The sequence below is a fragment of the Chloracidobacterium sp. genome, assembly GCA_016720705.1.
Lineage (GTDB): Bacteria > Acidobacteriota > Blastocatellia > Pyrinomonadales > Pyrinomonadaceae > OLB17.
This window is the reverse complement of record JADKKB010000005.1, coordinates 519042-634384: the sequence shown is the minus strand read 5'-3', so window position 1 is coordinate 634384 and position 115343 is coordinate 519042. Positions and strand designations below refer to the sequence as shown.

Here is a 115343-nt window from a genome sequence, read left to right as displayed (position 1 = left end):
CGACAGTTTCCCGGGCATAGTCATCCTCGTTCTGTACGATCAATATCTGCGATATCTGCGAAAGTGCACCGGAGGTCTCGTTCGGATCCGGGTTCTCAGAAGCGATCTCAACGCCGCGTTCGCTCTTGCCAAAACCCGCAAACTGAACCGCGACCGCCGCCAACAGACCGTTTCGAGCACGGCTGTCTCGAGTCTCGATCTCGCGTTGTGAGGCAAGTATCGAATATGCTTCATCGAGTGTATCCAGTGCTAGATCCTTATCACCGGAGTTCCAATAGTGCCGAGCAAATCCGAGCAATGCTGATGAAATATGCGTCTTATCGGTGACGATATCGAGGGTACGGTCAGCGAGTTCACCACTGCCGGCAACCAAAAAACCAAGAGCGCAAGTCGCTAGAAATAAATCCCGATGCAGATTGTCCAGTTTCTCTGCACTTTCGCGAGCGGCATCAAACGCCTCGATCGAACGATCATTCCGCTTTGCCTCGACAAACGAACTGCCGATCTCGCAAAGTGACCTTATACGCTCCTCGTCGTGTTCGATCTCGCCGGCTGCCACTTGCGCGGACTCAAGCCATTTCACCGAGCCCTCCGTGTCGCCGTTACCGATCAAACGCCCCGCGATCTGCTGCAAAGCTGAGACTTTGGCTGTTGCAAAATCGATCGACTCTAAGGTCGCCTCCGCCGCCGCGATGTCGCCTGCTCCGGCCTGATAAACGGCGATCCCGCCCAACACATAATCAGGATGAGCCATCGAATCCGCGATCTCCGCCGCCCTCTCGACATTTCCCTTACCAGCCTCAACCAATGCAACACGTTCAAAAGCCTGAGCCTGCAGCCCGTGATCCTCGATCGCGTCAACCAATTGGAGTGCGTATTCGTCATCGTCACGCTCAGCGCATTCCTCAGCCACCAACGTCAGCAATTTGTCGCGCGAGTACGGATCGTCCACCGAATTGGCAAGTTCGGCGGCAAGGTCGACCTCGCCTCTGGCCAAATATCGCGGTATCACGGCACCCATCGCTTCGGCGCGGCCGTCACTGCTCCTTACGCCCTCGCCGACGTAAGCGGCGGCGGCCAAAAGGTCGCCTTCGGCGGCATCCCTCGAAATAAAATGTTCAGCCATAGTTGATCAGATCGCCGGGATCGACGAGTTAGAATATATAATTCGACATCGCAGCACGATCTATACAAATACGCGCCGGACCGATGCAGGCATCCAATCGCGTAGATCCTTAGCCACCGCGCTCGCACCGGCGTTGCGCAGTGCATCGGCGGACACCGTATTGGTCACACCCAGAACGGGCAGATCGGCGTTTCTGGCCGCGACCACTCCCGGCGGCGAATCCTCGATCACGAGACACTCCTTATGGGTCATCGGCAAATGCCCCTGATCTGTCCGAATGCGATCTATCTGCCGGAAGCCGATCCTGAAACACTCCGGATCGGGCTTACATTTTACGACATCGTCAGAACTAACGATCGTCGAAAAATGGTGCCGCATTCCGCACGTTTCCAGTACATACTCGATCTCGTGGCGTCTGGCCATACTGACGATGCCGAGTTCGAACTCAACTGCCATCTTTTCGACAAAATCCTTGATCCCGTCAAATAGCGGCATCTCGCTCGTGACCATCTCTTTCCATTTGGCGGACTTTTCTGCAACGATCTCCGAAACCCTCGCTTCATCCACCTTCTTGCCTGCCCGTTCGAACGCCGCAACGACAAATGTCCGGTCGTCCATCCCGAGCGACGAAAAGTAATCGTCCTCAGTAAGTTCGATACCATCGGCTTTGAGAACTTCCGTATATGCCCGCATTTGCACGGGCTCGTCATTGATCACGACGCCGTTAAAATCCAATAAAATAGCTTTGATCATATATTTACACCGATTAGGTCAATCAAGATACTTTTCATCAAACATATTGCCACGGCCCAGGATTCCCTTCGGATCGAACGACTTCTTGACCTCGGCCATTTCATTCAGATATCGCTCCCCCATCATCGCCGAGAGGTACTTTCGCTTGAGTTTACCGATCCCGTGCTCGGCAGAGACCGTTCCGCCGAGCATTATTGCCTGGGCGACGCATCGTCCGTAAATGTGACGTGCCTTTTCTGCGTCGGCAGCGTCCTTTGGCAGCAAATTGGCGTGCAGATGGCAATCGCCGATATGGCCGAAAATCACATAGTCGAGCCCGCTCGCATCTAGCGTCTGCTTATAAAATCTCAAGAATCCCGGAAAACTCTCATCCGGCACCGCCATATCCGTGCCTACCTTGCGCTGTTTGTATCTGGTTATTCGTTCATTGACCGACACCGGCAAGGCGTGCCGGAACTCACGCAGACGCTCGCGATCCTGATCATTCGTCGTAAACCAAGAATGATCGAGGTCGGCATTATATTTCTCCAGCAACTCATTCCATTGTTCTAACAGGGCGTCTTCGTTTTGGGCCGTGGTCTCCTGCTCAAAATATACCGCACCTACGGCGTTATCGGGCGTCTCGGGAAACTTCTCGGCGATAAACTTCAGTGCATTGCCGTCGAAATACTCAAGCAGAGTCGCATCGATCCCGCCACTGGCAGAGCTATCAGGGTTTCGTCGGTCAAACGACACTTTCTTTACAACATCAACAAACTCGAGCAGATCACTCTCATTCTGAAAGAACACGATCCCACTAAAAAATCCATGCGGTTTTGGCAATAGCGATAGTTCGATCTCGACTATCACGCCGAGCGTGCCTTCGCTTCCGATAAACAGATCGATCGCGTCTAAGGGTTGCTCGTTAAAATAACCGCTGACGTTCTTTCTCACGTCCGGCCTTTCGTAGGTCGGCACCTTAATGACGATCGTCTGCCCGCCGCGGGTCTTGATAGAAAGATTGCCGTCCGGATCCGAAATATTTTCGCCGCGCCGGATGTCGGCAACTTCACCGCTTGTCAAAACGATCGATAACCGCTGAACAAACGCCCGCGTCGCCCCGTATTTGAAACTCCGAGCTCCTGACGCATTGGTTGCGACCGTGCCGCCCAACTGACAACTCCATTCGGTCGGGTCCGGCGGATAAAACAAACCCTCGGCATCGACAGCCTTTTGCAGATTGGCGAGTATTACGCCCGGCTCGACAACCACCGTCAAAGCCGGCTTGTCGAGGGTGAGTATCTTGTTGATTTTTTCAAGTGAGATGATGTCACCGCCAAATGGGATCGCCCCACCGACAGTTCCGGTGAGAGCTCCCGCGATCGTGACCGGCGTGTTGCCCTCATTAGCATCGCGAAGGATCTTGGCGATCTCGTCGGCCGATTCGGGCAAAAACAGTCTATCAGCCACACCGCCCGCCAAATTACTCGCGTCGGTTAGGTAATTTTGGATATCGTCCGTTTGCGTTTTTACCTGCACATAAAAACTTTACCCAAATTCGACCCGAAACGCGACCTAACGGCTTACCTAATAACTCCGGATGCCTACTTTTGTGTTAAACTTACTCGAAATCCTCGAGTAATCTACTTATCGGCGGTATCGCTGCATTGCAGGCGAAGTATCACATAATACACTGTTCGTTATGGAAAATTACGATCACGTATTTTATCTAGACTGCCCGCATTTTACCGTGGGCCGAGTCGATCAGTGGGGCGAACAGGGCTATCTGTTATACAAAAATATGGTCTATTCATACGAAGAAGACCGAAAAAACCAGTGCGGCAGTACACACTCACCGATGGCGATCGACGATTTTCTAAAGTTTGCCAAACAGCAGAATGTCGCGATCCCGGATCACTTTTTGGAAATAGTGTCTGGGGGGCGATAGCCATCGCTCTCGGATATCTTGAAGACTCGAAGCACTGGGTGAAACAAGCGAATTATACAGCTTTGCTGTAATAATTTAGGTAGATAATGGACAGTATTCATCGTTTTTATAGCGGCGATGAGTAATATCGACCGAAAGATCTAAACACTAATAAACTATGGCACAGTCAAAGAAAATTGAAACATCATCGGAACCGCCCTCAGACCTCATCGGTACGTTAAGGAATCGTTTTGAGGCGAATATGAATCGACACGAGGCCATCGAGTGGACGAAAGTGCAGGCGAGGCTTGAAGCCAACGACGAAAAACTCTGGTCGCTGGGTGAAATGGAGCGGACGGGCGGTGAACCTGACGTTGTCGGATTTGATAAAACTACCGGTGAATATATATTTTTTGACTGCTCTGAAGAAAGCCCGAAAGGCCGCCGCAGCCTGTGCTATGACCGCGAAGCCTGGGAGTCGAGGAAAGAGCATAAGCCCGCAAACAGCGCCGACGGTTTAGCGGGAGAGATGGGAGTTGAGTTATTGACCGAAGAAGAATATTGGGAACTGCAGCAACTCGGCAACTTTGACCTAAAAACCTCGAGTTGGCTCAAAACACCCTGCGAAATCAGAGACTTAGGCGGTGCCATCTTCGGCGATCGCCGCTTCGGCCGCGTTTTCACGTATCACAACGGAGCCGAATCATACTACGGCGCCCGCGCGTTTCGCGGAAAGCTTAGGGTCTAACTCTCTCATCGGCTACTGATACTGGAGCTGCCGCTCCTGTAGATATTTCATCTTGTCGCGAATCTCCGCCGCCTGCTCGAATTTCATCTCTCTTGCGGCGTTACGCATATCGGCCTCGAGTTGCTGGATGGTTTCCTTTAGCTGTTTTGGCGAATACTCGTCGTACGAATCGAGATCGAGTGGGATCTTGAAATAGTCGGCCTCGTATGCGGTCACAAGTGTCGCGTCGATCGATTTGATGATAGTCGTTGGGATTATGCCGTGCTCGGCATTGTACTCTTCCTGGATCTTTCGACGGCGGATCGTCTCACTGATGGCGTAATCCATCGATTTCGTGATCTTGTCTGCGTAAAGAATTGCCTTGCCGTCAGAATTACGCGCGGCACGACCGATGGTCTGGATCAGCGAGCGTTCCGAACGCAGAAACCCTTCCTTGTCGGCATCAAGTATCGCCACCAACGAAACCTCAGGCAGATCTAATCCCTCTCGAAGCAGATTGATCCCGACCAACACGTCATACTCGCCACGCCTAAGGTCACGCAGTATCTTGATTCTTTCAAGCGTGTGGATGTCGCTGTGTAAATAGCTGACCTTGACGCCCACCTCGGCAAAATACTCGCTCAGGTTCTCCGACATTCGCTTGGTCAGCGTGGTCACCAGAACCCGCTCGTTGCGCTCGGCACGCTGTCGGCACTCCTCCAGAAGGTCGTCGATCTGACCTTTTACAGGCCGCACCTCGATCACGGGGTCGAGCAATCCGGTCGGACGAATAATCTGCTCGATCACTTCGCCCTCGGTCTTGGTCAGCTCATACGACCCCGGAGTTGCCGAGACATAGATAGTCTGCCCGACCCTTTGCTCAAATTCCTCAAAGTTGAGCGGTCGATTATCACGTGCACTCGGCAATCTAAATCCATACTCGACGAGCGTACCCTTTCTCGATTGGTCTCCCTTAAACATTGCTCCGAGTTGCGGTATAGTTTGGTGCGATTCGTCGATCACCATCAAGGCGTTGGACGGCAGATAATCGAGTAGCGTCGGTGGCGGCTCGCCCGGTTTTTTACCCGTCAGATGTCGAGAATAGTTTTCGATCCCGCGGCAAAAACCCATCTCTTTGATCATCTCTAGATCGTACATTGTCCGCTGATGCAATCGCTGAGCCTCGACCGTCTTACCTTCTTCGACCAGATATTTTTCGTGCTCGTCGAGTTCGGCCCGAATTGTTTTGACCGCGCTCTTGATCGTCTGCTTAGACATCACATAGTGTGTTTTCGGATAGATCGGCAATCGCGAATCATGCTTTTTGATGACCTCGCCGAGCAACGGATCGATGGTGTAGATCGCATCGATCTCATCGCCCCAAAACTCGATCCGGTATGCCTGATCCTGATAACTCGGATACAATTCGACCACATCGCCGCGAACGCGAAAATTACCTCGATCAAAATCTACATTAACCCTTTCGTACTGCAGTTCCACGAGCTTCTGCAGAAACTCCTCGCGTTTCATTTTCATCCCCGGCTCGATGAAAACGAGCATTCCAAAGTACGCGTCCGGATCGCCGAGTCCATAAATACACGATACCGACGCCACGACGATCACGTCTCGTCGCTCGAAAAGCGCTCTGGTCGACGACAGCCTTAAACGGTCGATCTCTTCGTTGATCGTAGCTTCTTTTTCGATGTAAAGGTCAGCAGCGGGCACGTATGCCTCGGGTTGATAGTAGTCGTAGTACGAAACAAAATACTCGACCGCGTTTTCCGGGAAAAACGTCTTAAATTCCTGATAGAGCTGAGCCGCAAGCGTTTTATTATGTGCCAGCACCAGAGTCGGACGCTGCGTTCTTTCAATTACGTTGGCGATCGTAAAGGTCTTGCCGCTCCCGGTTATACCGAGTAGGACTTGATGCTTTGTGTCGGAATTTAGATTCTCGACGAGACTTTCTATCGCCTCGGGCTGGTCGCCCTTTGGGGTGTTTTCAGAAATGAGACGAAATTGCATTACTTAATCATAGATCAAGTAATGCAATTTCCAAAAACAAAAAGTGGTTAGTCTATTAGATCAAGCTGCGAGTGCCTCGGATTCTTTGACGATCGACTCTGCACGTTCGGCGATCGCAAGCTCAAGGACATTTTTATGCAGCAATTCGCTCAGACGCGTCATAGTCCGCTCGTCGCGGACGATCTTGATAACGTGAAGCAGAGCATATTTTACGCGCTCGTCCTTATGATTTTCGATCGCGTCAAAGATCAGATCGGTCTCGCCTGCTTTCAAAAGCATTCCGACCAAAGCGACTGCCTCGTAAGCGATCCGCATATCCTCGTGGAGCAGACGGTCGAACGATTTTTGGACGATTCCCGACTCCACCGCCGCTCTGGCCGCGTGGTTCATACGAAACTGATCGTTGGTGGCGATCAATCGCTTCCAAGCCTCAGCACGGTCAAAACTTAGTCTGAAAAGCCCGCGGGCAGCCGCAGCCCTTACCTCGCGGGTCGGATCGGCACAGGCCAGGAGCAGGGCCTCAAAAACGGACTCGTGGTCAAAGTCGGTCAGCGTCGCCACCGCCTTTGAACGTAGGTTAGCCGAAAGGTCGTAGAGTGCGATCTGGGTCAGAGCCTCGACCGAGTTTCGATTTCTGAAAACCGCAAGTATTCGGAGGGCGAGGTCGCGAACCGCCTCATCCTCTTCAAATTCTTCGTAGGTCTGTTCGATCGCACTCAGCAGAGCCGGATCCGCAGACAACGGCAATTGTTCGAAGGTGCGGGCGGCCGTCAATTGAAGGAAAGAGTGGACGGGCAGCTGCGAAAATTGAAGCTGTTTCATTTTCTCAACAAACATCTTCGTCCCCGTCGCCAAGTCGTCCGCAGCAGATCCGGTCATATCCATTTCGATCGGACGCCGCCGAGTCCTACGATCACGACCGGCAACCGCAAGCGGTGACAAATCCGGCTTTCCGGCTTTTTTCGGGGTGACTTTTTTTGCCTTCTTAAACCACTCCAACTCTTTATCAATATCTAATCCGTCTTGGTCATCCCCCATACCGGAGCTATTGGCCTGATACCGGTGGTTATATTCAAATTCAGATCGCGAGCCCGATTTCGTTCGTCGACGCCATAGTAAAAACGCACCGCCTGCCAACAACACACCGATAAAAACCATCGTGTACCACCAGCGGTTAGTCGTAGCCTCGATCATTTCGCGTTCCTTTTCCGCGAGACCCGGTTGAGCCGCCAATGTGGCGGAAAGCGAAACGATCGCTATGATGACCGTGAAGAAATAAAATCGGATTTGGGTAATGCTTAACATATTAAAGAACTGCCGCTAACCGGCGGAATAGCTGGGAGACTATAAGATAATGAGCGGGAATGAAATGGCGAGAAGTTCGATCGACACTTCGAACCAAGTAAATTATGCCATATAGTGTTTTCATTGTCACGCCTATCTTCAACGATGTTAATAGAGATTCAACGCACCCGCTGTTCCAGAAAATAATACCTGACGCCATTTGTGATTACGCGTCAGGGTTTCCATAATAGTGATTTCGAGGACACGTATGCCTACTGCATTGTTCAAAATGGACCACACTCAACCATTGATCGATTCAACTATTCCTGAACTAGAGTTATTGCACCGCGGCAAGGTCCGCGATGTTTACAGCGTTGACGAGGATCGACTTTTGTTGGTCGCGACCGATCGGCTTTCGGCGTTCGACTGTGTTCTGCCGACGCCGATCGCGAATAAGGGTGCAGTGCTAACCGCACTTTCCGAATTCTGGTTTGGCCAATTGACCGGCATAATCAAGAATCACCTCATTACGACTAATATCGACGAAATGCCTGCACCCATCGGTTCACATCCGGAACTTCGCGGCAGGTCGATGTTGGTCAAGCGTACCGACGTGTTTCCGGTCGAATGCGTTGTTCGAGGTTATCTGGAAGGCTCGGGGTGGAAAGATTACAGGGCCGGCGGTACGGTCTGCGGCCACAGATTGCCGCCCGGGCTCAAACATTGCGACCGACTCCTGTCGCCGATCTTTACACCGGCAAACAAGGCAGCCGCGGGCCACGATGAGAATATTGACCAACTTGAATTTGCCCGCATTGTCGGCCACGACGTTGCGGCTCTATTAAAATCCACGACGCTTGCGATCTACAAAAAAGCGAGCGAGTTTGCTCGTTCTAGGGGCATTATCATCGCCGACACTAAATTTGAATTTGGTGCCGACAGTAAAGGCAACATCATTCTGATCGACGAAGCCCTAACGCCGGACAGCTCGCGATTTTGGGACGCAAGCTCGTACGAACCCGGCCACCCGCAGCCGTCGTTCGACAAACAGTTCGTTCGCGAATATCTCGAAACCTTAGACTGGGACAAGTTGCCGCCCGCTCCGCCACTACCGGCCGAGATTGCCGCGGCGACGTCTGAGAGATACGTGCGGGCTTACGAACTCCTCACCGGCTCGACTTTTTCCGTAAACTGAGCCTTCCATCGTCGATCACGCGTAGATCCGCTTAAGTTCAATTGTTGTGACATTTACAGGTCCGATGGGTGCTCCCGCCGACCGGTTCTTTTCCCGTCTATCAATACCTTTTCACCATCGATAAAAATAATTGGTGACTTTCCATAAAAAAGAGAGTATAGCTTTACGGGTCAACTTATATCCGCATTCACGTCAATCCCGAACCGGCCAAAAGCGCGAGCGGGATATGAGCCACACGTCAATTGTGTTTTGTCATCTTCACCCTGATCGCCGCCGAGCGTGCTTGTCGAAAATGGAGTTGTAATGAAACTAAGACTTTGGATGTTGGTCCTTCTCGTCGTAGTCGGTTCTCTGCCCGTTGTTGCGGCAACAAATTTCACTCAGCGGCAAAAGATAACAAGTACGCCACGCGGCGTCGGTGCCCAATTTGGCAATGCGGTCGCTATCAGTGGCAATACGATGGTCGTCGGCGCCCGTTACGACAGCACGACCGCGTCGCAAGCCGGAGCTGCCTACATTTATATAATGTCCGGCGGCATATGGACGCAGCAGGCCGTATTGCTCGCACCGGATGGCTCAGTCGCAGATAAATTTGGCTATTCGGTCGCGATCAGCACCGACACCATTATCGTCGGAGCCTTTAATGACGATTCACCTCAGTCGAATGCCGGTTCAGCGTACGTATATGTCCGAAGCGGAACAACCTGGTCATTCCAGCAAAAACTGACCGCGATCGACGCTGCGGCTGACGATCAATTTGGGATCGCAGTCGCGGTCATAGGCACAAACGCCTTTGTCGGTGCAAATTTCGCCGACCAACCGAGCAATTCAGATGCCGGTGCGGTATATCGCTACACACAAAGTGGTGCAGTTTGGAGTCATGCACAGAAATTGATCCCGGCCGGAGGCGTCATATTGGGCGATCATTTTGGCGAATCTCTCGCCGTCAGCGGCAATAAGTTGATTATCGGCTCGCCCGGTGCCGATGTTCCGTTCACCGCGGCGGGCTCGGTTTATGTCTATATTGAGAGCGGCGGCATCTATGCGCAACAGGATAAAATATCGATCGCGACCGGAGCCAATGGCGATAGTTTTGGCAATTCGGTCGCTGTCGACGGGAATACGCTGATCGGCGGTGCTCTCCAATATACGCCTACTATCGGCCAGCCGGCATTCGGAGCGGCCTACGTTTTCAAGTTCAACGGTTCATCCTGGATATCAGAGGGGAGATTAACCGCCTCGGACGGAGCGACCGTTGACCGCTTCGGCTATTCGGTTGCCGTTTCGGGTGATATCGTCGCGGTCGGTGCTCGCGAAGACGATACCATCGCCGGTGGGCCCGACGCCGGGTCGGCCTATATTTTTAAGCGCGTCGGTTCGTCTTGGACCGAAAAACAGAAGCTCGCTCCGTCTGACCCGTTCAACGGCGATCGATTCGGTTATGCCGTGGCACTCCAAGCCGAAGGTCTGATCGTCGGCGCCGCCGAAAAGGCATTGACAAGCCCCAATGGCCAAGGTGCCGCATACTATTTTGCTGCCTCCAGCACTTTCTTTGACTATGACGGCGACGCCAAAGCGGATATTTCGATCTTTCGTCCGTCAAACGGCCAGTGGTGGTATCAAAAAAGCTCGGACAATTCGGTTGCCGCCCTCACATTCGGCAGTTCGACAGATAAACCGATTCCTGCCGATTATGATGGTGACGGCAAAACAGACATCGCAATTTATAGGCCGTCAACCGGTGAATGGTTTATCTTACGCAGTTCAAATCTATCATTTTATGCGGTTCCGTTCGGAATATCGTCGGACAATCCCGTTCCGGGCGATTATGACGGCGACGGTTTTGCCGACATTGCGGTATTCCGAGCTTCCACAGGAACCTGGTACATCAACAGATCCTCGGGCGGCATAATAATTACGCAGTGGGGCGGACCCGGCGATGTGCCCGTCAACGCGGATTACGATGGCGATGGCAAAACGGACCCCGCGATATATCGCCCGGCAAGCGGCGAGTGGTGGATAAACCGTTCGACGACCGGACTATATGCCACAAGTTTCGGGATCAGTACGGACAAACCCGTCACTGCCGACTACACCGGTGACGGCAAGTCGGACATCGCGATCTGGCGCCCGTCCAACGGCAATTGGTACATTTTGCGAAGCGAAGATCAGAGCTTTTATACCGTTCCGTTTGGTGCAAGCGGCGACATTCCGGTCACAGGCGATTATGACGGCGACGGCAAGGCAGATATCAGCATATTCCGCCCGAGCGGTGCGAACTGGTTTATCCTGCGTTCAACATCCGGCATTTTGATACAACAATTCGGAGGAGCGGGCGATGTGCCGACGCCGGCGTCATTCGTCCCATAGGTTTAAGTGCTATGTTTTAGTGAGATCGACCCGAGCATTTGTCACATGGTTGTTTAGCAAATAGGAGTAAATATGATTTCGTCAAGGCGTTTCCTAATCGCGGTCGTCCTATGCGCGTTGTTTTCGGTCGCGATCCGCTCTCAGTCATCAGCATTTACTTATCAAGGTAAGCTGACTGACGCGAGTCTTCCGGCCAACGGCCAGTATGATTTTCAATTCGGTCTATATGATTCGGCCGGTACTTTGTTAGCATCGGGGACGCTCGAAGATGTTCAGGTAACGGCCGGCATCTTTACTGTGGTATTGGATTTCGGCTCATCACTGTTTACTTCGAATGCAGCTGCCTCCCTCGAGATAAGCGTTCGGCCCGGGATCAGCACAGGGTCTTATACAACGCTCGCTCCGCGCCAAACCATCACGAGTTCGCCTTTTGCAGTCAAATCAGTCTATTCCGCCTCGTCCGATTCCCTCTCAACCGCTTGTGTCCTGTGTATAACCGACGCTCATATCGGTGCCATTAGCGCCGAAAAGATAACGGGAGTACTAAGCGCTTCGCAGGGCGGCACGGGAATCGGCCCAACATTTCCACCGGCCGACACATACCTTCGCAGCAACGGTGCCGGCTGGACAGTGTCAGCGATCTCGGCAACGGATATCTCGGGTGTTCTACCCGTCACAAGCGGGGGCACAGGAAGTTCGAGCAAGAATTTTGTCGATCTTTCGACCAGCCAAACGGTCGGCGGCAACAAGACATTTACGGGAATAATTACCGGCAACGGTTCGGGTTTGGACAGCCTCAACGGCGGCAGTCTTATTACCGGCTCAGTTACCGCAGAGAAACTCGGCGCCGGTTCAGTAACAACCGATGCAATTCGCGAAGGTAATGTGACCGGCGATGCGATCTCGGACGGGGCGATAAGCACCGTTAAGATCGGCTCCGGTGCTGTGACGACGCCAAAGATAGCTGATGGTTCTGTGACGAAAGCAAAGCTCGCGGTCGATTTCAGAAACGGTTTTGACCCTCAGCTTGTCGCTCAAATGCGTTGGGACCAACTGCCCGTCGTTCCAAACCTCGCGGAAGTCGGACGCACTCCATCCGCACTGGCATTTGACGGCACGTTCGTGTGGGTTGCTAACAAACTCGATAAAAACGTGATGCGAATCCGAATAAGCACCGGACTGATCGAGGGGCCGCCGATACCGGTTGGCAACGCACCGGCCGCACTGGTTTATGACGGATTCCGGTCGATTTGGGTGGCAAATTCAGGGGCCGGCACTGTCTCGCGAATCAGCATTTCCAATGCTCAGGTTGATATGACTGTTAATGCGGGAAGCCAGCCCTGTGCTCTGGGCTCTGACGGCACGCTGATCTATGTCGGCGACTGCAATTCCAACATAATTACACGTCTGACGAAAAACACTGGTGCATCGGTTGGCGATATTATCGTAGGACACAAAACAGTTTCGTTTGCCTTTGACGGCGCCTACATGTACGTTTCCGAGCCGAACAATCAGATTACCGGTATAAACGGTAATGTCCGTAGAATCCGGGCTAGCACAGGCGCCGTCGACGTGATCGCAATTGCCGGCGGATTGAATGCCGGAGCTCTAGCGTTTGACGGAACATACATTTATGTCTCAAATGCCTCGGCGGTGAAGCTCATCCGATCAAGCACCGGATCATATGAGAACCGTTCAATTGCTCTTGCTAATCTATTGAGTCTTAATAACAACGCGACCGTGTTCGACGGCACGTCGCTTTACGGTGCAGGTTCAGACGCAACCTTTTCCTTGGGCAACCGCTCTGCCGTGATCAGGTGCAACGTCAATGGTATGGGGAGCCAGAGTAACTCAGTGCCAACTCAGGGAACAGTCACCGCACTCGTATTTGACGGGACATACATTTACGCCGCGAGCGACAAGATTGATAACAGCAGCGGAAACAACGTCGTTCTGAACGGAACAGTAATCCGATTTCAATAGGCACAAATATGATCACGACAAAAGCAATATTATTTTTGATCTGGATCGCAATGGTTACACTGTCGGGTTCGGCTCAGACGGGCGGCACGTTTGGGATCGAAAAATCGGTCATTTCGTCCGGCGGGGGAAAGGCGGATGGCGGCCTTTATACGGTCACAAGCACGACGGGTCAATCGGCGGTCGGTACAAACCCAACCGGAAATACATTTTCGGTCCGTAGCGGATTCTGGCAATCAGACCTCGCCCCGTCGGCAGCAATGGTCATCGTAAAAGGCCGAATCGTTAATTCGGATCAGGCCGGTATTTCCCTTGTGCAACTGTACTTGACCGATGGCGGCGGCATCGTCCGAGTCTCCAGGACAAATGCTCTAGGCTATTTTCAATTCGACGATGTTGAGGTCGGGGCAATCTACGTGGTCGTTCTCACCCACAAGACCTATCTATTTTCGCCGCAGATTGTCGCTGTTATGGGTGACGGCATTGATCTGATCTTCTCACCGCAATCACAGTAATTTGGTTAGTACGTTTTCAACACAACCAATTCGTCACCGACCGCTATCGAGTCTCCAAACTTTTCGGCGATGAGATTTTGGCCGAATAGCACTCCGGTTGGTGTCACGCCGAGTCTCTCGACGCGATCGGGCATCACGTCTTTGGCGATTCGATATGTAGCGAGCGTCTTGAGGGGTTCGGGGCCGGAATATTCACCCTTTGATTGTTCGACGGTCGTCATCACACACCGTGCACAGGGTTTTGTAGCTCGAAAAACTGAATCGCCGACGCGGATCTTTGCCCAATCGTCTTCGGCAAACGCTTCGGAGCCTGAAACAACTAGGTTTGGCCGAAAGCGGTTCATCGGCAACGGGGTGCGAATGCTCTCGTCCGCCTCCATTATCCTTCTATTGAGGTCGGCCAGAGACTCTTCGCCGATCACTGTCAGCGGATAGCCGTCCGCAAAACTGACGATATCACCGCCTCGGTCGAATCGCTCGGTCACGCTTCGACGCGTGTCATCCGGCATATAGACAAGCTGACAGTCCATCTCAAGCACATCGCTGAACCACTCGTTCAAAACGGGCGAGTGCACCTCGCCCTCGCATTTGCTGTTCCAAACCGTAACCGTCTGACGGTTTCGGATCTCGGGCAGACGCGGAATAAACGCCTCACCGTAGCCGTCCGCCGCGACACCGATGCCGCCGTCCTCGATCCATACCGAGATCAGTGCCATACGCGGAAATTTACGTTGAGTGTAGAAATTCCCATCGCGGTCCGTCAGCATCCAACGCCGGTCGTTCTCAAGCCCGCGAGCATCGACCACTGCCGATTCGAGCGAGATGCCCTTCAGCGACTTGATCGGATAGATATTGATCTCAGAAATATGCATTTAAGTGATTGGTTACCACAGAGTACGCGGAGTACACAGAGAAAAACTCAGAGGCTTTTAGATGAACTCTGTGTCCTCTGTGTCCTCTGTGGTGAATATTTTCTCCCCAAACTTGATAATACCTGTATCAGATTTTCTGATACCCTAGGATAATACTTGACACAAATGTATTGATTCGCCTATACTAGCACTCATGATCTATGAGTGCTAAATATGTGTTTTACCGCCGTAGGTCAACGTTATTTTAACAGACTAAGTTTATTTAGGAAGGAGTAAATCAGTTATGGCTACAAACATCACACCGCTTCACGATCGCGTGATTATCAAGCGTATCGAAGACAACGTTAACCAGACCGCCGGTGGACTTTTCATCCCCGACACTGCAAAGGAAAAGCCGCAAGAAGGCGAAGTCATCGCCGCCGGTGCGGGCAAGTATAAAGAAGACGGAACGCGTCAGGCTTTGGACGTAAAGGCCGGCGACCGCGTCCTTTTCGGCAAGTACTCGGGCAGCGAGATCAAGCTCGACGGCGACGAATTCATCATTATGCGCGAAGACGAGATCCTCGGCATCATTTCACGCGCCGGAGCAGCAGCTTAGTTGCAGAAGCCCGCACGTAAGTACGGGCGTAACACACAAGTTTATTTAGGAGATATAAGACAATGGCTAAACAAGTAGTACACGGAGAAGAATCACGCGCAGCTATCCTGCGTGGTGTTAATCAGCTCGCGGACGCAGTGAAAGTTACACTCGGACCGAAGGGCCGCAACGTCGTTATCGACAAGAAATTCGGTTCGCCGACCATCACCAAAGACGGTGTCACGGTCGCCAAAGAGATCGAATTAAAGGACACGCTCGAGAATATGGGCGCACAGATGGTCCGCGAAGTCGCGAGCAAGACCTCGGACGTTGCCGGTGACGGCACGACGACCGCAACGGTTCTGGCTCAGGCGATCTTTAAGGAAGGCGTCCGCACGGTTGCCGCAGGTGCAAACCCGATGGCTCTCAAACGCGGCATCGAAAAGGCAGTCGCGGCGGTCGTTGCTGAGATCGGCTCGATGGCTCAGCCGGTTTCGGGTGATTCGATCGCACAGGTCGGCACCGTTTCGGCCAATGGCGACAAAACGATCGGCACGATCATCGCTGAGGCGATGGACAAGGTCGGCAAAGACGGCGTGATCACCGTCGAAGAGTCCAAGACGATGGACACGCTGCTCGAGGTTGTCGAGGGTATGCAGTTTGACCGCGGTTACCTTTCGCCGTACTTCGTCACCGACGCTGACCGTATGGAATGTGTTCTCGACGAGCCATACATCCTGATCAACGAGAAAAAGATCTCGAATATGCGTGATCTGCTGCCGATCCTGGAGCAGGTTGCCAAGATGGGCCGTCCGATGCTCATCATCGCTGAGGATGTCGAGGGCGAAGCTCTTGCCACCTTGGTCGTCAATAAGCTCCGCGGCACGTTGAATGTCGCTGCTGTAAAGGCACCGGGCTTCGGCGATCGCCGTAAGGCAATGCTCGAAGACATCGCGGTCCTCACGGGCGGCAAGGTCATCTCTGAGGATCTCGGCATCAAGCTCGAGACCATCACTCTCGAAGACCTCGGCAAAGCCAAGAAGGTCACCATCGACAAGGAAAATACCACTGTTGTCGAAGGTGGCGGTTCGGGCGAAGCGATCGACGGTCGCATCAAAACCATCCGTACTCAGATCGAAGATACCTCGAGCGACTATGATCGTGAAAAATTGCAAGAGCGTCTGGCTAAATTGGTCGGCGGTGTTGCAGTTATCAAGGTCGGTGCCGCTACCGAGATCGAGATGAAGGAAAAGAAGGCTCGCGTTGAAGATGCTATGAATGCAACGCGTGCTGCTGTCGAAGAAGGCATCGTGGCAGGCGGCGGCGTCGCTCTGGTCCGTGCCGGAATGGTTCTCGACAACTTCACAACCGATGCTGAAGATACCGATGAACAGATCGGTGTGACCATCGTCAAACGTGCTCTCGAAGAGCCGCTCCGCCAGATCGCGCAGAATGCGGGTCAGGAAGGTGCGGTTGTCGTCGGCAAGGTTCGCGAAGGCGAAGGCCACTTTGGCTTTAACGCTGCCAGCGAAAAGTACGAAGACCTCGTCGCAGCCGGTGTCATCGATCCTGCCAAGGTAACGCGTACAGCGTTGCAGAACGCAGCCTCGATCGCAGGCCTTATGCTCACCACCGAAGCAATGATCGCTGACGTCCAGGACGACAAGGGCGGCGACCCAATGGGCGGCATGGGCGGTATGGGCGGCGGAATGGGAATGGGAATGTAAGACTGGAGCCCGCACGTAAGTAAGGGCAACACGGCACGGATTTAATTCCGCAAAATCAAAAGGCCTCACCACATCCGGCGAGGCCTTTTTTGTTGTTCATCGGTTCGCCAGAGACTATAATTTCATTCAAATGATCGACGGGATTCGCCGCAAAGTTTCCGAGGGGTTGTAAGAGTTCTCGAAGCATGTAGTCGATCAAAGCATCTTACGGAACATTTTGCTTGATGAGTTCGCGGATTCGATTACCAATGGAAGTATTATCGAGGACTATCCGGGCGATAAATACGGGCCGAGTTGTCTAATACTCGGACTTACTAAAGCCGAGCGTCCATTACATGTCCAGTGCAGCTATCCGACCCGCGTGATTTTGAAAGTGATTACGCTTTACGAGCCTGACGAAAGTCTATGGATCGATTTTCGCGAGAGGCGACCACCAAACGAGGGCTAAATTATGAAAGATGAAACGATGAAGGAGACGAGAGTAACCTACACGCTCGAAAAGGACGGAAAGTTTTACATCGTCGAAAACGTCCCGGCCCGCGTCAGTGTCGAAACCGGCGAACAGTTCTTCGCCCCGGCAACCGTCGACCGCCTACAGAAAATTATCCTGACTGGCAAGAATCCGAAGAAAACCATCGAAACGCCGATATTTGAATTCGCCGCCTGATCACCGGAGTCGAGCTTTCATTCAGCATTCTGCATTCTGAATTCTGCATTGGCAACGTGGGCGGCATGGGAATGAGAATGTAACCTAAACCCATCGAAGCTTTTCACGCTTTGCTACGAACGCGGTTTGTTCGCACGTAAAACAGAAAGGCTTCGCTCAAAATTGGGCGAAGCCTTTCTCAATTGAAGCGGCCATACTTTGGTGCTACTATGCTTGCAAATAGGTCAAGAGGAGAATATTGCAATGACGAAAAGGTTTGTGTTACCGGCGCTGATGCTCGCATGTTTTATTCTCTTTCCGGTTGTCAACGCTGGGGCTCAGACGGCGAATGAGTTCTACAATCGCGGACTTGCCTATTACAATAAAGGTAATTACGACCAGGCGATAGCGGATTACACAAAAGCGATCCAAATAGACCCGAACTACGCCCTTGCCTACTACAATCGCGGAGTTGCCTATTACGACACAGGCAATTACGACCAGGCGATAGCGGACTATACAAAAGCCATCCAGCTAAACCCGAACTACGCCACTGCCTACTACAATCGAGGGGATGCCTATTACGACAAAGGCAATTACGACCAGGCGATAGCGGATTACACAAAAGCGATCCAAATAGACCCGAACAACGCCCATGCCTACTACATTCGCGGAGTTGCCTATTACGCCAAAGGCAATTACGACCAAGCGATAGCGGATTACACAAAAGCGATCCAAATAGACCCGAACAACGCCTATGCCTACATCAATCGCGGAGTTGCCTATTACGACACAGGCAATTACGACCAGGCGATAGCGGACTATACAAAAGCCATCCAGCTAAACCCGAACAACGCCACTGCCTACAACAATCGCGGGGATGTCTATAATCGAAAAGGCAATTACGACCAGGCGATAGCGGATTACACAAAAGCGATCCAAATATACCCGAACTACGCCGATGCCTACGAAAATCGCGACTGGACATATTTATACCTAAATAAAGGTGATACGGCTTTTGAGCAAGCAACGGCTTTTCTCGAACTTAACGGGCTCAAAGGTGATTCTGCTCCATACGCTGTTTTGGTCGGTTATATCGGCCTCCGTAAAAGCAACAAAGCCGCCGCCGCGAAAGTGTTTTTGGAGACATGGATCAAACAGGTCGAGCCGGAAGCATGGACAACGAAAATAATGCGGTATATGCACGGCGACCTGACCGCCGCCGGGCTACTTGCACTTGCCGTTGATAACGGAAAACTCACCGAGGCTCACACATATATAGGAGAGATGCAGTTATTCGCCGGCACGCCTGCTACTGCAAAGATCCATTTCGGTTGGGTTAAGGAGAACGGGACCAAGACATTCAGCGAATACACCCTTGCCATCGCCGAACTGAATCGCATGGCTAATTCGTCGAAACCAAAGTAGAAGAAAACGTGTGGTCAGTTCTCTCCGTTTCCGGCACAGTTCCCAACCGTTTCTTCTCCGTCCCGAAGGGCACATAGCCACGTCGTTTACGGCGTGGAAAGGATGCCCCGAATTCCCGTGAGGGCGGTTTACCGTCCTTTTTTCATTGGCTTAAGCCGAAAAGAGTAAGCCCGTTGAAACGGACTGAGGGTTAATATTTTGGAAAGATTGGGGTCTGGCCTTCGATATTGCGATTCGAGGTTGGTATCCGACACCGGTGGTTTCGGGTATCGATCCAGGCATCCGTGACCTAGGGTTTCGCAAAGGCTCTCACCCTGGGCTTTAATATCCGTCGCCTTTGGCGACAGAGTCAAAACTCCGATTTTCAACACACTTCCCCGCCACTGTCGCGGAGCGATATTGTCCCTGAAAGGGACGAATTTAATAGCGTAGGGTGCAACCCTACGTTAGAAATACGAAACGATCCGCTCCCTGTAGGGGAGCAACACGGGCGTAAATGTTAGTCGCCCTCGGGGACGGAAATCATAATACATCTGATATCCAGGGTTCCACCCTGGGCTATTATCTTCGTCACCTTCGGCGGCTGTGCTTTTCCGGCACACTTTTACAGCTCTTCTCCGTCGCTGGGTTTGTTGACAGATGGGACATTAGAGAATACGATTTGGAGAAATCGGTCAGAAGGGGGTAACGCTATGGCTTCACGGAAAAAAAATGCATTCCGACTTCTGATTGCAATTTTTGCGATCACTATGGCGACCGCTGCTCAGTCGTCGAACGAACATTTCAAGCTCGCCGATGCGGCATTTGACGCTCATAACTACGTCCTAGCCGTCGCTGAATACACAAAAGGGCTCCAGATCGATCCAAATGATGAGGCCGCCAATTACAATCGCGGCCTGGCAAACTATCACACGGGCAACTATGCCGCGGTTATAACGGATCTTACAAAAGTGCTCCAGATCGACCCCCAAAATGTCGATGCATTTTACCGACGCGGGCGTGCCTATTATCTTCGGCTACCGGCCCTAAACGACTTAGTCCAAGAAAAAGCGACGCTCGATGCCGCGATCGCTGATTACACTAGGGCCATCCAGATCAAGGCGGATCACGCCGATGCCTATCGCAGCCGCGGACAGGTCTATTACGTCCAGGGCAGCTACGACCGGGCGATGTTTGACTACAGCAAAGCGATCCAGATCGATCCGGACTTTCTGAGCGATTACTACAATCGTGGGCTCGTTTACAAGGAAAAGCAAAATTTCGACGCTGCGATCGCCGACTTTACGAAAGCTATTAAGCTCGACTCAGGCTACCTTGACGCGTACCTCGATCGCGGCCGTGCTTACTACAACAAAGGAGCCTACGATCTAGCGATCGCTGATTATACACAGGTGATCCGAGCGAAAGAGAGATCTGCAACCGCTTATCTGGACCGAGCCAACGCCTATTGCAAGGCTGGGAAAAACCCGCTGGCGAAGGCTGACTATGAGCGAGCAGTCCAGCTACAGCCCGCCTTTTCAATTTCTCCCCGTTTATGCAAATAAGGCCCTAAGGGTCGCAGTGCGTATATCGGACGCTTAGCCGATCCATCTGTCAAAAAACTCCGCTTGTCGCTCACATTTCCCCACCATTTCGTTGTCGCGGAGCGGCGATGTGACTTTAGCCGTGGGTGATAACCCACGGTGGACGTTCCCAACGGATTTACGTCGCGTCAGTAACGGTTGAACGATCCGCGATTCGTTTCCAATCGTCGCTGACGCGGCGGTCGGAGAATTCTTGTCGCCGACGGCGACGGAGATTAAAGCCTGGGGAGTAGCGACCATCGGGAGCGGATCCCTAGGTAAAATCCGTTACATTTTCCGTCCCTCCAGCGGATGAACAAACGAGAACCACCGCGCCGACATCGCGTCGCGGCCTTTTGGTTTGCGCAAACGAACGCATCTGACGGAAGATCAGATCTTCTTATTTTCGTGCTACAATCGTTCAACTTATGAAGCCGTTCTACCTGATTTTGGTCGCTGTTACGATTGTCATCGCGGGACTACCTGCGTTTGCCCAAAAGGCTGTGAAGCCGGGCAAAGCACCGATCACGGTTCACGACGTTTTTCCGGATTTTCCGGCCGTGAAGCTGGGCACGACATATAAAGCGGCAAAGGCCGTTCTGGTTAAACGCGGATTGGTGGACGCGGCTTTCAAGGGCACGCCGGACCAACTCGTTTGGGACGGCACGTTCGGTGGGGTAAAGGGCCGGGCGACGATGTTCTTCAAACCGGAGATCGGTGCTTGGGAGATCGCGATCGTGCTATTCGCGATGGATCAGCAATCGGCGGTCGCAAAACGTCTTGTTAAGAAAGTCGAGGTGCGACACGGGCCCGCCGGCGAAGTGGTCGATGACGAGGACGCCACATCGAACGTTTGGCGATTCGGCAAGAGTCTCGCTCTTGAGATCCGACGGCCAAAGGACATCGATCAACCGATCGTCGACATCCATTGGGTGGAACTTTAGGATCGGGGAATACGCAAAATGCTTTAGGATCGGGATCGTCCGATCCTCGCTCCGCCGCCACTGCAATTGACAATTGGCTCTCTTCCCGACAGACTACTGATATCAAAACTGTTCGAAATACATTTATTTTGGAGGATCGAGACGTATGGCAGATGAAAACGGAACCGGAAGCAATGCAGTGTGGGCGATCGCCCTCGTGATAATCGTAGCGATCATCGCAGGCTTAGTCTATTACAGCGGAATCCTAAAGCAAGGCTCAAAAAAGACTGAGATCGACATAAATATAGCAGCTCCGGCACGTTAGTCAACTCGACGGCGGCCTGATTCGGCATAGTTGCTCATCGCCGTTTCACACAAAATCAAAAAGGCCTCGTTTGCCGTAGCATCCGAGGCCTTTTCGGTTTATGCTGATCACTTCCGAGCGATCCTGCGATAGTGGATGCACAACGGCGAGTTCCCATTGGTCCTTAGCGCGACAACCGCTGGCCCGACCATCTATCTATAAAACTAGTTCTGTAGTGGTGATGAACGGTCCACAAAAGCAGCACCCGCATTGATCGAACAACCGCAATTCGAACCGCTCGCCGTGCCATTGGCCGTGTTTGTCATTATCACTCCGTCAGTGGCTACGCCGAAACATCGACTGCCGCCCGCAGTGACACCCGTCCACACTTGCGGGGCAGATCGAGCACAGAATGTCGCGGGGGTTGTCGCCGAACGCGATGTTGTTCCAATTTCGTATAGGTAACCGTTCTTAGTGCCGCTTGCCAGGGTCGCGTCGATCAAGTTGGTCGCACCTAACTGGGTCATACCGACACCGTCAAGTCCGTAGGACGTGCCGGCGTAGTCACCATTACCGTATGTGGTGGAATAGGTCTTCTGTGCACCATCGACGGTTCTGAGTGATGAGATAACTGAGCCTTCGTTGGCCGAGCGGCGGGATGCCAGCAGATTGGGAATCGCGATTGCGGCAATTATACCGATGATCACGACTACGATGAGTAGTTCGATAAGTGAGAAGCCTTTTTGATTTTTCATTCAATTTCCTTTTTTATAATTTATTTGGCGCCGGACAAACAAACGCTGCAAACGCAAATACAAATATCGTGCCACACGCAAAACGCAGCAAACACGGCACTCTTCCCTCTCGCAATTCACAATAGGTGACAAAATTTGGCAAATCTCAGTCGAGTACAATGACGATTCGAGGTCACATTTTAAGGGGCAACGGGGACCCGCCGAATTATACGGACAGGGGTTCGTGCTAACACGATCTACTCCGGGCAACCTTCGAACCTGACCACCATTGGAGCACAAACTTGTAGATCGCCAATTGTCGGAATTGCAAAATAATGAACACACACCACGTCGAACCCGTATGTCTTATTTGGTATTACCGATATAATGAGGTTGATGATGGATTGTCCAAGTTGTGGTTCAAAGGTGGCTGATGGTCAGCAATTCTGCCGGGAGTGCGGGGCGGGTTTGACGGTCGACGGCACGAGGCGGCGGATCCCGAGAGCATTCTGGGGTTTGTCGATAGCGTTCGCGGGCATATTGATCGCTTTGCTGGGGTCAATGAACGATGTGCGTGCGGTCGTAATGCTCGGCGTTATCACGTCTGTTATCGGGATGTTCTCGATCGCTGCAATGTCACTACTTGATCAGGGCCGCAAGCGAAGTCCCCGCGTGACCGCGAAACCCGCATTGCTACCGAAAGCGGACACAACAAACAAGCTCCCGCCGATGCCCGCCATCGACCATTTCCCAAGCGTCACCGAGCACACCACAAACCTGCTCGAACATCCTGAGCCGCGATCGCCGCGGTCCACGTTTGAATAGCCTCGTGATGGCTCACTTGAAATCCTCCGGGATCATTGCGACGCTCTCGCTGACACGGACGTGTCTTAGGTATCGCAATCGGCCCATTTCAGGCACAATTCGCTATATGTTTTTATTGCTTAATGGATTGACGTGACATTTGAGCAAAAGGATAGGCCCCGATCCTGATGGACCGGGGCCTTTTATTGATTTTTTATTCTAGGATCTTAGTTGTTCAATGGCGTGACGGCCGCCGAGATGTCACAGGTGCCGGGCCCCCAACCGGCTGCTCCGGTAAATGTTCCGGCGTTCATCACGCCTTCGGTCGCGATGACGAAGATGCGGGTTCCGGTCTGCGTAATACCGCTCGTCGTCGCCGGATATGCCTGAGCGAGATGACAAGCCGGCGTGGCCGCGGTCCGTGGGTCCGAATGTCCTGTAAATAGAATCCTCATCAATGCCGTTTTTTGAGTCAACGTGAATCGAAAATGACATTTTGTCGCGGAAAATAGAGTTGAGATGTGACCGGACAACGGCGTCCGGCACCAAACGCGGATTCGGAACCGGACAGCATCGATCGACCTTCCAAATTAAACATCGCACTCGCCGGGCACAAAACACCCGGCGATCTCGGAACGGTTAGGGACTTAATTCAATGAGCAATAGCGAGAGCTACTTTTCGGCTTTACGCATACTGGGTTTCGGAGTCGGCACACGTTTTGCACTCCATTCTTCGTTGGCATTTTCATTGAACGCGACGGTCCCGTCCATCGAATCACCCTTGATCTTGCCCGAAAATGACAGCGTGAGATCGTTACCGTTGTAGTTGATCGTATACGAAAAGCTGATGTCGTCGCCCTTAACCGTTCCGGTAAGCGGCACGTCGCCGTTAGAACGTTTAGCCGTGCCGGTCACCTTCTCGCCTTCGACGTTGAAGATGAGTCTGAACGATCGCGGTCCGCCGGGCGTGTTGTACGAGGCATCCCATTCACCTGCGATGGATGTACTCTGTGCAGTCGCCGCCCCGGCTCCAAGCAAGATCAAACCAATAACAAAAAATGACGGTAAAATGAATCGTTTCATAAAAACTCCTGTTTCTGTATGATACCCCCATTCTGCAGCATATCGCTAAACAATATGTTTCAAAGCATAATTGGAAATTGCCTGTTCCCTCGTCGCTCCAAAAGCATAGCAGTCGCTTTCATCCAAAGTGACAAATTCGGGACCGACTACACAGTAGTGATCACCATCTAAAAAGATGATCGTTCCGCCCGGCCCGCGCTCCGATTCGACGTCGGGATCGTTTTTGAGCATTTCAAATTCATATGTCATGCGACTCATATATTACTACGAAAGACTATACAATCGAGCCGTTGCGGTGATCGGACCAATGCTCCGATCAGTACAAGTGTCGGAATTTGGTGTTTCTGGTCGATCATTGATGACAATAGTTATCGATAATAGAGGAAATTGGGGAAGATGAAACAAATGTGGTGGCGGCACATCAAGACGGAAATCGACAGAACTATGTTCGTCGATTCCCGTTTTGATACGATCCACAAATAATGACGAATCCGGCGATGCGATTTACAAATCGATACCGCAATGCCCAGTTGCATCGTTAACTATCGATCGCCGACGTCTCCAGCGTTATGTGCTGCGTTTATGGCACGACGAACAGACCGTCGCATTCGGCACCTTGGACTCTGGCCGGTTCATCGAAACCGAAAAATGGCACGCATCACAGGTGCGATGAAATGCCAACTGGTTGGTCAGCGTCGTCATCGTCGTGCTGCCCGGATCCTTAAGGACCGGTATCTCCAGCAACAATTTCGGCTTTTGGCCGGCTTTGGCGTGGCAATCACGACAAGCGGCAATACCGGCACCTTTCGCATCCGTATTGAAAAGCTCCATAGTGAGCGTGGTCGTACGACCGGCGGGCCAATCGGTTTTAAGCGGTGGATGCTTTGCGAGTTCAGCGGCCGGCTGTGCCGTGTGATGGCATTCGATACACTGTATCGGCCCGGAGACACTATACTCGCCACTATTATGCTTGACGTGATTGAATGTCACAGGGCCCTGTTTCGAGCCCTTTGCGAGTTCGATAACTTGGGGCATTTCGAGCGGCGGAGCGACCTTACCGGTCATCACCTGAGCCTTTTGGCTTGTACCGTCGAGGAGGAATAACACGAACGCGAACGTCGCGATCACTGAAGCGATCTTAATAAACTGTCTCATCATTTTGCACCCCCATTAGACAGAACTTGAAAATATTACTTTCAGCGCCATTGTGTGCCTGCTTTGAAGCAGTTGATGTGACGCAGGTCACTTGTAGAAAGATTAAGTTTCCTGTTCCGTTATGAGAGAAACACCCGAAATGGGGCAATTACGTGCGAGTTGCCGTGTTTATTTTCACAGCTTATCTCATCGGTGGTGGCCGATCAGTTGACGAGTAAAATTATTTTTGGTGAAAATTAATGTGCGGAAGACTGCGGAGGGAGAATTTGTGGAGCGTGGGTTTGAGTGCTCGCAGGTCGCATAACACTTCCGACTCAAACTCAGAATGGGTTCGGACCGGCCGTTGAACGATCTGTTTCCGTGCCACTAAAGCACGAAAACTGAAATTTGTTAGGCTTTACTTGTGACGGTATGTGATACGGCCCTTTGTCAGATCGTACGGCGAGAGTTCGATATCGACGCGGTCACCCATCAGGATGCGGATCCGATTTCGGCGCATACGACCCGAGATCGTTGCAAGCACCATATGCTCAGTATCGTTCAATTGTACCTTGAAAAATGCGTTTGGCTGTTTGTCGACCACGACACCGGCCATTTCAATAAGTTCTTCTTTCATTCACTATCCTTTGTTTAGTCCTATTTTCTACCACCGCGGGCTTCGGGTCGGCGTGACCGACCCGAAGTGCCTCGCGGCGATTTGAAATCGATTTGATCGATTAGTAGCGTCCGCCACCGCCGCCGTAGCCGCCGCCGCCGCGATTTCCACCGCCGCCGCCGCCGCCACGATTGCCGCCGCGACCTCCACCACCGCCGCCGCCGTATCCACCACGGCCGCCACCGCCGCCGCCGCCGCCGCTACCACCGCGATCTTCGCGGGGTTTGGCTTCATTAACCGTAAGTGCACGGCCGTCGACCTCTTTGCCATTCATACTGGCGATAGCTGCCTCGCCTTCTTCTTTGCTCGACATTTCGACAAAGCCGAAACCGCGTGAGCGGCCGGTTTCGCGATCTTCGATGAGATTCGCCGACTGAACAGTTCCAAATTCGCCGAACATTGATTCGAGGTCCTGTGACGTCGTGCTGAATGAGAGATTACCTACGTAAAGTTTCGTTGACATTAAATTTTTTACCTTTTCCCCTTTTCGGGAATTTCCAAAGAAGTGTCGATTCGAATGGCTTCGCAGAAAAACGGTGCAACGAAGTGTCGGTTTCGGATGCTCAATAAACGCAAGAGCTACTTCTGTACCAATAAACAACCTGCTCTTTGCCAAATCCAAAAACCGTCTTTGATGAGCGCAATGCAAAAAGGTGCATCGCAAGAGAAGGACTACCTCTCTAGAATGCACCCTTTTCACAATAGTTGCAAATGCTGACTTTCAGCAAAGTTCACAGCAACTTACGTCCGCGGACCGTGACACCTACCAAACGGGACGGAAAAGTGCCGAAATCCTCGACCTCGACAACGTCCTGACCGGTCTTCTTATCCGTTCTGACCCGTAGTTGTGCAGCGGCAATATATGTACCGTCGCCCTTTCCGGTGACCGGATCGACCATAAGTTCGATATATCCGAACGGGTAATCGATCGAGCGATAACCGCCACGTAGTTCGCCCCCACCGATCCAACGCTCAAATATGATCCGTATCCGCTGTTTGCCGTCGACATCGCTGATGCGAACGCCGTTAACAGTACGGCCGATCCGCCCGCCTAACGCAAAATTGCCCAGATCTGTAGAGTGGATAGCCTTCAAAAGGTCATCCTGACCGTTGTCGTCTAAAAGGCCTAGAAACCGCTTGGCGTCATTGTCAGATGTCGTCCCTGTAAGATTTAGGGTAAAGGTGTTCGTCGTTGTGCGGGTATTGAAACCGCTACCGTAGCTTATAACCGTGCCGGTAAATGTCGTCCTGTCGCCGCCTTGGGCTAAAACTGCGGAGGCACCGAGTAAGAGTGTCGCAACAATTGAAAGCGTCAATGTTATTAGTTTTTTCATCATAAAAAACCTCCATTATGTTTGATGCAAAATCAAAGCTTACGTTTACCATTAAATAAATATCATTCCCGTATCGGCTATCGAAATACTTCAATGTTGATTGACCGCTATGTGGACGAGTAGAATGTTAACAATGATCGAAAAAGAACTGATGACCGCAGCCGACATTCACGCGTTCGGCATCGAGATCGTCTGCAAGCAACTTCAGGAAGCCGAGTGGGTCGTCGAATCGGCAGATGTCTTTGCCGACCCTATGACCGAACCGCAAATTGTCGGGCACAAGGACGGCGAGATCGGCTTTTTTGTCGTTCGAACCGCGATGTACCCGGACCGCGGTCGCATAGAAGGTGAGGAAGTATTTCAAACGCAAGTGCGACACGCCGGTGCTCACGGAGCGTCCTGCTACTTTGCTAGCGTCAGCATCGCCAACTCAGAGGGCAAGACGGAGGAAGATATGTCTGTGCCGGTAAAGGGCGTTGCATATCACGTGGCATTTGACGGACTTGTAAAAATGGCACTACCTGAACCAGGCACGGCCGAAAATGCGAAGGATGAAAGTTCGATGGTAAATTGAAAGCCAGAACACTGACTACACAATGAACAAAACGAGACTCGAGGCATTTTCCGATGCCGTGATTGCCATTATTATGACGATCATGGTGCTCGAACTAAAGGTTCCGCACGGTACAGACCTTGAGGCCTTGAGTCCTTTGTTGCCCGTCTTTTTAAGCTATGTATTGAGTTTTGTTTATCTTGGCATCTACTGGAACAACCACCACCATATGTTGCAGGCGACTCGCAAAGTAAATGGAAAGGTGCTTTGGGCAAATCTTCATCTGCTTTTCTGGTTATCGTTATTCCCTTTCGCAACCGGTTGGATGGGCGAGAATCATCTTGCACCGATCCCAACGGCCGGGTACGGCCTCGTGCTACTTATGGCCGCCGTTTCATACACGATTCTGCAAAATAGCATTGTGAGACACTCGAACTACGAAAATGCATTGCTCGCCGCCGCTATTGGCAGCGACGTTAAGGGAAAGGTGTCATTGGTATGTTACTTGGTGGCGATACCACTGTCATTCGTAAATTCGTGGGTTGCGAGTTTGATCTATGTGATCGTGGCAGCTATTTGGTTTATACCTGACCGCCGGATCGAAAAGAAAGTAGATGCATGAAAAACGCGCCGTCAGCATAATGCTAAAAGCGCGTTTGAGTAAAAAATAGTTGATTAGTCTTAAAATATAAGCCTATACAACAACAGCAGACCGACGGCACCGAGGATTGACATTATCCAGCCGGCAGCATAGTTATCCTTTTTCCATATCGCCCGCCCGACGAAGGTGCCGATAAATGACCCGCCCATACCGATCAGTGCGGTAATGAGCCAGCCGAGCATTCCGCTTGCAATGCCCTCTTTGCCAGGAATCAAAAGTCGGGCGATAACGCCGATCAAGAGACCGACTAACAATTGCCAAATGAGTGAAAACATAATTTTCTCCTTTTTCGTAATTTATTCGATCTAATGTATATGGTTTTACAATATTTTCGTTAAATTCACAATTTGATCACATAACGGCAATACGCCGGCCGGTCACGAAAGTTCATTTTAACGGATTAGTCACAGGCTGTGGCAACAGCTTGATATTTGAAAATACAACGGCAATTTCGCTTGACGTGTTACACCCGAGGACACCGGCAAGCACCGTGTTCGGAAACGTGGATACAAACTCCTCGATCTCGCGCCACTCAGCATTTTCATTTTGACGCCAATACGACGTAAACACGTTTCCGCGTCGGGTTATCTTGAGCTCGACGCTCTTCGACGTTGTCGGAACCTCGCCCGGGGTTGTCAACGATTCGTACCGATCCTGCATTCGCACGTCCATTCTAATGCCGCTACCGCCCTCACGGAGGCCGCCAAATGACCGTTCCAAACGTAGGTAATTTATCCGATCGACATATATCAGCAGTCCCGCACCTTGATAATCTTCCGTTGGGTCAAAATTGACACGAGATTCGATCTGAAAGTCGCCCGTAACTGCCTTGACCAGTCGCGGAGCCGAGCGATTATCACCGTAGAGGTCTTTGTTCGACGGGATCCGCATCGCGAACTTCCCTTGTTTGAATTCATATGGCGTTGGACTGTTTTGGGCATCCGGGTCGATCCAGATCCATCCGTTCTCAAATCGTTTATCCACCGCTTTCACCGTTTCGGGCCGTTCGATCGTTTGCCCGGCCGGCATTGATTCTAAAGCGACCGGCGTCGGAGTCACGATCGGTTGAACCGAATTTGCAGTCGGCGTCGATGCTCGGTTGAGTTCAGCAGAGCGATTTGCCGTGGGCGAGCCACCGCATCCGAAGATGCCGCAGGTTACTATCAAGATCAGAATTACTCCTCTCATAAAAAGCCAAGTATCACGCGGCAAAACGAGCCTCAACAACGCCGTCATTCATTTTCCCAAATTTAGCCGTCAGCGTTGGGTATGTTTCGTGTTCTGCCACATAAAGTTCGATTCCGAGTCGCATTTCTGCCTCGGCGATTTCAAGTACCGAACCTTCGATCTCCATATATCGCCCAAACGGCAATTCGTCTAGCACAACCTCGACGCCCCCATATTTCCACGTACGACGCCGCTTTTCGTATATTAGTCGAATCTCGAGGCCGAGATTTCGGAGGATCGCCGCGACTGCCTCCGGATCGGCAATGACCGATTCATATTCGATCTGCTTTTTAATTGCGAGATCGCTTTCAATTCTCCGTTTGAAGGTAACGACACTTCGCTTTCCCGTATTTCTGATACGGATTATTGCGCAGTTACTATCAAGATTCGGGCTGCCGTAGATCACGTTTTCCTCTTCGTCCTCACCGATAAAGTCAGCACCGTCTTCGATCAAAGCCTGCGTCACGTCGTCCAATTGCTCAATGGTTAGGCGGTATTTTTTTTCGATCTCGATCGCCATATTTTATTACACCTGTCGGATCCATTTCCATATTTCGGGTAGCGTGGCGCGCTTGCCGTACATCAGCATCCCGACACGGTAAACACGGGATGCCAACCAGACGAGTGCTGCGATCGTAAAGACGTTGACGCCGACTGACAGCGCAATTTGCCAGAAAGGAGGTGTTTCAGCCAGGATACGCACCGGCATCGTCATTGGTGCAAAGAACGGTGAGACCGAAACCCAAAACGAAAGGCTCGAATTTGGATCACGGATTACGGCAAAGCTGAAGTAAAAGCCGATCAGCATCACCATCACCGGCGGAAAAGCAAATTGGCCACCTTCCTGTACTGTCGTAACGACCGAACCGATCAGTGCGAATATAGACGCATAGGCAAAATACCCGAGTAGGAAGTACAGTAGGAAATACGCGACCATCAATGTAGTGATGTGCGGCAAACCGGAGAATAACGTCGACATATCGGACTGAACGGCCAAAAATGCTATCAGTCCGGCGATCGAGATAACCCATATCGCAAGTTGCGTTAGACCTGCGAGGCCGACACCGACCAACTTGCCAAGCATCAATTCATACGGCCTCGCCGACGAAAAGAGTATCTCGGCGATTCTGGTTTCCTTTTCTTCAACTACGGCTCCCATTATCACTTGTCCATAAATGGCAAGTGTAATATAGATCATCAGGCCGATGACAAATGACGCCGCGAGCAACATATCACTGTCCTTTTCACGGCCCTTGTCGTCAAGAGATTTAGAGTCGATCGTCACACGTCGGCTCAATTCCATCACGCTCGTCTCGCTGATATTAGCGTCCGCAAGACGTTGCGACCGCACCGCATCATTTATCGCATCGCGAAGAATATCGCCGGCAATAAAATCCCCGGCCTTTCTCGAGCGAAACTCAAAGCTTGCATCCTTGCTATCGATATCGGACGGTGCTATCAGATATGCATCTATTTTGTTTCCGACCACCATCTCGTTGAGATCCAGGTAGACGTCATCAGACGACCGCCCGTAAGCGTTGTAATCAACAAAAACAAACGACGCGGCAGACTGCATTGCAGATTGATTCATCTGTCCCGGCTGAGCAACCGGCATTTCTTTTACAGCGTCTTTTACCATCTGGTCGCTGCGTGCCGCAATTTTTTCAGGTGAAAGATTTTCTCGGATTCGCATCCCGATCCTGTTGGAGCGATCGACGATAACGATCCGTGTCGGCTCCCCTTTGATCGAAAAAATAAGCGCGGGTACAACTGCAAAACCCGCACCGATCACCGGAAAGAGCAAAGTGCCAAGCAGAAACGTCCATTTCAGTACGATCTTTTTGTATTCGTGCTTTACGACAGCAAGGAATTTTCTCATTGTTCACCTCCAACCTGATCGATGAAAATGTCGTTTAAGCTAGGTTCCACTTGTTCAAATTTTGTGATCACCGCTCCCGTTTCAATCAGTCTTTTCAGTATCACTTGAGCATCTGCAGTCTCGGTCAGTTCGATCTCTATCTCATCCGCGTGCTGAACAACGCTTTTGATCAAATTTGTGTCGTGGAGAACCTCTTCGCCGCCGACCGCTCTCAAAGCGATCAGGTTGCGGCCATAGCTCTCCTTTACCTGACGAAGACTGCCGCTGATCACCTTTTTTGACTTATTAATGAGTATAATGTCGTGACAGAGTCGTTCGGCGGTCTCCATTAAGTGGGTTGAGAATATTACGGTTTTGTCCTTTTGCTTAAACTCGGCCAATACATCGATCATAAATTCGACGTTCACCGGATCAAGCCCTGAAAATGGTTCATCAAGTATTAAAAGGTCAGGGTCGTGCAGTACGGTTGAAATAAACTGTATCTTTTGCTGCATACCCTTCGAAAGATCGGTCGTCTTCTTATTCTTCCATTCGGATAAATTCATACGCTCCAGCCAGCGGTCGATCCGTTGCTCAGCGTCCTTTCCGGTCACGTCCTTTAGTGCCGCGAAATATCTTAGCTGGTCGGCAACCTTCATCTTTTTGTAGAGTCCGCGTTCCTCCGGTAGATACCCGATGCGATCTTGCAGTCTCGAGGTCATTCGCTCACCAAAAAATTCTATCCGCCCTTCATCCGGGGCGGTTATCCCGACGATCATCCGGATCGTCGTTGTTTTACCGGCACCGTTCGGTCCCAGAAACCCAAAAACTCGTCCGGCGCGGACCTCAAGGCTAAGATCGTCAACGGCCGTAAACTCGCCGAACCGTTTGGTTACGTTTTCGACCCGTAAGGTCACGTCTTTTTCACTCATAAAGTATTCTTTCCAAGATACCATACGTTGACATCGGGTTTCAGTTGCAATGAATTGAACAGAAGAATATAGAAGATCCCCGTAATATTGAGGCAAAGATCTGGACTTGCCCGATAGCGGGCAATTCGTCATACTTCAGAGGAAAATATGGAGATCTTCGTTTACAGACAGGGTGGCCAGATGGTTGAAGAAGGTTTTGGCCGCGATGAGCTTCCTAAACTATTGGCTGACGAGACGAATGTCGTCTGGGTGGACCTTCAGGGAGAGACAGATGAAGGCCGTTCCGAGGCCAAGGATATCCTCCTCAATATTTTTAAGTTTCACCCGCTCACGGTCGAGGATTGCCTTGAAACCCGAAACCAGCCCAAAGTCGAAGGATTTGAACATTACCTCTACTTTATAGTCCACGGCATAAAACCGGGCCAGACCCATCCGGCTAATTTTCTCACCAAGGAACTAGACGGTTATTTGGGAAATAACTTTGTCGTCACATTCCACGTCGAAAGGTTTCGCAGTATAAAATCGGCCAAGCAACACATCAGGAGCAGTCCATTTGTTTGCCAACGCGGCCCGGCGTTTTTGCTACAGCGAATACTTGATGAATTAGTCGACCTTTATATGCCCATTGTCGATGATTTTGATCTGGAGATTAACTCACTTGAAGAACGCGTACTGGGGATGCGCAAGAGCAACAATATGATTCTTGGCGAGATAATGGACCTCCGGCGGAGCGTTGCACGTCTAAAGAGAATATCTTCCCGCCAACTCGAGGTACTCTACCGAATGTCACACGGTGAATTTCCGCAGATACCTGCGACGGTGATTCCATTTTTCCGTGATGTTCACGACCATCTTGTTCGGATATCAGACTTGGCCGAAGGCTATCGCGACCTCGTCAGTAGCTTATTCGACATACATTTTGCGGTCGTGGGAAACCGAACAAATGACGTAATGAAAACCCTTGCGGTAATGTCGTCGATCATTTTGCCGTTGAGTCTGATCGCCGGTATTTACGGAATGAATTTTGAACATATGCCGGAACTCAAGACCCGGTCTGGCTATTTCTTCACATTAGGAGCAATGGGTCTCATCACTTTAGCTCTGATCGCATATTTCTGGCGTTTAGGTTGGATATTTCAAAGGGAAGAGGACATCGACATTAGCCTTCCAATACATAACGAAAGTGATCACGACGAACTTTGATCAATTAATGCCGCCAACTGAGCGTCACCAAAGCCGTATACGCCCGCACGTTCGGTAAACTGAACGAATAAGTCATTGAACTCTTTTACACCGCGACCCCGTATTTCGCGTAGGATCTCGGAGGGGCGTACATCCTTTTCGATCTCAGCCTCGACGACTTGAGCAAGCATTGGAAAACATGGCGAGGCCGATTCACCAAGTTGTCGAAGTCGGACGTGATCCGCTCCCGAATAAGCCTGCCAAAGGTCTTGACCGAGTTTGACGTCGGCGGCCGTACATTCAACCCGCTGATCGTAGCATCGCTTAAGGGCCCTTTCGTCCATTCCGCCAAATCCTTTCCACACTTCATCCGAATTACGCTCGCTCGGGGCGACGCGATAAATGGTTGCCTCAGTGCCCGAAAGTAAATATAAGCAAAACCAAAGATTTACCTGACAGAATAGTTCGTATTCAAACCAAAGGTTCACGATCGTTCCATCCGGAAGGTCAACCAGCCGCGAGAGTTCATCAGCAACTTGCTCGTGGTAATCGATCTCGTCAGTTCCGTATTCTATAAGAAGAAAGTGTGAGCGGTGTTCGAACAATTCATCCAACGTTTCAGCCGACACATCGCCGACGATCATACATTCACGGCAAACAATCACATCGCCGTCTATCTCAGATTTTCGAAATTCTTCGACCAATGAATCGCCCGGTAAAACGTGGTAGATCATATCAAAACAAAAACTGCGTATCCCAATGCCAAACAAAGTCCGGCATAAACACCCGCAACGATATCGTCGGCACATATTCCGACGCCGACAGGTAAATACTGGAGACTATCGATCGGGTAGGGTTTCCAAATATCAAAAAGCCTGAAAAGCAGGAATCCGGCGAGCACAAATGGTAAACCGACTCCGAGTGGTACAAAGAGCAAAGTGATTATCTGCCCCATCACCTCATCTACCACGGCCTCCGACGGGTCAAGATCGCCAAGTAACGGGATCGCTCTTCCCGACGCCCAAATACCTATCAGGATAAGCAAAGCAAGCAATAGCGAGTTGGCGGCCCACACAACTGCGGATACCTGATTACCATTAAACCCGGCAGTTAGGGCACTCAATCCGGCGACTCCGTCTACCCATACGATGCCCAAATATATGACAACGCCAACCATCGAACCAAAGGTTCCCGGCATCAACGGCAAATAACCTACGCCGCACGTGGTTATCCCAAGTGCGATCAGGTCCCCGACTCCGTTAGGTTTACGTCTGTCGACAGGAGATTTCATTAAAATTCGATGCCTTGTTGAGCGTAGATTCCATTATTGAACGGATGTTTGATCTCGACCATCTCGGTGACTAGATCCGCCTCGTCGATCAAGTTGGTCAATGCATTTTCTACGTTACGGCCGGTCAGGATAAGGTGCAAATGTGGTTGTAGGGCCCGGATCGATCTAATTTCTGCGATCACCGCATCAATTTCTATGAACCCATAGCTCAATACGTAAAGGAGTTCGTCAAATACCAAAAGGTCGTAGTCACCGTTCCGCATTTTGTCGACGCAAAGTGCCCACGTTTCCAAAGAAGTCTTGATGTCCTGTGATTTGTCTTGGGTGTCCCAGGTAAATCCGTCTCCCATTGTATGAACTTCGATCCCAAGCTTTCCGAACGACTCGTGTTCGCCATATCTATCCGAACGCGATTTCATAAATTGGATCATACAACATTTCATTTCACGGCCAGCGGCACGGACCAGCACACCGATGGCAGCAGTTGTTTTACCTTTACCATCACCGGTATTGAGCATCAACAATCCTTTTGTATTCTCCCGGTAATCGTCACGACGCCATTTATATCGCTTTTCTTTCGATTCTGCCATAAAAAAATTATGGCAGTACTTGCGTGTCGCGGCAACCCTATCCGCACAACCTCAAGTACTGCCCTGCGTATCAATAAACCTGGACTATTCCCGAATTTGACCGTTTGACCCGTTTGCAGAAACATCGGCCTCGGTCGATTCGATCGCGAGCCTCACTGCCTCAACGATCTCTAATTCCTTCTCGTCCCAATTACCGACGATTCTAAGCCCGGCGGCATTTTTGTGACCGCCGCCGCCGAATCGTTCGGCGACACGTGCAATATTAATATCGCCCTTTGAACGGAGGCTAACTCGATACTCTCCCTTTCCGACCTCACGCATATAGACTGCGGCAAGTACTTCCTTTGCGGCAAGCGGGATATTGACGAAGCCGTTGTTGTCACCATCGACGGCTTCGGCCGAGTCCTTCATTTCGATCGTCTGCCGCATCGTCGCAATCCTTCCGGTCGTATCACGTCTTACCGTATCTAAGACACGGCGCATCAGTTCGATACGCGACCAAGGGTAATTGGCGTACACCGCCTCTCCGATCTTCGCAGGTTTCGCACCCGCTTTTATCAGCTCTGACGCGACCTTTAGAGTCCTGTCCGATGTGTTGGAAAAGTGGAATGATCCGGTATCAGTTACTAGAGCCAAATATACACATTCGGCTATCTCCCTTGTGATGCGACCACCTATTGCCTTGCAAAGATTGTAGATCATCTCTCCTACGGCAGATGCGGTCGAATCGATCCAATTGACCGTTCCGAAATGGTCGCTAGTAGAATGATGGTCTATGTTAACTGTGAATTGGGTTTCAAGTCCGGCGATCCCGGGGCGATGTATATCAGAGCACTCAATGACAAAGACTGCATCGTAGGTCGAGGTGATTGTTCGTACATCTCGGATCTTATCGGCACCGGGCAAACTCCGATATGCCGAAGGCACTTCTCCGTGGACGATCACTTCGGCTTGCTTCCCAAGTGAGATCAATAACCAATAAAGTCCGAGTGATGAACCCACACCATCGCCGTCCGGTTTGATGTGTGTCGTTATTGCAAACTCACGTTTGTTTTCAATTAACTCTACTACTTGACTTAGCACTTAGTACGAAGCGATTACTTGCTACCAACAGATGATAGACCGAGTTTTAAGTTCTTCGGCTTAAGATCTATTAGTCACAGTTATTCACTATGATCCTTTTTAATTTCGCCCTTCAGGGTCAGATCTTGCAAGATCTGATTAACACGCGAGGCATTCTCCTCGGCCGTGTCTCTGATAAAATGCAAATGCGGAGCGTGTCGGAGATTAAGATTCATCGCAACTTGTTGTCGAACGAACGTCGCCGCCCTTCGTAGCGTTTTCAAAGCTTCTTGAACTTCTGCCTCAGTTCCCTGGATGAAAGCAAAAACCTTTGCATCACGCATATCATCCGCCACGACAACTTCCGTTACGGTAACTGAAGTGACTCTTGGGTCGTCCAATTCAAATCCGACGACCTCTGCAATCTCTTCGCGCAGAGCTTCGGCAAATCTCTCGGGGCGTCGCATTATACTTACAACTCCGTGGCGGCGATCCTTTCGATCGTGAAGGCCTCGATCTGATCGTCGATCTTCAAATCGTTAAAATTGACTAGGCTGATACCGCATTCAAAGCCATTCCTGACCTCATTGACGTCGTCCTTAAATCGTTTCAACGTTGCGATATCACCTTGCCATACAACCACCCCATCTCTGATAAGACGGGCCTTAGCTTGCCGACGAATAACGCCATCGATAACGCGGCAACCTGCGATCGTACCAATTTTTGATACCTTGAATGTCTCTGATATCTGAGCCTTACCAAGAATGACTTCCTTCTCGATGGCGTCAAGCATACCGATCATTGCAGCCGTGATCTCTTCTTCGACCTTGTAAATGATCGAGTGAAGGCGGATATCCACATCCTCGTGCTTTGCAATATCGCCCACTCGAGCCTCCGGCCGGACATTAAATCCAATGATCACGACCGCAGTGGACGCATCATCTGCCTGAGTTGCCGAAGCCAACAAAACGTCTGATTCGGCGATCGCTCCAACTCCTGCACGGATCACCCGAACCTTCACCTTTTCAGTCGAAAGCTTCTCAAGTGTTCCCTTCAGCACCTCGACCGAACCCTGTACGTCCGCCTTGAGGATAACCAGAAGTTCCTTGACCTCAGCCTGACCAAGCGATTCAATTCCACGTTTGGTGGTCTTGAGCATCGCGGCTTGTCTAGCATGCATCTGACGCTGGCCGGCTATCGTTTGAGCCCGATCGATGTCAGAGACGACCTGGAAAGTGTCACCCGCCTGCGGCACGCCTTGAAGTCCGAGAATCTCGACTGGCGTTGCCGGACCTGCTTCCGTTACGGATTCACCCCGATCGGAGAACATCGCCCTGACCTTGCCGTAAAACTGTCCGACGATAAAGGGATCACCGACGCGCATCGTTCCCTGTTGAACTAACGCAGTTGCGACAGCACCGCGCCCCTTATCGAGTTTTGCTTCAAGCACAACTCCGGACGCTCGCCGTGTCGGACTAGCCGTAAGAGCCAAAATATCCGATTGTAGTAAAACTGTTTCGAGCAACGTATCCAGATTTTCGCGCTTTTTCGCCGAAACTGGAACCATTTCCGTATCGCCGCCCCAATCCGTGGGCTGTAATCCGAGCCCAGCGAGTCCCTGCTTCACCTTATCAGGATTTGCATCGGGCTTGTCGATCTTATTTATCGCGACAATGATCGGAACACCGGCAGCCTTGGAGTGCTCAACGGCTTCGATTGTTTGCGGCATCACCCCGTCATCGGCAGCAACTACCAAAATTACTATATCAGTAGCCTTTGCACCACGAGCTCGCATCATTGTAAATGCTTCGTGACCCGGCGTATCGAGAAAAACGACCCTGCGCGGATTATCCGGATCATCCGAGTTCGGCACCATAACGCTGTAGGCTCCAATGTGCTGGGTAATACCGCCAGCCTCTCCCTCAGCGACGTTTTCGGATCGTATTACGTCGAGCAGCGAAGTTTTACCGTGATCGACGTGGCCCATTACTGTAATAACCGGAGCACGCGGCAGTTCCACATCGTCCGCATCTGAAGCGATGAGTTCTTCGAATTCCTGTTCGATCACCATTTCCTCAAATGGCACAAAGCTCATATCGAACCCGTATTCAAGAGCCATCTCGATTGCCATCTTCTCGCCGATCGGCTGATTAAGCGTCGCGAACACCCCGCGCTTGATCAGAAGTTGGACAATATCGCGCGGCGTTATGCCGAGAGCCTCGGCAAACTCGCGAACCGTTGCCCCGTCTGTGAGGCGTACCGTACGGATCTCCGCCTTTTCTCCGCCACCGACCTGATCAAGAATTCGCTCTTCGATCGAACGTTGACGTGGAGCGTCCTGGTCACGTTCAGCAAACCGGCCGCTTCTATCATCTTTGCCTTTTCGGCCACTGCCGCCCCGACCTGGTCGACGACGATTGTCGGCCGGAGGCGTATAGGTCATTTGCGGGGCTGCGGTCTCACCCGGCGTGCCGCGGAATTGCGGACGACCCGTCCGAGGATCGATTTGCGGCTTTTGATCACCTAGCAATCTTCCTGTCTTGGTCGGAGAATCACTTACCAATTTGTCCCCAGGCTTGATTCCCTTTTCAATAGCTGATTTCGTCAGCGTAAGTGTCTTAACAGTAGTTCCCCCCGGCTTGACGACCTTGGGAGTTTCAACTTCGGGCTCTGGCTCCAAAGTAGCCTCGAGCGGAGTTGTTTCTACAACTGCCGGGATCTCCGGTTCGTCGATCGAAATTTCGATCGGCGCCGTTTCTGTGGGGGGCACTTCGACTGCGACCGGCATTTCCGGTTCAACCACTACCTCCACCGGTTTGATCTTTGAGACCACCAGTTTCTTGACTTTTATCGATTTACCCGTATCGGAGGGTTTGGCAACTTCAACCAAGTCACTAGGGACCGGTTCAGTTACCGTTATCGGGGTTTCAACTTCCACCTCGATCGTGGGTTCCGACACAACTTCGATCGCTGGCAGTTGCTCGGCTTCGTGTTTCTCTATGACCGGTTCGTCTAGTTCGACAATTTCCGAGCCTTCGGCCGGAGCAACATCGTCTTTCTTTGCCTTGATGACCTTGATGGCACGTTTGGGGGCTGTTTCAGTTTTTGGAAAGTACTTGTTTCGAACCTTTTCCGCAAATTCGGCGCTAACCGAATTTGACGCCACACTGACATCGGCACCGGCGCGGCGCAGATCTTCCATCACGCGTTTTGTATCTTGCTTTAACTCGCGTGCCAGGTCGTAAATTCGAACTGATTTTCGAATGGCCATATTTAATTAAGTCTCTTCCTAAACCGCCATTTACAGAAAACTCTTCTATATGAGCGGTCTTAAACCAAACACGAACGATTCAACGGACGCCACTGAACTTTCATCTAAACGGTCTCGTCGACCACATTTTCAGAATCGCCATCGGAATCGCCGGTTGTATCAATCTGCTCGTCCGGAACTTCAATATCTTCTTCAACCGAGACGTTAACTTCAGCGTCAGCGTCTGCCACCTTACCGTTCTTGGCCGCAACGATCGACTGAGCCGATGCGAGAATGCTCTCGGCTTCATCCAATGACACGTCCAGGAAATCAACAAGATCATCCACGGATGCCCCCGCAAGTGCCTCAACATCCGAAATGCCTTTTTCAGAAAGCGTGTCCGCCTGCGATGCAGTTACTCCCTGTAATGCAGTGATCGGCACGGCTTCACCGGATGCCATCATCTTGCCCATCTTAAGGGCGATCTCCTTCTTGAGGAGCTCTTCACTGACTATCTTGATGTCCCAACCGACAAGCCTTGCCGCCAAACGCACATTCTGGCCCTTCTTACCGATCGCCAAACTGAGCTGATCTTCGCCGACGATTACTTCCATTTGTCGGTTGCCGATATCGGTGATGCGAACTTGCGACACCTTTGCCGGTGAAAGAGCGTTGGCCGCAAACACCGACGGCTCATCTGACCACTCAATTATATCGATTTTTTCGCCGCGGAGTTCCTTGATGATAGCTTGTACGCGAGAGCCTTTCATACCGACGCACGCCCCGACCGGGTCAACGTCCTTTTCATTCGACGCAACAGCGATCTTGGCTCGGTCACCGGGTTCGCGAACCGCCGATTTAATAACTACGGTCTCGTCGTAGATTTCCGGCACTTCCATTTCAAATAGACGTTTTAGCAAGTCGGATGAAGCTCGTGAGCCCTTGATCTGCTGTCCTTTCTGGTCCTTGGACACGTCGGCGATCACGACCCGTATGCGTTCACCTTGGTTCCACATCTCACCACGAGATTGCTCGGCTCGGGGTACATATGCCTCGAGATTGTTGCCGAGATCAATGATCATATCGCCACGCTCAAATCGTTTGACCGTTCCGTTGATCAATTCACCCTTACGGTCGACATACTCGTCATAGACCTTTTCGCGGATCGCTTCACGGACTTTTTGAACTAAAATCTGCTTGGCGGTCTGAGCCGCGATTCGGCCCATTTCTTCGTTCGGCAGTGGGATCAAAAGTGAATCGCCGATCTCGACATCGTCGCCCGCTAGCTCCTGAGCTTCCTCAAGCGACAGTTCTTCTGATGGATTCTCAACGTCGTGAACCACAGTCTTTTGCGCCGAGATCTCGATCATTCCCTCTTCATTATTCCAGTCGACCTGGATCCCTTCGCCGGTCTTGTCGTGTCCACGAAACTGCTTTCGGGCGGCCGCCTTTACCGCCTCCTTCATAGCTTCGATGACCATATCGCGATCGAGCCCCTGCTCGTTGCACAAGATCTCAATACTCTGTCCGATGGATGATGTCATAACTTTCGATCTGCCCGGCGAAACTATGTCGCCCCAAAAGCTTTAATAAACTATACCTAGCGCCCTTTCAATTCCTTACCAAGATCGATCTTCAGATTTGCCTTCACAACCGATTCGAATGGTATCGTGACCTTTCCGCAAGTGCGGTCGTCGAAGGTGATAACGTCATCTTCGACGGCCACGATCACACCGACAAAATTCTTCTGCCCCGAGATCTCCGTCGAGAGCTTTACTTTCGCCATTTCGCCGGTAAATCGTACAAAGTCAGAAAGCGAATAAAGTTGGCGCTCGATGCCGGGTGACGACACCTCCAAGACATACGCAAAGGGTATGAGGTCCTCCGCATCAAATATCTCTTCAATTGCTGATGAGAACTGAGCACAGTCGTCGATCGACACGCCTTGTGGTCTGTCAATGTAGATACGTATGAGCGAGTCATTCTTAGACCCTACAACTTCAGCATGCACAAATTCGACGCCGCATATATTTGCCACCTCGAGTGCTGCTTCATTGATTCGCCCGGTAAAAGGCTGTTTTGCTACCATTTTCAACCCAAAATAAAAAGTGGGCACGAGACCCACTTGATACGCTCAGATACTACGCATCGCGGCAAACGACTAGTATATAAGGAAAATGCACATTATTGCAAACTAAAAACCTATAGTGTGTCCCCGATACTGGCTACCAGTCGTTCCATCTCGCCAAACTTCTTTGAAACCGAGGCAAATCGCAACTTTGATGGATCCGCAATAAACTCCTCAATAAATACTCCCAGATCGCGGGATTCCGAGTGCAATTTCTTAGCATCCCGTTCGACCGATCGGGCGGCATCCGGGCGTGCAGTGTGCGACCTCTTGGCCTCCGCCACCCCCCAGTGTGTGATCCTAACGGTGTTCGGCCGCGATTCCGTCACCCAACTTTCGCTTTTTAGCATCTCGGTAATGCTGTCAATACTCGGGAAATATCCTTCCTTTTTGGTCAGTTCGACCATATCCACGTCGACCGAATCACGTCCGCCGGTAATCTCATAAATACGTACAAGTATTTTGTGAAATGCGTCCATAATATTCTCCCTAAACTTTAAGGACATTACCGCCTTAAAGTTATTTGCTTATCAAGGCAAAGACCGCTCGTGCCGCACCGAGTATTCCGGCATCGTCCCCCAATTCTGCCCCCACGATTTTAACACGCTTCGCCGGTTCCGGAAATGACCGTTCATCTACCTCACGTCGCACATCACCGGCAAATAGTTCCCACGCGGCCGAAACACCGCCGCCGATCACTATCATTTCGGGATTTAGAACATTCACAAGGCCTGCCAACCCGATCCCCAAATATGTCCCCATCGCTGTAAACACATCAACCGCCTCTTCGTTACCGCGTTTCGCCCAGTTGTAAACATCCGACGATGTCGACACATCCAACCCTGCTTCTCTCGCCATCCGTATAACGGCGGTTGCAGATGCATACTGCTCGACACATCCGCGGCTTCCACAACCGCAGGGGTGCCCGTCCGGTTCGACACAAATATGACCGACTTCCCCGGCGGTGCCATCTTTCCCCCGATACGGCTTTCCGTTTATCATTAGCCCACCGCCAACACCTGTTCCGAGAGTCACGCAGATCGATGTATCGACATCGCGTGACGCTCCGAGCCAGTTTTCACCGATTGCGGCGGCCGTCGCATCATTTTCGAGGACAGCATCCACCCCGAGCCGGTTGGACAAAATGTCGCGGAGCGGAACACCTTCGAGGCATCGGAGATTTGGTAGTTTGTTCAATATACCCTCGTCTATATTGATCGTCGCGGGTACTGCGGCAGCGATCGCACAGACCGCGGAAGGGTCTTCGAGCCCGCTTCGGCAATTTTCAGCCAAGTGGATTATCAGATCAATGACGTCATTGCCGGAAGACCCTTTCGGGGTCTCCGCTCGTGAACGGGAATAAATGGTGCCATCTTCACCAACGGCGGCCAAACGTAGATTTGTGCCGCCCAGATCTAGTGCCAAAGCGATTCTATTCATGTTGTGGAGGTTACTAATAACGGCTATTTCTTTGGCCGATCGATTTCGGGGACGTTGAGAAAGACATCTTCATATTTTGCGTAGCCATCCTTGATCACGGTCTCCATCAGATTACCCTTGTCGACCGTTACGACCTCAAGCAGAATTGCTGGAACCTCTTTTGACTCATCGTCCTTCTTAAACGGTGTTGTGTTTAACTTTTCCTTTTTCGCAAGTTTTATCGCCGCTTCCACCGCGGCGTCAGCGAGTGGAATAATTGGCTTATAAACCGTCATTGACTGCTTTCCTTCGGCAATGCTCTGAAGGGCACGCTTATCAGCGTCCTGTCCTGTCACGACGATCTTGCCCGCCAGCCCCTTTTTAGTTAGAGCATTCACTACGCCGCCAGCCATTCCATCGTTTGAGACGATAAATGCCTGAATGTCGTCATTATTTTGGGTCAGTGCGTTTTCGGCAAAATTAAGCGCAAGTTCAGGTTTCCAATCCGGAATAAACTGTTCGCTCTTAATAACAACATCGCCCCTGTCGATGGCAGGCTTTAACACAGCCAAATACTCCTTGTTCATTATGTGAGCGTTATTATCAGTAGAGGCACCGTTTACTATTACATAATTACCTTTCGGGACCTTTTGAAGTGCATATTCGGCGATCTTACGCCCGATTATGGGCACTTGGTGCGAGATATACAGGTCGATCTTATCTGAATTTATAAGCCGGTCGTAGCTGATTACCGGCACGCCCTGCATTTTTGCCTTATCGACCATCGATGCAGCTTGAGTAGCATCTTGCGGAGCAATGACAAGGACGTCAACTTTCTGTGTTAACAAGTTATCGACATCATTTGCCTGTCGGTCAGGACTATTGTCAGCCACTGTGATAACACAATCGACATTCATTTTCTTGCACTGCGCCTCGAAGGCATCGCGGTCACGCTGCCATCTCTCCTCTTTCACGGTAGCCATAGCAAAACCGATCTTGATCCTCTTTTCCTTAGGCCCATTCGAGCAGGAAATCGCAAAACAGGTGACGAATAGTAGAAGCAAAGGTCTTATTCTAATCATTGTTATTCGGGCTTATCTCCAGATGAAATGCCGGGCTGTGCAAATTAAACCAAAAAAAACACCGTTCGGCAACGCGCCGAATTCGGACATAGGCCGACTGGCCCGTGACCGATCGCCACCACTATCAAATAGCCGTTCCTCAAAAAAAACTTCACGCGGGTCATTTTATATACTTTTCCATTTGAATCAGTTTGGAAATATGTTATAAGTATGAGGCAAATCTTAGCTAAGCCATAAGTATGAACAACGTTTTTTTAATTCAGTATTGGCACTGAACGTGTTGTTTTTATTGACATTGGGCTCTAACTCGTGTAAAAGATTGAAAGGTTTGTTTTTTGATTTTATTGAATTGAAGCGATACAAGAGGAGAACTATGAATAGTAAACTGTGGATTCGAAAGGCGACATCGTCGTGTTTGATGATTGCAATGCTCGCGACCTACTCGATGGTAGCGTTGGCAAATACTGAAAAAATTACTGGTGAAATTATCGTCAATGGCAGTGAATCTGCCTTGGTAAACGGTGAAGTTGCCCAAAGCGGCCGTACAATATTCTCGGCCAGCACGGTCTCGACCCCGAACAATTCGAGTGCGGTGATCAACTTCGGCGTAGCCGGAGCGATCGACCTTGCACCGAACAGCGTTGCGATAGTTTCGTTTGACGACAAGTCTGCGACGATCGACCTTACCGCGGGTTCGCTTACAGTTCTCCGTGCTGTGGATGCATTGAACGTGAATGTGGCCGGCACAAGCCTAGCTCTAAATGCGGGCGAAAGAGCCTCAGCTCAGGCCGGCCGCTCGGCTGACGATTACAAAGATGCTTCGGGCAAATGTATCGACGCTGACAAAGACGGCAAAGAAGAGTGTGATAGTGCTGCCACATGGTGGCCGTGGGCTTTGGTAATGGGTGGAGCCGCTGTTGGCATCATCTGGGCAGCATCGCAGGGTGGTAACGATATCTCGCTTGGTGGCGGAACAACGGTCGTTAGCCCCAACCGTTAAATCTTAATTGTACTTAGCCGCCGCGACAATCATTTGTGGCGGCTAAGCTTATTATCTATTTGATAGGATTGATTCAGGAGGATTTTAACTCAAATGTTCGGCAAAAATAGTCTTCGTAAATTTATTACAACGGTCACCGTAGCGGCTGTTTGGTGTGTGTATTCGTCTGTGGCCTTCGCTGTGCCCGTCAATATGGGCGGTGAGCTCACCGTGTCCGGACAGGTTACCGTAAATGGCCAAGCCGCGGTTTCCAATTCAACTGTCCTGTCGGGAAGCACGATAGCAACCGGTGCTGACTCGAGTGCGGTTGTTAGCTTGGGCAAAACGGGTCGGATCGAAGTTCTTGCGAATTCGAGCCTGACTTTGACGTTTTCAGAATCAAGCATCGTCGGCACCTTGTCTGAAGGAAAATACCGCGTTTCTAATGCGGCAGGCGTCGCGACAACGATTGCGACCAAGAATGCGACGATCATGGCCGATGCCGGTCAGGCTGATAGCTTTGCAATCGAAGTTGAGTGTTCGCACACTCACGTCGACACGTCCTCCGGAATCGTCACTATGCGTGAAGGTTCGACTGACAAGCAAGTTTCTGCTGGATCGACAGCGACTGCCGGTAATGTTGAGCAGACCGGTTGCAAACCTTGCCTCCGTCCGGGCTCAGCCCCCAGCGTTGCTATCGCAGGATGGCCCTGGTTGATCTTAGTCGCTGCCGGTGTTGCCGGTGCGGCAGTATTCCTCGGTACGCAGAGGAATGACACAACTCTCGGCGGCGGCACGATCATCGTAAGCCCGACGCGTTAATTGTTGGACAAACGTTCTCTTTGTTTTGCGGGTCATGTAACTTACGTGGCCCGCAATCTTTTTTTATATATTGTGATTTTTTTAACAAGCTAATACTTTAATAGTTATGCATATTGCAGTTATTGGAACAGGTTATGTCGGTTTGGTATCCGGTGCGTGTTTTGCCGAATTTGGAACCGATGTCATTTGTGTCGATGTTGATACCTCAAAGATCGAAAAGCTTAACAACGGCATAATACCTATTTATGAACCGGGCCTGGATGCCATCGTCAAGAAAAACGTAGAGGCCGGTCGGTTGCATTTTACGACTGATATCAAATCCGCTGTGGAACGGGCACAGGTCGTCTTCCTGGCAGTGGGGACGCCGCCTCAGGCCGATGGGACGCCCGATATGAGTTATTATCGTCAGGCGGCCAAGGACGTTGCTGAGTCGATGAACGACTACAAGGTGCTTGTTACCAAATCGACGGTCCCGGTTGGCACCGGCAAATGGTTACGGGATTTCATTCAGGAAAACATTAAAATCGAAACTGAATTTGGAGTTGCGTCGAATCCGGAGTTTCTCCGTGAAGGGGCCGCGATCACAGACTTTATGCGTCCCGATCGAGTGGTGATCGGAAGCAACGAAGACCGGGCGATCGAGGTAATGAAAGAACTTTATCGCCCACTTTTTCTGATCGAAACACCGATAGTCATCACTTCGCTAGAGGCCGCCGAGCTGATCAAATATGCTGCAAACGCATTTTTGGCGACCAAGATCACATTTATTAACGAGGTGGCGAATCTTTGTGATGCGATCGGTTGCGACGTTCACGATGTTGCCCGTGGAATGGGAATGGACAATCGCATTGGACGCAAGTTTCTGCATCCGGGCCCCGGATACGGTGGGTCTTGCTTCCCCAAAGATACGAGAGCTTTGACCACCGTTGCAGATCAATATGGCGTAGAAACGCTTATCGTCGATGCCGTGATCGAGGCTAACGAACGTCAACGCGATGCAATGATTCCCAAGATCGAAAAGCTCGTCGGGAACTTAAGTGGTAAGAAGATCGGAATACTCGGTTTATCGTTCAAGCCTGAAACGGACGATATGCGCGAATCCCCAGCGATCGAGATCATATCTGAGCTGATCAAACGCGGAGCATCGATCAAAGCATTTGACCCGGTCGCTATGGAAGAATCAACTCACTTTATTACCGGCATTGAATATGCGAATGATGAATATGATGCTATTGCCGGAGCCGATGCGATGGTGATAGTTACCGAATGGAATCAATTTCGGGCGCTCGACCTGGAACGCGTGAAGTCACTTTTGGTCGAACCGAAGATCGCAGACCTTCGCAATATTTACGAGCCAAAGGAAATGCGTGAAATGGGCTTTGAATATGTCGGCGTTGGCCGATAAGATTGTGGTCCGATGTCGCAAGTCGGCAGCCGTGTAATATAAATGTCTTTAACATCTAAAGTATTGGTCACCGGCGGTGCTGGTTTTATTGGTTCAAACCTTGTGGACGAATTGATCCGTCAGGGGGCCAAGGTAACTATCATCGACGACCTTTCGACCGGCAGCCGTGAGAACCTTGATGAGATTGCCGGCGATTTTGATTTCGTCCAAGGTGACATTAACAACAGCCAATTGGTCAACAAGGCGATAGAAGGCGTTGAGATCGTTTATCATCAGGCTGCATTGCCGAGCGTCCCTAGATCGGTCGAGAACCCGGCAGAAACGCATCGTGTGTGTGTGGACGGCACATTTAATATGCTTTTAGCGTCGAAGGAAAATGGCGTTAAGCGTTTCATTTACGCTGCATCGAGTTCAGCCTACGGCGATCAACCTACATTGCCGAAGGTGGAAACTATGGCTCCCGACCCGCTTTCGCCATATGCTGTTGCAAAACTCACGGGCGAACTTTATTGCCGATCATTTAACAATGTGTACGGACTCGAGACTTTGGCATTGCGATACTTCAATGTTTTCGGACCGCGGCAAAATCCCTCATCAATGTACTCGGGCGTTATTTCACGTTTTATCGACTGTTTGATGAGCGGAACCACGCCCGTGATATTTGGCGACGGTGAACAATCCCGTGATTTTACTTATGTCGCAAATGTTGTGGATGCAAATATTCGTGCAAGTCAGGCGACAGACGGTATCGGACGAACGTTGAACGTTGCGAATGGCGACCGCATTACATTAAACCATTTGTTGGACGTCCTGAAAACGATCACGGACAATCCTAATGTAACGGCGGAGTATAGGTTTGGGCGCACAGGCGATGTCAAACATTCGCAGGCCGATAATCTTCGAGCCGTTGAATGGCTCGGGTATCAGGAGTTGGTGGGACTTGAGGAAGGACTGCGGCGAACCATAGACTGGTGGAAGACAAGTCGGTTCGCCTTATAGCGTTTCCTTATTTTTCCAACGCAAAAACATCGTCGTCCAACTTCGAATTTACCAGGATCTGTTTCGCCTTAAACGCCGCATAGGCGGTCATTTGGCCAAGATCAAATCTCTGCGAGTATTTCTCCGGAACCAACACACCGTCAACCAACAGTGACTTATCTATTTCAACCGACGTGGTGATCAATCTTCCTTGAAATTCATAGCTCGACTCATAGCCTTTTAACTGACTATTTTTTTCATCTAGAAAGAAATCCGTGTAATATCCTTCCGGAGTCGTCACTCTAAAGCCATTTTTCTTCTTCTTGTCCCCTGCTAGTGGCGACACGACATATCCTTTGTCGCCGATGTGTTGTAATACCGGAAAACCGAGACTCGTAACGGGGGGAAGTGAAAATCCTTGAATCGACGAATATGTATCCGTGCCGTTAAATACCTGTTTCAGCGGCTGTAGAGGGCTGTTGATGATGAACGAATATTTGTCGCCCGAGATAGCGGTAACAAATGTAGCCGGCGTTGCCTGGTTAAAAACGTTCAGATCAAGCGAACCTCTGACGACAAGTGACTTCATCGCCCTAAGTTTTTCACCCCCGTGGGCCGCAACGGCAGACTTCGCAAAATTCATTGCGGCTACCTCTTCGCTCGCCGGTACAACCACCGCCGACAATGCAGTCTTGTCGGAGTCGGGCTGTTGCCCAAATAAGGTAGTTGAGCAAGCCACTAAGAAAACAAAAATGATCGTGTACTTCATACTTTTAATTTCGGTCCTATTACCAATGTAATGATGGCGAAAGAGAGGCAAACACTTTGACGCATTTGCCTCTCTTCTTCAAAAACTAGCCAGGCTATCGGTTTACCAGCTAAAACGTGCCTGGAGCTCGATTCGGCGGTTGGCCGTTCCGCCACCGCCACCAAAGCCACCGTAACCGCCGGCGATATTCGTCGACTGCCCAAATCGGCCCGAACTCAGGCTGCCAACTGGCGTGTTAAAGTTTACATTATTTAACAAGTTATTGAAATTGACGCTCAGGTTGAGATTGTACGGCTTCCGGCCATCGCCGCCACCGAACATTCCGCCCATTCCGCCGCCCATACCTCGGCCGCCTCCACCCATCATTACTCCGGCCGGAGGTCCACCTGTGGCACCGCCACCACGGTTTCCACCTGCTGCCGCGGTCGATGCAGCTGACTTACCGCCAAAGCCGAAGGTTTTACCGACGCGAAGGTTGACGCTGAAATAGCTCGAACCCTCGCCATAGTTTCGGGGAATGATCAGATTAGGATCATTGCCGGCAACATTACAGTATGATGCGGTGATCTGAAGTTCCGAGCATCTTGCCCCCAATTCCCCGTAAGTCGGACGTTCGGTAAACAGTGAATCGCCGTTGAGATCAACGCCACGCGTTATGTTGAACGGACGTCCCGAACTCGCCGTAATAAAAGGATTCAGGGAGATCTGCCAAGGAAGCGTTATGTTGCCCCCAATTACGAAGTTGTGTCGCACGTCAAACGCCGCTCTCCCATATTCACCGGTAAAGTCGTAGCTGTACGCCGGAAAGCTCCCCGAGCCATCGGTGTCACTATTTGCAAACCCAAGTCGATAGTTTCCAAATAATGATATTCTCGGCGAGATCGCACTTCGGAAATTCATTATCAACTGATTTTGATTATTTATGCCACTAGCCTCGTATTCATATATATTACCGAGACCCGGCTGCGGTCGAGGAGCATTTGCACAGTTTATCTGCAGTGGGCAGATCGGTGCGTTTATATTCCGGATCCGAAGCTGATGTATCGTCCTCGATGTTATAAAGAATGCTCCAAGTGAAGTCTTGAAAGGCAACTGACGTTCAATACCTAGCGTTGCCTGCATCGTGTACGGGACGCTAAGTCCACTGTCGATCGTACGGATCGTATTTGACTGGGGCAATGCGGCCAAGATCTGCGCTGCCGTCGGCGAATTGGTCACGCCGGCCGTGGTAAACAGAGGCTGCGAAAGCAGAGCCAGAGCAGCAGCCCGACGAATCGGATCAGGATCGTTAGCACTCACGATCAGATTCAATTGCCGTGTGCCATTAAATCGCTCTGCCTGTAGAGTCAAATTCTCGCTGAATCGCTCATAGAATACTCCTGCACCCAAGCGAAATACTGTTTTCGGCGGTTTAGCTCCGCCCGCTCCGGGCGACCACGCTAAACCTATTCTAGGGGCAAAGTTCTTCGAGTCATTAATGTTTGTTTGATTTTCGTATCGAAGACCAAAACTGAATAGCAACGAGGGTGAAATTCGCCAGTCATCGGTCACGAACAGCCCCGCATCAAAACGCGAAACCTTAGCCAACGGGTCACCTGTCGTAATTGAGAATTGCGTCGGGTCGTACTGTGTGCCGACCGCTCCAAGCACTCTAGCTCGATATTGTTCGAGTGGTGAAACAATGCCGTCACTGTTCAGATCGTACGGGTCTGCACCAAAGAAACCAGGAAACACGTACGTTCCACCATAGTTATTCTCGGATCGGTCGTTAATACTAGTATTGCGAAGCCGAACTCCGAATTTGACCGAGTGTTGGGAATTCTTACCAAAGGATGTTGTAGTGTTATTGCTCAATTCCCACGCGTTTCTAGTATTAGCACTTGAACCAATTTGAGCACCGCCACCCGTAAACGCAGCAGCAACACTAACAGTCGGAATTGAATTATCACCATTTTGCGAACGCTTATCGAAAGAATACTGGAACCGCGTTTCGTTTACAGTTTTAGCATTGAGGATCGCCGTCTCGGTCAATCGCAGTTCGTGACCAAAACCTGTCGTGTCATATGCTCTGGATGGAAGTGATGTGTCGCCGATTCCCTGGTTCTTATTTGTCGATCGGTCAAAACTATAACGAGCAACCAAAGTATTCTTGTCGTTGATGGCAAAGTCCACACGCGGACCGATCGAAAATCGTCGACTGGGAATCGTAAGATCCTGACTGAAATTGACCGGATTGAAGGCCGAATCGAGAACCACTGCATTTATGATCGCGTTATTATCGACGTCACGATTCGATACATCGAGAAAGAATGACGATTTGCCCTTTTTGATCGGGCCTGACAAATTTCCGCCAAATGACCGCAATTGGCTCGGCGCCTTGTTTGCTGCAAAAGGGTTGCGTGAATTAAGACTCTCGTCGTTAAAGTTGCCATTGACCGATCCTCTAAATTTGTCTGAACCCGGTTTGGTCAAGATCTCGATCCGCCCAAATCCAGGTCGATCAAATTCGGCCGAAAACGGATTTTGATTGATCCGTATTTCCCTGATCGATTCTTTTGGCGGTAATTGGCCGCCCGTAAATCCGTCAATATAGATCTGACCGCCATTCGGACCGGCTGACGGTCCCGCAAGTGCCTGCAGTGCTGCTTGCAATTCGTCGGGATCGTCCGGCAACGAGTCAAGATCTTTGCCCTTGAGCACGGTTGCGTCTGCATTATTATCCGCTTCATTAGAAACAGCTTCGTTATTAGAAACATCGACCGTTTCTTCGACGCCGGACACGGTCAAGACGACAAAAAGATCGAACTTCTCGCCGGCCACAACATCCACTTCCGTATTTTCATAAAGTGCGAATTTCGGTGCGATCGCCTTAACGGTGTATTTGCCCGCCGTCAAACCGGTAAAGTTGTATTCGCCCCGAGCGTTAGTAATGATCGATTTTTGAGTGCCGGTGGGCGAAATAGCCGTGACCGTGGCACCGACCACGACAGCACCCAGCGAATCAGTGACTGACCCGCCGATGCTACCTGTAGTCTGAGCTAATGAGACGATCGCCGCCATTGCGACTATCAGTCCAGTAAATATGATATTTTTAATGACTTTCATGATTATTATTGTATAAAGCTACGTGTATATGTCTTTCCGTTCAGGTTAAAACCCGGTGTCCGGAAATTAAATCTCTATTTAGGGTAAGCCAATGCCGTCTAGACCCGGGATCGAAAATCCACCGTCCACACTCCGGCCACCGCGACCGCCACCCGACTGTGCCTGGGCGCTCCTTATAAACGGCTCGACTCCCGCTAATAACTTAATCGCACTTACTCTCGTTGAGTCGCCGTTTTTAGTACTCGAGATCGCGATCATATCTCCTGCTTTGAGGTCCGCCGCCGTAATATTTGGAAATCGGTCGAGCATATCGTCGATACCCCCGCCGCCGCCGCGTCCTCCACCCATTCCCGGGCGTGCTTGTCCGGCGACGCCATCATTTGCTTGTGGCTTTCCTTCCGGGCGGCCTTGAACTCCGCCTTGTCCAGGAGGTCGTATTCCGCCGGCGCCATTCGTTTGGCCGCCAGCCAATCGTTCGGCCATTTCGGCTGGAAATTTCTTCATTAAAGACGTCGAGCCTAACGCAATCGTGACGTCCTTTTTCGTTTGTAAGTTGGTTATGACAATCTCATTTTTATCCGTGTCGATCGACTTTATCGTTCCGGCAATTGTCTGGAATGCTCCCGTGACTATCTGCTCCGCCGAAAAACTAGAACCGTCCGAACTCTTATCTCCCAATGCCCTTATCATATCGCCCTGCTTAACGTCACCGATCGAACCATCGACCGCTTCGTCAAACCGAATCGAATTGGGAGCATATCGTTTGAATTTAGCATCACCCTTGGGCGTGACCACCGTTGACGTCGATCCCATCAGTCCCCGGACCTCGACAGTTATCTGATTTGTCTGATTATTGACAGATGTCACCTTTCCTGCGATACCGCGGGTCCGCCATAGGTCCGCCTCTAAAGCGTGTTGTTGCGCGATCGCCGATTTTGACATTAAATATACCGAACGTGCCGGAAACGATTTACCGTCCGCCGCCAAAACGCCGGTCGCCATTACTCTGTCGCCGACCGCAATGTCTGCAGTAGACGCCGGAAGTGCTGACGCCAGATCGGGTTTCGCCGGATCAACCTTCTTATACTCCGTCTTGGCCGTTAGAATTCCATCGACGTTGCCGGTTTTCGAGCTGATCGTAATCTTTTCGGCGGTGATTGCCACTACATCGCCGCTAATGACAGACGGCTTGATCGATGTCGACTGTGCCCATATGGCGGATGCCGAACTAAATATAAGCGTAAATATGATGAATAGCTTTTTCATTGTAAATTTTGCAAAAATTATTCTGATCTGGTCACGACTAAACAATTCGTATAATTGCCAGTATCAGATGTTATGACGTTTATTTTATCAGGAAGGTTCGAGTCTATTTGTAAAGAAATGTAAAAGTCTGCAAACAATCAGCTTACGCTTTTTGCCAGACGTTGGAAGTACGGGCGGTTAAAACGAGGCCAATGCCGAACGCAAATACCGAGAAGAGAGCTATTACCCAAAGATATGGTACGGACAGTAGGAAGGTCCAAACGCCCACACCAATGAGCGTGGCAAGCGTTTCTGAACGGTTGGCATCGGATAGAAATCGCTTTTGAATTAGCTTTCCAACTGTTACCTGCAAGGCAACTCTGCCGAAAACGTATCCCAATAGGATCATAACAAGACCCATCAATCCGAGTGTTGCACTCAGGAAATCCGGAAGCACGCTGAGACTCCCAACGATCGCTATCATAGTACCGATGAACACCACCGATCCAATTGCACTTATCTTCAGGGTCGAAAGCCGAATCCTAGCGACTGCCCGGCCAACAGCCCCGGGAGCAATTGTCATCATCACCATCGAAATCGCAAACCAAAATAGAGCCAGTAAGACACGCTGTGCGACAAATGACCACGTGATAGCGGGAGTCAGAATTTGCATAGGATTTTGTGCGAGGTCGCGGAGCTCCTCTTCCCACACGCCAAAGATCACAGTCTCCTTGCCGGATACACGAAGTGCATTGGGACTATCCGGTTTATATGAACCGCCAAAAACGATCACGTCACCACCGATATATCCGTTCTCCTTTTGGATCACTGAACCGCCGATAGTCGCCACATCACCTTCAACACGTCCACTTACAATAACGTCGCCACCAAATGAAAAAACTCCCTTTGCACTTTTGCGAACTTCGACCGACTTCCCGATCGCTACAACCTCCATTTCCGGCGCATCTTCGACGATAACTGTCTTTTCGTCTTCCGATAACGATATAGCAGGCGTGGCTTTCGCGCATTGAACACCCGCAAACAGCACGATGATCAGCCAGAACACGGTGATCGTGGCCGTCACCGTGCAGTGTGATCGGATGTTTGTATAGTTCGTAAACTTCACTTTGTTGGAATTGCTATGTACGCGGTACCCGTGACTTGGATCTTGAAATAAATACGGACAGGGCCACGACCATTCCCAGAACTAACATCAATGCTGCGGGCAATTGTATTTGTCCGCTTACGGTTCGTAAAATAACGCCAAACCCTACCAGTAATGAATACGCGATGTGACCGACAAAGTTTCCAACCGCAGTTATCTTTTCGGCCGCGTTGACCAACTGGCCGAAGATCAGATTGGCATCCGACCCTAAAGCGAACAGGACAAACGCCATCAACGCAACGCACACAAAGGCAGCACTATAAAGCTCGTTTGACCTTCTTAGCCCGTTTACGGAGCTTTCCGCGTTCGTTACCAGCCTCTCTGTAAAATTCGCGGGAAGTTCGACATCAAATTCACCGACCATCGAAGAATTCAGCGAACACAGGAACTGTCTCTGCAATCGCAATTCTTCGGCACACTCATAACAACCCACAATGTGCGTTTCAAGTGCGAGTTCACGCTCAGCGGTCAGTTCGCCGTCAATATAAGATGTGATCTCTATCGTCGGGCATACCGTATGACTATATACGTTCAACTGAGGCATCAACAAATGATTCCTATGTAATTTACTTCAAGAATTTAATTGCCAGCGGATATTCCCAAAGTTCGCCGCTATTCGCTTTCATTGCACCAATGATCGGAAAAACAACGCCCATTACGCATACCGCCAGCATAGTCAGAAATCCGATCAACACGAACATCAGGACAATGCTGACAACGGCGTATATCACCGATGAGATCATCCAGTTGGCCACCATCTTCCCGTGAGCATCGAGAGCAGGCATCTTATCCTTTTGCGTCTGCCACAATACGATCGGCACAATGATCCCGACCGGGAACAAAATAATATTTGCCAACTGCGAAAGATGCAGCCACATTCCCATTTGCTTTTGCTCAGGCGTCTGGAGAGCCATCGGTGGCCGGAATTGCATTTCGTAATTCATATCCTATATCCCCTTAACCCCGCGTTCGACAAACATCTGCCTCATCATCTCGCGCGCACGAAAGAGCCTATTCTTAACCGTTCCAAGCGGAAGTCCGGTCACCTCGGCGATCTCATCGTACGATAGGTCCCGCGAATGTCGGAGAACTATCAAGTCACGGTATCCCGGCGGTAGGCACTTGACTACTGCGTCGATCTCATCGCGCCACTCGCTCCGTTCGTGGTCTTGTTCCGGTGACGGGCGGCCGCTTTCGATCTGAAATTGAAAAGTGCCATCAGCATTTTCCGATTCGATACTCATTGCTGTTATCGAATTTCGCCGCATATGGTCAATTGCAGCGTTGTGGGCAATGCGGTACAGCCAAGTCGAAAATTTGTACTCGGAACTATATTTAGAAAGCGAATTGTATACCTTGATGAAAACTTCCTGTGTGACGTCCAGCGACGATTCATAATCACCAAGCATTCGGAAAACATAGCTGGTGATCGGTCGCTGATAGCGTCGGACCAGTTCCTCGAAACCGTCAGTGCGGCCCGAGACGGCATTTACGATCAACTCGCCGTCCGTCATACTTCGGATATCTCCTAAGGTTATTGCTTGGATAGACATCGATTTGGAACCAATACGGTATTCTCGTCGAATTTGTTTCAGACCACAAATGCAACAGCTAATGATCAGGCAAGCGCCGCGAGGGCTGCCGGTGCGGCGATCTCGTCAAAATTGAAACTAGATTCGGGAAACGAAAGGCCAACGTCCTCAGGCCGAAGCATAACTAATGACCTTCCCAAAGCCTCGGCAGCGATCTTAGTAATCCGCTCCGGCACAAGGTCACGGCCGATAAGCAGGACCCGGTCCAGGTAGCCTTCATTCACATTGGCACCGAACCGGTCGTTGTAAAACATCAAAAGTCGAAATACCTCATCATCGATCTCAGCCGGTAAACACGTGACCGTCCTAACGACCGACGGTTCATCGCCGCGCAGCAATAGTGCAGTGAAACCATCCGATTGCTCGCTGATCAGCAGCGAATCTGCCTTGCCGGCACGGTCCAAAAGCCAATTTGCTTCACCGACCGCACGAGGCAATATCAACCCGGCCTTCCAACCCATACTCTCAAATAGAGTCTCATACTCATCGATGACACCTAAAGCGATAGCCGTGGCAAAATATCGCGGTCGTCCTTCCCTGTTCGGCGAAATCTTTTGACGAGCGATTCTCAGTTGTGCGGCGGGGGCACCAAATGTCTGCTCAGCTTTCCAGTCAAGTATTTCTTCCGTTTCTTGCTTTGCAACCGGTTCGGCGTCGAGTGTAAGTATTGCCGAGCGAGCCGAATTGCTCGGCAGAGCTATTGACCAACGCTTTTGGTTCAACAATCCCGAAGCCTGAACCGCCGCTTCGAGACTGGCTCTAAACTCGTGTGGATCAGTTATATTTATTTCCAAGAAACTCGGGTCGATCACGCCGTTGGCCAGTCCGATCGTGGCCGCCTGCTTCACCGAATATGACGATCGGCCGTGCTTTGTGAGAGCGATCGCGGACACGCTGTGACATTCGATACCTATCGCAGCATTGGGAAAATTGGGTTGCGTAAGTGAAAAGAGCATTTTTAATACTTATTGTAGGCGATACCTTCCGAATCCTCTCCCTCGGCTATACTTCTGATGTCTTTCAGGCCGGATCCGCCGTCCGGCGTGTTGGTATCCTCGCCCTGCACCTCGTCCCACTCCGGCTTTTCCAAGATCGGATCAAGCGGCTTTTCACGAAGATATTTTGCCTCGACGAGTTCATCGATCGTTTTCGGCAATTTTCCTTTGTCGGCCGAAAATTGGTCAATGGCTCGGCGCATCTGCCATAGATTCTCTTTGAGTACCGTTTCTCTAGCCTGTTGCACGCTCCTTTGATATGTCGGAATCGCAACAGATAGAAGGATGATCATAATGAACATCGCGATCATCAATTCGAGCAAAGAAAAACCACCCTGCCTATTTGATGATCGGCGGTGCTGGCCTACGACCGTCCATTTACTGAGATTTCTAATGTTCACCTGCGATTTCCTATTTTGGTTTGAGCAACTCACCACTCGCTATACTTCTCGCCGTTCATTGCTTCGTCGTCAGACGATGAGCGTACATCAAATACGTTAACTTCATCCCAATTGTCTGAGTCCTTGTCCTGATACGATGATCTAAATTTCCAATCTGCCTTTCCCGTCATCGGGTCGACGGGCAGCTCGCGCAGATAGACCTTGTTGAGCTCTTTTATTTCGTTCAGCTCAGTTGCCTGTTTACTGTCACCGGAAATACCGCTGCCGGCAGTTACGTTTGCTCCCCTGGCCTTTACCTTTACGCCGTCCACCAACGTTTCGATCGTCGGCGGGTAACGATCCGGATTATCGGTTTCAAATATCTTGCAATCATCGATAACGACACGACTGCGCGGGTCAGTCGGTATATTTCCACCCTGTGCTGCAATCGTCGGATTTCCGCTGGTCACAGCTCCCTGAGGGCACGCACCCATACTGTCACGCTTAAACTCGTCAATTGCGTTCCGCATCATCCTTAGAGATTCACGGAGTCGCAATTCCTTTTGGCGCTTAACCCCGTTTTGAGCCATCGGGATCGTACCCATTACCAAGATCGCTAACACGGCAAGCGTCGAAACGAGTTCAAGCAGACTATAGCCCGCGATACTCTTATCAATTGTCGCCGTGCGTCGGTGCATAGTATTCAATTTACCTTGATCGCAAAGTTCTTACCGTCTGTCGTCATCAAATTAAGAACGTCCGTGACAAACGCGATCGTCGGTTCGCCGTCGGCAAGTGCTTCTACCTCGAAGACGACAAGCGTGCCGGCGGCGAGAGTCTGAATGCCTTCTTTCGCAGTAAGTGAAATAAACATCTTTCCGTTTTGATTCAGAAACGGCATCGCAGGTGTGTTTTCAGCCGCGCCAAAAACATCACCGAGTGTAACCGCACGCACCGCCAACTTTGACTGATCAAACTGCAAGCCAAGCACGGCCGACCGAAATGACGAAGTCCCGGTCATTGAGATCGCGAATTTGGCACGCTCACCGGTTTTCATCTGCCTGAATTCGCCGGTCAACGCAAGATCGGCAGCAGGTGCGGCTACTGTTTCACCGATCACTGTGCCCGGATCTACAATATTTGATGTCCGGGTCAATTGCAGAGACTTAACGCTCGAATCGATCGGAACAAGCGACGGGATAGCAGGATCACTTTTGGCAACCGCAGTTCCCTGACTCGCATCTGCCCGCACGTATGTGGGGGCGTCGGCAGGTTGGTCGGGCAGTTGTACGGTGACATTGGATGGCGTTTTCCGAGCTAATGCCAGCATTTCTTCGCGTTCTTCGTCGATGATCATCGCTTCGAGCGAATTTGACGTCGGCACCGCAAGACTGCCGGTGGGGCGTTCGATCTCGTCCTCCGGCAAAATAGCCGGAGCTCTTATCACTCGCGGCGTGACCGCAATTACAATATCGACCTGACGATTGTCATTTACCGGAGCTGTAAACAATCGGCCAATGATCGGGATCAGGCCGATCAGCGGTAGCCCCGAACGGCTTTTCGTTTCAACGCCTTGAGCTACGCTTGCAAGCAAAAGAGTTTTATTATTTTGCACACGAGCAGTTCCCTTGATCGTTCGTTCAGTAAAGGTCGGCGTCAGCGACGATGCTCCCGCAACGTCCTTCGATTCGATCTCCATCGCAACCTGCACATCCTGATTTGGAAAAACCAACGGTTTGAATTTTAGGGTCAGTCCAACCTGTTCATAGTTGATGACATTTGATAGAAATCCGTTGTTGTTATTAGTGTTATTCGCTCCGCTGTTAAAGTTTCCGTTGGAGATCTGAGCTGTCTGGACGGGAACACGTTGCCCAATCCGGGCCGACGAGTCCTCGTTGTTAAAAGCGTGGATCTGCGTTGAAGCAATGAGTTTCGTGTTCGCCTTTGACTGCAAGGCGGTAATATTACTGACCGGCAACCCGAGAGCAAATCCGAGGCTCGCTAGATTAGGAATGCCCATGCCGGTCGTGATCGGTCCCGACGAACCTAAATTGATATTGGGGATTCCGACACCGCCGATGTTTAGCAACGTACCGTTTTGCCCGGTTGAACCGAGTTGATTGCCAAACTGCAAAAGATCGCTTTTGTTGACCTCATATATCGACACATCCATCACGACCTCTGCACGGTCTTTATCGAGCGACGAGATAAGCTTGCCAATGAGTTTGATATTTTCTTCGGTATCGCGGATCGTGACGCTGTTTGTAGCATCGTCCGTTAAAACGATCGTTTGTGTTCGTCCGGGCTGTGCGGGGATAGCTGTCTGTACAACCTTCGCAATATCCTTAGGGGCCGCATTCTGCAAATAGAAGGTGCGGAGGACAAGTTGTTGAAACTTCTGGCGCTGTGTCTGCAACGCCACGATGATGGTCCGCGGACCGACTTTTTGGAAGAAAAGTCCTTCCTGCAGGAATATATAATCGAGTGCACGTGCGGCCGTGACGTTCTTAAGTTCGATATTTACTTTTCGATTAGGCGTCCGAAATGATTCGGTGTCAAAGAGCACATTCAGATCAAGGTCTCGAGCGAGTTCCTTGATAATAAACTGAAGGTCGACGCCTGCCGGAAATGGGAGGTCTCGAAGCTTCTCGAGCTTTTGCGGCATTTGCTGTGCGTTATCCGACTTGAACGCGGTCGGCACGACTTTCACGCTGCCGTCAGCGTTTCTCTTGTCGGATTTACCGTCTAACACCTCTTTCTGAAGTCGAACCATTCGGTCCATCTCAGATTTAGCCAGTTCGTTGGTTGGATCGAATGCGTAAGCCTTACGAAAGGAAATATATGCGTTCTCGTAGTCCTTTTCCTTCGACGCCAATGTGCCTTTTTTAATGTACTGTTGCGAGGCGTTAAATAGTGCCCGGGTAAGGTGCAGTCGATATTCCGGATTCTTTGGATTCTCAGAAACCGCAATTGCAAACTCTTCGCTCGCCTTGTCCCATTCCTCAGCGGCCTCGTGCCGCATTCCCACCTTAAAGTGCTTTTTGCCATCGCCAAGCCCCAGTGCCGCGACAGGCGAGATGGTGGCGATGATCAGGAATAGACTGAGAAATGTGTGAAGGTAGTTCGATCTTTTCATAATCGTCTTTTTTTATTCTGGGTTCGAAGTTTCACGAAAACCAGTAACAGACTGGTCCCACGAACTGTATACACGACCAAATTCATTGAAAGTTGCAATAAGATACGGCACTTTCGACACCGCATTCGTTCCCGTAATTTTCATTCTAAATGGCACAAAATGCAATGGTAAAAGACTTTTTTGGCGGCTTCGGGTAGGGATGTCAAATTCCGACAGACAACATTAATTCGACGTATCCGGTATGCTCTCACCGGTCAGACGCTCAAGTGCCTTTCGGCTGAAGATAGCGATCATTACCGCCGAAAAGATCGTTGCCGCAATTCCCATGATCATTAAATAGGTATCACCAGTATTTTCGAGCGTAAGTTCGGACAGGCCGGCACCGATCAGAACCATTGCCGTCGACCGAGGGAGCATTCCGGCCGCAGTACCGACTAGGAACGACCTAAGCGGAACCTTCGCCGATGCCATTAAAAAATTGGTAAAACCGAACGGCATTATGACCGATAACCGTATGAAAAAAATTATTAGAGTCGTTTTCCAAAACGTTTCACCTAAAAGTGATCGATATATTGCATCTGTGCGCGGATGCTTGCCGGCCACATCGGACAACCGATCACCGCTAATATGTGAATTTAGTTTGAATGAGATCAGTGCGGACCCAACTACGGCGAGCATTAAAACAAATAGGCCAAGTTCAAAGCTGAAAGCCCATCCCCCAAGAATGCCGACGACATTAGTTGGAAGTAGAGCGAGTCCGCACAACAATAATGTCCCGAACAGGTAAATCACCGCGCCGCTACCCCAATTGTCACGCATCCATTGACCCACCGGTTCGAGGAACGTAATAAGCAGCAAACTTCCAATGAAAGGCAGAAAGGTGGTCACCAGTGCCATCGGTCCGAGATGGCCGAGATCTTTAACTGGTTTCCAGATCCGCTTCAACATATATTCAGGTAGTTTAACACGAACTCTTGTCTACATCACTTGTCGCCTAACGTAATCGAGAGCCGCCTGACTTGTTCGCCAGCGGATCAGATATCGGTCACCCGGCAGATGCAATCTGATAGATTTAGTTCCTTTCACACCTGAGTATCCAATAAATACCGTTCCAACCGGCTTGTCTTCGGTGCCGCCGTCAGGCCCCGCAATACCCGTAACCGAAACTGCGTGATCCGAGCTTGCGTAATCACGCATACCTTTTGCCATTGCCTCGGCACATTGCGAACTAACCGCACCGTGTGTTTCAAGCAATGTAGGTGAAACGCCGAGCGTACGGATTTTCGCGGCATTTGAGTACGTCACCGCGCCTTCAAGAAAGTAAGCTGACGAACCGGGCACCTCCGTAATACGGCGAGCGATCAAACCGCCGGTACAACTTTCGGCAACTGCGATCGTTTCACCCCGTCGCCTTAAATGCTCCCCGACTATCGCTTCCATCGTCTCTCCGTGGGTCGCAAACACCGCCTTACCGATCGCCCGTATCAATTCGTCCGCGAGTTTGTCGCAGCTTGTGCTCGCCACAATTTCGATTTCCGATCGGGCAGCAATATGTATCTGAACCTCGCTCTTATTGAAAAGTATCGAAGTTTGCACATCCGGAAATGCTCCGTAGATCGGTGCAGCGATCTCATCCACGGCGGATTCGCCAAGCCCGGAGACACTCAAGACCCGCCGCTTTACAAAACCTTCGCCGGCCATTGCCTTCAGGCGACCAAGTACGTGATCAAGAAACATCGGTTGATTCTCACGCGGCGGTCCGGGTAGCACAATAAGGAATTTGCCATCGATCTCAGCGAGCATACCTACCGCCGACCCGTTCGGATTGGGCAGGATCTCAGCACCTTCGAAGATAAATGCCTGTCGCTTATTGATCTCCGGCATCTCACGGCCCCAAGATCTGAAACGCTCGCGCAAATGCACTTCAAGATCATCACGATAGACCAGATCGCGTCCGATCGCCGCGGCCGTGCATTGTCTGGTAATATCATCGGCCGTTGGACCTAAACCACCGGTCGTGATCACCACATTTGAGCGCTTTAGAGCATCACTTATGGCCTCCTCGAGGCGTAAGCGATCATCTCCTACGATGGTCTTGAGTTTAACTTCGATTCCGATATCATCGAGTTTTTCTGTCAACCAAAGGCTATTTGTATCTGTTTTAGTCGGTGTCAGGAGTTCTGACCCGATCGCAATTATCTCAGCTGTAAGCATAAATCTTCGTAGCCGCTGACACCCGGGCCTCGCACGCGGTCGCATTTTGAACGGCTTCGACAACGGCGTATTTCGTTAGCGACCGACTCTAGTAGATCTCAACGACCGGTTTGCCGTCTGCCCCTATATACGCTCGGTACATACCCTCGGAGTTGAACGAAATGGCCATATTGCCGAACTTGTCCATAGCTATGATGCCGCCGTCGCCGCCAAGCTTTTGCAATTTTTGTTTGATAACCAGATCTGCTGCGTTTTGAATCGGCATTGCACGGTATTCCATCAACGCGGCTATGTCACGAGCGACGCCGAGCCTGATGAAATACTCACCCCAACCGGTCGCCGAGACAGCACAAGAATCGTTATTAGCATAGGTACCGGCTCCGATGATCGGTGCGTCGCCGACTCGGCCGTATTTCTTATTGGTCATACCACCAGTGGAAGTGCCGGCGGCCAGATCTCCGAATCGATCCAGAGCAACGGCGCCAACTGTACCGAATCGATTCTGCGACTCCCCGGACGCAGACACCGATCGTGTTCCTAGGTCAGGGCTTTGTGCACAATCGTGATTTGCACAATTCTGGCTCTTCAATTTCGACTTTTCAATTTTTGTTTTTTCTTCCTTTAGGACAATTTGCAAGGCATCCCAACGGTGCTGTGTCCAAAAATACTTTTCGTCTGCGAATTCGACCTTCTGCTCTTTTGCGAACTTTTCCGCACCATCTCCAACCATCATCACATGTTCACTTTTTTCCATTATGGCTCGCGCAAGTGTGATCGGATTTTTAATATGACGAAGCCCGGCCGCCGAGCCTGCAGCAAGGTTTTTGCCGTACATTATCGAAGCGTCAAGTTCATTTTTGCCGTCATTTGTAAATACCGCTCCCTTTCCGGCATTAAACAGCGGCGAATCCTCCAAGATTCTGATCGCTATTTCGACTGCGTCGAGACTCGATCGACCGGCCTGCAGAGCCTTGTACCCGGCAATTAGCGACTCCTCGAGTTTCGCCCGAAACTGCTTCTCCGTTTCCGGCGTCATCGCGGCTTTTGAGATCACGCCCGCACCGCCGTGAATAATGAAACCGAGCCTTGGGTCTTGCGGGGATTGAAGTTGCTTGATCTCACCGAAGCTGTTTTTTTGTCCCAGTGCTGTGAGCGGTAAGACGATCGCGACAATAAGTAATACCAATAGGACTTTTTTCATAGATATGTCACCGTAAGGTCGGATTGAGACACTCAGAGATTAGCATAATCGTCGTGCTGTTGGGTCGACTTCGAAATAGTGTATGCAGAGAATTGCGACCTGAACTGAGCGTTCTTCTCAAGCAATTCCGCTTCGTCGCGTGCCCACGGCGAGATGCCGCCGGACGGATCGCTCGCTAAACTTAGAAACTCACTCCACTCGAGGTACTTTGTCGCCTCAACTTCATCCGGATTAGGAAACGGAGCCTTATCGGTAAAGCCTATAAAGACCGGACATATCTCGTTTTCGACAACGCCGTCCTTCTCGGCTCGATATCGAAAATCGGGCAGGATCTCATACAGTTCAATGCCGCTCATACCTAATTCAAACTTGAGCCTTCTTCGGGCGGCTGACGCCGATTTCTCGTGGAGCATCACGTGTCCACAGCAGGTGTTGGACCAAACTCCGGGCCAGGTTTTTTTCGTTAATGCTCTTTGTTGCAGAAGTAACTCGCCGCGTTTGTTAAACAGGAATATCGAGAATGCCAGATGCAGCTTCGTCGCCCCGTGATGCACCAATGACTTCGCCTCGGTCGAAATCGGCGTTCCGTCACCTTCGACGTAAACAAGCATTTCATCGAAACGATATCCGAACGTAAACCAATAGACCGCCATCCCCACAAGCAACGTGATACCTATCACCGTTGGCCAAAACATACCGCCGAATCCGGCGATCGCGGTCCAAAAATAGAGTATAAGAAATGCGCTAGATACGAGTTGCACCGGGGTTTTCAGTATCGGCCGAACTCGTAATAGAAATACCTCGATCAATGCTGCAGCGATCGAACTACTTACCAGCCAGCCTAAAAAATTGGACAGCGGCACTCCATAGAATCCGCCGTCGCCGGCATATTGCCAAAATCCAAGTCTCACCGCACCCGGATCAAGAACTAGATCAAACATTGTGCCCACGACCGCCACGATTGCGATCCGGGCAATAAAATTGCCGGCGAATGATCGTGCGATCGCATATGCTGCGATCACTAGCGGCGTCCAAGCCAAAAACACCGTCCACGGCGTCAAACCGAATATTTTTCCGCCGAGTAAGTCCGAGTACGCAAAATGTCCGTATGGAAAACCGGTGTAAATCGCAGATGTCTCGATCAACAACGCATACACTCCCAAAACGATCCATAACAGAGATGCGTCACGCCACCCGAGCCATCGCCTCGTCGCCCAAAATGTCGGTACGGCAAACAACACGACGTTTAGCCCCGACAAATAGTGTGACCACGGCGGCAACTCGACGTTGACCATAAAGAATGCGCCGATCGCCAAAAAGCACAAAATTCCTATGACGATGATCAGATCTTTCATCATTGAAGTTATAATCCATCTATGCCCGATTTCGCATTCCTATTAAAGGTCAGCCGTCCGCGATTTTGGGTGTACTTGCTCGGGCCGTATTTAGTCGGGCTTATCGCTGGAGTCGCGACTCGCGACGAACTCTTGAACTGGCATTATGCGATTTTTGCTTTGTATTTCACGCTCCCCGCAAATCTATTCGTTTACGGTATAAACGACCTGTGCGACTATGAGACCGACAAGCTGAATCCCAAAAAATCGATTTATGAAGCTCTGGTCACGCCCGAACGCCGAACTAGTGTGCTGCTTGCGATCTTGATCATAAATCTGCCGTTTGTCGCAGGAATGATCGTGGTGCCGCTTGTCGCAATTAACGTGCTGATCGCGTTTCTAGTGCTTTCGATCTTATATTCAGCTAAACCCATTCGTGCGAAGGCCGTGCCGTTTCTCGACTCGGCGTTTAACGTGCTCTACGTGATGCCCGGCATTTTCGCGTTTGCTTTCGTCAAGGGCGACCTGCCGCCTTGGCAAGCGGTTGTTGCCGGCGGACTTTGGACAGCGGCAATGCATGCCTTCTCCGCAATTCCGGACATTGATGCAGATCGGAAGGCCAATTTGGCGACGATCGCGACCGTACTTGGCTCAACCGGCACGCATGTGTTTTGTCTAATTGCCTACTTGACCTCCACGGTTCTGGCTTTCCAGTTTCTGGGATGGTTCGGTATAGTCTGCGGAACTATTTACGCGACAATGATGGTCGTGTCGTCATTGACCTCCAACCGCGATGGTGTCTTCAACATTTACCGCTACTTCCCGATCGTAAATGCACTTATCGGTTTCGGGTTGTTTTGGTATGTTGCCATCCAAAAATTTCTTTTGTGCCTTTTCGTGCCGTGTCATCCGGGATCCTAACACTAACCTATAGGTTCTCAAGAGGCCCGGCCGACGTGATGCCGTGCACTCGCTTGTATGCAAGTTCCGCACTGATCAAACATATCTGCGTTCCGATGCCCGGATTTGTTCCCGCTCCAACGTAGTATAACCCCTTGACCTTCTTGGAAAAATTCTTAGGCCTGAAAATCGCCGTTTGCATCAGCGTGTGAGCAAGGCCGAGGGCCGACCCCTTGAAAGCATTGTAATCGACCGAAAAATCTTCGACAGTATAGAGCCGCTTGAATTCTATCTTTTCCCGAAGGTTGGTTAGACCCATTTCGCTTTCCATTATCGAGAGGATGCGATCCGCATAATCCTCCTTTTGGTCCTCGGAAATGTCGAGGCCCGAAGCGATGGGAACCAGCACGAAAAGGTTTTCCTTACCGGCGGGAGCAACGCTGGGGTCAGTTACACTTGGGGCACACACATATAGCGACGGTTCCATAGGAAGCGTCGGATCCTTATATATGTCATCAAAATTCTTCCGCCAGTCTTCCGAAAATAAAAGGTCGTGATGGATCAGCCCCGGCAGTTTTTCGCTAACACCGAGAAACATCATAAACGCCGACGGTGCCATCACGCGTTTTTTCCAATACCGGTCTGAGAATGTGCGGTCTTTAGCCTTAAGCATCTTGGACTCGGTAAACCACATATCGGCGTTCGAGATGACTATGTCTGCGTTGTGGACATCGCCGCTCTCAAGCCGAACTCCTTTGGCGACGCCATCGTCAACGATGATCTCGGAGACCGCTGAGTTTGTCTTGAACTCGACACCGTTCTTCTCTGCTATTCGCACCAACGCTTTGATCAGTTCGTAAAACCCGCCTTGTGGGTAAAATACGCCCTGATTGAAATCCATATGCGACATCAGGTTGTACAAAGCCGGAGCCTCATATGGCGAGGTGCCGAGAAAAACCATCGTGTATTCCATCACCTGACGCAGTTTTTGCGATTTGAAAAACTTCGAGACAAAGGTGTGCATCTTTGAGAACACCGATAGCTTTTGACCTTCGGTCGCGACACGTTTATTGAGGAAATCAAAAATAGTGTCGTAGTTCTTATACATAAAATGCTGTGTTGCAACACCATATTGGTACTCGGACTGTTTTAGATAAGCTCGCAGTTTGTCGCCGGCACCCGGTTCGATCGCGTCGAATGTGGCCGCATCGATGTTGATGTCGGAGTGAATATCAAGCTGTTCTGAACCTTCACGAAAAAAGATCCGATACGAAGGAGTCAGTCGCACCAGATCGAGATGATCCTCGACCCGTTCACCCATCAATTCAAAAAAGTGCTCAAATATATCCGGAGCAAGATACCACGACGGCCCCATATCGAACTTGAAACCATTTGCTTCAAATATGTTGGCGCGTCCACCCAAATTTGCGTTTTTCTCAAAAACAGTGACTTCGTAGCCTTTTTTAGCAAAAAGGCCGGCTGTTCCCAACCCGCCTATTCCTGACCCGATGATGATTACTTTTTTATTCATAAACGCCCGCCAATGCCCGAATCGACAACTTTATCTTTTTTCTGAGGTCCGTTCGCACGCGTCCGCGATAAACATTGTATCCGGCTCGTTCGATTTCGGCCAATATTGCCCGATATAGAACAAACGAGATCTTGACCGCTAGACGCCCTCGCCAGTTGAGCATTTTGATACCCGGCAGAGCTTCGCGGTAGATTTGCCTGTTTCGTTCGATCTGGAACTTCATAAAATCGATGAACCGATCGTCGAAACGCCGTCGTCCAAGATCGGAGCCGGCGAGGCCAAAGCGGGAAAGTTCGTCCTCAGGCATATAGACACGCCCAAGTTCATCCCAGTCCTCTTTAATATCGCGCAAAAAATTCGTGAGTTGGAATGCATATCCAAGCTTGATCGCGTATGGGAATGCTTTCGGCGTGGAGAATCCAACTATCCTGGTGACCATCAAGCCGATGACCCCGGCAGACCCGTACATATATTCCTCAAGCTCGGCGTAATTGGCGTAGGCCTTCTTTTCCTCGTCCATAAACATCGACTTAAGAAACGCTTCGCCGTCTTCGATCGGTATATCGTATTTTTGAAAGGCGTGAACGATGGCCGCCATTATCGGGTCGTCCGAACCGCCGTTACCCATTGCTCTCAGCCACGTCTGCCGCCATTCCTCGAGGCGTTCAACTCGCTCGGAACGAGTCGTCGTGCCCGGGTCGTCCACGATCTCATCCGGGATACGTGCAAATGCGTACACCGCGTAGATACCGTCGCGCGTTTCCTTGGGAAAAAATTGTGTAGCAAAATAGAAGCTAGTGCCGTAACGCCGCGTGATGTCGCGACATTCAAGCAGGCCGGTCCTGTTCAATTCATTCGATGTTTTGAGTCCCGTCATTTTTCAAATCAGGAAAACAAACGCAGCTCCTTTAAGTCATGTAAGAGATCAGAGTGTGCGTTTTCCTTTCCTATCAACCCTCTTCGAACGATCCAAGGATTAGGATTCAGGAAGACAGAAATTTATTTTTCATCGTTTAGAAGATCGCGTACCATCTTCATATCTTCCCAAACCTCGCGTTTTTTGTGAGGATCGCGTAGCAGATATGCCGGGTGGAACGTTGGCATCACCTTGCAGCCCTGATAATCGTGAAACTGCCCTCGCAGTTTACCTATAGGAACTTTGGTCTCGAGCAGGTTGTGAGCGGCCGTCGCCCCAAGAACCACAATTACTTTGGGTTTAATGACCTCGATCTCACGGATTAGAAAAGGCTTGCAAGCGGCCGTCTCGTCCGGCTCAGGAGCTCGATTCTGCGGTGGACGGCAGCGATTAATATTGCCTATGAATACGTCCTTTCTCGGTATCAAAAGGCCTTTTTCAATGATATCAGTCAGCAATTTACCCGCTCGCCCGACAAATGGCTCGCCCATTTCGTCCTCGTCGGCACCCGGGGCTTCGCCAACGAACATCAGTTCAGCATTAAAGTTACCGACGCTGTTTACGACCTTGCTGCGGCCAAGGGCAGATAGTTTACATCGCGTACAGTCGGGGCCGATCTCAGCTCGAATTTTAAGAATGGCGGCGGTATTGGCATCGTTTGGAAGAGTTTCAGTTAGTGACATCGGTTTTTTTGACTCTGCGATCGGCTCAGATGTCGCTCCGATCGGGGGCGGCGTTTCTATATTCGGTGACGTTGTCGGCTGTATCCGCTTTGATAACGATGGCAGCGATGCAAGCCGTGACACTCCCGGAAAACGAGCGTCGGGCCGTTTAGGACTTTCGGTCGTGGTGCGCGGCATTACTGCCTCAGACAGAGTAGGTAAATGCGGATCGACCGCCGCTTGGCTGGGAATCGACCTTATCGGAATTACTTTAAGTAGGTCAGCGTCAAACGATTCAACGCCCAACTCTTGCAGATACAACAATTGCTCTCTTACATCCGCAATCAGATTGTTTAGGTCAGAATTCATCAGTTGACACGTTTTCGAACACAAAGCTTAAAGATCATAGAGACCAAAACCACCAGACGAATTTGACCTCGAATAAGCCGTATAGTTATCGGGTCAATTTTGCCTCATAACTGCGACTTCGTCTAATATTCTATCCGCCATTTCCCGTTTCGCCATCAAAGGCAAGTCCGTCTCGCCACCGTTGCGGGTAATGATCGTGGCAATATTAGTATCGGCATTAAATCCCGCACCTGGCTTTGTGATATCGTTGGCGACGACAATATCCAGTCCCTTTTTCTCCATTTTTGATCGAGCATAGCCGATGACATCATTGGTCTCGGCGGCGAAACCTACGACGATCATTCCGACAGGCCGATTTCTCGACACGTTCGATAATATGTCAGGCGTTTTCCTTAGTTCCAGCGTCATCGAATCTCGACCGTCCTTTTTGATCTTTGCATCAGCAACATTGGCCGGAGCGTAATCTGCAACTGCGGCCGCACCGACAAAGATCGTCGCCGCAGCCAATTCGCCCATTACCGCCGCAAACATATCGTCGGCCGATACGGCTTGGATCACCTTTACATTTGTCGGAGGTTCCACAGTAGTAACCCCTGCGACCACCGTCACTTTAGCACCACGTGCCGCCGCCGCCTCGGCAACAGCAAAACCCATCTTTCCGGATGAGTGATTAGAGATAAACCGCACCGGGTCGATCGCCTCACGAGTGCCTCCAACCGTTATGAGAATATTCTCACCCGAAAGGTCGTTCGAGCGAGGCATATTCCCTATCGATCGTACTTGGGCGTTAATGCCCCCGCGGCCTTGCTCGTCGGACGCTAAGATCGCAAGAGTTTGGTAAGCAATATTCTCAACGTCTTCAAGCTTTCCGGTCCCGACGGTCTTGCACGCCAATTCGCCCGCAATTGGTTCAATAAAGTGAACGCCATCATTTCGCAACCGCTCGACATTCCGTTTTGTCGCGGGCTGTTCCCACATCGTCGTGTTCATTGCCGGCGCGATCAATACGGGTGCTGTCGTCGCGAGATACGTCGATGAAAGAAAATCATCGGCCACTCCGTTCGCAAACTTCGCAATGATATTCGCCGTGGCCGGAACGATGAGCAATAGGTCGATATTTTGCGAAAAATTAATATGGGCGATCGGGTCCGGATTATCGGCGGCATAATCATCGACAACGACGTGCTTGTCGGTCAAAGCCCTAAATGTGAGCGGTTGTACAAATTCAGTCGCGTGCCGCGTCATTGCCACCGACACATCGCAACCTGCCTTTTGCAACAACCGCAAAACCTCGACAGCCTTATAAGCCGCGATCCCGCCCGAAACGCCTAAACCTATGCGATATTTCGCCATAGAAACAGTTTATATCAATGGCTAAAAAACACCACGTGTGGCAGCGATTGCGGAAGATAATGCTGGCGGTGTTATCGATCGATTCGCATAGCTCGCCCGATACGACTTCAAAGAAACCTTGTAAACTGAGTTCGTTCCGAGTTTCGTTAATCGCAGTGCCCCAAAATCCCGACTTTCTACAAGAGTTGTTGTAAAATAAGTTTCACATTAGAGGTTCACCGAATATGAAGTTTAACTATCTGGTAATTTTGGCGATTATGGCAGTCGCGTGTTATTTCCTGTTTATTCGCAAACCTAAAGGCCGGGTAACAAATGATAATGATGCCGGCCAGTCAGCGGCGGCAAACGACCCGCCTGAAGAGTAGTTCGAACACTATGCTATTACCCCAGACACTTAGCAGTGCCACCTTATATAAGGGAAAGATCTTTGACCTTCGCGTAGACGATATTCGCGAGGGAGATATCGAATATAAACGTGAGATCGTCGTTCACAAAGGAAGTGCCGTGATCGTGCCGATCTTTGATGATGGGACCGTAGCTTTGGTGAGGCAGTATCGCCACGCAGCAGGTAAATTCTTGCTGGAGTTGCCCGCCGGGTCACTCGAAATCGGCGAAGACGCTTTGGTTGGGGCGATCCGCGAACTTGAGGAAGAGGTCGGAGTCATTGCAGGCAGAGTCGAAAAGTTGACGGAGTTTTATGTCTCGCCGGGGTTTGTCACTGAGAAAATGCATCTTTTTTTGGCAACCGAACTTACCGAAACCGAACAGAAACTAGACGGCGACGAGATCATCGAGCTCGAACGCATCGCTCTACCACGTGCTCTCGATATGATAGATGGCGGTTTGATCGAGGATGCCAAGACCATCATCGGCCTCACACTTTCAGCCACAAAATTGGCCGCACGGATTTAACGGCCGCTTTCGACTTGACCTCACACATTGATTTCGATATCCTATCGGTTCGCAATTTTGCGGATTTTTCTCTTAGTGTGTGCAATTATGAGTACTTATTTTCCGAGTGGAAAGGGATTGGCCGAAAATCGCAAATGGCTTGTTGTCGATGCGAAAGGCAAAACTGTGGGTCGCCTCGCAACTGAGGTTGCAAGGATCTTGTCAGGAAAGAACAATCCGGCATGGACGCCGTTTATGGATATGGGCGATCACTGTGTTGTGATCAACGCTCGTGATGCCGTATTTACCGGATCCAAGGACGATCAAAAGATCTATTACCGCCACACCCTCTATCCGGGTGGTTTGCGCGAGACGACTGTCAAAGAAATGTTCGAGAAAAAGCCTGAAAAGGTGATCGAACTTGCGGTCAAGGGCATGTTGCCGAAAACAAAGCTCGGCCGTGCGATGTTTAAGAAATTGAAGGTTTATGCCAACGCCGAGCATAGGCATATTGCCCAGAAACCTGAGGCACGAGACATCTAACCGTCGGTCGACCTAATAAGGCTGTCGGAAAATTCCGTAGCCGGCAGATGGTCGACGACAAATGATAGAGATAAAAGATATGGCAGACATACAGTATTACGGCACCGGCCGCAGAAAGACTTCGACCGCACGTGTTTACCTTCGCCCGGGCAGTGGGAAGATCGTCGTCAACAAACGCGATTTTGATACATACTTTCCGAACGAAGCGTTGCAAATGATCATTCGCCAACCGCTTCGTCTCACGGAGACTGCGGAGCAGTTCGACATACTTGTAAATGTTGATGGCGGCGGCACGGCCGGACAGGCAGGTGCAGTTCGTCACGGCATCACGCGTGCGTTGATGGAATTCAACGCTGACCTTCGCCCGTCTTTGAAAAAAGCCGGCCTGGTCACCCGTGATCCGCGGCAGAAAGAACGTAAGAAATACGGACAGAAAGGCGCTCGTAAGCGATTCCAGTTCTCGAAGCGTTAATATTAGTGGTTTTGCGGCTTTCGCTTGGGCGACCATTGTGCCCCGACGCTATGCCTCAGAATCTCAAAACCATCAGCAATGCACTTTGGTTCAATATCCGCATTGCTGAGTACATAAACCAAGGAGATAAGTTTTGGCTACAGTAACGATGAAAGAACTCCTAGAAGCAGGAGTTCATTTTGGTCACCAGGTTCGGCGTTGGAACCCGAAGATGAAAGAATACATCTTCGGCGAACGCAACGGCATTTACATTATCGATCTGCAGAAAACGCAGAAACTATTCCGCGACGCTCTCAATTACGTTACGGAGTCGCTCACGGAACGCCCCAACCAGAAGATCCTCTTTGTCGGCACCAAGCGTCAGGCTCAGGATGCGATCAAGGAAGAGGCGGAGCGTTGCGGCCAGTTTTACATCAACAACCGTTGGCTCGGTGGTTTGCTCACAAACTTTGACACCGTCAAAAAATCGATCAACAAACTGAAGGAGATCGAAACTATGCGTGAAGACGGTCGATTTGAGATGCTCACCAAGAAAGAGCGTTTGGGACTCGATCGTGAATACGAAAAGTTGATGAAGAACCTTGCCGGTATCAAGGATATGAACGGAATGCCGGATATGATGTTCATCATTGACGTTCGTAAAGAAGATATCGCCGTTAAAGAAGCAAATCGTTTGGACATCCCGATCGTAGCGGTGGTTGACACCAACTGCTCTCCGGAGGGTATTGACCACGTGATTCCCGGCAACGACGATGCCCTTCGTGCAATTCGTTTATTCGCGTCGCGTATTGCTGATGCGATCCTTGAGGGCAAGCAGATCGGCACCGAAGGTGGCATCGCCATCGCTGACATCGACGAAGCCGACGCCCCGGAAGTCGCCGCAACGGAAATTTCACTCAACGCAATTCCGAAGGAATATCTTTCAGCCGATGAGGTAGCCGAGATCGAATCAGCCGACATTCCCGACGAGGAAGAGGAAGAGGATGATGCGGCAGAGGCTGTCGAGACCGAGGAGACGGCAGTTGAGGCAATTGAGCCGGAAGTTACTGCGGCAGTCGAAACCGCCGAGACGACCGAAAAAACGGAAGAAAGCAACGAAGCCGTCGGCTAGTTTACATTTTTATTGCTGAAAGCGTAGCTCTTCTTCGTTTCGTAGGCGACGGGCTACGCTTTTTTATAAGCAAACATATTATTTTTGATATTGGAGCAATTTATGGCAGAAGTTACAGCAAGCGCAGTTAAATCACTTCGTGAGAAGTCGGGTGCGGGTATGATCGATTGTAAAAACGCCCTGGTCGAGGCCAATGGTGATGAAAATACAGCGATGGAACTCCTTCGAAAGAAAGGGATGGCTTCCGCCGGCAAAAAGGCCGGACGCGTCACGGCCGAAGGTGCAGTCGGCTCGTACATTCATATGGGCGGCAAGGTTGGCGTCCTCGTCGAGGTAAATTGCGAGAGCGATTTTGTCTCGAGAGGTGATGAGTTTCAGCAGTTGGTCAAGGATATTGCGATGCACATCGCTGCTGTCGATCCACGTTTCACCAACCGCGATGAGGTTCCTGCGGACGTTCTGGTCAAGGAACGCGAGATCCTTATGGAACAACTCAAGAACGACCCCAAGAACGCCAACAAACCCGAAGATGTTCTGAACAAGATCATCGAAGGGCGCTTAAACAAGTATTACGAGGACAACGTTCTCGTGGATCAACCGTTTGTAAAGGATCCGTCGAAAACCGTCGGTGAGCTAGTCGCCGAAAAGATCGGTTCTATCAAGGAGAACATCTCGATCCGCCGATTTTCACGCTTTAAGATGGGCGAGGGCATCGACAAGAAGGTTGATGACTTTGCAGCCGAAGTGGCGTCGATGGTCGGTTAATAGTCGTGTAGATCTGAGTTCGCGGCTCAAACCAGTTTTGAGCCGCAACTTCGAACTCCTAAGACTGACTTATTCTAAAATCTATGGCAACGCCATCATTTAAGCGAATTCTGCTCAAGCTCTCCGGCGAGGCCATGATGGGCGAGCAGAATTACGGCATCGACACCCGTGTGGCTGAGGCTCTTGCGAGAGAGATCAAAACCGTTCACGATATGGGCGTGGAGATCGCCATCGTTGTGGGCGGGGGAAATATCTTTCGCGGTGTTTCAGAATCGGCAGGAAATATGGATCGAGCCGCTGCCGATTATATCGGTATGTTGGCAACCATAATGAATGCGGTCGTGCTCCAGGACGCTCTCGAAAAGGTCGGCGTTTATACGCGGGCGATGTCGGCGATCGACATACCGCAGTTGGCAGAACCGTTTATCCGCCGCCGTGCGATCCGCCATTTAGAAAAAAAGCGTTTAGTGATCTTCGCTGCCGGAACGGGCAACCCGTTTTTCACGACGGATTCGGCGGCCGCTTTGCGTGCCCTGGAAATGAAGGCAGATGTGATATTTAAGGCGACCAAGGTGGATGGTATCTACGATTCTGATCCGGTGAAAAATCCGGATGCGGTTCGTTACGATACGATCACCTACCAGGAAGTTCTTGAAAAACAATTGAAGGTGATGGACGCTTCGGCGATCTCGCTTTGTATGGATAATGACCTTCCCATAATGGTCTTTAACATGCGGGAAGATGGTAATATTGTTAAAGCAGTGTGCGGAAATACCGAAATCGGCACGCTTGTTACTAGTTGATTATGAGTGCACAAGACATTATCAAAGATACCGGGCCGAAAATGGATGGTGTGGTCGAAGATTTTAAGCGTAAACTCGCTAATATCCGCACCGGTCGAGCAACAGTAGGTCTATTGGACGCAGTTTCGGTCGATTATTACGGCACTCCGACACCGCTTAACCAGATGGCGTCGGTCGCCGTTCCTGAACCGCAGATGATCACCGTTCAACCGTGGGATGCGACCGCGATGGCAGCGATTGAGAAAGGCATCATCGCAGCCAATCTCGGACTTAACCCCTCAAATGACGGCAAGATCATTCGCCTGACGGTTCCCGCTCTCAATGAGGAGCGCCGCAAGCAGTTTGCGAAACAGGTTCACGAGATCGCCGAGGAACACCGCATCGCAGTGCGCAACTTTCGCCACAGCTCGAATGACCAGCTTAAGAAGCTCCTCAAGGACAAAGCTATTTCCGAGGACGAAGAGCGTAGCAGCCTAGAAGAGGTGCAAAAACTGACTAATATCCACATTGCCAAGATCGACGAGCTTTCCAAAAACAAAGAGCACGAGATCATGATAGTCTGATCGTGACCCACCATTATCCTGATGCCCGTTTCGCCTTTGCGATGCGGGCATTTTTTGTGCATAAATATTATCTTTCTATCGTTCCGGAATTGGGGTATATTTAACCAATTGATCTCGCCGTCGGTAAACTTATATGAATATCCTGTCCCGTTTCGCGATCGTCCTGGTGCTGATATTTGCGTTTCTATCAAACGCATCGCCCTGCGGCCCCGGCTATATTACGCCTATATTCGAGATCAACAAATCGCCGGAACAACCGTATAAGAATTTTGCGGCGGGCAACCTTGGGATCATCAAACCGACGTTTCGGCGTTCGGTTTTGATCGCGGCTTATAGGTACTTGGGCGGCGGCAGCTTTTCGGTCGACGAACAGAACTCATTGGTTGATCTTTGGAAGACCACTATTGACCGCGATTATACCCAGACGGATGAGGTGACCCCCGTCGTCAAGCTCTGGCTCGATAAACGTAAGGAGGTTGTTACAAAGGAAGAAAAGATTCCCTCGATCTACGTCGAGCGTTCGTATGGCGGTTATGATTTTTTTCCAAACTGCAGTATTAACGCGTTTGAGGTTGCCGCTGAAACGCTCGGCGACCGAATTGCCTCTCACGGTCCGAACGATGCGGGTGTGCAAAACTGGGTAAGAGCCCAAGATGAAGTGTTTCAAAATTGTGCCAGCGGCAAGCGGATTCCCGAGGACGTACCCGTGGGCTCGCCGGAGTGGCTTGAAAAGGATCGTGGCTATCAACAGGCGGCAGCGGAGTTCTATTCGCTCGACTTTCGAAATGCAAAACAACATTTTGCCGAGATCGCTCAGGACACCGCGTCGCCGTGGCAGGAAACGGCAGACTATCTTGTTGCCCGCACGTTGATCCGGCAGGCAAGTCTCTCATCATCGCCCATAGCGGCCAAGCCGCTTTACGAAGAAGCCGAGTCTCACCTGCAGAGATTTATATCCCGAACGGGCAAGTTCTCCGACTCCTCAGAGCGGATGATCGGGCTCGTACGATTTCGTCTTTATCCAAAGGAACGTGTCGGTGAACTTGCACGCAAGATCTCCTTCCAGACCGCGAACAACAACTTCAAACAAGACATAATCGATTACACTTGGTTACTCGACAAATTTGAGAGTGAGACGCTTGAGGCAGAAGCGATGCGAAAGGCCGCGATCGAGAACGCCAAGAATCCAAATGCTGAGAAGACCCCGGAACCGACTCCGGAATCGCCTGCTCAGATCGATGACAACGAACTTGTCTTTACCGTCTACACGGAGAATTACGTCAAGAACTGGGTGATAAGAGTGCCGGTCGATGCGAGTGATCAAGCGACTCTCGCCGCCGCCGAGAAAATAATTGGCAACGATCTCACCGACGATATAGCAAAACGAGTTATCATTGCCCGGCAAGAAGCGTATTCAAATCGGTTCAGTGACCGTCAGCAGTCAATATACGAAGGCGGTTATTACAGCGAGGATAAGCTCGAACTCAAATCGTTGCCGGCCTTTCTAAAAAATGATGACCTGACGGACTGGCTCTTTACTATCCAGACCGAGACACCCGAAGCCTATTCGTATTCGTTAAAAAAATATATCGCGACCGGTGCTGACCATTGGCTGATAAGTGCGATCGTCAAGGCTGACAAGTCCTCGCCGGACCTTCAGCGTCTGCTCGAAGCCTCTGATCGACTGAGTTCCCTTTCACCGGCGTACGAAACGGTCGTATATCACCGTGCAAGACTCTTGCTCGACCTAGGCAAAAATGCCGAGGGACTTAAAATCGTCGATGAGATGCTAGCCCGTGGCGATGGCCTCTCGATTACGAGCCAAAACAGTTTTGCAGCCCTTAAACTCCGTCTCGCGGAATCGCTTGACAACTTTCTTGCCTATTCGCTTCGCCGACCGTTCGCGTACGATTTCGACGGATCGGTTGGTTCGATCGACGACCTGATCGCCCTGCAAAAGACATATTATGACCCGGAGTATAATAAAGACGGACGCGAGGCGTTTGAAAGAGAGGTCGAGGAAAGATTTAAGACAGAAAAGCTCTGGATCGGCCGTAAAATGTTTGCGTCCGAAACGATCGATATGATGAACCGGACTTTTCCTCAGTCATTGCTCAGTAAGATCGAGCGCTCGCCGGCAATCCCTGACTACCTTCGGCCGAAATTCGCGATAGCTATCTGGACTCGCGCATATTTGCTGGACGATATGGCGACACTGATCAAGATGACTCCGGCGGTCGCTCAATATGATGAATCAATGGATGCCGATCTTGCCAAAATAACGTCGTCGACTTCACAGGTGGCTATGGATCGTGCGGTTCTTTACTTTATATTGAAGAATCCCGTTATGAGTCCTTGGGTCGAGGACGGTATGGGAAAGGCTGATAATCAGTTTGGCGAGTGGGACTCAAACGACTGGTGGTGTTCTTATTATATTTCCGAAGACAACGAAAGTTCAGACGCAACGAAGATGAAGATCCCCGGATTTGTTACTGCCGCCCAAAAGCAGGCTGCCGAGGCTGAACTCCGAAAGCTTTCGCTGATCGGTGACGCCCCGGAGTTCCTTGCAAAGCGGGTGATCGACTGGCAAAAGCGTGCTCCGTTGGACAAGCGTGTTCCCGAGGCTCTCTACATCGTGCACGCGGCAAATGGTTGGACGAAATATGGCTGCGGCAACAGCGAAGAAACGCAGGTCGCCGTCGAGGCGATCCTGCGTAAGAATTATCCGAATAGTGAATGGACTCGAAAGCTTGATGCCGATAAGGCCGAGCGCGACGCTCAGTAGCTGACTACTTTTCAGCGTTCGCTTTCTCTTCCGCCTTGTATTTTTCGAGTTGAGACTTAAACTCTCGGCAGTTTTTAGCCATTTCGGCCTTGTCTGTCTTGTTTTCCTCGACGCTCTTCTTGATCGACTCTTTGATCTTGTTCAGAAATGTTGCCTTGATCGCCTTGGAAACGAAATTATCATCGGGATTGTTACTTTCGGCGGCAAGCATATCCATTACTTCGTCACACTCGGGGACGCCGATCTTTTGTTCACCGACCGCCGTGTCGACAGCCTTGTCAGTGATCGTCTTATTTGATGAGCTTGACGACGTACCTGACTTCTTCTCAGAAAACGGATTGATCGACGAGCACCCTAATACAGCAGCCACAAGGATCGCCGTAACCAACATCAAAGCAACTTTATTTTTCATAATTTAATCACCGCCGAGAAACTTGTTACGTCTTCATGACGTTGGCCGTTCACACTTTTTGCAATTTGGCGTACTTTTCAATGAGCTTTTTCTGTCCAAACCCCGGAAAACTGACCGTCAACTTGGCGTTGTCCCCCGACCCCTCACGTCTCAGCACTAATCCGCGTCCGTATTTATCGTGTATGACGTGTGCCCCGGGCCCGAGTTGGCCGCTATCCTTTGTTGGCTCAATTCCCTTTGCCGCCGATGATGCCGCCCTGAGACTCTCGTAAGCTGACGGTTTCGGCTTTGTTGGAGTTTGATTTGTAATTTCGGGGCCTGCCGGATCAGTCGTTGGCTTATCCTTCTTCTTAAAAAACTCAGCGATCGCGTCGACGCTGTTGTAGGTCTTACCCGTATATACGCTCTTCGGTCTTGGCGGCTCGGCCAAATTTCGGTCGGGCTCGGCCGACACGCTTGCCGACCCCGTCGAAGTGCTACGGGCATACGATAGCCACGACGAACCTTGTGAGAGGTCCTCGATCAATTCCAGCGGCATTTCATTCAGGAACTGCGACGGTTCCGCCGCTATCTCCTCGCCATAGACACGCCTCCGCATCGAATGCGTCACATACAAAAGTTTCTCGGCCCTGGTTATAGCAACGTAGGCAAGTCGGCGCTCCTCCTCAAGTTCCTTAGGATCGTTGATCGAACGCGAATGAGGAAAGATGCCGTCTTCCAAACCGACCAAAAACACTGTCGGAAACTCTAACCCTTTGGCCGAATGAACGGTCATTAACGTTACGCTTGCCTGGCCGTCGAATTTGTCCGTGTCGGACGTCAACGCCGCGTGGTCGATAAAATCCCTCAGTCCGTCAACTTCTTGTTGGTCGTAATCAACGGCGGCGTTTACAAGTTCTTCGAGATTTTCGAGCCTCGCCGCCGCTTCGTCAGTATTTTCGGATCTAAGGCTATTGGCATAGCCCGTGTCCTCGATCGCCGCGATCACAACGTCTGATACAGGCTTATTTGATTCACCGGCCTCACCGATCTTACTGATCAGATTCTCGATCGCCTTGCGAAATCCACGCATTGCCTCTTTCGCCCTTGGTGTCAGCTTCACTTCGGCCGGAAACATTGGTTCGGTGATCGAGGCAATTGTCATCCACAGCGACGCACCATTCGACTTGGCGTGTCGTTGCAGTTCATCCAGGCTCGTTTTACCCAGGCCGCGAGTCGGTGTATTGATCACGCGAAGTAAGGCTATATCGTCGAACGGATTCAACGCAAGCTTTAGGTAAGCGACGATGTCCTTGACCTCTGCCCGTTCGTAGAACGAAAAGCCGCCGACGATATTGTATTCGATCCGCAAACGCCTGAGAGACTCTTCAAACAAACGGGATTGGGCATTTGTGCGGTATAGGACGGCCATCCGTGCTCCCGGATCGCGTCGCAATTGATCCTGGATCTTAGCCGCGACGAATCTGGCCTCACCGTCAGCATCGAAAGCCTGAAAATAGAATATTCGCTCGCCGCCGGGGTTGGACGTCCAGAGCTTCTTTTTCTTCTGATTAATATTATTGTCGATGATCGCGTGAGCAACATCGAGTATCGTCTGTGTCGAACGATAGTTCTGCTCGAGCAAAATGACTTTCGCGTTCGAAAAATGCTCTTCAAAGCCGAGAATATTACGTATATCCGCCTGTCTGAAACCGTATATGCTCTGGGCATCGTCACCGACAACACAAATGTTCTGCTGTTTTTCAGTCAGATAACTCATCATCGCAAACTGCAGCGCGTTGGTATCCTGATACTCGTCAACGAGAATGTAACGATAGCGTTCGTTGTATTTCTCGCGTGTTTCGGCAGATGTGCGGAGCAGTTTGACCGTCTTGATCAAAAGATCGTCAAAATCAAGAGCATTTGCGGTATTAAGTCGTTCATCGTACATCTTGAAGACCTTTGCCATCGCGGCCCGCTTTCCATCGCCATATTCGATCTTGGTCGCAAAGTCATTCGAGTCCTCGCCGCGGTTCTTGCCTGAGCTTATGGCATTTCTGACCACTCGAGGTGTTACTTGTTTTTCGTCAAGCCCGAGATCTTTGATGCAAGCTTTTATGACTTTTTGCGAATCGTCTGTGTCATAGATCGTGAACGACTTGTTGTAGCCCTCGCCGAGTTTTTCGATATCTTGCCTCAGGATTCGTACGCAGAGGCTGTGAAATGTCGAGATCAGCGGTGCCGACTGCAGTTTCTCATCTTTGAGCAACTCGGCGACACGCGAACGCATTTCACCTGCCGCTTTGTTTGTAAACGTCACCGCGAGAATGTTGTGGGGCGGCACATTTTTATCAGCGATCAAGTGAGCGATCCGGACGGTGATCACGCGCGTCTTGCCCGAGCCCGCACCGGCGAGGATCAGTAAAGGGCCTTCCGTCGTCTTGACCGCATCGATCTGCTGCGGATTTAGTGAAGCAAATATTTCCATTGGGACCGTTACAATTGTCTCCGGGCACGTAATCGCCGGATAAGATCACTTGATCAGCGATTGAATTTCCTTGAAATGTGGATGACGCGAATCTCGCATTAGCTCGAACAAAGCCATTTCGACCGTTGAGGGAACAACTCCGCTGAACGTCATCTTTCGTATGGCAGCGTCTTTATCCGTTTCGTTTCGCGAACCGACCGCGTCCAGCAGCAGATGAACGTCAAATCCGCTTGCCAGCAGATCGTGGGCCGTCTGATTGACACAAACGTGCGTCTCAACGCCGCAGATCAACACCTTTTGTATTCCGCCTGCCTTCAGACGCTCAACCACGGCTTCACATCCGATCGCACTGAATGTCGATTTCTCCAAGATTCCACCGACGTCCGAGAGCGAAAGCAAAATTTCTTCGACCGTTCGTCCGAGGCCCTTCGGATATTGTTCGGTTACGATCACCGGCAATCCGAGGATCTGAAAACCCTGTACCGCGATCACTGCCCGCTCGATCAACGACGAACTGCCCGGGATCGCGTCACGAAACGCCTCCTGAATATCGACGACGATCAATGCCGTCGAACCGGCTTGTAGAGAGTTTTGATGCATTGGCTTTTGAGCGGATCACTCTTGACCGGTTTCGGCGGCCTTTTTGATCTCGCGTTCCTGCTTTCGGGCTTCTTTTTCAAGCATTTCCTTTTTGTAGGTCTTGAAAAAAAAGTACAGAGCCACCGCGCAAATGATCAGGATAAGGATCATCATCGAGGTGATGAAGTAAATTTCGGCTCTTCCGGATCCGGGCATAAGAGTAGTGTAGAGTCCGATGTGTGCAGATTCAAGTCGGGTTTCGATTACGCGGGCTTGAAAAGCAATGGTCGACCTTATCGCTGAGGCCGAACGGCCGGGGCAAGGTCGGCATCGTCACCCAAAAAGCGTTTGCGGTAAGCTTCAGGCAGGGTTTTAACCTTTTTATTGTTGTCGGTCACCACGTGCAGCGTCTCGCCCTCAGCGATCAGCGTGTCATCCGCACGCCTATACACCTTGTAAACGAAACGCAGACTTCGGCTTCGGACCTCGCTGGCCATCAGCATTATCGTCAGCACATCGTCGTAGTACGCGGGAGATTTGTATCGGCAATAGGTCTCGGCCACGACCATCAAAGCTTCGTCGACCTCCTCCATCTCTTTATAGGAAAAGCCGCGTGCCCTACACAGGTCGCCGCGGCCAACTTCGAACCAAACTAAATAGTTCGAGTGGTGAACTATTCCCATCTGGTCGGTTTCGGCGTAGCGTACCCGTATTTCGGTTTCGTGCCAGCCGGTCATAAGATTATTGGCTGGGAGACAGGGATTCGAACCCCGATAGGCAGATCCAGAGACTGCAGTCCTACCATTAGACGATCTCCCAGCGTTACTAATAATTTACGTTCCAGTCGCCGCGATTGTCAAACCACTTTGCGTATCTCCTCTCCGACAGGCAAAATAGAGGTTTATGTCGGAAGACAAAGATATACTTAACAATCGTCAGGCTTATCACGAATTCTTCATTCTTGATAAGTACGAGGCCGGCGCCGCTCTCGTCGGCACCGAGGTTAAGAGTATTATGGCCGGCCGCATTCAACTCAAAGAAGCCTTTGTTCAGATCAAGGACGGCGAGGTCTGGCTGCTGAATTCGCATATTTCTCATTACTCGCACGGCAATATCAATAATCACGATGTCTTGCGGCCGCGAAAGCTCCTACTTCACCGCCGCGAGATCGAAAAACTTGAAAAAGAAACCACCGTTAAGGGTATGACGCTCGTTGTAACCCGCATTTATTGGAAAAACGGGCGGATCAAATTTGAGGTCGGCGTTGCCAAGGGCAAGAAGCTATACGACAAACGCGAAACCGAAATGCGTAAGACGATCGATAAAGAAACTCGGCAAGAGTTGAAACAAGGGCTTAGATAAGTTATAGATAGTACAAGGCTTTTAGCTTAAAAAGACAATTAATAACAGAGGTGTGGATGAAGGTTCAGGGAATAAACGCAAATTTTACCGAAGCTAACGTAGATGCGTTAGCAGTCGCAGTCTTCAAAGGTGATAAAGTCACCGCCGGCGTTATCAAAGATCTCGACAAATTGACCGGCGGCCTGATAGCCGCTGTCATTAAAAACGAAGAATTTAAGGGCGATAAGGGCGAGACCGCTCTTATACGATTTGTGCCTAAGGGCAAGGGCAAGGCCAGTCGCCTTCTTCTGGTCGGCGTCGGTGATGAAAAAGATTTCGGCACATCGGATGTCGCCGGCGTCTCCGGTACTGCTACCCGATTTTTGCGTTCCCGCAATGTCAAGACCTTTGCACTCTTGCCCCGATGCGAGGCATCGGCCGTCGAGATCGCCCAAAATGCTGCTCAGGGTTTTATCACCAGCCAGTTTGAGCTCGATAAATACAAGACCAAGGACAAGAATGACAAGGCCGTCACCGGTCTGACCATCTGCATCGACGGAGCCAAGCCTGCCGATATCAAGAACGGCATCGCCCGCGGCCAGGCTATCGGCGATTCGATGAACTTCACCCGCGACCTAGCTAATGAGCCGCCGAATATCCTGCATCCGACCGAGATGGCGGCACGAGCCCAGAAGATGGCCAAGGAAACCGGTCTCAAATGCGAGATCCTGGACGAGGCCAAGATGACCAAGCTCGGGATGGGTTCGCTGATGAGCGTTTCGATCGGTTCCGAACAGCCGGCCAAGATGATCGTCCTCAAATATACGCCTGCCAAGAGCACCGCCAAAACGGGCGAGCTGTTGGCTCTCGTCGGTAAGGGCATCACCTTTGACACCGGCGGCATCTCGCTCAAACCCGGCGACGGAATGGACGCGATGAAGTACGATATGTCCGGCGGTGCGACCGTGCTTGGCACAATGCGTGCGATCGCAATGCTCAAGCCCAGCGTGCCGGTCATAGGCATCGTCGCGGCAGTCGAGAATATGCCCGACGGCAAGGCATCACGCCCGAGCGATGTCGTGCACGCGATGAACGGCAAATCGATCGAGATCCTCAATACTGACGCCGAAGGCCGTCTGATCCTCGCCGATGCTGTCGCCTACGCCGAAAAGCTCGGAGCTACGAGCATCGTCGATATGGCCACGCTGACCGGAGCCGTGATCGTCGCTCTTGGCGACCAGAACACAGGCATAATGGGCAACGATCAAGGCCTGGTCGATGAGATCATCGCCTGCGGTAAAGAGACCGGCGAAGGCTTCTGGCAGCTTCCGGTCAGCCCCGAATACAGCAAACAGATCAGGTCTGACATTGCCGATATTAAGAACATCGGCCCTCGCGGCAAAGCGGGCACCATTATGGGAGCCGTCTTCATCCAGGAGTTTATAGACAAAGCTAAATGGGCCCATCTCGACATCGCCGGCACCGCTTGGATCGATTCCGGAAAATCGCATATGTCCAAGGGTCCGACCGCCGTCGCGATCCGTTCGCTCATCCGCTTGATCGAAAGATCACAGTAAACTACCCAAAACCCGCAGGCCACGGCCGGACGGTTTGTCTATTAACAAAGGGCCTGGGGCAAAAGCTCTTGGCCCTTTTCCTGTTCGCGTTTTACCGCCCGTGAGTGTCCCAAATTAGTTCAATTTAATTTGAAACAGTTGGAGCACGCGTTCTTAAACGCTAAGCCGTGTGATTGCTGTTAGTTACGGGCGGAAAGTGTCCCTAATTAATTACAGGTTTCTGGCGAATTTGGGACAGGCTAAATGCTCCAAATAAATAAGTTAACCACCCAAAGTGTCCCTAATTAATTTCCTTCCCCTAAGGTTCATCGCAAAATGAGCTTGGAAATGCCTTAACGCGTGTGTTTGTAGCATTTAGCGGGATCGTGCTGTTTCGCAATACAATTCTGCGTATCCGAGTATTTTCAAAGATCAAGGCCATAGCCGAAGAACTTGCCGTATGGACCCGCAAGACAATTATCTCACAGATGTTGTGCATCATACAACATATTATCTATGACACAAAAATAAAAATGAGCGACATCTCCCACCGCGAACAATTAGATTGACTCCGAATAGAGAATTGCAATATCGGTGGCCCGATGCCGATAGCTTTTTTTATGGAGCGAGTTAGAACAATTAGAATCAGTACACGGGTTAAGATCACACCGGTTTCAAGTATGCCCCAACCTCGACTTCCGGGTAAATATCGCTGTATTTCAACACTTTTGTTGCTCCGATCCGCCTGTTGATATGTTCACGACTTAACTCATTGGCGGAAACTACACCGGAGGCAGATAGCAATTCAATGAAACTCATGATCGTTGCTTCGTGGTAATTAGCAACTCTTTGAGCTTTGTCTGAAACCACTAAACCCTTCATTAACCCTTCATTCTGAGTTGCAACGCCAGTCGGACAAGTATTCAGATGGCATTGCAGTGCCTGAATACATCCGGTTGCCAACATCATTGCTCTAGCTACGCTGACCATATCGGCACCTATCGCGATCAGTCTGGCAATGTGAAATCCGTTAAAGACTTTTCCGGCGGCGATCACCTTGATATCTTTTTTCAAATCGAATCCGTTCAAGCAATCAACTGCGAACGAAAGCCCATCTCTTAAAGGCATTCCGATGGAATCGGCAAATTCGATCGGTGCTGCTCCCGTTCCGCCTTCGCCTCCATCTATGGCGATGAAATCGGGCTTTATTCCCGTCTTTATCATCGCTTTGCAGATGTCCATAAATTCTGATTTTTTTCCGATGCACACTTTGAAGCCAACAGGCTTGCCGCCGGATAGATCTCTCAGCGTTTTGATAAATTGCATTAGCCCTTCCGCATCAATAAAAGCGGTGTGAGCGGGCGGCGAGTTGACGGTCGTGTGGGGTTTGACGTGCCGAATAGCGGCGATCTCTTCGGTGTTTTTTATGGCAGGCAGTATTCCTCCGTGTCCGGGTTTTGCTCCCTGTGAAAGTTTTATCTCGATCATTTTCACATTATCCAAAGTGGCTTTTTTCTGAAAAAGTTCCGGGCTGAATTCCCCATTTTCCGTCCGACAGCCAAAATACCCCGTCCCGATCTGCCAGATCAGATCTCCGCCGGGTTGCAGGTGATACGGGCTCAGTCCGCCTTCCCCGGTATTTTGTGCAAAATTTCCAAGCATTGCCCCGGCATTCATTGCCAATACTGCGTTTTTACTTAATGAGCCGTAACTCATTGCCGAGATGTTTAATCTGCTTGCCGAATATGGTTTTTTGCAGTCTGCTCCGCCAACGACAACTCTCTGTTCCTGTTCAAGATCAGCCGGATTTGCGGCATAGATCGAATGGTCGATCCACTCATACCCCGACCGATAAACATCCCACTGAGTTCCGAACGGACTTGTGGATGTTTGCTTTTTTGCTCGTTGATAAATTACAGAACGAAAAAGCCGGTTTATCGGTTTTCCTTCCGTATCGGTTTCAACGAAATACTGCATTATTTCTGGTCGGACCTTTTCCAGCAAATAGCGAAAGTTTCCGATTATCGGAAAATTCCTGCGAATAGTCTGTCTCTTTTGTGTAATGTCGATCACGCCGATCACAATAATCGGTGCGACTACTATAAAAGTCAGCAAAAAATACGGACTGATCAAACTAAGAAGTAAAATTGCCGCAACTATTACTATCGATAATGTTATGAAACCTTGTCTGACACTCATATTATTAAACTGCTAGGCTTTCTATCTTGCCATAAATACCTCTGAGGCTTACTTTCACACGTTCAGAGAGTGAAAATCCTATCAAATTTGCGTATTTTCACTCTTATTTTAGCAGAGCATAGTTTATAAAATAATCAATGACGAGCGTTAGCGTCGTTTTCACGGCTTGTTTAACGAAGATGTATGTCTTGAGAGTAGAAAAGTAGAAAAAGAGGAATAGGGTCAGGCCATGCGATCTATTCGATACTCGTTCATAAAGTCCGATGGCAGCGATTGCAAAGGGAATCCCAACCAGACAAACACGACGATGCCCGCTTCGTTTGCGACTCCGGCATTTACGAATCCAAAGATCAGCACGACGACGAACCGAATTACTACGAGCGGATACTCGTATGATTTGTGCGGTTTCACGCGGACCGACGCGGACGGGCGGAGCAACACTTATGACGGCGAGAATATGCAGACGCAAGTCAGAAACTCTTCGAACGTGACGCTTGGTCGATACTCGTATGACGGCGGCGTGGGGAGCGAGGGTCGCTGCATCCAAATAGGAATTAAAAAAGCCGCCGGTTTAACCCGGCGACTTTTGCATTTGGAGATATTGGCCGATTCGCAGGATATCGAGGAGTGCCTGCGGTCGATCAAGATAGTGACTATTTATTGGTGATGTATTTGAAAGCCATCGAGGCAATATCGTCTACGGCACTACCGTCGCGATCGCTGTCGAGCATATTTGACGCCATATCGAGCATCGCATTTCCGCTTGACTGCTGCTGTACGGGCTGCGAGGCTCCGCCGAGCAATCCGCCGAGCAGTCCGCCGAGGCCGTCGGCACCGACGCCCTGCTGCTGTTTCTGCTTACCGAGATAGCCCATCACGATCGGTGCGAGAAACATCAGGATCTGAGCGACCTGTCCCATCCCGAGTCCGGTCTTATTGCTAACGTCCTGGGCGACCGCACCTTGGTTTGTACCCAAAATATGGCCGAGGATGCCGCCCGCGTCCGCCTGACGCGGCGGAGGTGCGGCCTGGCCGCCGCCAAAGATCATTCCGGCCAATCCGCCGAGGTTATCGAGGATGCCGCCGCCGCTGTGATCCTGATCGAGAGCGGCATTGAGGCTCTCGGCACCGTCGGGCGTCGCGGCGTTGTTGGCAAGGCCGCCGATGAGTGCCGGCAAGGCGAGTTGGATCGCCGAATTTACGAGCGAACTGTCCGCTCCGACATTTTGACTGATCTGATCGACCGCCTGAGTTCCCTGGTCTTGTCCAAGTAGGTCTTGTAATGAAAACATAGATAATCTCCCTTAATTTTGAATTATTTAACTGGGTGTCGTTATAGTATCAGAGTGCAGATAAGCTTAGCAAAGAAATTTACGCAACCCTTCGGCCCGGTTTCGGGTAGTGTCTCGCTCGCAAAAATGCGCGTGATCTGCGTCGCGATCGCGGTAGCCGTCTTGGTATTTATGGGAGGTTGCGGCCTCGCCGATACGGCCCAACGACCGCTCGCCTATGTCGGCACTATCGCAGGTTCGGGCGGAGACATCGGCGAACCTTTCGGCATCGCGGAACGGGGCGGAATACTCTATTTTTCGGATGGCCAAAGCGGAAAGATCCTCCGCGTCACCGGAGATGGTGTCACCGGCATTTTTGCCGAGGGTTTGGACACGCCGTCGGCGATCGCATTCGGGCCGGACGGCGAGTTGATAGTCGCGGACACGGGTTCGCACTCGATCAAGTCGATCGACAGCGACGGCAAAGTGTCGGTCATTGCCGGTTCACAGGGCCGTTCCGGCAATTCTGACGGCAGTGCCGCTGCCGCCACATTCAACGCTCCGGTCGGTGTGGCAGTACACGCGGACGGGCGAATATTTGTCGCCGATACATACAATGACCGGATACGCGTTATCGAAAAGGGCTCGGTCAGAACGATAGCGGGCGGTGACACGGGCTTTGCTGACGGAGTCGGGCTCGAATCGAGATTTGATACTCCGACCTCGATCGCTCTCTGGGGCGAACGCCTGATCGTCGCCGACAGCGGCAATCGGCGGATCCGCGTTGTCGAAACCGACGGACGCACGTGGACACTTGCCGGAAACGGTCAGGGCGATCTAAGCGATGGCTTGCTATCGCAAGCGTCATTTGTCCAACCGACGGCAGTTGCCGTAGATAGCGGCGGCATCATCTACATCGTCGACGGCAACGCCATCCGCCGCATTGGCGGGTCGGTAATGCCATTGGTCACGACGATCTCCGCCGATGGTCGTGGCCTCAAGGACGGTAATGCTGTGAAAGCACGATTTAACCGTCCGTCGGGGCTCGGGTTTGCGTCAAACGGCGATCTCGTCGTTGCCGACAGCGAAAACCGCGTCGTACGCCGTTTCTCAACCGAAAAGTCGTCACACGTCATCTCCAAAGCCGAGATCGACGGCCTGCGTGACAAGCCGGAGGTTTTTCGCGAGGAACAACCGGCACGCTGGCCCTACGATCCACCATCGGCAAAACGCGACATCGCCGGCACACTCGGTGAGATCCGCGGCCTTATGACGCCCGAGGCAAAAGACGTCTGGTATCACAACGGCCTCGATATTGCCGGCAACTACGGCGAGACGGCACGATTCGTCCGTGATGAAAAAGTCTTGCGAACAACGGCCGCCGAAAACTTTGGCACCCTGCGTGAGTTGATCCGTATGCCGACGCTTGGCTATATTCACATTCGTCTGGGCCGCAACGCTTCGGGCGAACCGTTCGGCGATGAGCGGTTTCAGTTTCGACGCGACTCTACCGGCAAGACGGTCGGCGTTCGCGTCCCGCGAGGCTCAAAGTTTAAGGCCGGCGAGCCGATCGGCACGCTTAACCCTATGAATCACGTCCATTTGATCGCCGGACGGAGCGGTTCAGAAATGAACGCCCTCGACGCTCTCAAGTTGCCGGGCATTACGGATTCACGGCCGCCGGTCATCGAAAAAGTGACCATCTACGACCAAGACTGGAATTTAGTCGAAACCGTTACCGAAAGATCGCGTATTACGGTGACCGGCAAGATGCGGATCGTGATCAGGGCATATGATCAGGTGGACGGTAATGCCGACCGCCGCCGTTTGGGCGTCTATCGTGCCGGATATGAGATCTGGGCGGGTGACTCGACGGTTTCGACCGCTCCATTGGGCGAGATCAAATTTGATCGTCTGCCGACGAGCGAATCGCTGCGATACGTTTACGCCGACGGCAGTCATTCCGGAGCGACCGGCGAGACGATATTCAGCTATATCGCCACCAATATCGTGGACGGCGAGAGCTACCGCGAGTCGTTTTTGGACGCCGCAGCATTTGAGAACGGAACATACTTATTACGCGTATTTGCATCAGACTATTTTGGCAACACGTCACGACGCGACATTTCGATCGAGGTAAAAAAATGAGAAGGTTCGTAATATTCATCGCAATTGCGATATTCGCGGTCAACGCTGCCGAGATACGGGCGTTCGACACCGGAATCATCAAAACGGCACCGCCGGCACCGACGTTTACGGACGCCGAACGCCACACCGAACTCGCCAAACGGCGAGCTGCGGTCGCAGCAAAGATGACGGACAACAGTGTTATGGTGATGTTCAGTGCCGAACCGCGAATATATACCAACGACGTCGATTACGTCTTGCGGCAAGAGAACAACCTCTATTACCTCACAGCACTAAAACAGGGCAATGTAATGCTGGTGATCCGAAAGTCGGGCGGCAAGGTCACCGAGACGGTGTATTTACCAAAGCGGAATCCGCAGTTTGAGACCTGGAACGGCAAGATGTATTCGAACGACGACGCTGTGCGTTTGTCCGGTATTCGCAACATCGTCGATGCCGGTCAGCGTTCGGCTTACCTTCAGAGCCTCAAGGAACATTCGGACAAAACGATCGCGACCGTTTACCTTCTGTTGCCGGACGGCGACTATGACAGTGACGGCAAACGCGAGTTTCGCCAGGAAAATGAGTTTTCGCGATCACTTGCGGCGTACAAGGTTGAAAATTCGCAACCGATATTCGCTGAACTTCGCCAAATAAAATCGCCGTATGAGATCAAACTGCTGCAGCACGCGATCGATATAACGACCGAGGCACATATGCGTTCGTGGGCGACTGCGGGCGATGCTTCGATGGAATATGAGGTTCAGGCTGAGGTCGAATATACGTTTCGCCGACGCAATGCAGACTATTGGGGATATCCGTCGATCGTCGGTTGCGGGCCAAATGCGACGACGCTCCATTATGAGGAGTCACAGGGCCCAGTGACCAAAGGGTCGCTGCTACTGATGGACGTCGGTGCCGAATATGATCATTACACGGCCGACGTTACGCGCACCTTTCCTGTAAACGGCAAATTTACAAAGGAGCAGGCCGAGATATATCAGATCGTTTTCGACGCTCAAGAGGCGGTCGCCGCGGCGATCAAGCCCGGCGTGACGATGAGTTCCCTTTCGGATATCGCCGACCGAGTGATCATCGACGGGCTTTTCAAACTCGGGCTGATCACGGACAAAGACTCGTCGCAATACTCGATGTGGTATATGCACGGCCTCGGCCATTGGCTCGGGATGAACGTCCACGATGTCGGCCGCAACGGTGTTCCGCTAAAGGCCGGAATGGTATTTACGAATGAACCGGGCATTTACATTCGTGCGGACGCACTCGATTACCTGCCCGATACACCCGCAAATCGGGAGTTTCTGGCGAAAGTACGGCCTGCGTTCAACAAATACAAGAATATCGGCGTCCGCATCGAGGACGATATGCTGGTCACTCCGACAGGCGTCCAATGGATGACCAAGGAACTGCCGCGCACGATCACCGATATCGAGGCCTTTATGGCATCAAAGCCGACGGTGCGTTAAGAGACCGGATAAAATGTCGTCAATTAAGAGAAAGCGGCCCGTGGCGCTTTCTTTTTTACCGGCAGAATATCAAAATAGAGGCTCAATTAAAGCCGTGGCAAAAAAAACCTTAAGACCCAGTGGCGACGCTTCCCTTCCACTCGTGATCGTCAACCCCAGATCCGCCGCCGGTTCGACGCAGCAAAACTGGTCGGGCACCGCAGCGGACATTCGTGCGCATTTCGGGCCGTTTAGCGTTGCTTTTACCAAATGCCAGCGCGATGCGATCGACATTGCCGAACGCGGGGCGATCGCCGGGCGCCCGTTTATCATAGCCTGCGGCGGCGACGGAACCATCAATGAGGTTGCCAACGGCATCCTCCGCTCCGGCAAAGACGTCGAACTCGGCGTAATGCCCTCAGGCACGGGCGGTGACTTTCGCCGAACGCTCGGGTTGCCCAACTCAAATCGTGAGGCCGCCGCCGCCCTGCGTACCGGCGACACAAAATGGATCGACGCCGGAAAGGTCACGTTTTCGGATTTCGATGGCAAGACCATCAGCCGATTTTTCCTCAATGTTTCGTCGATCGGGCTGGCGGCATCGATCATCCAGCGGGTCAAATCGGCAAAGGTCTTTGATTGGCTGCCGATCGAGGCTCTGCGAGGGCAGGCAAATTTTGCGGCATCGACACTGCAGGAAGTAATGAATCTCGATCCGCTGACGATCCGCGTAAGCCTGGACGGCGGCGAGGAACGCAGCCTACAGACGATCAACTTCTGCATCGCCAACTCGCGCTACTTCGGCGGCGGGATGATGATCGCTCCGGAGGCCAAGATCAATGACGGATTTCTGGATGTGATAAATATCGGCGATATCAGTACCGCCAAGATACTCATCAACGCCTACACGCTCTACCGCGGCACACATCTCGATCTGAGCGAGGTCCACGACACGCTCGCCCGTAAGGTCACGGTTCGCTCCGCTGATGATAATACTGAGATCAGGCTCGAAACCGACGGCGAACTTCCCGGCAAATTGCCTGCTGTCTATGAGGTCGTCCCGAACGCTATCCGCGTCCGCGTACCACGCGGACATAAATAGTCTCGCTGCTATTGAAAGTGCAGCCCGCTATTTGTGAGCGTTTCACATTTGGAATGCACGGAATATGAAACAATCTTTACTTACGATCGGCTTGGCAGCGGTGCTCATACTGTTTCGCAGTGTCACGGTTGCTCAGACCGCTCCGCCGGCAGACACCGATGATCTCCAATCGTGGGATGACATACAGTTCACCGTGAGCCTCAACAAAAGGTTTGCTCTGTACACGGCTGGCACATTACACCTTGATCGAAATATTTCCCGCGTGAATGAAGGCCGCTTTGGCGTCGGGATAACGTACAAGGCGACATCGCGACTGGCCGTCACGCCCGCCGTCACCTTCATTCGATATCGCAATTCCGCCGGCAAGTTCCGTACCGAGTATCGCTATTGGCTGCGAGGTGTCTACAAGTTTCCGGTCAAGCGATTCGGTCTGTCGCACCGCAGCATGATCGAATATCGTGTGAGGCCGGGCGTTAATATTTTTCGGTTTCGCCCGTCGATCACAATAGAAAAGGCGTTGCCGAAAAGTATTGTTGCCGGACTTACGATATATGCCACCGAAGAACCGTTATACGATTCAGTGTCCCGACGATTTTCTAAAAATAGATTCACCGTCGGATTTAACAAGGTGCTCAATAAACACTCGTCAGTCGATATCTATTACCTACGACAAGGCGATAATTTCTCAAATCCGGGCACGATCGACATTATCGGTACGACACTTAAATTCAGATATTAACGGATAAAGACCGGCCAAGCCCGAAATGTACAATTCAATGGTTAACGCGGGCCCGTTGCGGGATCGACGGCGGACGGCTTGCACTCAAATTAATGGCAGACTAAGATATTCGAAAACGCAAGCTCATTATGTCTAAATCCTTTTGCGAACGCCTGATCGAGTCATTTGAGGCACGTCCGGAAAAAACCGCGATGCGCATCGTCGGCTCCGAGGATGCAACCTACACCTACGGTGAACTGCTCGATCAGATGCGCTCCGTCGCATATCGGCTCGGGCAAGAGAATGTCCAATTCGGCGATCGTGTCGCCCTGATCGGCGAAAATCACCCGAAATGGGCTGTCGCCTATCTCGGTTCGGTCTATCACGGCGCGGTCATCGTCCCGATGGATCCGCACGGCGAGATCGAGACGATCACCAATTTTCTCGAAAATTCTGAGGCAAAGGTTGCATTTATCTCGCCCGACCAGATAGAGCGATTTACGCAGATCGGCGAAAGGCTCGGACGCCAGATCCCTACCGTAGTGTGGGAGATGAAGGAAAGTGCGACTGGATTTCAGCACTTTGATGACTGGACTGCCACCAAATATCCGGAGAGTTACGCAGCCGAGGTACCCAAGGCAAGAGGGTCCGACACTGCATTGCTGATGTACACCAGCGGCACGACCGGCACTCCGAAGGGCGTCCCGCTGTCGCACGACAATATCATCGCCGAACTCGAGGGTGTCAATCGCGTCCTGCAACTCTCGGACAAGGAAAAGATCCTCTCATTGCTGCCGTTGTTTCACGCTTATTTACAGATCGTAAATATGTGGATCGCGACGACCTATGGCTGCGAAGTAGGCTATCTCAAGGAACTTACGCCCGCCGCACTTAGTGAGGCGATGAAGACATTTAGGCCCACGATACTGACGACCGTGCCGCGGCTTTGGTATCTGTTTCACAAAAAGATCTTTGATGCCGTCGCTGCTAAGCCAAAGACGGTCCAGACGCTTTTCAGGGCGATGCTCGCCGCCAATGGCAGGCTCAGAGACACGTTTAACATCAATCTGGGCCGAAAGTTTTTCGGTGCGGTGCACGAGTCTTTCGGCGGTGATCTGCGGATCGCGATCTCTGCCGGCTCACGCTTTGACGAGGCCGTCGCCAAGGACTTTCACAAGCTCGGGTTTACGATCCTGCAGGGTTACGGCCTGACCGAGACCTCCGGTGCCGCGACGGCCACGTATGAGGACGACAATCGCGTCGGTTCGGTCGGAAAACCGATGCACGGTATCGAGATCAAGATCGCCGAACCGGATACGACCGGCGTCGGCGAGGTTTTGATCCGCGGAGCGATGGTCTTTGCCGGATACTATAAGAATCCGCAGGCGAACGCCGAAGCATTTACCGAAGATGGCTGGTTTCGTTCCGGCGACCTCGGGAAACTCGACAAAGACGGTCACCTTTACATCGTCGGACGTGGTAAAGACGTCATTGTCCTGTCGTCAGGCAAAAACGTGCATCCCGAGGATCTCGAGGTTCACTACCTGAAATGTCCGCTCGTCGCGGAACTCGCCGTGATCGGCGTCGCCGACGAGAGCGAGGCGCGTGCCGGTGCGGAAAAGCTTGCGGCCGTGGTCGTACCCGATTTTGATTATCTCAAACAAGCAAAGATCGCCAATTCGAAAGAAGCGATCCGGCACGAACTTGATTCGCTTGGCCGCGACCTGCCCGAATATCAGCGCGTCCGCGACTACGTGATCCGCGTCGAACCGCTACCGCGAACCGCTACACGCAAGATCAAACGATTTTTGCTCAAGCAAGAGATCGAGTCCGGCGTGATCTCCGCCGATGCAAAGGAGGCAAAGGCGTGGGAGTTTTCGGCCGAGGATACTGCACTTTGCGACACTTCGACCGCACAGGCTGTTGTAAGTGCCATTCGCCAAAACTCAAAGGATGCCGACGTCGTGCATCCGTCGATGAACCTCGAGATCGATCTGGGGCTTGACAGCCTTGCCCGGGCCGAGGCATTTGCCGCCCTTGAGCAAGCATTTAATACCGAATTTGAGGGTGACGAAGCCGCGGGGGCTTTGACGGTCCGTCAGGTCATTGATCTCGTTAACAAACACGGCGGTGCCGAGATGGAGGCCGTCTCGGTCGATCTGAACTGGAATAAGATCATAAATGATACTGACAACGATCTCCCAGAGGTGCAGGTCGTCCTCAAGGATCAGCCGATATTTGGGGCATTCGCGTTTGTCGTTTACAAGTGCTTTAACCTTTTCTGCAGAGTATTTATGCTGCTCGAGGTCAAGGGCGTAGACGAACTCCGCAAACTCGACCGTCCGTTTCTCATCTGCCCCAATCATCAGAGCTTTTTGGATCCATTTGTGCTCTGCTCAAATTATCCGTACTCATTGTTCCGAAATAGTTTTCACGTCGGGGCGAGCGAGTTTTTTGCTAACTCGTTTATGCGCTATATCGCGACGATGCTCAATGTCGTTCCGGTCAATCCCGATACCGAGCTTATGCGCGCGATGAAGGCCGGAGCGATCGGCCTCAAGCACGGTAAGGTGCTAAATATCTACCCCGAGGGCGAACGAGCCTTCGATGGCCAACTTCACGGATTTAAGAAGGGTGCCGCCATTCTATCGACCGAACTCGATCTGCCGATCATCCCGATAGCAATAGATGGGATGTACAAGGTATGGCCTCGCAATTCCTGGCGGATCCGTCCGGCAAAGGTCAAGATAACTGTCGGTAAGCCGATCATCGCCCGCGAAGTGATCGCCGCGAAAGCCGTGGCCGGCGAAGATGCGTATGCTGTCGTTACCGATCATCTCAAGCAGACGATCGCCGAAATGATCGCCGAGATGCGTAAATGATCGTTTTCTAAGACGGGTAGCGATCCATGCAATTTGGCTCGACAGCGAAAGGTTGTCATCCGCGGTCAAGTGGTCGTCAAGTTACTCTGACTTTCACCTTTCAGATAACTCCCGGACGATCACGTTACTATTCGACGTTACTTTAAGTCCGCGATCTCCGACGAGCCGTATCCTTCACACAGAACAAATTTACCGCTCATATATTTCTGAACGTTGGCAATAATATGCTTGTCCGCCCACTCCACGGGCATCGGTTTTTCGATCTCGCCTATGCCGCTGATCGCCTTGGCGTACTTGATGTAATCGGCGAGTTCGGTGTCGTCATCGACCAGGACAAGTTGAGCGTCGGAGTCCTGATCATGAATTTTTTGCGCCACCTCTATCAACTCTTCTTTTTTGAGGCCTGAGGGGATCTTATAATACGCAAACTTGATGCCTTTGATCGCGTAACTATCGAGTTTGGCAGGTTTGCCCGACGAAGTCGTTTGCGTGTCAGGCGAGGATTTAGTGCCGTTGGACGGTCTATCTCCGCTCTTATTTGAATTTCCGAGATTTGAGCAGGCAATACCGGAAGCGACGGCAAGTGTTGCGGTCAGCAGTAAATTGACAATATTTTTATTCATTTGAGCGTTCCCCTTTAGTCCACGAGAGTACCACAGTTTCCGCTGCTACGAACACAAAAAAAGAGCAGGTCGAGCCTGCCCTTTTAATGCGAAAATATAGCCGTTTCAGACTACTTTTTCGGCGTTGCCGAATCCGCCGGCTTGATCTCTTTCACCTCGGCACCGGGTTTGACGTCGGTAGTCTTGGTATCCTTTGCATCGTTGGGCTTGACCGGCGGCGCTACTGTCGGCGATACCGGCGGTGCAGTCACCGGCGACGCCGGTTGGACAGCGATCGGGGTTGCGACCGGTTTTGTTTCCGGTTTGACCGGAGTTGTCGGGGTCGCGGTACCACTGCAGGCACCCAGGATCGCGGTGCTCACGGCCAATGCCGTCGTTAAAATTATTGTGCTTCTCATTGTATTTACCTCTAAAGTAATTCGGAAACGGGCTCTTGCCGCCCGCAAGCTGACATCCACACAGTCAGAATGATCCGAGCCGTCTTTCCGCTTCGACCGTTCAAAATTTGTACGATCCAAGCCAACTCTTTTCAACACTGCGCCATCTAGAACGACCTTGAGAGGCATTCTTGCACTAATTTATTATTTTTTTCTTTACCGTGAATTTGGCGTCATCAACGGTGAAATGTACAGAATTCTTTTGGCTGGGTTTCTTCTGAAAATGTGCGAGTCTCTTTGACCGGACAATTGATGGTTGCACGCATACCAGTCAGCGGGCAGATCAATACGGTAAATGTACCTTTCGACCGCCCCTGTGATCCTGATTTGCTTTCATTCTTTTCGACCGGACCAGTAGGTGGCTCGGCTCCGTCCTGCCAAGTGCTAGAGAGCGGTGTTGGGCTCGGCGTCGGGCGTTGCTCGGAGTCAGGCAGCAAACTTTCATCCACCGTCTGCACCATATTACGATTTGGCAGGGTACCGAGTAAAAATAGTTCCACTCGCCGAAACTCTGCGGGAACATCCGTGACGAACACCTCTTTCGGCTCCGGCGGCAATGGGTCGTCGTAGATCTCGGCATTCGGGTCCACCGCCGGCTTTGGTGTGGGTGTGGGTGTCGGGGTCGGCGTTTTACCTCCCACGGCAGGATCATTGGCGTCGAGTTCGCGGATCAATGTGCCGTTGCGTATATCGATCTCGGCCCGCTTGATACCACCGGGCATTGCCCAGTCGCCATTCCACTCGGGATGGATATTGAGAGATTGCTGCATAAAGTCCGCCCAGATCGGCATTGCGGAATCTGAGCCCTTCATCCCTAGGTCGTCTCCGTTATCAAACCCAACGTAGACGACGCAGACGAGCTCCGGCGTAAATCCGGCAAACCATCCGTCGCGTGATGTGCCGGTTTTGCCGGCAAACGCCGTTTTACCGGCAACATTGCGAAAACCCCAAGCTTGGGCCGAGGCAGCGGTACCGCGATTTATGACGTCTTTCATTATGTCGTCCATCACATAGGCAACATCGGGCCGCACAACGGTCTTTTTGTCAGGTGATTGCAACGAAATAGTTCGGCCATCGCCGGCGGTTATCTGCTTGATCGGCATAGGCAAAACCCTGTCGCCCAGATTTGCAAACATCGTGTACGCGGTCGCGACCTGCAACGGCGTCGCCTCGGCAGTGCCAAGAGCCATCGATGGATAGGCTTTTTCAACCTTTGGGAAACCCGCCTTTGCCGCAAAATTCATTACTTTTCCGATATTCAACTGCATTGCCAGATCGACGGTGATGACGTTCTTGCTCTTGACGAGAGCGTCGCGAAGCGTTGTCTCCTTGTTCGAAAAGACATCGCCGTAATTTCCGGGTGAGTATGTATCCTGATTGAAGGTAAATGTCTTTTTCTCGTCCTTGAAGATACTTGCGGCCGTAAAGATCCTCGAGCCCGAGTCGTATGCCGAATTGATGGCGGCGGCATATACAAATGGCTTAAAGACCGAACCGGGCTGACGCATCGCATCGGTGGCTCGGTTAAACTGATTTTCGAGGTAATTGCGACCTCCGACCATCGCAACGATCTCGCCTGTTTTCGGCCGGATCGCAACGAGAGCGGCATTTAGACTGCCTTTTGGCTTTTTGGGGAACCGCTTGTCCAATGCTTCGAGTCGTTTGCTGACCGTTTCATAGGCAACACGCTGAAGATCAGGGTCGATCGAGGTGTAAACGCGTAGATGCTGCAATGCTTCAGGATCGCTAACGATCTTTGGCAATTCTTCGATGGCGTACTGCGAAAAATACGGCATTCCTTGCAGATCTTTCGTGTTGGATATCTGTCTGAGCTCGATGACGGCTTGCTTCGATTCGGCAAACTGTTGTTGCGAGACCTCGCCCGCCTCCAACATCGATTCGAGGACCTGGTTTCGGCGTTCCGTGACCTTAGCTAGATTCTTATACGGATTGTAACGGTTTGGACTGCGGATGATACCCGCGATAAAAGCGGCTTCGGGTAACGAAAGCTGGGTGACATCCTTGCCGAAATAGGCATTCGCCGCCTCGCCGACTCCGTAGATCGAGACACCCGACTGCTGACCCAAATAGATCTGATTGGCGTAAAGTGTAAAGATCTCCTGCTTCGACAAACGGGTTTCGAGAATGACCGACATATAAGCCTCGGTCAGCTTACGCGTGAGAGTTACCTCATTGGTTAGCAGCATATTCTTAACTAATTGCTGCGTGATCGACGATCCGCCTTGGTTATTAAGCCTTGAGTTTTCGTCCGGGTCGTAACGGCGCCAGAGTGCCCGGGCGATGCCCCGCAGATTGACTCCGTAATGCTCAAAAAACGAACGGTCCTCAGTAACCGTGATCGCCTTGATCAGATGCGGCGGAAGGTCATTGAAGCTAACGCTCTTGCGGCGGCCATCGCCCTCAGCTGCGATCGAACTTAGTAATTTTGGCTCGAGTCTCGACTCCTTAAGCTCCGCACCGTTATCTTTTTCAACGATCGACGCGACCGACTTCCCGTCTTTCTTAAACTTTACGGCCAACGCCGGAAATACCTTTTGCCCGTCGATCGTGCCTGTGTTGCCCGGTTCGATATTGAGTATGTCGTTTTCGAGCCAGTAACGGCTGCGAGCCTTGTCGGCCCGGTCACTTCGCTCAATGTAACCCGCGGATTTGAGGTAATTGATCAAGAATTCCGCTGACGACGCCTCATCGATCCTGAGTGTCTTTGGAGCTGAGTAAATGCCGGCGGACTGAGTGAAAACGTCCCCGCTTAGGAGCTTTTGATCGATCCGGTCAGAAAATTCGAACCAGAAATATGTCAGCGTCAGGAACGACACTAATAGTACGATCAGGGTGATAGAGAGCGTCCACCCATTGAAAAACAATCTGAGGATCCGCCTAAATCGTGATTTCGGCGGCGCCTTGTAAACAGACCTGCGGCGAGCACGTGCCCAAGACGGCGGCGGCCTCTTCGATCGAGTGCTTTTTTGCGGCGAACTATCCTGCATCCGGGCGTTGGATATACGATGAAATAAGTGAGATTATCGACTTAGGCGACTGCCTTTAATAATCATATCGGTTTTGCAGGCGCCGTGTCGACCTTTATATTACGGATGACGATCCCAATTCCTTCGGCATTTAAGACCATTGCGGCGCGAAGGCTACTGTTTGCGGCGTTTGCGATGATATGTATGATCGTCGCCGGGGCGATCGGTTTTAGATCTTTCGAGGAATTTAGTTGGCTCGATAGTTTTTACATATCGGCCCAAACTGTGACGACCGTCGGGTTTGGTGACGTCGTGCCGATCTCGCCTAACGGCCGCGGTTTCGCGATCGTCCTTATGCTGTTCGGCGTCGGGACCGTTTTGTACGCCTTGACGGCTCTGGCCCAGGCCGTTATCCAGTCGGAGATCATCGAGGCGTATAGCCTGCGGCGAAAGCGCAAAGAAATGAAAACATTAGAAGGTCATTATATCGTTTGCGGTGCCGGACGCGTTGGGCGACGGATCATTAGCAACCTACAGCGGCAGAATCTGCCGTTCGTTATAATAGAGAGCGACGAGCGAAAATTTGATGACATTGAGACTGATCGCTCCCGCTTTTTGATCGGCGACGCAACTTCTGAAGTAAATTTATTGGACGCCGGCGTTGAGCGTGCCCGCGGACTTGCGGCGTGCTTGGCCGATGACGCCGCCAATGTCTATGTCGTGCTGACGGCCCGCGGCCTTAATCCCGATCTGCACATTGTTGCCCGTGCAGTCGAGGAACAGGCGGAACCGACGCTGATCCGGGCCGGAGCCAACCGCGTCGTAGCTCCGACGATCATCGGCAGCCAGTCAATGGCCAGGGCTTTGCTAAAGCCTGCGATCGCCGATTTTATGGATTCGATCGTAGCCGAAACGCTCGATCTCGTCTTCGAGGAGATCGCGATCGACGGAGCCTCGATCTATGCCGGCAAAATGCTGCGGGACACCAATCTAATTAGCGAACTGAGCCTGATCGTTGTCGCGATCAGGCACAGGGACGGCGAATTGTCGTTTCACCCTAACGGCGACACGCTGATCAATGACGGTGACCTTCTGATCGTGATCGGCAAAGCGGAATCTGTAAAACGGTTGGTAGATGTGAACAATAGATGAAAGTACTTGTAACCGGCGGTAGCGGCTATCTCGGCACTCACGTTCGTAAATTTTTCAACGCTGACGACCTCTCGCGGCGTTCCGGCGGCGACTTGCTCGATATCGACACACTGAGTGAGGTTGGCGAGTACGACGCTGTGGTCCATATGGCCGCCAGACTCGACAAGTCATTTGCCGCCTCACACGATACGTTTCAAACAAATGTCCAGGGCACGATAAATCTGCTGGAGCGCGTCCGAAAGGATGCGGCATTTATATTCATCTCGACCAAAGACGTGTACGGGTGTTTTTCGGGTAATTTTCAAACGGTGCCCGAGACCTGTCAGACGATGTACTCCGGTCAATCCGCTCACGAATGGTCCAAACTGATCGCGGAACATTACGTCGATTTTTATTCGCATCAAAGGGGTTTTCGCTCGTGTATCTTTCGATTGTCGACACCGTATGCTCCGCCGTCGCCAGATAACACGCCGAACATTATCGGTCACTTTGCCAATGCGATCAATTTCGGCGAGCGGATCCGCCTGCCCGGAAAAGGCAAGCCCGTCAGGGACATTTTGCACGTCAACGATCTTGCCCGAGCGTGCCGCTCGTTTATAGATTCGATCATCAGGCACGGAACGTACAATGTCGGCGGCGGTTCACGCAACGCCCTTTCGTTGCGTGAGATCGTAGCCAAAATGGAAGAGGTTTCGGGGCTTCAGGCCGTGATCGACGATAGTGATCCATTGCCGGACCCGAAACCATTCAATTATATTACCGACCTTTCGCGGATCGATCAGGAATTAGACTGGGAACCTCAGATCGGCATAGCCGAGGGGCTCAAGACGCTATTCAGCGGATCAGATCCAGAGTGACGCGGCGGCCGTTCCTTGTTTCTGACTGTTAACCTTGCTAACTTTTCCCTGTGAAGATTCTCGTCCGTGGAACAAATTGGATCGGTGATGCAGTAATGTCGGTGCCGGCATTGCGCGAGTTGCGCCGTATATTTCCCGATGATTCGATCACTCTGCACACCCGCACGTGGGCGGACGGCCTGTTTCGTGACGCTGATTTTTTGGATGAGATCGTGACCTACGATCCGGCAAAATGGCGGTTTCGCGATGTGCTCGACAATTCCAACTTTCTCAAAAAAGACGCGTTCGATCTGGCGATCATTTTGCCAAACTCATTTGAATCCGCAATGACGTCGTTTCTCACGCGGATTCCCCGCCGCATCGGCTATAACAAGGACCTCCGCGGACTGCTGTTGACGGACCCGATCGCCGTGCCGGAATGGAAGAGTAGGCGGCACGAAGTCTTCTACTACTTAAATCTTGTCAGCGAGATAGAAAAACGCGTCATCGGGCGAAACACGGTCGGCCAGTTGGCACCTAATATCAGCATTGACGTCTCGCCCGAGCGGCGAAAGGCGGCCCGACAGATCATCGCCGACGCTACGAGCGACAGTCGAGGGCCGATCGTCGCACTCGGCGTGGGTTCGACAAATTCGCGTGCAAAACGCTGGCCCGCCGCTCGCTACGCTCAATTGGCGACAAAACTCAAGCAGGAGTTGGACGCGTCGATCATCCTTGTCGGATCGGCAGAAGACAGCGTTGTGGCAAAGGAGGTGGCAGACCTTTCGGGCGTTCAGACCGTTGACCTCTCGGGCAAAACAACTATCGCCGAAGCTGTCGCCATCCTCGCCGAAGTCGATATTCTGGTCTCTAACGATATGGGCCTCGCTCACATCGCACCCGCGGTCGGCACACGAACCGTTGTCATATTCGGCCCGACCAATCCGACAACGACGCGTCCGTACTCGAACGATGCGGATATAGTAAAATATGATGTAGAATGTTCGCCTTGTACGTTCCGCGATTGCCCGATCGATCATAGATGTATGACAAACGTGTCGGTCGAGGTCGTGGCGGAGCGCGTAAGTGTAGCACTGCAGCCAGATGAAAATGAGCAAACAATCCAGGCCGGCGATATTTGTTGATCGCGACGGCACACTCATCCAAGAGGTAGACCACCTTTCGCACGTCGATGACCTGTGTCTATACTCGTACACCCGCGAGGCCGTGATGATGCTCAAAGATCGGGGCTATCTGGTCATCGTCGTTACCAATCAGTCCGGTATCGGCCGATCGTATTTTGATCGCGCCGCGATGTCCTCGATCCACGATCGTATCCAGGTGGACCTTGATGGTGCCATCGACGGATTTTATTTTTGCCCACATCTGCCCGATGCCGGTTGCTCTTGCCGTAAGCCAAATACTGGAATGATAGATGCCGCCCGAGCCGACTTTAATATAGATATGGAAGGGTCGTGGATGATCGGTGACAAATCACTCGATATTTTGACCGGTGTAAATGCCGGGATTCGAAGTGCTCTGGTCTTAACGGGGTATGGCAAGGAACAGCAAGAAGATGCACTCGGACACGCTGATCTGATCGAGAATGACCTGCTCTGCGCGGTCAGGACAATAATTGGCTCTGACACTCAAATTTCGCAGGAGAACCGGGGCTAACTGCGGCCGAAATCGTCCTCGAGCCGCACAATATCGTCCTCGCCGAAGTAATCGCCGGTCTGGATCTCAATGAAAACAAGCATTTCCTCGGGATGTGGATTTTCGACGCGATGAGCGGATCCAAGCGGAATGTCGATCGCCTCGCCGCTGGTGACTATGATTTCCTCGCCGTTTAATGTTACTTTAGCGGTGCCCGAGGTCACGAACCAATGCTCAGACCGCCGGGAATGCCTTTGATAGCTTAGCCTTTTACCGGGAAGAACCTGGATCCGTTTTGCTTTGAAGTTTGGAGCCTCGTCCAGGATCGTATAACTTCCCCACGGCCTAACGTCGGTCAATTGGGTATATGGGCTAGTGCTCTTGTTTTCCATAATTCATCGGCCATTGGCCCGCAGATCGATAGTTTAACCGAAAAGCAAGTGACAGCCAATACTAATTATAGCCAACGAATACAGACACTCATCATTGGGCGCCTTTTGGTAATTTTTGTATTGCTGATATCCAGTTGGATCTGGCACAGCGGCCGACTCCAACTCTCGTTCGACAACTTTCCGCAGGGTCTGTTTTTAGTCTTTGTTATCTCGGTCGGCCTGACAATACTCTATTTTTTCCTGCTTCGATTGAGCAGCCTGATCGCGTGGCAGGTAAGGCTGCAGTTCCTGATGGACGCGCTGCTGATAACTTGGCTCGTATGGCGTACCGGCGACCTCACATCTCCATATATCACGCTCTATATCGTCCTTATCAGTGTCGGAAGTTTCTTTTTGAGGCCGCTCCAAACATTATTTCTGGCGGTTTCGTGCGTATTCTTTTTTGTAGCTTTGGCCACGATGACGGTCAATCTCGTGATCGAAACATCCAGCCCGATACAGGCTACCAGCAAGGTCATCCAGATCGTCAGCTTTCATATCGTAGCGTTTTTGGTTGTCGGTCTTTTAGCATCGCGGCTTAGCGAACGCCGTAACTCCGGCGAACAACTGGAAGCGACTGAGAAATCCCTGGCAAGCTTGAGGGTTTTGCACGAAAGGATAATCGAGTCAATACGCTCCGGCCTGATCACGACCGATCTTGATGGCAAGATAATCACCTTTAACTCTGCTGCCACCGAGATTACCGGACTCACATCGACCGAGGCTCGTGAGCGATCGATCCATTCGGTATTTGGAGATATATCTGAAGCGATAGAATTATCGCTGAAAGCCGGCGCAAATGGCGAACATCTTCCCCGATTTGAGGCGGACCTGATCACTCCTGACGGATTTGCCGTAAAGATCGGTTACGGGATCACCCAACTGTTTTCTGAGACAAGTGAGACGACGGGTTTGATCATAACCTTTCAAGATCTGACCGAGATCCGCTCGATGGAAGAGAGTGTAAAGCGTAAGGATCGCCTCGCCGCCGTCGGCCGCGTCGCCGCCGGATTGGCTCACGAGATCGGTAACCCGCTCGGGGCAATGCGCGGTGCCATACAAGTGCTCGAGTCGAACACCGAAAGCGGTACGATGAATGCCGAGTTGATGGAAATAATACTTAAGGAATCCGATCGACTCAATAGCATCATCACTAACTTTCTAAGCTATGCCAGGCCGCCGGCGGCAGAATTCGTGCCTACCGATATTACCGAGGCATTGCGTGAAATGCTGAAACTGCTCCGGCATAGCCCGGATGTCGAGACTCATCACGAGTTGATAGATGATTCCGGAACGGAGTCGATCATCATCGCCGCCGACCCGGTCCAGCTACGCCAGATCTTTTGGAATCTCTCACGCAACGCGATGCAGGCGATGCCAAATGGCGGCAGATTACGGATCGGACTCGAGCGTGTACCGAACAACCGTGTTCGCATTACCTTCGAGGACACCGGCAAAGGAATGTCGCCTGAACAGGTCGAGCAGCTTTTTGAACCATTTTCAAACTCGACATCGGGCGGAACAGGCCTCGGGCTCTCGATCGTCTATCAGATAGTCCGCGATCACAATGGTGCAATAAACGTTCGCTCGATCGAAGGCAGAGGTACGACGATCACCATCGACCTCTCGATCGGCGAGCAAAACTCCCGAAAAATGATCGACAAAACCATCGCTGTCGAGGGTGACGGACTATTACTGGACAAATTTTTGAACGTAAATCCGAAATAACAAAAGGTTTTCTCCTTGTATTGCGATACCGGGATTTGTGAAAATACTAGTTGGACTCAGCGGCGGATCAGAGTAGAGATCTCCTCGGGACATTTTAGAACCTAAATATGGCAAATATACTGATCGTTGACGACGAACAGAGCTTTCGACAAGTTCTAAGCATCGTGTTTGAGAAAGAGGGCCACGCTATCCGCACCGCGATGAACGGGCGGCAAGCTCTCGAACTTTTGGTTGATGCACCGTCGGATGTGATCATCTCCGATGTCAGGATGCCCGATATGGACGGGATCGAACTGCTGAGGGCCGTCCGCGAATCCCAACCCGAGATCGGCGTCGTATTAATGACCGCTTTTGCGTCGGTCGATACTGCCCGCGAAGCGTTCAAGCTCGGTGCCGACGATTTTATAACCAAACCGTTTGACGTCGAAGAACTCAAGCTCATCATCAGCAAGACGCTCGAAAAGCAAGCTCTGATCGATGAGAACCGAGCTTTTAAGCGGGCCCAGCGTGATCGCGGCAGTGTCAGGAACATCGTTGGCTCTTCGCCTAAGATGGATGCGATCTTTCAGATGATCGAGACCGTTGCCGAGGTCCAATCGACGATCTTGATAACCGGCGAGAGCGGAACCGGTAAAGAGTTGGTCGCACGTGCGATTCACGACCTGAGCCCGCGTGCTGAAAAGCCGTTCATATCGATAAACTGCGGTGCATTTACCGAAACGCTGCTCGAGTCGGAGCTGTTTGGTTATATGAAAGGCTCATTTACCGGCGCAACCGCAAATCGCAAGGGATTGTTCGAAGCTGCCGAAAAGGGCACAATTTTCCTCGATGAGATCGGCGAAATGTCTCCGGCGATGCAGGTCAAGCTTCTGCGGGTCTTACAGGAACGACGCGTTCGGCCCGTGGGGGCACACGATGAGTTGGCGATCGACGCCCGAGTGATTGCGGCGACGAATCGCGACCTAAAGGCAATGTCTGACGAAGGCACGTTTCGCGAAGACCTTTTTTACCGTGTGTCTGTTATACCTATCAATTTGCCGCCGTTGCGCGATAGGTCGACCGATATCCCCGAGCTCGTCGAACATTTCCTTAGAAAATTCTGTGACCAGACCGGTCGATCGGTCACCATCTCGCCAAAAACGATGGTGCTGCTCGAGAATTATGCGTGGCACGGCAACGTGCGCGAACTCGAACACACGATCGAGCGTGCCGTCGCACTCGAACGCGGCGAAGAGATCCAACCGGAACGGCTTCCGGATCACATCACCAATTACAATCCCGAGCGGATCAGATCCGAGTTTGACCTGCCCGAAGACGGCATCGATCTGGTCACTCATCTCGACAATCTGGAAAAGACCTACGTTATGGAAGCTCTACGCAAAACGTCGGGCAATCAGACAAAGGCAGCGGAACTGCTCAAAATGCCGGTTCGATCACTGCGGCATTTGCTCGACAAGCACGATATCCGCTCCATTTCTGCCCAGATGCGCGGTTCCGAACAGTAAAACGGCCGGGCATTGGGAAAAACGCTGGTTGATTCGTCAAATTTGACAATATTTGTCAGTACGCAATTGCCAAAAACTGTTAGCATCCTCGTTAAACCGTCTCGATCCAACTCGCCCGCTCACGCCGCCCCCACCGTAAATATCTCTAAACATAGACTTTATCGCCCCGTTGAAGAGCACGATCGTTTTGGCACAACTCTTGTATTAGTATCTGCGGCCTCAGAAAGGTACAAAGATTTTCTAAAACTTCAGGAGATTGTGAATTACAAAATGAAAAATCAGAAAGGTTTCTCGCTTATCGAACTTCTTATCGTTGTGGTCATCATCGGCATCATCGCCGCGATCGCTATCCCCAACTTGCTCGCTGCCCGTCGTTCAGCTAACGAAGGCTCGGCCGTCTCGGCAGCCCGCACGCTGCACGGTGCTCAGATGACATACTCGTCGACCTATGGCAACGGCAACTACGCCGGTGTCGTTGGAGCACCTTCCATCCTCGCACTGCAATCCCTCGCGACACCGGGTCTCGTTGATGCAGTATTGGGAACCGGAACAAAGAGTGGCTACAACTTCAAGGGAGCCCGCATTGCTTCCTCGACTACGGAGCCAGCTCAGTTTATGTTTTCCGCAGTTCCGACGACTACGACCGGTGTTACCCAAACAGGTTCGCGTCGCTTCGGTATCGCTACTGAAGGCGTGCTGATGGCTGACACAACTCTGACCGACTTCGCTGACGTCGCAGCTGTTCAGGCCGGTACACCGCTGGCAAACTAGTCCCTACCTAGTTCAATAAACCAAACGGGCAGGCGGAAACGCCTGCTCGTTATTTGCGTTTTGGCGAAGATGATAGAATTGCTTGACCGCACGGAACGCTCTCCAAATAATGACAAGTCAACCCTACAGGACTCCGGTCGCATTTTCGGCGCTATTGTCAGTGATCTTGGTCGCCGTCCTTTTTCGACTGCCGAGGCCCACGATACAGGTAAATTTACCGTACAAGGTTGAGTTGCTGCTCGCTATATTCACCATTTGTTTACTCGTGTATTGGCGTCTAACGGGTGTTACACGCGAGCAGATATTCCGTCCGGTTTCGGGTAATCTTCGCTTGATAATGCTGACGATCTGCGGGTTCATCGTTTGGAGCGGAATGTCGGCATTCTGGTCTAGTTCGATCGATGCGGCGATCCAGCATACGTTATTGTGGTCGCTTTATCTTGTTCTTTTTGTATTATTTACAGCGATCATTCGTTTGGAGAATGGAGTTCGGACTCTGGTGAGCACCTTTGGCTTTGCGGCGATCATCTTGGGGACGCTGTGTTTGTTCGAATACGTCCTACTGACCGATTTTGCCTCAAATGAAGGCAATCTGCGTATCCGCTATGGCAAATACGCCGAAATGCTCGTCACTCTGTTGCCGATCCTGTGGGCCGCCGCAGCATATTCGCGACGGCGTGGGCAAAGGCTGTGGCTTCTGCTTGCCGCAGTTTTGGGCTGGGAAACGGCGATGCTCTCACTGAGCAAGGGTGCCTTCATCGCCGGCATTGCCGGAACAGCGTTGTTTTTCATCGGAGGGATCTTTTTTTCGTCAACGGCGTTTCGCAAACGAATCCTCGTTCTCGCAGGTGTCTGGGTCGCTATCACGATCGGCACACAGGTCCTGTTCTCAGCTTTCACTGCGATGCCGTCCACAACGGACTATATTACCGGAGCGGCCGATTCGACCCGGAGCACATCCGATATGCGCATCTACACATGGTCGGTTGGTCGGCAGATGGCTTCCGATAGTTGGCTGTTGGGCGTCGGAGCGGACAATTTCGGCCTCGTTTTCAATGATGCACGCGCGAAATTACGCGACCTCCAACCGGATGAGCCAAAGTCGGAAATCGGTGAGGACTTCCTCACGGAGCGTGCACATAATGAACCCCTACAGGTGTTGGCTGAACTCGGTGTCATAGGCTTTACGCTATTTGTTCTGCCGTTCCTGTTGTTCCTGGTGTTCGTGCTTCGCAAATTCGGGCGTGACGGTTGGAAGCTTTCGCCAATGCTGTGGGCGACTCTGGGCTCGAACCTGGCATTTGCCATCAGTTCGATGGTGAGTTCTTTCTCGTTTCGGGCGGCTCAGAATGGCGTTGTATTTTTTATCGTTTTTGCAATCGCGATGAACGAACTCCGTCGCCCCGCCCGCTCGGCGACAAACGCCATCAATTCCGTGCCGGCATACCTTTTAAGTTGGGGTGCAGTCACATTACTCGCAGCGTTCTGCCTAATAAAAGGCTACGCCGAGTATCAGGTATATCAGGCCGAATGGACGGAATCGCCGTCCGTCGCTCAAGACCGATACCGTGCCGCCCTCGCTGTAGATTCCGGATATTCCGGTGCATACCTTTCAAGCGCCGCCCGTTATGTTTCCAACGGTGACCAGGCCTCGGCGGCCGTACAAACACGGCAGGCGATCAACTCCGGCATTGGTCTCTCCTTGACCTATTCGCAACTCGCCAAGCAACAGATCGCCGCCGGCGACCACATCGCAGCCCGAGTAACTTATCAGGAGTCACTGACTATCTATCCGCGGTCGATCTTTCTGCGGATCGAATACACAGTATTCCTCGAGAAACTTGGCGATGCAGTCGAATCCGCACGTCAACTTGCCGTCGCACGTGAAATCGATCGACCGCAGGCGAATGGATGGTACAAACTAATAACGGCCGGCAGCCTTGCCGCGTTTTATGAGGCCCAAACAAATAAAGACCTTGCGGAACCCAACGCTCTCATCCCGGCGGGAGCCGTTTTCCAATACATCGACAAGCCACCGGCGAATTGACATTGATTTCATCGATCTCGTTTTGGGCACTGCCGCAAGTGCGTCCGATTTCGCTATTCCGCCGGAACTTTCAATTGTGCTAAAATACCTTCGGTTTTGGCGAACGCGAATCTATCGCCGGATGCCCAACAACGATAGCCTTACAATATGTCTTCGAAAGAAACAGGATTCCTGCCCCGGGTCTTGGCGATCGCGAAAAATGCGTTTCGTGAGGCCGTTCGCGACCGGATCCTGTACAATTTGATTCTTTTTGTCTTGCTGATCACGGCAAGTGCGATCTTTTTGGGCGAACTGACCGCCGGTCAGGAGTCGCGGGTGATCGTCAATCTTGGCCTCAGTTCGATCTTGCTATTTGGTTCATTTATTTCGATCTTCGTCGGTGTTAGTTTGGTGTGGAAAGAGATCGAGAAACGGACCGTTTACTCGATATTCTCGAAACCCATCGGCCGCGGCGAGTTTATTATCGGCAAATACCTCGGTCTGTGCCTGACGATTTTACTTAATGTGATCGTTATGGGAGCGGGCGTTTCGCTGGCGTTGCTGTACGTCGGCGGCGGTCCGCTCGTCTGGAAGATATGGGGAGCGGTGATGCTGATCTTCCTCGAACTATCGATAGTGACGGCCGTCGCGATAATGTTCTCGTCGTTTTCGACACCTGCATTGTCGGCCCTTTTGACCTTTTTTGTCTTTCTGATCGGCCATTTCAGTGCGTCACTGCTGGATCTCGCGACCAGCCTCGGCTCGAAAGGGGCGATCTGGTTCTTTTCGGCGATCTATTACCTTTTGCCCAATCTTTCAAATTTCAGCTTTATAGCCAATACGGCAAACGGCGATATACCTCCGCCGGCGATGCTCGGGGCGGCAGTTTTGTACGCTTTGGTTTACGATGTGATCCTGATGACCATCACGGTGATGATCTTCAGCCGGCGCAATTTCAAGTAGATGAGATCGAACTTGTTAAAGAACACGGTTCTGCCGCTTACGATAATCATCGCGGGGTTTGTCGCCGTGATCGGACTGAGCGGCTTTCTCGACCGCAATCGACCGGCACTTCCGGCGGACTATGACGATAGCGATCTGACGATGAACGGTTCGCGGCTCAAGGGCTTTGCCCTTGGGTTTGAAGGGCTTATGGCCGATTGGTATTGGATGCGTTCGCTCCAGTACATCGGCGGCAAGATCATTAGTTCAAACTCTGATTTTGTTAATATCGACGATCTTAGCGGACTTAATCCGAGATTGCTCTACCCTTTGCTCCAGAATGCGACCGATCTCGATCCGCACTTTATCGCCGCCTACAGTTACGGGGCGATCGTGATGCCGGCGATCGACAAAGACAAGGCGATCGAGATCGCCCAAAAGGGTATCGCCAACAACCCCGACGAGTGGCGGCTGTATCAGTATCTCGGCTATATATATTGGAAGATCGGCCACTACGACCAGGCCGCCGAGACCTATGAACGCGGTGCCGCGATCGCCGGTGCACCTCCGTTTATGCGACTGATGGCGGCGTCTATGCAGACCGAAGGCGGTAGTCGCTCGACAGCACGCGAAATATTTCGTCAGATGCTGGCGGACTCCGACGATCCGTTGGTCCGTTTAACAGCAGAAAGACGATTGAACGAACTGGATTCGATGGATGAGCGTGATGCGATCGATAAGGCTCTGAGCGACTTTCGCGAACGTATGGGCCGTTGCGTCAACGCCCTCTCGGAGATCGCACCCGCACTGTTGCAGGTGAAATTGCCGGCCGGGAATGAATTTATGGTCGATCGGTCGGGGAATCTTATCGATCCAACCAACGCCCCGTATTTGCTCGATAAAGAAAATTGCCGCGTCAAACTCGACGCTGCCCACACAGGTTTGCCGGTAAAATAGTATATGGAATACGCTGTTGAGATCCACAATCTGACCAAGGAATATGAGACCGGATTTCTGCGCAAAAAGCGGGTTCGGGCTCTCGACGACCTCACAATTAACGTAACGCCCGGGCAGATATTCGGCTTTTTGGGTGGTAATGGTGCAGGTAAGACGACGACGATCAAGACTTTGATGCGACTGCAGTTCCCTACTTCGGGCTCGGCCAAGATCCTTGGCTGCGACATTAATGACGTCCAAATGCATCGACGGATCGGCTATTGTCCCGAAAATCCATACTTCTACGACTATCTGACGGCACGCGAACTAATGGAGTATTTCGGCGAACTTTTCGGCTTTGACGCAGCGACTCGGCGGCATAAGTGTGACGAGTTACTGACCGCGGTCGGCCTTGAGGAAAAAGACTGGAAACGCCAACTACGCAAATATTCCAAGGGAATGCTGCAACGCGTCGGCCTGGCCCAATCGCTGATCAACGACCCTGAGGTCGTATTTATGGACGAGCCAATGAGCGGTCTTGATCCGGTCGGACGACGCGAGATCCGCGAACTTATCGCCGGGCTTCGGGACAAGGGCACGACCGTTTTTATGTCCACGCACATACTTTCGGATATCGAGGCACTGTGTGATCAGGTCGCGATCCTTCGGGCCGGCCGATTGGCAGCCCACGGAGATTTGAACGATTTGCTGTCGAATGCGGAAGAAGCACGAGCCCTGGAGATCAGTGTTCAGGGCGTTTTGGCCGAGGCGATCCGCGATGAGATCGAATTCATCGCCGGGGCCACGCTGCTCGCCAAACCGAACGGCGCCAATATCCACATCCTTGACGAAAATGATATCGAGGCGGTGCTCACCATCACCCGCAAAAACGGCGGACGCCTGACCTCGATCAATCCGGTCAAGCAATCCCTCGAGGACCTATTTGTAAAAGAGTCGTCGAACTAGTTCTCAGCTCTGATCGCGGTTACTTTCCATCGAATATTTGCGCGGTCGTCCTTACGGTCGAACCCGTCGAGCGTCAAGGTTATCGGGATGGTCTGGTTAGGCCCAAGTATGGGTTGCTGGATCGGAACTACAAGAATGCGCTTTTCGCGCAGCACTTCGTTCTTCTGGGTTATTACGGCGACATTCACCTCAAGCGTCGAGATATTGTGTGTGCCCTTGTTTCGGACGTTGCCTTTGATAAACATCGAAACCGTTCCAAGCCCCATCGGCGACTCGACCGTATTGTCGTCGGTCGCGATGATTATATCTTTGTTGAGAGCCGTAAACTC

109 protein-coding genes, 1 tRNA gene and 3 pseudogenes (2 of these 113 cut by a window edge) are annotated in these 115343 nt (G+C 51.3%); 51 read left to right on the top strand and 62 right to left on the bottom strand.

The genetic code is table 11. The annotated features are described in order from the left end of the window. The 3 genes in view from IPQ00_06190 to IPQ00_06180 are tightly spaced (at most 60 nt apart) and all read right to left on the bottom strand, a layout consistent with a single transcriptional unit that may run on beyond the window. On the bottom strand, positions 1-1126 hold the 5' portion of the coding sequence (locus IPQ00_06190) for a hypothetical protein (protein ID MBL0240152.1). 374 nt of this gene lie to the left of the window's left edge; 1126 of the gene's 1500 nt are visible here — the first part of the coding sequence; it begins with the start codon at positions 1124-1126; its stop codon lies beyond the left edge, outside the window. A 60-nt stretch (positions 1127-1186) separates the two neighbouring features. Then, positions 1187-1879 (bottom strand): HAD family phosphatase, encoded by a 693-nt coding sequence (locus tag IPQ00_06185; protein MBL0240151.1) that lies wholly within the window; start codon positions 1877-1879, stop codon positions 1187-1189. Between the two features lie 18 nt (positions 1880-1897). Next, positions 1898-3397: an FAD-binding oxidoreductase gene (locus IPQ00_06180; protein MBL0240150.1), complete on the bottom strand. Its 1500-nt coding sequence runs from the start codon at positions 3395-3397 to the stop codon at positions 1898-1900. A gap of 163 nt (positions 3398-3560) precedes the next feature. Between IPQ00_06180 and IPQ00_06175 the strand changes: the two genes are divergently transcribed. Together IPQ00_06175 and IPQ00_06170 are read left to right on the top strand one after the other, a co-directional pair. After that, positions 3561-3806: a hypothetical protein gene (locus tag IPQ00_06175; GenBank protein ID MBL0240149.1), complete on the top strand. Its 246-nt coding sequence runs from the start codon at positions 3561-3563 to the stop codon at positions 3804-3806. A 157-nt stretch (positions 3807-3963) separates the two neighbouring features. Beyond that, on the top strand, positions 3964-4533 hold the full coding sequence (locus IPQ00_06170) for a DUF4256 domain-containing protein (protein ID MBL0240148.1): 570 nt from the start codon (positions 3964-3966) through the stop codon (positions 4531-4533). Positions 4534-4545: 12 nt separating this feature from the next. On the opposite strand, the gene uvrB is transcribed toward IPQ00_06170, so the two are convergent. After that, positions 4546-6534, bottom strand: a complete 1989-nt coding sequence (uvrB, locus tag IPQ00_06165; GenBank protein ID MBL0240147.1) for an excinuclease ABC subunit UvrB — start codon at positions 6532-6534, stop codon at positions 4546-4548. A gap of 60 nt (positions 6535-6594) precedes the next feature. Beyond that, positions 6595-7839 carry a HEAT repeat domain-containing protein gene (locus IPQ00_06160; GenBank protein MBL0240146.1) on the bottom strand — a complete coding sequence of 415 codons (1245 nt, stop codon included), beginning with the start codon at positions 7837-7839 and terminating at the stop codon, positions 6595-6597. 268 nt (positions 7840-8107) lie between these two features. Here IPQ00_06160 and IPQ00_06155 point away from each other — a divergent pair, with 268 nt between their 5' ends. From IPQ00_06155 to IPQ00_06140, 4 genes are all read left to right on the top strand, one after another. Further along, positions 8108-9013, top strand: coding sequence for a phosphoribosylaminoimidazolesuccinocarboxamide synthase (locus IPQ00_06155; protein ID MBL0240145.1), 906 nt, complete (start codon positions 8108-8110; stop codon positions 9011-9013). 303 nt (positions 9014-9316) lie between these two features. Further along, positions 9317-11383 (top strand): VCBS repeat-containing protein, encoded by a 2067-nt coding sequence (locus IPQ00_06150; GenBank protein ID MBL0240144.1) that lies wholly within the window; start codon positions 9317-9319, stop codon positions 11381-11383. A 72-nt stretch (positions 11384-11455) separates the two neighbouring features. Next, the gene (locus IPQ00_06145) at positions 11456-13366 is read left to right on the top strand and encodes a hypothetical protein (protein ID MBL0240143.1); all 1911 of its coding nucleotides are present in this window, start codon (positions 11456-11458) and stop codon (positions 13364-13366) included. 8 nt (positions 13367-13374) lie between these two features. Continuing rightward, positions 13375-13878: an OB-fold nucleic acid binding domain-containing protein gene (locus IPQ00_06140; protein MBL0240142.1), complete on the top strand. Its 504-nt coding sequence runs from the start codon at positions 13375-13377 to the stop codon at positions 13876-13878. Positions 13879-13883: 5 nt separating this feature from the next. On the opposite strand, the gene IPQ00_06135 is transcribed toward IPQ00_06140, so the two are convergent. Next, complete coding sequence (locus IPQ00_06135; GenBank protein MBL0240141.1) at positions 13884-14750, bottom strand: MOSC domain-containing protein; 867 nt, start codon at positions 14748-14750, stop codon at positions 13884-13886. A 283-nt stretch (positions 14751-15033) separates the two neighbouring features. On the opposite strand from IPQ00_06135, the gene IPQ00_06130 reads away from it, so the two are divergent. The 8 genes and pseudogenes from IPQ00_06130 (at position 15034) to IPQ00_06095 (ending at position 21938) form a co-directional block, all read left to right on the top strand. Further along, the gene (locus tag IPQ00_06130; GenBank protein ID MBL0240140.1) at positions 15034-15348 is read left to right on the top strand and encodes a co-chaperone GroES; all 315 of its coding nucleotides are present in this window, start codon (positions 15034-15036) and stop codon (positions 15346-15348) included. A 62-nt stretch (positions 15349-15410) separates the two neighbouring features. Continuing rightward, positions 15411-17054, top strand: a complete 1644-nt coding sequence (groL, locus tag IPQ00_06125) for a chaperonin GroEL (protein ID MBL0240139.1) — start codon at positions 15411-15413, stop codon at positions 17052-17054. Between the two features lie 130 nt (positions 17055-17184). After that, positions 17185-17502: pseudogene (locus IPQ00_06120) on the top strand (DUF4258 domain-containing protein). Positions 17503-17505: 3 nt separating this feature from the next. Next, positions 17506-17721, top strand: coding sequence for a hypothetical protein (locus IPQ00_06115; protein ID MBL0240138.1), 216 nt, complete (start codon positions 17506-17508; stop codon positions 17719-17721). Positions 17722-17964: 243 nt separating this feature from the next. Further along, a complete protein-coding gene (locus tag IPQ00_06110) occupies positions 17965-19128 on the top strand; it encodes a tetratricopeptide repeat protein (protein MBL0240137.1) in 1164 nt (387 codons plus the stop codon). A gap of 692 nt (positions 19129-19820) precedes the next feature. Further along, on the top strand, positions 19821-20672 hold the full coding sequence (locus tag IPQ00_06105) for a tetratricopeptide repeat protein (protein MBL0240136.1): 852 nt from the start codon (positions 19821-19823) through the stop codon (positions 20670-20672). Between the two features lie 446 nt (positions 20673-21118). Beyond that, positions 21119-21634, top strand: a complete 516-nt coding sequence (locus tag IPQ00_06100; protein MBL0240135.1) for a hypothetical protein — start codon at positions 21119-21121, stop codon at positions 21632-21634. A gap of 145 nt (positions 21635-21779) precedes the next feature. Further along, positions 21780-21938, top strand: coding sequence for a hypothetical protein (locus tag IPQ00_06095; GenBank protein ID MBL0240134.1), 159 nt, complete (start codon positions 21780-21782; stop codon positions 21936-21938). Positions 21939-22588: 650 nt separating this feature from the next. Here IPQ00_06095 and IPQ00_06090 read toward each other — a convergent pair. Next, positions 22589-22672 (bottom strand): annotated as a pseudogene (locus IPQ00_06090) (prepilin-type N-terminal cleavage/methylation domain-containing protein). Positions 22673-23050: 378 nt separating this feature from the next. Here IPQ00_06090 and IPQ00_06085 point away from each other — a divergent pair. Next, positions 23051-23476, top strand: a complete 426-nt coding sequence (locus IPQ00_06085; GenBank protein ID MBL0240133.1) for a zinc ribbon domain-containing protein — start codon at positions 23051-23053, stop codon at positions 23474-23476. 206 nt (positions 23477-23682) lie between these two features. On the opposite strand, the gene IPQ00_06080 is transcribed toward IPQ00_06085, so the two are convergent. The 7 genes from IPQ00_06080 to IPQ00_06050 form a co-directional block, all read right to left on the bottom strand. Further along, entirely contained in the window at positions 23683-23913 is a 231-nt protein-coding gene (locus tag IPQ00_06080) for a hypothetical protein (protein MBL0240132.1), read from the bottom strand. Between the two features lie 214 nt (positions 23914-24127). After that, positions 24128-24538: a hypothetical protein gene (locus IPQ00_06075; protein MBL0240131.1), complete on the bottom strand. Its 411-nt coding sequence runs from the start codon at positions 24536-24538 to the stop codon at positions 24128-24130. A gap of 45 nt (positions 24539-24583) precedes the next feature. Then, positions 24584-24796, bottom strand: a complete 213-nt coding sequence (locus IPQ00_06070) for a hypothetical protein (GenBank protein MBL0240130.1) — start codon at positions 24794-24796, stop codon at positions 24584-24586. A 309-nt stretch (positions 24797-25105) separates the two neighbouring features. Continuing rightward, positions 25106-25696: a cytochrome c3 family protein gene (locus IPQ00_06065; GenBank protein MBL0240129.1), complete on the bottom strand. Its 591-nt coding sequence runs from the start codon at positions 25694-25696 to the stop codon at positions 25106-25108. A 394-nt stretch (positions 25697-26090) separates the two neighbouring features. Further along, complete coding sequence (gene infA / locus IPQ00_06060) at positions 26091-26309, bottom strand: translation initiation factor IF-1 (GenBank protein MBL0240128.1); 219 nt, start codon at positions 26307-26309, stop codon at positions 26091-26093. A gap of 100 nt (positions 26310-26409) precedes the next feature. After that, positions 26410-26811 (bottom strand): RNA-binding protein, encoded by a 402-nt coding sequence (locus IPQ00_06055; protein MBL0240127.1) that lies wholly within the window; start codon positions 26809-26811, stop codon positions 26410-26412. A 268-nt stretch (positions 26812-27079) separates the two neighbouring features. Continuing rightward, the gene (locus tag IPQ00_06050; GenBank protein ID MBL0240126.1) at positions 27080-27685 is read right to left on the bottom strand and encodes a hypothetical protein; all 606 of its coding nucleotides are present in this window, start codon (positions 27683-27685) and stop codon (positions 27080-27082) included. Between the two features lie 130 nt (positions 27686-27815). On the opposite strand from IPQ00_06050, the gene IPQ00_06045 reads away from it, so the two are divergent. Next, complete coding sequence (locus IPQ00_06045; protein MBL0240125.1) at positions 27816-28256, top strand: hypothetical protein; 441 nt, start codon at positions 27816-27818, stop codon at positions 28254-28256. A gap of 22 nt (positions 28257-28278) precedes the next feature. Further along, positions 28279-28857 carry a DUF1211 domain-containing protein gene (locus IPQ00_06040; GenBank protein MBL0240124.1) on the top strand — a complete coding sequence of 193 codons (579 nt, stop codon included), beginning with the start codon at positions 28279-28281 and terminating at the stop codon, positions 28855-28857. Between the two features lie 59 nt (positions 28858-28916). Here the strand turns inward: IPQ00_06040 and IPQ00_06035 are convergent, their stop codons facing one another. The 5 genes from IPQ00_06035 to IPQ00_06015 all read right to left on the bottom strand — a co-directional run bounded on the left by IPQ00_06035 (position 28917) and on the right by IPQ00_06015 (position 32913). Further along, positions 28917-29171: a GlsB/YeaQ/YmgE family stress response membrane protein gene (locus tag IPQ00_06035; GenBank protein MBL0240123.1), complete on the bottom strand. Its 255-nt coding sequence runs from the start codon at positions 29169-29171 to the stop codon at positions 28917-28919. 112 nt (positions 29172-29283) lie between these two features. Further along, positions 29284-30084 (bottom strand): DUF1349 domain-containing protein, encoded by an 801-nt coding sequence (locus tag IPQ00_06030; protein ID MBL0240122.1) that lies wholly within the window; start codon positions 30082-30084, stop codon positions 29284-29286. A gap of 13 nt (positions 30085-30097) precedes the next feature. Beyond that, entirely contained in the window at positions 30098-30643 is a 546-nt protein-coding gene (locus tag IPQ00_06025) for a class IV adenylate cyclase (protein ID MBL0240121.1), read from the bottom strand. A 6-nt stretch (positions 30644-30649) separates the two neighbouring features. Next, positions 30650-32002: an ABC transporter permease gene (locus IPQ00_06020; protein ID MBL0240120.1), complete on the bottom strand. Its 1353-nt coding sequence runs from the start codon at positions 32000-32002 to the stop codon at positions 30650-30652. After that, the gene (locus tag IPQ00_06015) at positions 31999-32913 is read right to left on the bottom strand and encodes an ATP-binding cassette domain-containing protein (protein ID MBL0240119.1); all 915 of its coding nucleotides are present in this window, start codon (positions 32911-32913) and stop codon (positions 31999-32001) included. The genes IPQ00_06020 and IPQ00_06015 overlap by 4 nt, the downstream gene beginning before the upstream one ends. Before the next feature lie 147 nt (positions 32914-33060). On the opposite strand from IPQ00_06015, the gene corA reads away from it, so the two are divergent. Further along, the gene (gene corA, locus IPQ00_06010) at positions 33061-34116 is read left to right on the top strand and encodes a magnesium/cobalt transporter CorA (protein MBL0240118.1); all 1056 of its coding nucleotides are present in this window, start codon (positions 33061-33063) and stop codon (positions 34114-34116) included. Here corA and IPQ00_06005 read toward each other — a convergent pair. The 11 genes from IPQ00_06005 to IPQ00_05955 all read right to left on the bottom strand — a co-directional run bounded on the left by IPQ00_06005 (position 34101) and on the right by IPQ00_05955 (position 44818). Continuing rightward, entirely contained in the window at positions 34101-34829 is a 729-nt protein-coding gene (locus tag IPQ00_06005; protein ID MBL0240117.1) for a DUF1835 domain-containing protein, read from the bottom strand. The genes corA and IPQ00_06005 overlap by 16 nt on opposite strands. After that, entirely contained in the window at positions 34826-35386 is a 561-nt protein-coding gene (locus IPQ00_06000) for a phosphatidylglycerophosphatase A (protein ID MBL0240116.1), read from the bottom strand. Before IPQ00_06000 ends, IPQ00_06005 begins: the two co-directional genes overlap by 4 nt. Beyond that, positions 35386-35976, bottom strand: a complete 591-nt coding sequence (locus IPQ00_05995; GenBank protein ID MBL0240115.1) for a cob(I)yrinic acid a,c-diamide adenosyltransferase — start codon at positions 35974-35976, stop codon at positions 35386-35388. Before IPQ00_05995 ends, IPQ00_06000 begins: the two co-directional genes overlap by 1 nt. A gap of 84 nt (positions 35977-36060) precedes the next feature. Then, positions 36061-37059, bottom strand: a complete 999-nt coding sequence (locus IPQ00_05990) for a bifunctional oligoribonuclease/PAP phosphatase NrnA (GenBank protein ID MBL0240114.1) — start codon at positions 37057-37059, stop codon at positions 36061-36063. 80 nt (positions 37060-37139) lie between these two features. Next, positions 37140-37505, bottom strand: coding sequence for a 30S ribosome-binding factor RbfA (rbfA, locus tag IPQ00_05985; GenBank protein MBL0240113.1), 366 nt, complete (start codon positions 37503-37505; stop codon positions 37140-37142). Positions 37506-37510: 5 nt separating this feature from the next. After that, on the bottom strand, positions 37511-40309 hold the full coding sequence (gene infB / locus IPQ00_05980) for a translation initiation factor IF-2 (GenBank protein MBL0240112.1): 2799 nt from the start codon (positions 40307-40309) through the stop codon (positions 37511-37513). A gap of 104 nt (positions 40310-40413) precedes the next feature. Beyond that, complete coding sequence (nusA, locus tag IPQ00_05975; protein MBL0240111.1) at positions 40414-41832, bottom strand: transcription termination factor NusA; 1419 nt, start codon at positions 41830-41832, stop codon at positions 40414-40416. 56 nt (positions 41833-41888) lie between these two features. Then, positions 41889-42377, bottom strand: a complete 489-nt coding sequence (locus IPQ00_05970; protein MBL0240110.1) for a ribosome maturation factor RimP — start codon at positions 42375-42377, stop codon at positions 41889-41891. 113 nt (positions 42378-42490) lie between these two features. Next, on the bottom strand, positions 42491-42895 hold the full coding sequence (locus IPQ00_05965; protein MBL0240109.1) for a hypothetical protein: 405 nt from the start codon (positions 42893-42895) through the stop codon (positions 42491-42493). A 40-nt stretch (positions 42896-42935) separates the two neighbouring features. Beyond that, positions 42936-43856, bottom strand: coding sequence for an ROK family protein (locus IPQ00_05960; protein ID MBL0240108.1), 921 nt, complete (start codon positions 43854-43856; stop codon positions 42936-42938). 23 nt (positions 43857-43879) lie between these two features. Continuing rightward, positions 43880-44818: a substrate-binding domain-containing protein gene (locus IPQ00_05955; GenBank protein MBL0240107.1), complete on the bottom strand. Its 939-nt coding sequence runs from the start codon at positions 44816-44818 to the stop codon at positions 43880-43882. Between the two features lie 472 nt (positions 44819-45290). Here IPQ00_05955 and IPQ00_05950 point away from each other — a divergent pair, with 472 nt between their 5' ends. The 4 genes from IPQ00_05950 to IPQ00_05935 all read left to right on the top strand — a co-directional run bounded on the left by IPQ00_05950 (position 45291) and on the right by IPQ00_05935 (position 49122). Beyond that, the gene (locus IPQ00_05950; GenBank protein MBL0240106.1) at positions 45291-45917 is read left to right on the top strand and encodes a hypothetical protein; all 627 of its coding nucleotides are present in this window, start codon (positions 45291-45293) and stop codon (positions 45915-45917) included. A 93-nt stretch (positions 45918-46010) separates the two neighbouring features. Further along, positions 46011-46718: a hypothetical protein gene (locus tag IPQ00_05945; protein ID MBL0240105.1), complete on the top strand. Its 708-nt coding sequence runs from the start codon at positions 46011-46013 to the stop codon at positions 46716-46718. Positions 46719-46824: 106 nt separating this feature from the next. Next, positions 46825-48123 carry a UDP-glucose/GDP-mannose dehydrogenase family protein gene (locus IPQ00_05940; protein ID MBL0240104.1) on the top strand — a complete coding sequence of 433 codons (1299 nt, stop codon included), beginning with the start codon at positions 46825-46827 and terminating at the stop codon, positions 48121-48123. Positions 48124-48165: 42 nt separating this feature from the next. Continuing rightward, the gene (locus IPQ00_05935) at positions 48166-49122 is read left to right on the top strand and encodes an SDR family oxidoreductase (GenBank protein ID MBL0240103.1); all 957 of its coding nucleotides are present in this window, start codon (positions 48166-48168) and stop codon (positions 49120-49122) included. 7 nt (positions 49123-49129) lie between these two features. Here the strand turns inward: IPQ00_05935 and IPQ00_05930 are convergent, their stop codons facing one another. From IPQ00_05930 to idi, 15 genes are all read right to left on the bottom strand, one after another. Beyond that, complete coding sequence (locus IPQ00_05930) at positions 49130-49870, bottom strand: hypothetical protein (GenBank protein MBL0240102.1); 741 nt, start codon at positions 49868-49870, stop codon at positions 49130-49132. Between the two features lie 102 nt (positions 49871-49972). Beyond that, on the bottom strand, positions 49973-52975 hold the full coding sequence (locus tag IPQ00_05925) for a TonB-dependent receptor (protein ID MBL0240101.1): 3003 nt from the start codon (positions 52973-52975) through the stop codon (positions 49973-49975). Positions 52976-53053: 78 nt separating this feature from the next. Continuing rightward, positions 53054-54241: a hypothetical protein gene (locus IPQ00_05920; GenBank protein MBL0240100.1), complete on the bottom strand. Its 1188-nt coding sequence runs from the start codon at positions 54239-54241 to the stop codon at positions 53054-53056. Positions 54242-54383: 142 nt separating this feature from the next. Then, complete coding sequence (locus tag IPQ00_05915; protein MBL0240099.1) at positions 54384-55346, bottom strand: hypothetical protein; 963 nt, start codon at positions 55344-55346, stop codon at positions 54384-54386. Positions 55347-55359: 13 nt separating this feature from the next. Continuing rightward, a complete protein-coding gene (locus tag IPQ00_05910; protein ID MBL0240098.1) occupies positions 55360-55929 on the bottom strand; it encodes a zf-HC2 domain-containing protein in 570 nt (189 codons plus the stop codon). A gap of 22 nt (positions 55930-55951) precedes the next feature. Then, positions 55952-56329 (bottom strand): DUF4870 domain-containing protein, encoded by a 378-nt coding sequence (locus IPQ00_05905; protein ID MBL0240097.1) that lies wholly within the window; start codon positions 56327-56329, stop codon positions 55952-55954. Positions 56330-56332: 3 nt separating this feature from the next. Further along, the gene (locus tag IPQ00_05900; GenBank protein MBL0240096.1) at positions 56333-56938 is read right to left on the bottom strand and encodes a sigma-70 family RNA polymerase sigma factor; all 606 of its coding nucleotides are present in this window, start codon (positions 56936-56938) and stop codon (positions 56333-56335) included. 65 nt (positions 56939-57003) lie between these two features. Beyond that, positions 57004-57933 carry a hypothetical protein gene (locus IPQ00_05895; protein MBL0240095.1) on the bottom strand — a complete coding sequence of 310 codons (930 nt, stop codon included), beginning with the start codon at positions 57931-57933 and terminating at the stop codon, positions 57004-57006. Between the two features lie 2 nt (positions 57934-57935). Then, entirely contained in the window at positions 57936-58373 is a 438-nt protein-coding gene (locus tag IPQ00_05890) for a type II secretion system protein (GenBank protein ID MBL0240094.1), read from the bottom strand. 29 nt (positions 58374-58402) lie between these two features. After that, positions 58403-59050: a type II secretion system protein gene (locus IPQ00_05885; protein ID MBL0240093.1), complete on the bottom strand. Its 648-nt coding sequence runs from the start codon at positions 59048-59050 to the stop codon at positions 58403-58405. A gap of 5 nt (positions 59051-59055) precedes the next feature. Then, positions 59056-61488: a hypothetical protein gene (locus IPQ00_05880; protein ID MBL0240092.1), complete on the bottom strand. Its 2433-nt coding sequence runs from the start codon at positions 61486-61488 to the stop codon at positions 59056-59058. Positions 61489-61710: 222 nt separating this feature from the next. Next, entirely contained in the window at positions 61711-62436 is a 726-nt protein-coding gene (locus IPQ00_05875) for a VTT domain-containing protein (protein ID MBL0240091.1), read from the bottom strand. Positions 62437-62466: 30 nt separating this feature from the next. Continuing rightward, a complete protein-coding gene (locus IPQ00_05870) occupies positions 62467-63702 on the bottom strand; it encodes a competence/damage-inducible protein A (GenBank protein ID MBL0240090.1) in 1236 nt (411 codons plus the stop codon). 88 nt (positions 63703-63790) lie between these two features. After that, positions 63791-64903, bottom strand: a complete 1113-nt coding sequence (locus tag IPQ00_05865; protein MBL0240089.1) for an isoaspartyl peptidase/L-asparaginase — start codon at positions 64901-64903, stop codon at positions 63791-63793. Positions 64904-64935: 32 nt separating this feature from the next. Then, positions 64936-66261, bottom strand: coding sequence for an isopentenyl-diphosphate Delta-isomerase (idi, locus tag IPQ00_05860; GenBank protein ID MBL0240088.1), 1326 nt, complete (start codon positions 66259-66261; stop codon positions 64936-64938). 18 nt (positions 66262-66279) lie between these two features. On the opposite strand from idi, the gene IPQ00_05855 reads away from it, so the two are divergent. Next, positions 66280-67158, top strand: a complete 879-nt coding sequence (locus IPQ00_05855; GenBank protein MBL0240087.1) for a prenyltransferase — start codon at positions 66280-66282, stop codon at positions 67156-67158. A gap of 7 nt (positions 67159-67165) precedes the next feature. On the opposite strand, the gene crtI is transcribed toward IPQ00_05855, so the two are convergent. From crtI to coaBC, 4 genes are all read right to left on the bottom strand, one after another. Further along, on the bottom strand, positions 67166-68668 hold the full coding sequence (crtI, locus tag IPQ00_05850; protein ID MBL0240086.1) for a phytoene desaturase: 1503 nt from the start codon (positions 68666-68668) through the stop codon (positions 67166-67168). Further along, a complete protein-coding gene (locus IPQ00_05845; GenBank protein MBL0240085.1) occupies positions 68661-69545 on the bottom strand; it encodes a phytoene/squalene synthase family protein in 885 nt (294 codons plus the stop codon). The genes crtI and IPQ00_05845 overlap by 8 nt, the downstream gene beginning before the upstream one ends. A 122-nt stretch (positions 69546-69667) precedes the next feature. Then, positions 69668-70267 carry a uracil-DNA glycosylase gene (locus IPQ00_05840; GenBank protein MBL0240084.1) on the bottom strand — a complete coding sequence of 200 codons (600 nt, stop codon included), beginning with the start codon at positions 70265-70267 and terminating at the stop codon, positions 69668-69670. Positions 70268-70708: 441 nt separating this feature from the next. After that, a complete protein-coding gene (gene coaBC / locus IPQ00_05835) occupies positions 70709-71968 on the bottom strand; it encodes a bifunctional phosphopantothenoylcysteine decarboxylase/phosphopantothenate--cysteine ligase CoaBC (GenBank protein MBL0240083.1) in 1260 nt (419 codons plus the stop codon). 224 nt (positions 71969-72192) lie between these two features. Here coaBC and IPQ00_05830 point away from each other — a divergent pair, with 224 nt between their 5' ends. From IPQ00_05830 to IPQ00_05790, 9 genes are all read left to right on the top strand, one after another. Next, positions 72193-72333, top strand: coding sequence for a hypothetical protein (locus IPQ00_05830; protein ID MBL0240082.1), 141 nt, complete (start codon positions 72193-72195; stop codon positions 72331-72333). A 10-nt stretch (positions 72334-72343) separates the two neighbouring features. Next, positions 72344-72880 carry an NUDIX hydrolase gene (locus IPQ00_05825; GenBank protein MBL0240081.1) on the top strand — a complete coding sequence of 179 codons (537 nt, stop codon included), beginning with the start codon at positions 72344-72346 and terminating at the stop codon, positions 72878-72880. An 87-nt stretch (positions 72881-72967) separates the two neighbouring features. After that, a complete protein-coding gene (gene rplM, locus IPQ00_05820; GenBank protein ID MBL0240080.1) occupies positions 72968-73402 on the top strand; it encodes a 50S ribosomal protein L13 in 435 nt (144 codons plus the stop codon). 79 nt (positions 73403-73481) lie between these two features. Continuing rightward, entirely contained in the window at positions 73482-73874 is a 393-nt protein-coding gene (gene rpsI, locus IPQ00_05815) for a 30S ribosomal protein S9 (protein ID MBL0240079.1), read from the top strand. A gap of 133 nt (positions 73875-74007) precedes the next feature. Continuing rightward, positions 74008-74985: a 30S ribosomal protein S2 gene (rpsB, locus tag IPQ00_05810; GenBank protein MBL0240078.1), complete on the top strand. Its 978-nt coding sequence runs from the start codon at positions 74008-74010 to the stop codon at positions 74983-74985. A gap of 102 nt (positions 74986-75087) precedes the next feature. Then, entirely contained in the window at positions 75088-75750 is a 663-nt protein-coding gene (tsf, locus tag IPQ00_05805; GenBank protein MBL0240077.1) for a translation elongation factor Ts, read from the top strand. Positions 75751-75833: 83 nt separating this feature from the next. Beyond that, entirely contained in the window at positions 75834-76553 is a 720-nt protein-coding gene (locus IPQ00_05800; protein ID MBL0240076.1) for a UMP kinase, read from the top strand. Between the two features lie 2 nt (positions 76554-76555). Next, positions 76556-77116: a ribosome recycling factor gene (gene frr / locus IPQ00_05795; protein MBL0240075.1), complete on the top strand. Its 561-nt coding sequence runs from the start codon at positions 76556-76558 to the stop codon at positions 77114-77116. Between the two features lie 133 nt (positions 77117-77249). Further along, the gene (locus IPQ00_05790) at positions 77250-79901 is read left to right on the top strand and encodes a hypothetical protein (protein MBL0240074.1); all 2652 of its coding nucleotides are present in this window, start codon (positions 77250-77252) and stop codon (positions 79899-79901) included. Positions 79902-79905: 4 nt separating this feature from the next. On the opposite strand, the gene IPQ00_05785 is transcribed toward IPQ00_05790, so the two are convergent. From IPQ00_05785 to IPQ00_05760, 6 genes are all read right to left on the bottom strand, one after another. Next, positions 79906-80313 (bottom strand): hypothetical protein, encoded by a 408-nt coding sequence (locus IPQ00_05785; protein ID MBL0240073.1) that lies wholly within the window; start codon positions 80311-80313, stop codon positions 79906-79908. Positions 80314-80362: 49 nt separating this feature from the next. Next, entirely contained in the window at positions 80363-82780 is a 2418-nt protein-coding gene (locus IPQ00_05780) for a UvrD-helicase domain-containing protein (GenBank protein ID MBL0240072.1), read from the bottom strand. 45 nt (positions 82781-82825) lie between these two features. Continuing rightward, a complete protein-coding gene (locus tag IPQ00_05775; GenBank protein ID MBL0240071.1) occupies positions 82826-83380 on the bottom strand; it encodes a hydrolase in 555 nt (184 codons plus the stop codon). Positions 83381-83395: 15 nt separating this feature from the next. Then, positions 83396-83575 (bottom strand): hypothetical protein, encoded by a 180-nt coding sequence (locus IPQ00_05770; GenBank protein ID MBL0240070.1) that lies wholly within the window; start codon positions 83573-83575, stop codon positions 83396-83398. Between the two features lie 77 nt (positions 83576-83652). Continuing rightward, positions 83653-84096 carry an acyl-CoA thioesterase gene (locus IPQ00_05765; GenBank protein ID MBL0240069.1) on the bottom strand — a complete coding sequence of 148 codons (444 nt, stop codon included), beginning with the start codon at positions 84094-84096 and terminating at the stop codon, positions 83653-83655. An 8-nt stretch (positions 84097-84104) separates the two neighbouring features. Next, positions 84105-84178, bottom strand: a tRNA-Gln gene (locus IPQ00_05760). 84 nt (positions 84179-84262) lie between these two features. On the opposite strand from IPQ00_05760, the gene smpB reads away from it, so the two are divergent. Continuing rightward, a complete protein-coding gene (gene smpB, locus IPQ00_05755) occupies positions 84263-84721 on the top strand; it encodes an SsrA-binding protein SmpB (GenBank protein MBL0240068.1) in 459 nt (152 codons plus the stop codon). A 56-nt stretch (positions 84722-84777) separates the two neighbouring features. Next, a complete protein-coding gene (locus tag IPQ00_05750; GenBank protein ID MBL0240067.1) occupies positions 84778-86277 on the top strand; it encodes a leucyl aminopeptidase in 1500 nt (499 codons plus the stop codon). Positions 86278-86919: 642 nt separating this feature from the next. On the opposite strand, the gene IPQ00_05745 is transcribed toward IPQ00_05750, so the two are convergent. Continuing rightward, positions 86920-88455, bottom strand: coding sequence for an FMN-binding glutamate synthase family protein (locus tag IPQ00_05745; GenBank protein ID MBL0240066.1), 1536 nt, complete (start codon positions 88453-88455; stop codon positions 86920-86922). A gap of 229 nt (positions 88456-88684) precedes the next feature. On the opposite strand from IPQ00_05745, the gene IPQ00_05740 reads away from it, so the two are divergent. After that, the gene (locus tag IPQ00_05740; GenBank protein MBL0240065.1) at positions 88685-89122 is read left to right on the top strand and encodes a hypothetical protein; all 438 of its coding nucleotides are present in this window, start codon (positions 88685-88687) and stop codon (positions 89120-89122) included. Here the strand turns inward: IPQ00_05740 and IPQ00_05735 are convergent. Further along, positions 89109-89747, bottom strand: a complete 639-nt coding sequence (locus IPQ00_05735; GenBank protein ID MBL0240064.1) for a DUF937 domain-containing protein — start codon at positions 89745-89747, stop codon at positions 89109-89111. The two genes, IPQ00_05740 and IPQ00_05735, sit on opposite strands and share 14 nt — an antisense overlap. A gap of 54 nt (positions 89748-89801) precedes the next feature. On the opposite strand from IPQ00_05735, the gene IPQ00_05730 reads away from it, so the two are divergent. The 5 genes from IPQ00_05730 (at position 89802) to IPQ00_05710 (ending at position 98018) form a co-directional block, all read left to right on the top strand. Beyond that, positions 89802-91874, top strand: coding sequence for a hypothetical protein (locus IPQ00_05730; protein ID MBL0240063.1), 2073 nt, complete (start codon positions 89802-89804; stop codon positions 91872-91874). Continuing rightward, a complete protein-coding gene (locus tag IPQ00_05725) occupies positions 91871-93337 on the top strand; it encodes an aminopeptidase P family protein (GenBank protein MBL0240062.1) in 1467 nt (488 codons plus the stop codon). The genes IPQ00_05730 and IPQ00_05725 overlap by 4 nt, the downstream gene beginning before the upstream one ends. 94 nt (positions 93338-93431) lie before the next feature. Next, positions 93432-94418, top strand: coding sequence for a diacylglycerol kinase family lipid kinase (locus tag IPQ00_05720; protein MBL0240061.1), 987 nt, complete (start codon positions 93432-93434; stop codon positions 94416-94418). A 64-nt stretch (positions 94419-94482) separates the two neighbouring features. Further along, a complete protein-coding gene (locus tag IPQ00_05715) occupies positions 94483-95157 on the top strand; it encodes a DUF2490 domain-containing protein (protein ID MBL0240060.1) in 675 nt (224 codons plus the stop codon). Positions 95158-95285: 128 nt separating this feature from the next. Continuing rightward, positions 95286-98018 (top strand): AMP-binding protein, encoded by a 2733-nt coding sequence (locus IPQ00_05710; GenBank protein MBL0240059.1) that lies wholly within the window; start codon positions 95286-95288, stop codon positions 98016-98018. Positions 98019-98155: 137 nt separating this feature from the next. Here the strand turns inward: IPQ00_05710 and IPQ00_05705 are convergent, their stop codons facing one another. From IPQ00_05705 to IPQ00_05695, 3 genes are all read right to left on the bottom strand, one after another. Then, positions 98156-98641 carry a hypothetical protein gene (locus tag IPQ00_05705; protein MBL0240058.1) on the bottom strand — a complete coding sequence of 162 codons (486 nt, stop codon included), beginning with the start codon at positions 98639-98641 and terminating at the stop codon, positions 98156-98158. Between the two features lie 110 nt (positions 98642-98751). After that, complete coding sequence (locus IPQ00_05700) at positions 98752-99039, bottom strand: hypothetical protein (GenBank protein MBL0240057.1); 288 nt, start codon at positions 99037-99039, stop codon at positions 98752-98754. A gap of 215 nt (positions 99040-99254) precedes the next feature. Then, entirely contained in the window at positions 99255-101963 is a 2709-nt protein-coding gene (locus tag IPQ00_05695; GenBank protein MBL0240056.1) for a PBP1A family penicillin-binding protein, read from the bottom strand. 228 nt (positions 101964-102191) lie between these two features. On the opposite strand from IPQ00_05695, the gene IPQ00_05690 reads away from it, so the two are divergent. Genes IPQ00_05690 through IPQ00_05675 form a run of 4 tightly spaced genes read left to right on the top strand, consistent with a single transcriptional unit; the run spans position 102192 to position 105730 of the window. After that, positions 102192-103217, top strand: a complete 1026-nt coding sequence (locus IPQ00_05690; protein ID MBL0240055.1) for a potassium channel protein — start codon at positions 102192-102194, stop codon at positions 103215-103217. Beyond that, positions 103214-104074, top strand: a complete 861-nt coding sequence (locus IPQ00_05685; protein ID MBL0240054.1) for an NAD(P)-dependent oxidoreductase — start codon at positions 103214-103216, stop codon at positions 104072-104074. The genes IPQ00_05690 and IPQ00_05685 overlap by 4 nt, the downstream gene beginning before the upstream one ends. A gap of 50 nt (positions 104075-104124) precedes the next feature. Further along, entirely contained in the window at positions 104125-105198 is a 1074-nt protein-coding gene (gene waaF, locus IPQ00_05680) for a lipopolysaccharide heptosyltransferase II (protein ID MBL0240053.1), read from the top strand. Beyond that, positions 105164-105730 (top strand): HAD family hydrolase, encoded by a 567-nt coding sequence (locus IPQ00_05675; protein ID MBL0240052.1) that lies wholly within the window; start codon positions 105164-105166, stop codon positions 105728-105730. The genes waaF and IPQ00_05675 overlap by 35 nt, the downstream gene beginning before the upstream one ends. Here IPQ00_05675 and IPQ00_05670 read toward each other — a convergent pair. After that, positions 105727-106101: a phosphomannose isomerase type II C-terminal cupin domain gene (locus tag IPQ00_05670; protein MBL0240051.1), complete on the bottom strand. Its 375-nt coding sequence runs from the start codon at positions 106099-106101 to the stop codon at positions 105727-105729. The genes IPQ00_05675 and IPQ00_05670 overlap by 4 nt on opposite strands. A 120-nt stretch (positions 106102-106221) precedes the next feature. Between IPQ00_05670 and IPQ00_05665 the strand changes: the two genes are divergently transcribed. From IPQ00_05665 to IPQ00_05635, 7 genes and pseudogenes are all read left to right on the top strand, one after another. Next, positions 106222-107868, top strand: a complete 1647-nt coding sequence (locus tag IPQ00_05665; protein ID MBL0240050.1) for a PAS domain S-box protein — start codon at positions 106222-106224, stop codon at positions 107866-107868. Between the two features lie 107 nt (positions 107869-107975). Next, entirely contained in the window at positions 107976-109373 is a 1398-nt protein-coding gene (locus IPQ00_05660; protein ID MBL0240049.1) for a sigma-54-dependent Fis family transcriptional regulator, read from the top strand. Between the two features lie 270 nt (positions 109374-109643). Then, positions 109644-109727 (top strand): annotated as a pseudogene (locus IPQ00_05655) (prepilin-type N-terminal cleavage/methylation domain-containing protein). Positions 109728-110253: 526 nt separating this feature from the next. Continuing rightward, entirely contained in the window at positions 110254-112191 is a 1938-nt protein-coding gene (locus tag IPQ00_05650) for an O-antigen ligase family protein (GenBank protein MBL0240048.1), read from the top strand. Between the two features lie 147 nt (positions 112192-112338). Then, positions 112339-113133: an ABC transporter permease subunit gene (locus IPQ00_05645; GenBank protein MBL0240047.1), complete on the top strand. Its 795-nt coding sequence runs from the start codon at positions 112339-112341 to the stop codon at positions 113131-113133. Then, complete coding sequence (locus IPQ00_05640; GenBank protein MBL0240046.1) at positions 113134-114069, top strand: hypothetical protein; 936 nt, start codon at positions 113134-113136, stop codon at positions 114067-114069. Positions 114070-114072: 3 nt separating this feature from the next. Further along, complete coding sequence (locus IPQ00_05635; GenBank protein ID MBL0240045.1) at positions 114073-115014, top strand: ABC transporter ATP-binding protein; 942 nt, start codon at positions 114073-114075, stop codon at positions 115012-115014. Here IPQ00_05635 and IPQ00_05630 read toward each other — a convergent pair. Next, positions 115011-115343, bottom strand: partial view of a hypothetical protein gene (locus tag IPQ00_05630; protein MBL0240044.1) — the 3' portion only. The gene runs 177 nt beyond the window's last position; 333 of the gene's 510 nt are visible here — the last part of the coding sequence; the start codon falls outside the window, past its right edge; the stop codon is at positions 115011-115013. The genes IPQ00_05635 and IPQ00_05630 overlap by 4 nt on opposite strands.

Excerpts from the sequence above, each read along its gene's own strand:
- IPQ00_06135 (MBL0240141.1), bottom strand. The coding sequence starts at position 14,750 with ATGCATATTTCTGAGATCAATATCTATCCGATCAAGTCGCTGAAGGGC.
- rplM (MBL0240080.1), top strand. The coding sequence starts at position 72,968 with ATGAGTACTTATTTTCCGAGTGGAAAGGGATTGGCCGAAAATCGCAAA.
- IPQ00_05900 (MBL0240096.1), bottom strand. The coding sequence starts at position 56,938 with ATGTCTATCCAAGCAATAACCTTAGGAGATATCCGAAGTATGACGGAC.
- crtI (MBL0240086.1), bottom strand. The coding sequence starts at position 68,668 with ATGAATAAAAAAGTAATCATCATCGGGTCAGGAATAGGCGGGTTGGGA.
- IPQ00_05885 (MBL0240093.1), bottom strand. The coding sequence starts at position 59,050 with ATGCACCGACGCACGGCGACAATTGATAAGAGTATCGCGGGCTATAGT.
- IPQ00_06175 (MBL0240149.1), top strand. The coding sequence starts at position 3,561 with ATGGAAAATTACGATCACGTATTTTATCTAGACTGCCCGCATTTTACC.
- IPQ00_05845 (MBL0240085.1), bottom strand. The coding sequence starts at position 69,545 with ATGACGGGACTCAAAACATCGAATGAATTGAACAGGACCGGCCTGCTT.
- IPQ00_05875 (MBL0240091.1), bottom strand. The coding sequence starts at position 62,436 with ATGTTGAAGCGGATCTGGAAACCAGTTAAAGATCTCGGCCATCTCGGA.
- IPQ00_06155 (MBL0240145.1), top strand. The coding sequence starts at position 8,108 with ATGGACCACACTCAACCATTGATCGATTCAACTATTCCTGAACTAGAG.
- IPQ00_05825 (MBL0240081.1), top strand. The coding sequence starts at position 72,344 with ATGCTATTACCCCAGACACTTAGCAGTGCCACCTTATATAAGGGAAAG.
- IPQ00_05685 (MBL0240054.1), top strand. The coding sequence starts at position 103,214 with ATGAAAGTACTTGTAACCGGCGGTAGCGGCTATCTCGGCACTCACGTT.
- uvrB (MBL0240147.1), bottom strand. The coding sequence starts at position 6,534 with ATGCAATTTCGTCTCATTTCTGAAAACACCCCAAAGGGCGACCAGCCC.
- IPQ00_05910 (MBL0240098.1), bottom strand. The coding sequence starts at position 55,929 with ATGCCTCAGTTGAACGTATATAGTCATACGGTATGCCCGACGATAGAG.
- IPQ00_05750 (MBL0240067.1), top strand. The coding sequence starts at position 84,778 with ATGAAGGTTCAGGGAATAAACGCAAATTTTACCGAAGCTAACGTAGAT.
- IPQ00_06085 (MBL0240133.1), top strand. The coding sequence starts at position 23,051 with ATGGATTGTCCAAGTTGTGGTTCAAAGGTGGCTGATGGTCAGCAATTC.
- IPQ00_06020 (MBL0240120.1), bottom strand. The coding sequence starts at position 32,002 with ATGAGAAAATTCCTTGCTGTCGTAAAGCACGAATACAAAAAGATCGTA.
- IPQ00_05670 (MBL0240051.1), bottom strand. The coding sequence starts at position 106,101 with ATGGAAAACAAGAGCACTAGCCCATATACCCAATTGACCGACGTTAGG.
- IPQ00_05925 (MBL0240101.1), bottom strand. The coding sequence starts at position 52,975 with ATGAAAGTCATTAAAAATATCATATTTACTGGACTGATAGTCGCAATG.
- IPQ00_06185 (MBL0240151.1), bottom strand. The coding sequence starts at position 1,879 with ATGATCAAAGCTATTTTATTGGATTTTAACGGCGTCGTGATCAATGAC.
- groL (MBL0240139.1), top strand. The coding sequence starts at position 15,411 with ATGGCTAAACAAGTAGTACACGGAGAAGAATCACGCGCAGCTATCCTG.
- IPQ00_05940 (MBL0240104.1), top strand. The coding sequence starts at position 46,825 with ATGCATATTGCAGTTATTGGAACAGGTTATGTCGGTTTGGTATCCGGT.
- IPQ00_05865 (MBL0240089.1), bottom strand. The coding sequence starts at position 64,903 with ATGAAAAAAGTCCTATTGGTATTACTTATTGTCGCGATCGTCTTACCG.
- IPQ00_06065 (MBL0240129.1), bottom strand. The coding sequence starts at position 25,696 with ATGATGAGACAGTTTATTAAGATCGCTTCAGTGATCGCGACGTTCGCG.
- IPQ00_05830 (MBL0240082.1), top strand. The coding sequence starts at position 72,193 with ATGAAGTTTAACTATCTGGTAATTTTGGCGATTATGGCAGTCGCGTGT.
- IPQ00_06050 (MBL0240126.1), bottom strand. The coding sequence starts at position 27,685 with ATGATGAAAAAACTAATAACATTGACGCTTTCAATTGTTGCGACACTC.
- IPQ00_05945 (MBL0240105.1), top strand. The coding sequence starts at position 46,011 with ATGTTCGGCAAAAATAGTCTTCGTAAATTTATTACAACGGTCACCGTA.
- IPQ00_05895 (MBL0240095.1), bottom strand. The coding sequence starts at position 57,933 with ATGCTCTTTTCACTTACGCAACCCAATTTTCCCAATGCTGCGATAGGT.
- rpsI (MBL0240079.1), top strand. The coding sequence starts at position 73,482 with ATGGCAGACATACAGTATTACGGCACCGGCCGCAGAAAGACTTCGACC.
- IPQ00_05880 (MBL0240092.1), bottom strand. The coding sequence starts at position 61,488 with ATGAAAAGATCGAACTACCTTCACACATTTCTCAGTCTATTCCTGATC.
- IPQ00_06170 (MBL0240148.1), top strand. The coding sequence starts at position 3,964 with ATGGCACAGTCAAAGAAAATTGAAACATCATCGGAACCGCCCTCAGAC.
- IPQ00_05710 (MBL0240059.1), top strand. The coding sequence starts at position 95,286 with ATGTCTAAATCCTTTTGCGAACGCCTGATCGAGTCATTTGAGGCACGT.
- IPQ00_05675 (MBL0240052.1), top strand. The coding sequence starts at position 105,164 with ATGAGCAAACAATCCAGGCCGGCGATATTTGTTGATCGCGACGGCACA.
- IPQ00_06040 (MBL0240124.1), top strand. The coding sequence starts at position 28,279 with ATGAACAAAACGAGACTCGAGGCATTTTCCGATGCCGTGATTGCCATT.
- IPQ00_06095 (MBL0240134.1), top strand. The coding sequence starts at position 21,780 with ATGGCAGATGAAAACGGAACCGGAAGCAATGCAGTGTGGGCGATCGCC.
- IPQ00_06035 (MBL0240123.1), bottom strand. The coding sequence starts at position 29,171 with ATGTTTTCACTCATTTGGCAATTGTTAGTCGGTCTCTTGATCGGCGTT.
- IPQ00_05770 (MBL0240070.1), bottom strand. The coding sequence starts at position 83,575 with ATGCCCGGATCCGGAAGAGCCGAAATTTACTTCATCACCTCGATGATG.
- IPQ00_06150 (MBL0240144.1), top strand. The coding sequence starts at position 9,317 with ATGAAACTAAGACTTTGGATGTTGGTCCTTCTCGTCGTAGTCGGTTCT.
- IPQ00_05840 (MBL0240084.1), bottom strand. The coding sequence starts at position 70,267 with ATGTCACTAACTGAAACTCTTCCAAACGATGCCAATACCGCCGCCATT.
- IPQ00_05700 (MBL0240057.1), bottom strand. The coding sequence starts at position 99,039 with ATGAGAAGCACAATAATTTTAACGACGGCATTGGCCGTGAGCACCGCG.
- IPQ00_06130 (MBL0240140.1), top strand. The coding sequence starts at position 15,034 with ATGGCTACAAACATCACACCGCTTCACGATCGCGTGATTATCAAGCGT.
- IPQ00_06105 (MBL0240136.1), top strand. The coding sequence starts at position 19,821 with ATGGCTTCACGGAAAAAAAATGCATTCCGACTTCTGATTGCAATTTTT.
- infB (MBL0240112.1), bottom strand. The coding sequence starts at position 40,309 with ATGGCCATTCGAAAATCAGTTCGAATTTACGACCTGGCACGCGAGTTA.
- frr (MBL0240075.1), top strand. The coding sequence starts at position 76,556 with ATGAGTGCACAAGACATTATCAAAGATACCGGGCCGAAAATGGATGGT.
- IPQ00_05725 (MBL0240062.1), top strand. The coding sequence starts at position 91,871 with ATGAGAAGGTTCGTAATATTCATCGCAATTGCGATATTCGCGGTCAAC.
- IPQ00_05855 (MBL0240087.1), top strand. The coding sequence starts at position 66,280 with ATGCCCGATTTCGCATTCCTATTAAAGGTCAGCCGTCCGCGATTTTGG.
- IPQ00_05930 (MBL0240102.1), bottom strand. The coding sequence starts at position 49,870 with ATGAAGTACACGATCATTTTTGTTTTCTTAGTGGCTTGCTCAACTACC.
- IPQ00_05745 (MBL0240066.1), bottom strand. The coding sequence starts at position 88,455 with ATGAGTGTCAGACAAGGTTTCATAACATTATCGATAGTAATAGTTGCG.
- idi (MBL0240088.1), bottom strand. The coding sequence starts at position 66,261 with ATGATGAAAGATCTGATCATCGTCATAGGAATTTTGTGCTTTTTGGCG.
- IPQ00_06115 (MBL0240138.1), top strand. The coding sequence starts at position 17,506 with ATGAAAGATGAAACGATGAAGGAGACGAGAGTAACCTACACGCTCGAA.
- IPQ00_05965 (MBL0240109.1), bottom strand. The coding sequence starts at position 42,895 with ATGGACGCATTTCACAAAATACTTGTACGTATTTATGAGATTACCGGC.
- IPQ00_05635 (MBL0240045.1), top strand. The coding sequence starts at position 114,073 with ATGGAATACGCTGTTGAGATCCACAATCTGACCAAGGAATATGAGACC.
- nusA (MBL0240111.1), bottom strand. The coding sequence starts at position 41,832 with ATGACATCATCCATCGGACAGAGTATTGAGATCTTGTGCAACGAGCAG.
- IPQ00_05645 (MBL0240047.1), top strand. The coding sequence starts at position 112,339 with ATGTCTTCGAAAGAAACAGGATTCCTGCCCCGGGTCTTGGCGATCGCG.
- IPQ00_05740 (MBL0240065.1), top strand. The coding sequence starts at position 88,685 with ATGCGATCTATTCGATACTCGTTCATAAAGTCCGATGGCAGCGATTGC.
- IPQ00_05785 (MBL0240073.1), bottom strand. The coding sequence starts at position 80,313 with ATGAAAAATAAAGTTGCTTTGATGTTGGTTACGGCGATCCTTGTGGCT.
- IPQ00_06025 (MBL0240121.1), bottom strand. The coding sequence starts at position 30,643 with ATGGCGATCGAGATCGAAAAAAAATACCGCCTAACCATTGAGCAATTG.
- IPQ00_05950 (MBL0240106.1), top strand. The coding sequence starts at position 45,291 with ATGAATAGTAAACTGTGGATTCGAAAGGCGACATCGTCGTGTTTGATG.
- corA (MBL0240118.1), top strand. The coding sequence starts at position 33,061 with ATGGAGATCTTCGTTTACAGACAGGGTGGCCAGATGGTTGAAGAAGGT.
- tsf (MBL0240077.1), top strand. The coding sequence starts at position 75,088 with ATGGCAGAAGTTACAGCAAGCGCAGTTAAATCACTTCGTGAGAAGTCG.
- IPQ00_05800 (MBL0240076.1), top strand. The coding sequence starts at position 75,834 with ATGGCAACGCCATCATTTAAGCGAATTCTGCTCAAGCTCTCCGGCGAG.
- IPQ00_06070 (MBL0240130.1), bottom strand. The coding sequence starts at position 24,796 with ATGAGTCGCATGACATATGAATTTGAAATGCTCAAAAACGATCCCGAC.
- IPQ00_05920 (MBL0240100.1), bottom strand. The coding sequence starts at position 54,241 with ATGAAAAAGCTATTCATCATATTTACGCTTATATTTAGTTCGGCATCC.
- smpB (MBL0240068.1), top strand. The coding sequence starts at position 84,263 with ATGTCGGAAGACAAAGATATACTTAACAATCGTCAGGCTTATCACGAA.
- IPQ00_05775 (MBL0240071.1), bottom strand. The coding sequence starts at position 83,380 with ATGCATCAAAACTCTCTACAAGCCGGTTCGACGGCATTGATCGTCGTC.
- IPQ00_05970 (MBL0240110.1), bottom strand. The coding sequence starts at position 42,377 with ATGGTAGCAAAACAGCCTTTTACCGGGCGAATCAATGAAGCAGCACTC.
- IPQ00_05660 (MBL0240049.1), top strand. The coding sequence starts at position 107,976 with ATGGCAAATATACTGATCGTTGACGACGAACAGAGCTTTCGACAAGTT.
- rbfA (MBL0240113.1), bottom strand. The coding sequence starts at position 37,505 with ATGCGACGCCCCGAGAGATTTGCCGAAGCTCTGCGCGAAGAGATTGCA.
- infA (MBL0240128.1), bottom strand. The coding sequence starts at position 26,309 with ATGAAAGAAGAACTTATTGAAATGGCCGGTGTCGTGGTCGACAAACAG.
- IPQ00_05690 (MBL0240055.1), top strand. The coding sequence starts at position 102,192 with ATGACGATCCCAATTCCTTCGGCATTTAAGACCATTGCGGCGCGAAGG.
- IPQ00_05955 (MBL0240107.1), bottom strand. The coding sequence starts at position 44,818 with ATGGCTACCGTGAAAGAGGAGAGATGGCAGCGTGACCGCGATGCCTTC.
- IPQ00_05790 (MBL0240074.1), top strand. The coding sequence starts at position 77,250 with ATGAATATCCTGTCCCGTTTCGCGATCGTCCTGGTGCTGATATTTGCG.
- IPQ00_06075 (MBL0240131.1), bottom strand. The coding sequence starts at position 24,538 with ATGAAACGATTCATTTTACCGTCATTTTTTGTTATTGGTTTGATCTTG.
- IPQ00_06045 (MBL0240125.1), top strand. The coding sequence starts at position 27,816 with ATGATCGAAAAAGAACTGATGACCGCAGCCGACATTCACGCGTTCGGC.
- IPQ00_06015 (MBL0240119.1), bottom strand. The coding sequence starts at position 32,913 with ATGAGTGAAAAAGACGTGACCTTACGGGTCGAAAACGTAACCAAACGG.
- IPQ00_06140 (MBL0240142.1), top strand. The coding sequence starts at position 13,375 with ATGATCACGACAAAAGCAATATTATTTTTGATCTGGATCGCAATGGTT.
- IPQ00_06005 (MBL0240117.1), bottom strand. The coding sequence starts at position 34,829 with ATGATCTACCACGTTTTACCGGGCGATTCATTGGTCGAAGAATTTCGA.
- IPQ00_05870 (MBL0240090.1), bottom strand. The coding sequence starts at position 63,702 with ATGCTTACAGCTGAGATAATTGCGATCGGGTCAGAACTCCTGACACCG.
- coaBC (MBL0240083.1), bottom strand. The coding sequence starts at position 71,968 with ATGGCGAAATATCGCATAGGTTTAGGCGTTTCGGGCGGGATCGCGGCT.
- IPQ00_05780 (MBL0240072.1), bottom strand. The coding sequence starts at position 82,780 with ATGGAAATATTTGCTTCACTAAATCCGCAGCAGATCGATGCGGTCAAG.
- IPQ00_06145 (MBL0240143.1), top strand. The coding sequence starts at position 11,456 with ATGATTTCGTCAAGGCGTTTCCTAATCGCGGTCGTCCTATGCGCGTTG.
- IPQ00_06055 (MBL0240127.1), bottom strand. The coding sequence starts at position 26,811 with ATGTCAACGAAACTTTACGTAGGTAATCTCTCATTCAGCACGACGTCA.
- IPQ00_05650 (MBL0240048.1), top strand. The coding sequence starts at position 110,254 with ATGACAAGTCAACCCTACAGGACTCCGGTCGCATTTTCGGCGCTATTG.
- IPQ00_06100 (MBL0240135.1), top strand. The coding sequence starts at position 21,119 with ATGAAGCCGTTCTACCTGATTTTGGTCGCTGTTACGATTGTCATCGCG.
- IPQ00_06030 (MBL0240122.1), bottom strand. The coding sequence starts at position 30,084 with ATGAGAGGAGTAATTCTGATCTTGATAGTAACCTGCGGCATCTTCGGA.
- IPQ00_05640 (MBL0240046.1), top strand. The coding sequence starts at position 113,134 with ATGAGATCGAACTTGTTAAAGAACACGGTTCTGCCGCTTACGATAATC.
- IPQ00_06160 (MBL0240146.1), bottom strand. The coding sequence starts at position 7,839 with ATGTTAAGCATTACCCAAATCCGATTTTATTTCTTCACGGTCATCATA.
- IPQ00_05995 (MBL0240115.1), bottom strand. The coding sequence starts at position 35,976 with ATGGCAGAATCGAAAGAAAAGCGATATAAATGGCGTCGTGACGATTAC.
- IPQ00_05935 (MBL0240103.1), top strand. The coding sequence starts at position 48,166 with ATGTCTTTAACATCTAAAGTATTGGTCACCGGCGGTGCTGGTTTTATT.
- IPQ00_06110 (MBL0240137.1), top strand. The coding sequence starts at position 17,965 with ATGACGAAAAGGTTTGTGTTACCGGCGCTGATGCTCGCATGTTTTATT.
- IPQ00_05735 (MBL0240064.1), bottom strand. The coding sequence starts at position 89,747 with ATGTTTTCATTACAAGACCTACTTGGACAAGACCAGGGAACTCAGGCG.
- IPQ00_05765 (MBL0240069.1), bottom strand. The coding sequence starts at position 84,096 with ATGACCGGCTGGCACGAAACCGAAATACGGGTACGCTACGCCGAAACC.
- IPQ00_05905 (MBL0240097.1), bottom strand. The coding sequence starts at position 56,329 with ATGAATTACGAAATGCAATTCCGGCCACCGATGGCTCTCCAGACGCCT.
- IPQ00_05960 (MBL0240108.1), bottom strand. The coding sequence starts at position 43,856 with ATGAATAGAATCGCTTTGGCACTAGATCTGGGCGGCACAAATCTACGT.
- IPQ00_05705 (MBL0240058.1), bottom strand. The coding sequence starts at position 98,641 with ATGAATAAAAATATTGTCAATTTACTGCTGACCGCAACACTTGCCGTC.
- IPQ00_05715 (MBL0240060.1), top strand. The coding sequence starts at position 94,483 with ATGAAACAATCTTTACTTACGATCGGCTTGGCAGCGGTGCTCATACTG.
- IPQ00_06000 (MBL0240116.1), bottom strand. The coding sequence starts at position 35,386 with ATGAAATCTCCTGTCGACAGACGTAAACCTAACGGAGTCGGGGACCTG.